114 protein-coding genes (1 of these 114 only partly in view) are annotated in these 105,758 nt (G+C 69.5%); 38 read left to right on the forward strand and 76 right to left on the reverse strand.

Going from position 1 to position 105,758, the window contains the following annotated elements; translation table 11 throughout:
- On the forward strand, positions 1-939 hold the 3' portion of the coding sequence (locus EIZ44_RS24630; protein WP_134731452.1) for a serine/threonine-protein kinase. Its footprint begins 195 nt before the window's first position; only the last 939 of its 1,134 coding nucleotides appear in the window; its start codon lies off the left edge, out of view; its stop codon occupies positions 937-939.
- A 7-nt stretch (positions 940-946) separates the two neighbouring features.
- On the opposite strand, the gene EIZ44_RS24635 is transcribed toward EIZ44_RS24630, so the two are convergent.
- A complete protein-coding gene (locus EIZ44_RS24635; RefSeq protein WP_037816192.1) occupies positions 947-1,849 on the reverse strand; it encodes a LysR family transcriptional regulator in 903 nt (300 codons plus the stop codon).
- 104 nt (positions 1,850-1,953) lie between these two features.
- On the opposite strand from EIZ44_RS24635, the gene EIZ44_RS24640 reads away from it, so the two are divergent.
- Entirely contained in the window at positions 1,954-2,862 is a 909-nt protein-coding gene (locus EIZ44_RS24640) for a DMT family transporter (protein ID WP_037816193.1), read from the forward strand.
- On the opposite strand, the gene EIZ44_RS24645 is transcribed toward EIZ44_RS24640, so the two are convergent.
- Together EIZ44_RS24645 and EIZ44_RS24650 are read right to left on the reverse strand one after the other, a co-directional pair.
- Positions 2,859-3,527 (reverse strand): response regulator, encoded by a 669-nt coding sequence (locus tag EIZ44_RS24645; protein ID WP_009072456.1) that lies wholly within the window; start codon positions 3,525-3,527, stop codon positions 2,859-2,861. The genes EIZ44_RS24640 and EIZ44_RS24645 overlap by 4 nt on opposite strands.
- 44 nt (positions 3,528-3,571) lie before the next feature.
- On the reverse strand, positions 3,572-4,924 hold the full coding sequence (locus EIZ44_RS24650) for an ATP-binding protein (RefSeq protein WP_439098617.1): 1,353 nt from the start codon (positions 4,922-4,924) through the stop codon (positions 3,572-3,574).
- 161 nt (positions 4,925-5,085) lie between these two features.
- Here EIZ44_RS24650 and EIZ44_RS24655 point away from each other — a divergent pair, with 161 nt between their 5' ends.
- The 6 genes from EIZ44_RS24655 to EIZ44_RS24680 all read left to right on the forward strand — a co-directional run bounded on the left by EIZ44_RS24655 (position 5,086) and on the right by EIZ44_RS24680 (position 9,917).
- Positions 5,086-6,546 (forward strand): hypothetical protein, encoded by a 1,461-nt coding sequence (locus tag EIZ44_RS24655; protein WP_134731454.1) that lies wholly within the window; start codon positions 5,086-5,088, stop codon positions 6,544-6,546.
- 32 nt (positions 6,547-6,578) lie between these two features.
- The gene (locus EIZ44_RS24660) at positions 6,579-7,076 is read left to right on the forward strand and encodes a hypothetical protein (RefSeq protein WP_134731456.1); all 498 of its coding nucleotides are present in this window, start codon (positions 6,579-6,581) and stop codon (positions 7,074-7,076) included.
- A gap of 272 nt (positions 7,077-7,348) precedes the next feature.
- A complete protein-coding gene (locus EIZ44_RS24665) occupies positions 7,349-7,627 on the forward strand; it encodes a hypothetical protein (protein ID WP_037368650.1) in 279 nt (92 codons plus the stop codon).
- A gap of 63 nt (positions 7,628-7,690) precedes the next feature.
- Positions 7,691-8,254 carry a DUF3558 family protein gene (locus EIZ44_RS24670; protein ID WP_134731460.1) on the forward strand — a complete coding sequence of 188 codons (564 nt, stop codon included), beginning with the start codon at positions 7,691-7,693 and terminating at the stop codon, positions 8,252-8,254.
- A 150-nt stretch (positions 8,255-8,404) separates the two neighbouring features.
- Positions 8,405-9,694 carry a PspC domain-containing protein gene (locus EIZ44_RS24675; RefSeq protein ID WP_134731462.1) on the forward strand — a complete coding sequence of 430 codons (1,290 nt, stop codon included), beginning with the start codon at positions 8,405-8,407 and terminating at the stop codon, positions 9,692-9,694.
- Positions 9,687-9,917 (forward strand): hypothetical protein, encoded by a 231-nt coding sequence (locus tag EIZ44_RS24680; RefSeq protein WP_037816197.1) that lies wholly within the window; start codon positions 9,687-9,689, stop codon positions 9,915-9,917. The genes EIZ44_RS24675 and EIZ44_RS24680 overlap by 8 nt, the downstream gene beginning before the upstream one ends.
- 47 nt (positions 9,918-9,964) lie before the next feature.
- Here the strand turns inward: EIZ44_RS24680 and guaA are convergent, their stop codons facing one another.
- Positions 9,965-11,521: a glutamine-hydrolyzing GMP synthase gene (guaA, locus tag EIZ44_RS24685; protein WP_078870587.1), complete on the reverse strand. Its 1,557-nt coding sequence runs from the start codon at positions 11,519-11,521 to the stop codon at positions 9,965-9,967.
- Positions 11,522-11,638: 117 nt separating this feature from the next.
- Here guaA and EIZ44_RS24690 point away from each other — a divergent pair, with 117 nt between their 5' ends.
- Positions 11,639-12,184 carry a DinB family protein gene (locus EIZ44_RS24690; protein ID WP_134731464.1) on the forward strand — a complete coding sequence of 182 codons (546 nt, stop codon included), beginning with the start codon at positions 11,639-11,641 and terminating at the stop codon, positions 12,182-12,184.
- Here EIZ44_RS24690 and EIZ44_RS24695 read toward each other — a convergent pair.
- Positions 12,117-12,764 carry a rhomboid family intramembrane serine protease gene (locus EIZ44_RS24695; protein ID WP_043835207.1) on the reverse strand — a complete coding sequence of 216 codons (648 nt, stop codon included), beginning with the start codon at positions 12,762-12,764 and terminating at the stop codon, positions 12,117-12,119. The genes EIZ44_RS24690 and EIZ44_RS24695 overlap by 68 nt on opposite strands.
- A 129-nt stretch (positions 12,765-12,893) precedes the next feature.
- Between EIZ44_RS24695 and EIZ44_RS24700 the strand changes: the two genes are divergently transcribed.
- Both EIZ44_RS24700 and EIZ44_RS24705 read left to right on the forward strand, forming a co-directional pair.
- Complete coding sequence (locus tag EIZ44_RS24700) at positions 12,894-14,339, forward strand: aldehyde dehydrogenase family protein (RefSeq protein WP_134731466.1); 1,446 nt, start codon at positions 12,894-12,896, stop codon at positions 14,337-14,339.
- 5 nt (positions 14,340-14,344) lie between these two features.
- The gene (locus EIZ44_RS24705) at positions 14,345-14,797 is read left to right on the forward strand and encodes a GNAT family N-acetyltransferase (protein WP_240690856.1); all 453 of its coding nucleotides are present in this window, start codon (positions 14,345-14,347) and stop codon (positions 14,795-14,797) included.
- Here EIZ44_RS24705 and EIZ44_RS24710 read toward each other — a convergent pair.
- Positions 14,785-16,248 (reverse strand): FAD-binding oxidoreductase, encoded by a 1,464-nt coding sequence (locus EIZ44_RS24710; protein ID WP_134731468.1) that lies wholly within the window; start codon positions 16,246-16,248, stop codon positions 14,785-14,787. The two genes, EIZ44_RS24705 and EIZ44_RS24710, sit on opposite strands and share 13 nt — an antisense overlap.
- Positions 16,245-16,889 carry a TetR/AcrR family transcriptional regulator C-terminal domain-containing protein gene (locus EIZ44_RS24715; protein ID WP_134667642.1) on the reverse strand — a complete coding sequence of 215 codons (645 nt, stop codon included), beginning with the start codon at positions 16,887-16,889 and terminating at the stop codon, positions 16,245-16,247. Before EIZ44_RS24715 ends, EIZ44_RS24710 begins: the two co-directional genes overlap by 4 nt.
- A gap of 74 nt (positions 16,890-16,963) precedes the next feature.
- Between EIZ44_RS24715 and EIZ44_RS24720 the strand changes: the two genes are divergently transcribed.
- Positions 16,964-17,410, forward strand: coding sequence for an ester cyclase (locus EIZ44_RS24720; RefSeq protein ID WP_134731470.1), 447 nt, complete (start codon positions 16,964-16,966; stop codon positions 17,408-17,410).
- Position 17,411: 1 nt separating this feature from the next.
- Here EIZ44_RS24720 and EIZ44_RS24725 read toward each other — a convergent pair whose 3' ends face one another.
- From EIZ44_RS24725 to EIZ44_RS24740, 4 genes are all read right to left on the reverse strand, one after another.
- Complete coding sequence (locus tag EIZ44_RS24725) at positions 17,412-18,101, reverse strand: maleylpyruvate isomerase family mycothiol-dependent enzyme (protein WP_134667645.1); 690 nt, start codon at positions 18,099-18,101, stop codon at positions 17,412-17,414.
- A 14-nt stretch (positions 18,102-18,115) separates the two neighbouring features.
- Positions 18,116-19,822, reverse strand: coding sequence for a GMC family oxidoreductase (locus tag EIZ44_RS24730; protein ID WP_134667647.1), 1,707 nt, complete (start codon positions 19,820-19,822; stop codon positions 18,116-18,118).
- Between the two features lie 60 nt (positions 19,823-19,882).
- On the reverse strand, positions 19,883-20,065 hold the full coding sequence (locus tag EIZ44_RS24735) for a hypothetical protein (RefSeq protein ID WP_134667649.1): 183 nt from the start codon (positions 20,063-20,065) through the stop codon (positions 19,883-19,885).
- A 123-nt stretch (positions 20,066-20,188) separates the two neighbouring features.
- On the reverse strand, positions 20,189-21,328 hold the full coding sequence (locus EIZ44_RS24740) for a GuaB3 family IMP dehydrogenase-related protein (RefSeq protein ID WP_037816435.1): 1,140 nt from the start codon (positions 21,326-21,328) through the stop codon (positions 20,189-20,191).
- 171 nt (positions 21,329-21,499) lie between these two features.
- On the opposite strand from EIZ44_RS24740, the gene EIZ44_RS24745 reads away from it, so the two are divergent.
- On the forward strand, positions 21,500-22,735 hold the full coding sequence (locus tag EIZ44_RS24745; protein WP_134667650.1) for an MFS transporter: 1,236 nt from the start codon (positions 21,500-21,502) through the stop codon (positions 22,733-22,735).
- Here the strand turns inward: EIZ44_RS24745 and EIZ44_RS24750 are convergent.
- Both EIZ44_RS24750 and guaB read right to left on the reverse strand, forming a co-directional pair.
- Complete coding sequence (locus tag EIZ44_RS24750; protein ID WP_037816208.1) at positions 22,687-23,106, reverse strand: DUF3574 domain-containing protein; 420 nt, start codon at positions 23,104-23,106, stop codon at positions 22,687-22,689. The genes EIZ44_RS24745 and EIZ44_RS24750 overlap by 49 nt on opposite strands.
- A gap of 68 nt (positions 23,107-23,174) precedes the next feature.
- Entirely contained in the window at positions 23,175-24,686 is a 1,512-nt protein-coding gene (gene guaB, locus EIZ44_RS24755; protein WP_037816209.1) for an IMP dehydrogenase, read from the reverse strand.
- Positions 24,687-24,825: 139 nt separating this feature from the next.
- Here guaB and EIZ44_RS24760 point away from each other — a divergent pair, with 139 nt between their 5' ends.
- The gene (locus EIZ44_RS24760; RefSeq protein ID WP_009072430.1) at positions 24,826-25,221 is read left to right on the forward strand and encodes a DUF5319 domain-containing protein; all 396 of its coding nucleotides are present in this window, start codon (positions 24,826-24,828) and stop codon (positions 25,219-25,221) included.
- Positions 25,222-25,339: 118 nt separating this feature from the next.
- Here EIZ44_RS24760 and EIZ44_RS24765 read toward each other — a convergent pair whose 3' ends face one another.
- The 6 genes from EIZ44_RS24765 to EIZ44_RS24790 form a co-directional block, all read right to left on the reverse strand.
- Positions 25,340-25,633, reverse strand: a complete 294-nt coding sequence (locus EIZ44_RS24765) for a hypothetical protein (protein ID WP_037816210.1) — start codon at positions 25,631-25,633, stop codon at positions 25,340-25,342.
- Positions 25,634-25,694: 61 nt separating this feature from the next.
- Positions 25,695-26,633, reverse strand: coding sequence for an anti-sigma-D factor RsdA (locus EIZ44_RS24770; protein ID WP_134731472.1), 939 nt, complete (start codon positions 26,631-26,633; stop codon positions 25,695-25,697).
- Positions 26,634-27,206 carry a sigma-70 family RNA polymerase sigma factor gene (locus EIZ44_RS24775; protein WP_037816212.1) on the reverse strand — a complete coding sequence of 191 codons (573 nt, stop codon included), beginning with the start codon at positions 27,204-27,206 and terminating at the stop codon, positions 26,634-26,636. It abuts the gene before it with no gap.
- Positions 27,207-27,529: 323 nt separating this feature from the next.
- Positions 27,530-28,126, reverse strand: a complete 597-nt coding sequence (locus EIZ44_RS24780) for a response regulator transcription factor (RefSeq protein WP_020662719.1) — start codon at positions 28,124-28,126, stop codon at positions 27,530-27,532.
- A 131-nt stretch (positions 28,127-28,257) separates the two neighbouring features.
- Positions 28,258-29,415: a hypothetical protein gene (locus EIZ44_RS24785; protein WP_439098618.1), complete on the reverse strand. Its 1,158-nt coding sequence runs from the start codon at positions 29,413-29,415 to the stop codon at positions 28,258-28,260.
- A 9-nt stretch (positions 29,416-29,424) separates the two neighbouring features.
- Positions 29,425-30,330, reverse strand: a complete 906-nt coding sequence (locus tag EIZ44_RS24790; RefSeq protein WP_200864397.1) for a MerR family transcriptional regulator — start codon at positions 30,328-30,330, stop codon at positions 29,425-29,427.
- 247 nt (positions 30,331-30,577) lie between these two features.
- Here EIZ44_RS24790 and EIZ44_RS24795 point away from each other — a divergent pair, with 247 nt between their 5' ends.
- The gene (locus EIZ44_RS24795) at positions 30,578-30,880 is read left to right on the forward strand and encodes a WhiB family transcriptional regulator (RefSeq protein WP_037816439.1); all 303 of its coding nucleotides are present in this window, start codon (positions 30,578-30,580) and stop codon (positions 30,878-30,880) included.
- 6 nt (positions 30,881-30,886) lie between these two features.
- Here EIZ44_RS24795 and EIZ44_RS24800 read toward each other — a convergent pair whose 3' ends face one another.
- Positions 30,887-31,528, reverse strand: coding sequence for a TetR/AcrR family transcriptional regulator (locus EIZ44_RS24800; protein WP_037816214.1), 642 nt, complete (start codon positions 31,526-31,528; stop codon positions 30,887-30,889).
- A 93-nt stretch (positions 31,529-31,621) separates the two neighbouring features.
- Here EIZ44_RS24800 and EIZ44_RS24805 point away from each other — a divergent pair, with 93 nt between their 5' ends.
- Positions 31,622-32,362, forward strand: coding sequence for an SDR family NAD(P)-dependent oxidoreductase (locus EIZ44_RS24805; RefSeq protein WP_134731474.1), 741 nt, complete (start codon positions 31,622-31,624; stop codon positions 32,360-32,362).
- Between the two features lie 141 nt (positions 32,363-32,503).
- On the opposite strand, the gene groL is transcribed toward EIZ44_RS24805, so the two are convergent.
- Both groL and groES read right to left on the reverse strand, forming a co-directional pair.
- On the reverse strand, positions 32,504-34,117 hold the full coding sequence (gene groL, locus EIZ44_RS24810) for a chaperonin GroEL (RefSeq protein WP_037816216.1): 1,614 nt from the start codon (positions 34,115-34,117) through the stop codon (positions 32,504-32,506).
- Between the two features lie 98 nt (positions 34,118-34,215).
- Complete coding sequence (gene groES, locus EIZ44_RS24815) at positions 34,216-34,509, reverse strand: co-chaperone GroES (protein WP_009072407.1); 294 nt, start codon at positions 34,507-34,509, stop codon at positions 34,216-34,218.
- Positions 34,510-34,856: 347 nt separating this feature from the next.
- Here groES and EIZ44_RS24820 point away from each other — a divergent pair, with 347 nt between their 5' ends.
- A complete protein-coding gene (locus EIZ44_RS24820) occupies positions 34,857-36,773 on the forward strand; it encodes a peptidoglycan recognition protein family protein (protein ID WP_134731475.1) in 1,917 nt (638 codons plus the stop codon).
- A gap of 45 nt (positions 36,774-36,818) precedes the next feature.
- Here EIZ44_RS24820 and EIZ44_RS24825 read toward each other — a convergent pair whose 3' ends face one another.
- Both EIZ44_RS24825 and xrtP read right to left on the reverse strand, forming a co-directional pair.
- The gene (locus tag EIZ44_RS24825; protein WP_037816218.1) at positions 36,819-38,204 is read right to left on the reverse strand and encodes an XrtP-associated glycosyltransferase; all 1,386 of its coding nucleotides are present in this window, start codon (positions 38,202-38,204) and stop codon (positions 36,819-36,821) included.
- The gene (xrtP, locus tag EIZ44_RS24830; protein ID WP_037816219.1) at positions 38,201-38,707 is read right to left on the reverse strand and encodes an exosortase P; all 507 of its coding nucleotides are present in this window, start codon (positions 38,705-38,707) and stop codon (positions 38,201-38,203) included. The genes EIZ44_RS24825 and xrtP overlap by 4 nt, the downstream gene beginning before the upstream one ends.
- A 376-nt stretch (positions 38,708-39,083) precedes the next feature.
- Here xrtP and EIZ44_RS24835 point away from each other — a divergent pair, with 376 nt between their 5' ends.
- From EIZ44_RS24835 to wecB, 3 genes are all read left to right on the forward strand, one after another.
- Complete coding sequence (locus tag EIZ44_RS24835; protein ID WP_134667666.1) at positions 39,084-39,851, forward strand: choice-of-anchor protein CoaP; 768 nt, start codon at positions 39,084-39,086, stop codon at positions 39,849-39,851.
- 20 nt (positions 39,852-39,871) lie between these two features.
- On the forward strand, positions 39,872-40,051 hold the full coding sequence (locus EIZ44_RS24840; RefSeq protein ID WP_037816221.1) for an LAXTG motif-containing small protein: 180 nt from the start codon (positions 39,872-39,874) through the stop codon (positions 40,049-40,051).
- Between the two features lie 69 nt (positions 40,052-40,120).
- On the forward strand, positions 40,121-41,284 hold the full coding sequence (gene wecB, locus EIZ44_RS24845) for a non-hydrolyzing UDP-N-acetylglucosamine 2-epimerase (RefSeq protein WP_134731531.1): 1,164 nt from the start codon (positions 40,121-40,123) through the stop codon (positions 41,282-41,284).
- Here the strand turns inward: wecB and tsaD are convergent.
- From tsaD to tsaB, 3 genes are read right to left on the reverse strand one after another with little or no spacing between them, the layout of a single operon-like run.
- The gene (tsaD, locus tag EIZ44_RS24850; RefSeq protein ID WP_043835247.1) at positions 41,265-42,311 is read right to left on the reverse strand and encodes a tRNA (adenosine(37)-N6)-threonylcarbamoyltransferase complex transferase subunit TsaD; all 1,047 of its coding nucleotides are present in this window, start codon (positions 42,309-42,311) and stop codon (positions 41,265-41,267) included. The genes wecB and tsaD overlap by 20 nt on opposite strands.
- A complete protein-coding gene (gene rimI / locus EIZ44_RS24855) occupies positions 42,311-42,793 on the reverse strand; it encodes a ribosomal protein S18-alanine N-acetyltransferase (RefSeq protein WP_134731477.1) in 483 nt (160 codons plus the stop codon). The genes tsaD and rimI overlap by 1 nt, the downstream gene beginning before the upstream one ends.
- Positions 42,790-43,455: a tRNA (adenosine(37)-N6)-threonylcarbamoyltransferase complex dimerization subunit type 1 TsaB gene (gene tsaB / locus EIZ44_RS24860; protein WP_134731479.1), complete on the reverse strand. Its 666-nt coding sequence runs from the start codon at positions 43,453-43,455 to the stop codon at positions 42,790-42,792. The genes rimI and tsaB overlap by 4 nt, the downstream gene beginning before the upstream one ends.
- Before the next feature lie 70 nt (positions 43,456-43,525).
- Between tsaB and EIZ44_RS24865 the strand changes: the two genes are divergently transcribed.
- From EIZ44_RS24865 to EIZ44_RS24875, 3 genes are all read left to right on the forward strand, one after another.
- Positions 43,526-44,080, forward strand: coding sequence for a DUF3558 domain-containing protein (locus EIZ44_RS24865; protein WP_240691401.1), 555 nt, complete (start codon positions 43,526-43,528; stop codon positions 44,078-44,080).
- A gap of 112 nt (positions 44,081-44,192) precedes the next feature.
- On the forward strand, positions 44,193-44,684 hold the full coding sequence (locus tag EIZ44_RS24870) for a PE domain-containing protein (protein WP_037816225.1): 492 nt from the start codon (positions 44,193-44,195) through the stop codon (positions 44,682-44,684).
- Entirely contained in the window at positions 44,681-45,286 is a 606-nt protein-coding gene (locus EIZ44_RS24875) for a DUF3558 domain-containing protein (RefSeq protein ID WP_134731483.1), read from the forward strand. The genes EIZ44_RS24870 and EIZ44_RS24875 overlap by 4 nt, the downstream gene beginning before the upstream one ends.
- Here the strand turns inward: EIZ44_RS24875 and EIZ44_RS45630 are convergent.
- Positions 45,270-45,476: a hypothetical protein gene (locus tag EIZ44_RS45630; protein WP_240691405.1), complete on the reverse strand. Its 207-nt coding sequence runs from the start codon at positions 45,474-45,476 to the stop codon at positions 45,270-45,272. The genes EIZ44_RS24875 and EIZ44_RS45630 overlap by 17 nt on opposite strands.
- Between EIZ44_RS45630 and EIZ44_RS24880 the strand changes: the two genes are divergently transcribed.
- The 7 genes from EIZ44_RS24880 (at position 45,385) to EIZ44_RS24910 (ending at position 53,219) form a co-directional block, all read left to right on the forward strand.
- Complete coding sequence (locus EIZ44_RS24880) at positions 45,385-45,930, forward strand: DUF3558 domain-containing protein (RefSeq protein WP_240691403.1); 546 nt, start codon at positions 45,385-45,387, stop codon at positions 45,928-45,930. The two genes, EIZ44_RS45630 and EIZ44_RS24880, sit on opposite strands and share 92 nt — an antisense overlap.
- Positions 45,930-46,556 (forward strand): DUF3558 domain-containing protein, encoded by a 627-nt coding sequence (locus EIZ44_RS24885; protein WP_134731487.1) that lies wholly within the window; start codon positions 45,930-45,932, stop codon positions 46,554-46,556. Before EIZ44_RS24880 ends, EIZ44_RS24885 begins: the two co-directional genes overlap by 1 nt.
- Positions 46,556-47,851 carry a hypothetical protein gene (locus tag EIZ44_RS24890; RefSeq protein WP_205673289.1) on the forward strand — a complete coding sequence of 432 codons (1,296 nt, stop codon included), beginning with the start codon at positions 46,556-46,558 and terminating at the stop codon, positions 47,849-47,851. The genes EIZ44_RS24885 and EIZ44_RS24890 overlap by 1 nt, the downstream gene beginning before the upstream one ends.
- Before the next feature lie 2 nt (positions 47,852-47,853).
- Positions 47,854-48,600, forward strand: a complete 747-nt coding sequence (locus EIZ44_RS24895) for an ESX secretion-associated protein EspG (RefSeq protein WP_134731491.1) — start codon at positions 47,854-47,856, stop codon at positions 48,598-48,600.
- A 109-nt stretch (positions 48,601-48,709) separates the two neighbouring features.
- Complete coding sequence (locus EIZ44_RS24900) at positions 48,710-50,131, forward strand: acyl-CoA synthetase (RefSeq protein ID WP_134731493.1); 1,422 nt, start codon at positions 48,710-48,712, stop codon at positions 50,129-50,131.
- Positions 50,128-51,444, forward strand: a complete 1,317-nt coding sequence (locus EIZ44_RS24905; RefSeq protein ID WP_134731495.1) for a carboxyl transferase domain-containing protein — start codon at positions 50,128-50,130, stop codon at positions 51,442-51,444. Before EIZ44_RS24900 ends, EIZ44_RS24905 begins: the two co-directional genes overlap by 4 nt.
- A 365-nt stretch (positions 51,445-51,809) precedes the next feature.
- The gene (locus tag EIZ44_RS24910) at positions 51,810-53,219 is read left to right on the forward strand and encodes an MFS transporter (RefSeq protein WP_134731496.1); all 1,410 of its coding nucleotides are present in this window, start codon (positions 51,810-51,812) and stop codon (positions 53,217-53,219) included.
- Positions 53,220-53,301: 82 nt separating this feature from the next.
- Here the strand turns inward: EIZ44_RS24910 and EIZ44_RS24915 are convergent, their stop codons facing one another.
- Positions 53,302-54,675, reverse strand: a complete 1,374-nt coding sequence (locus EIZ44_RS24915; protein ID WP_276323748.1) for a neutral zinc metallopeptidase — start codon at positions 54,673-54,675, stop codon at positions 53,302-53,304.
- Between the two features lie 91 nt (positions 54,676-54,766).
- On the opposite strand from EIZ44_RS24915, the gene EIZ44_RS24920 reads away from it, so the two are divergent.
- On the forward strand, positions 54,767-56,425 hold the full coding sequence (locus EIZ44_RS24920; protein WP_134731498.1) for a DUF2207 family protein: 1,659 nt from the start codon (positions 54,767-54,769) through the stop codon (positions 56,423-56,425).
- 21 nt (positions 56,426-56,446) lie between these two features.
- On the opposite strand, the gene tsaE is transcribed toward EIZ44_RS24920, so the two are convergent.
- From tsaE to glmS, 8 genes are read right to left on the reverse strand one after another with little or no spacing between them, the layout of a single operon-like run.
- Positions 56,447-56,902, reverse strand: a complete 456-nt coding sequence (gene tsaE, locus EIZ44_RS24925; RefSeq protein ID WP_275291651.1) for a tRNA (adenosine(37)-N6)-threonylcarbamoyltransferase complex ATPase subunit type 1 TsaE — start codon at positions 56,900-56,902, stop codon at positions 56,447-56,449.
- Positions 56,899-57,987 (reverse strand): alpha/beta fold hydrolase, encoded by a 1,089-nt coding sequence (locus EIZ44_RS24930; protein WP_037816232.1) that lies wholly within the window; start codon positions 57,985-57,987, stop codon positions 56,899-56,901. Before EIZ44_RS24930 ends, tsaE begins: the two co-directional genes overlap by 4 nt.
- Entirely contained in the window at positions 57,984-59,105 is a 1,122-nt protein-coding gene (alr, locus tag EIZ44_RS24935; RefSeq protein WP_134731500.1) for an alanine racemase, read from the reverse strand. Before alr ends, EIZ44_RS24930 begins: the two co-directional genes overlap by 4 nt.
- A gap of 29 nt (positions 59,106-59,134) precedes the next feature.
- Positions 59,135-60,235, reverse strand: a complete 1,101-nt coding sequence (locus EIZ44_RS24940) for an ABC transporter ATP-binding protein (protein ID WP_134731502.1) — start codon at positions 60,233-60,235, stop codon at positions 59,135-59,137.
- 3 nt (positions 60,236-60,238) lie between these two features.
- Positions 60,239-61,672, reverse strand: a complete 1,434-nt coding sequence (gene xylB / locus EIZ44_RS24945; RefSeq protein WP_134731504.1) for a xylulokinase — start codon at positions 61,670-61,672, stop codon at positions 60,239-60,241.
- A complete protein-coding gene (locus tag EIZ44_RS24950; RefSeq protein WP_134731506.1) occupies positions 61,662-62,486 on the reverse strand; it encodes a DeoR/GlpR family DNA-binding transcription regulator in 825 nt (274 codons plus the stop codon). Before EIZ44_RS24950 ends, xylB begins: the two co-directional genes overlap by 11 nt.
- 50 nt (positions 62,487-62,536) lie before the next feature.
- Positions 62,537-63,979 (reverse strand): NAD(P)H-hydrate dehydratase, encoded by a 1,443-nt coding sequence (locus EIZ44_RS24955; protein ID WP_134731508.1) that lies wholly within the window; start codon positions 63,977-63,979, stop codon positions 62,537-62,539.
- 12 nt (positions 63,980-63,991) lie between these two features.
- A complete protein-coding gene (glmS, locus tag EIZ44_RS24960; protein ID WP_037816238.1) occupies positions 63,992-65,854 on the reverse strand; it encodes a glutamine--fructose-6-phosphate transaminase (isomerizing) in 1,863 nt (620 codons plus the stop codon).
- A 194-nt stretch (positions 65,855-66,048) separates the two neighbouring features.
- On the opposite strand from glmS, the gene EIZ44_RS24965 reads away from it, so the two are divergent.
- On the forward strand, positions 66,049-66,885 hold the full coding sequence (locus EIZ44_RS24965; RefSeq protein ID WP_134731510.1) for a dienelactone hydrolase family protein: 837 nt from the start codon (positions 66,049-66,051) through the stop codon (positions 66,883-66,885).
- Here EIZ44_RS24965 and EIZ44_RS24970 read toward each other — a convergent pair whose 3' ends face one another.
- From EIZ44_RS24970 to rplM, 6 genes are all read right to left on the reverse strand, one after another.
- A complete protein-coding gene (locus EIZ44_RS24970) occupies positions 66,886-67,335 on the reverse strand; it encodes a hypothetical protein (RefSeq protein WP_134663752.1) in 450 nt (149 codons plus the stop codon). It lies immediately after the preceding gene.
- 16 nt (positions 67,336-67,351) lie between these two features.
- On the reverse strand, positions 67,352-70,009 hold the full coding sequence (locus EIZ44_RS24975; protein WP_134731512.1) for a WXG100 family type VII secretion target: 2,658 nt from the start codon (positions 70,007-70,009) through the stop codon (positions 67,352-67,354).
- A complete protein-coding gene (locus EIZ44_RS24980; RefSeq protein ID WP_235146890.1) occupies positions 70,009-70,323 on the reverse strand; it encodes a hypothetical protein in 315 nt (104 codons plus the stop codon). The genes EIZ44_RS24975 and EIZ44_RS24980 overlap by 1 nt, the downstream gene beginning before the upstream one ends.
- 128 nt (positions 70,324-70,451) lie before the next feature.
- Positions 70,452-71,789 (reverse strand): phosphoglucosamine mutase, encoded by a 1,338-nt coding sequence (glmM, locus tag EIZ44_RS24985; protein WP_037816242.1) that lies wholly within the window; start codon positions 71,787-71,789, stop codon positions 70,452-70,454.
- A 206-nt stretch (positions 71,790-71,995) separates the two neighbouring features.
- Positions 71,996-72,484: a 30S ribosomal protein S9 gene (rpsI, locus tag EIZ44_RS24990; protein ID WP_037816243.1), complete on the reverse strand. Its 489-nt coding sequence runs from the start codon at positions 72,482-72,484 to the stop codon at positions 71,996-71,998.
- 11 nt (positions 72,485-72,495) lie between these two features.
- Complete coding sequence (gene rplM / locus EIZ44_RS24995; RefSeq protein ID WP_009072361.1) at positions 72,496-72,948, reverse strand: 50S ribosomal protein L13; 453 nt, start codon at positions 72,946-72,948, stop codon at positions 72,496-72,498.
- A gap of 309 nt (positions 72,949-73,257) precedes the next feature.
- On the opposite strand from rplM, the gene EIZ44_RS25000 reads away from it, so the two are divergent.
- Positions 73,258-74,106 (forward strand): hypothetical protein, encoded by an 849-nt coding sequence (locus EIZ44_RS25000; RefSeq protein WP_093572674.1) that lies wholly within the window; start codon positions 73,258-73,260, stop codon positions 74,104-74,106.
- A gap of 40 nt (positions 74,107-74,146) precedes the next feature.
- Positions 74,147-74,788, forward strand: coding sequence for a DUF4333 domain-containing protein (locus EIZ44_RS25005; RefSeq protein ID WP_134731514.1), 642 nt, complete (start codon positions 74,147-74,149; stop codon positions 74,786-74,788).
- Between the two features lie 161 nt (positions 74,789-74,949).
- Here EIZ44_RS25005 and EIZ44_RS25010 read toward each other — a convergent pair whose 3' ends face one another.
- The 5 genes from EIZ44_RS25010 to EIZ44_RS25030 all read right to left on the reverse strand — a co-directional run bounded on the left by EIZ44_RS25010 (position 74,950) and on the right by EIZ44_RS25030 (position 82,330).
- On the reverse strand, positions 74,950-75,240 hold the full coding sequence (locus EIZ44_RS25010) for a WXG100 family type VII secretion target (protein WP_037816245.1): 291 nt from the start codon (positions 75,238-75,240) through the stop codon (positions 74,950-74,952).
- A 64-nt stretch (positions 75,241-75,304) separates the two neighbouring features.
- Entirely contained in the window at positions 75,305-75,628 is a 324-nt protein-coding gene (locus tag EIZ44_RS25015) for a WXG100 family type VII secretion target (RefSeq protein ID WP_009072357.1), read from the reverse strand.
- Between the two features lie 241 nt (positions 75,629-75,869).
- Positions 75,870-76,229, reverse strand: coding sequence for a hypothetical protein (locus tag EIZ44_RS25020; RefSeq protein WP_037816246.1), 360 nt, complete (start codon positions 76,227-76,229; stop codon positions 75,870-75,872).
- Positions 76,230-76,239: 10 nt separating this feature from the next.
- Positions 76,240-78,273 (reverse strand): type VII secretion-associated protein, encoded by a 2,034-nt coding sequence (locus tag EIZ44_RS25025; RefSeq protein ID WP_134731516.1) that lies wholly within the window; start codon positions 78,271-78,273, stop codon positions 76,240-76,242.
- Between the two features lie 40 nt (positions 78,274-78,313).
- On the reverse strand, positions 78,314-82,330 hold the full coding sequence (locus EIZ44_RS25030) for a type VII secretion protein EccC (protein WP_037816248.1): 4,017 nt from the start codon (positions 82,328-82,330) through the stop codon (positions 78,314-78,316).
- 328 nt (positions 82,331-82,658) lie between these two features.
- On the opposite strand from EIZ44_RS25030, the gene eccD reads away from it, so the two are divergent.
- Together eccD and EIZ44_RS25040 are read left to right on the forward strand one after the other, a co-directional pair.
- Positions 82,659-84,059, forward strand: coding sequence for a type VII secretion integral membrane protein EccD (gene eccD, locus EIZ44_RS25035; RefSeq protein WP_037816249.1), 1,401 nt, complete (start codon positions 82,659-82,661; stop codon positions 84,057-84,059).
- Between the two features lie 8 nt (positions 84,060-84,067).
- Positions 84,068-85,726, forward strand: a complete 1,659-nt coding sequence (locus tag EIZ44_RS25040) for a S8 family serine peptidase (protein WP_134731519.1) — start codon at positions 84,068-84,070, stop codon at positions 85,724-85,726.
- A 134-nt stretch (positions 85,727-85,860) separates the two neighbouring features.
- On the opposite strand, the gene EIZ44_RS25045 is transcribed toward EIZ44_RS25040, so the two are convergent.
- The 3 genes from EIZ44_RS25045 to eccB are packed head-to-tail and all read right to left on the reverse strand — an operon-like array spanning position 85,861 to position 88,898.
- Positions 85,861-86,874, reverse strand: a complete 1,014-nt coding sequence (locus EIZ44_RS25045; RefSeq protein WP_134731521.1) for a WXG100 family type VII secretion target — start codon at positions 86,872-86,874, stop codon at positions 85,861-85,863.
- Positions 86,871-87,215: a hypothetical protein gene (locus EIZ44_RS25050; protein WP_240691402.1), complete on the reverse strand. Its 345-nt coding sequence runs from the start codon at positions 87,213-87,215 to the stop codon at positions 86,871-86,873. Before EIZ44_RS25050 ends, EIZ44_RS25045 begins: the two co-directional genes overlap by 4 nt.
- Before the next feature lie 54 nt (positions 87,216-87,269).
- Positions 87,270-88,898 carry a type VII secretion protein EccB gene (gene eccB / locus EIZ44_RS25055; RefSeq protein ID WP_078870591.1) on the reverse strand — a complete coding sequence of 543 codons (1,629 nt, stop codon included), beginning with the start codon at positions 88,896-88,898 and terminating at the stop codon, positions 87,270-87,272.
- Positions 88,899-89,699: 801 nt separating this feature from the next.
- Here eccB and eccE point away from each other — a divergent pair.
- Together eccE and EIZ44_RS25070 are read left to right on the forward strand one after the other, a co-directional pair.
- The gene (gene eccE / locus EIZ44_RS25065) at positions 89,700-90,932 is read left to right on the forward strand and encodes a type VII secretion protein EccE (protein WP_037816253.1); all 1,233 of its coding nucleotides are present in this window, start codon (positions 89,700-89,702) and stop codon (positions 90,930-90,932) included.
- Positions 90,929-91,648: a hypothetical protein gene (locus EIZ44_RS25070; RefSeq protein WP_037816254.1), complete on the forward strand. Its 720-nt coding sequence runs from the start codon at positions 90,929-90,931 to the stop codon at positions 91,646-91,648. Before eccE ends, EIZ44_RS25070 begins: the two co-directional genes overlap by 4 nt.
- 73 nt (positions 91,649-91,721) lie before the next feature.
- Here EIZ44_RS25070 and truA read toward each other — a convergent pair whose 3' ends face one another.
- The 25 genes from truA to rplP all read right to left on the reverse strand — a co-directional run bounded on the left by truA (position 91,722) and on the right by rplP (position 105,591).
- Positions 91,722-92,558: a tRNA pseudouridine(38-40) synthase TruA gene (truA, locus tag EIZ44_RS25075; RefSeq protein ID WP_134663744.1), complete on the reverse strand. Its 837-nt coding sequence runs from the start codon at positions 92,556-92,558 to the stop codon at positions 91,722-91,724.
- 72 nt (positions 92,559-92,630) lie between these two features.
- The gene (rplQ, locus tag EIZ44_RS25080) at positions 92,631-93,173 is read right to left on the reverse strand and encodes a 50S ribosomal protein L17 (protein WP_037816255.1); all 543 of its coding nucleotides are present in this window, start codon (positions 93,171-93,173) and stop codon (positions 92,631-92,633) included.
- 42 nt (positions 93,174-93,215) lie between these two features.
- Positions 93,216-94,289: a DNA-directed RNA polymerase subunit alpha gene (locus EIZ44_RS25085; protein ID WP_009072342.1), complete on the reverse strand. Its 1,074-nt coding sequence runs from the start codon at positions 94,287-94,289 to the stop codon at positions 93,216-93,218.
- A 106-nt stretch (positions 94,290-94,395) separates the two neighbouring features.
- Entirely contained in the window at positions 94,396-95,001 is a 606-nt protein-coding gene (rpsD, locus tag EIZ44_RS25090; RefSeq protein WP_037816256.1) for a 30S ribosomal protein S4, read from the reverse strand.
- Positions 95,002-95,024: 23 nt separating this feature from the next.
- On the reverse strand, positions 95,025-95,429 hold the full coding sequence (gene rpsK, locus EIZ44_RS25095) for a 30S ribosomal protein S11 (RefSeq protein WP_009072340.1): 405 nt from the start codon (positions 95,427-95,429) through the stop codon (positions 95,025-95,027).
- Between the two features lie 18 nt (positions 95,430-95,447).
- Positions 95,448-95,633, reverse strand: coding sequence for a hypothetical protein (locus EIZ44_RS25100; RefSeq protein ID WP_009072338.1), 186 nt, complete (start codon positions 95,631-95,633; stop codon positions 95,448-95,450).
- Positions 95,630-96,010 carry a 30S ribosomal protein S13 gene (gene rpsM, locus EIZ44_RS25105; RefSeq protein WP_009072337.1) on the reverse strand — a complete coding sequence of 127 codons (381 nt, stop codon included), beginning with the start codon at positions 96,008-96,010 and terminating at the stop codon, positions 95,630-95,632. The genes EIZ44_RS25100 and rpsM overlap by 4 nt, the downstream gene beginning before the upstream one ends.
- Positions 96,011-96,208: 198 nt before the next feature.
- Entirely contained in the window at positions 96,209-96,322 is a 114-nt protein-coding gene (gene rpmJ, locus EIZ44_RS25110) for a 50S ribosomal protein L36 (RefSeq protein ID WP_004558882.1), read from the reverse strand.
- A 37-nt stretch (positions 96,323-96,359) separates the two neighbouring features.
- Positions 96,360-96,581, reverse strand: coding sequence for a translation initiation factor IF-1 (gene infA, locus EIZ44_RS25115; protein WP_004558881.1), 222 nt, complete (start codon positions 96,579-96,581; stop codon positions 96,360-96,362).
- Positions 96,582-96,810: 229 nt separating this feature from the next.
- The gene (map, locus tag EIZ44_RS25120; RefSeq protein WP_134731535.1) at positions 96,811-97,587 is read right to left on the reverse strand and encodes a type I methionyl aminopeptidase; all 777 of its coding nucleotides are present in this window, start codon (positions 97,585-97,587) and stop codon (positions 96,811-96,813) included.
- Between the two features lie 44 nt (positions 97,588-97,631).
- Positions 97,632-98,186 (reverse strand): adenylate kinase, encoded by a 555-nt coding sequence (locus tag EIZ44_RS25125; protein WP_134731523.1) that lies wholly within the window; start codon positions 98,184-98,186, stop codon positions 97,632-97,634.
- The gene (gene secY / locus EIZ44_RS25130; protein ID WP_037816259.1) at positions 98,183-99,490 is read right to left on the reverse strand and encodes a preprotein translocase subunit SecY; all 1,308 of its coding nucleotides are present in this window, start codon (positions 99,488-99,490) and stop codon (positions 98,183-98,185) included. Before secY ends, EIZ44_RS25125 begins: the two co-directional genes overlap by 4 nt.
- 886 nt (positions 99,491-100,376) lie before the next feature.
- On the reverse strand, positions 100,377-100,823 hold the full coding sequence (gene rplO / locus EIZ44_RS25140) for a 50S ribosomal protein L15 (protein WP_009072329.1): 447 nt from the start codon (positions 100,821-100,823) through the stop codon (positions 100,377-100,379).
- Positions 100,820-101,005 (reverse strand): 50S ribosomal protein L30, encoded by a 186-nt coding sequence (gene rpmD / locus EIZ44_RS25145; protein WP_004558875.1) that lies wholly within the window; start codon positions 101,003-101,005, stop codon positions 100,820-100,822. The genes rplO and rpmD overlap by 4 nt, the downstream gene beginning before the upstream one ends.
- Position 101,006: 1 nt before the next feature.
- The gene (gene rpsE, locus EIZ44_RS25150; RefSeq protein WP_009072328.1) at positions 101,007-101,648 is read right to left on the reverse strand and encodes a 30S ribosomal protein S5; all 642 of its coding nucleotides are present in this window, start codon (positions 101,646-101,648) and stop codon (positions 101,007-101,009) included.
- A gap of 31 nt (positions 101,649-101,679) precedes the next feature.
- Positions 101,680-102,081, reverse strand: a complete 402-nt coding sequence (gene rplR, locus EIZ44_RS25155; protein ID WP_037816260.1) for a 50S ribosomal protein L18 — start codon at positions 102,079-102,081, stop codon at positions 101,680-101,682.
- On the reverse strand, positions 102,081-102,620 hold the full coding sequence (gene rplF / locus EIZ44_RS25160; protein ID WP_037816261.1) for a 50S ribosomal protein L6: 540 nt from the start codon (positions 102,618-102,620) through the stop codon (positions 102,081-102,083). Before rplF ends, rplR begins: the two co-directional genes overlap by 1 nt.
- A gap of 16 nt (positions 102,621-102,636) precedes the next feature.
- Positions 102,637-103,035: a 30S ribosomal protein S8 gene (gene rpsH / locus EIZ44_RS25165; protein ID WP_020662789.1), complete on the reverse strand. Its 399-nt coding sequence runs from the start codon at positions 103,033-103,035 to the stop codon at positions 102,637-102,639.
- Positions 103,036-103,141: 106 nt separating this feature from the next.
- Positions 103,142-103,327 (reverse strand): type Z 30S ribosomal protein S14, encoded by a 186-nt coding sequence (locus EIZ44_RS25170; RefSeq protein ID WP_020662790.1) that lies wholly within the window; start codon positions 103,325-103,327, stop codon positions 103,142-103,144.
- Between the two features lie 4 nt (positions 103,328-103,331).
- Positions 103,332-103,895, reverse strand: a complete 564-nt coding sequence (gene rplE, locus EIZ44_RS25175) for a 50S ribosomal protein L5 (RefSeq protein WP_037816262.1) — start codon at positions 103,893-103,895, stop codon at positions 103,332-103,334.
- A gap of 1 nt (position 103,896) precedes the next feature.
- Positions 103,897-104,211, reverse strand: a complete 315-nt coding sequence (rplX, locus tag EIZ44_RS25180) for a 50S ribosomal protein L24 (RefSeq protein WP_009072317.1) — start codon at positions 104,209-104,211, stop codon at positions 103,897-103,899.
- Positions 104,211-104,579 carry a 50S ribosomal protein L14 gene (gene rplN / locus EIZ44_RS25185; RefSeq protein ID WP_004558867.1) on the reverse strand — a complete coding sequence of 123 codons (369 nt, stop codon included), beginning with the start codon at positions 104,577-104,579 and terminating at the stop codon, positions 104,211-104,213. The genes rplX and rplN overlap by 1 nt, the downstream gene beginning before the upstream one ends.
- Before the next feature lie 75 nt (positions 104,580-104,654).
- Positions 104,655-104,933, reverse strand: coding sequence for a 30S ribosomal protein S17 (rpsQ, locus tag EIZ44_RS25190; RefSeq protein ID WP_037816263.1), 279 nt, complete (start codon positions 104,931-104,933; stop codon positions 104,655-104,657).
- Positions 104,930-105,175 carry a 50S ribosomal protein L29 gene (rpmC, locus tag EIZ44_RS25195; protein ID WP_009072314.1) on the reverse strand — a complete coding sequence of 82 codons (246 nt, stop codon included), beginning with the start codon at positions 105,173-105,175 and terminating at the stop codon, positions 104,930-104,932. The genes rpsQ and rpmC overlap by 4 nt, the downstream gene beginning before the upstream one ends.
- The gene (rplP, locus tag EIZ44_RS25200) at positions 105,175-105,591 is read right to left on the reverse strand and encodes a 50S ribosomal protein L16 (protein WP_009072313.1); all 417 of its coding nucleotides are present in this window, start codon (positions 105,589-105,591) and stop codon (positions 105,175-105,177) included. The genes rpmC and rplP overlap by 1 nt, the downstream gene beginning before the upstream one ends.
- Positions 105,592-105,758 lie beyond the last annotated feature (167 nt).

The raw sequence follows: 105,758 nt of genomic DNA on the forward strand, positions 1-105,758 counted from the left end.
AAGGCCGCGGCGCGGATCGATCATCCGTGCGCGATCACGGTGTACGACGTGCTGCCCGACGGCCAGGACGTGTGGCTGGTCATGGAGTACATCCCGTCGCGCGGGATGTCGGTTTTCCTCGCCGAGCACGGCCGGCTCACTCCGGAGCAGGCCGCGTTCCTGGGCATCCAGCTCGGCGACGCGATGGCGTCGATTCACTCGGCGGGCATCGTCCACCGCACGCTCGAACCGAACACGGTGCTGCTCGCGGACGACGGCAGCGTCAAGCTGACCGACATCGGCATCACCGGCGGCAGTCCGCACGCCGCTTACCGGGCGCCTGAGGTCACGCGCGGCGCGCCTCCGTCTGCAGCTGCAGACGTGTTCTCGCTGGGCGCGACGCTGTACACGGCGGTCGAGGGCGTGCCGCCGTTCGGTGACGACGGCCAGTCCCCGGAACGACCGCCGGAGAACGCTGGCCCGCTCGCCGGGGCGTTGCAGAAGATGCTGCGCGCCGACCCGGCGGCCCGGCCGACCATGGACGACACCGTGCACGCGTTGAAGGCGATCACCGTCGGACGCGAGCAGACCGCGTTCATCCCGCCGACCGCGCCTGCGTTGCCGACGCTTCCGGCGTCGCGGCCGCTGCCCGTGCAGCCGCCCAATGTCCCGGAGCCGACCCAGCAAATTCTGCCGCAACAACAGCCGCAGCAACCGGCTCCGCTGATGCAGCTTCCGGTCCAGCAGGTGCCGCAGGCTCCCGCGCCGGCGCAGCCAATGCAGCAGCAGACGATGCAGCAGCCGACCGCCCGGTACACGCCCACTCCGGCGCAGCAGGCCGCGTCCGCGCAGGCTGTTCGGGAGAAGGCGGCGGCGCGGCGGCGGATCATCCTCACCGTCGCGGCGATCCTGTGCGCGATCCTGATCGGGATCGGCGTTTCGCAGCTGCTGTTCGTCTGAGCCGATGTCAGGCGACGTTCTCGGTCGCCTCTTGCATGGCTTCGAGGAACGTCTGTACGGCCGGGCTGCCCGCGACCCGTGCGGCCACCGCCGCGTGAATGTGCCTGCTCGGCTGCGGATTGCGGACCCGGCGCACGACCACTCCCGGATGCGGAGTGCCTAGCCCCAGCTCCGGCACCAGCCCGACGCCGAGCCCGGCGGCGATGAACCCTTGCGCCGACGGATAGTCCTCGGACTCGACCACGACGTTCGGATGGAACCCGGCCGACGCGCAGGCGCCTTCCAGGATCGCGCGGCAGGCGCCGGGAATCGGGTCGACGCCGACCCACGGTTCCTCGGCGAGGTCGGTGAGGTCGAGGACGCGTTTGCGAGCCAGCCGGTGCGCCCGCGGCAGGACCGCGCGGTACGGGTCGTCCAGCAGCGGCACCAGCTCGATGCCCCGGCCCGGCTCCGACGGCCGCGGGTACACGATGATCGCCAGGTCAGCGCGACCTTCCTCGACCTCGGTGAGCGGATCGCCTGGGTCGATGAGCTTGAGATCGAGCCACACGCCGGGGTGTTCGCGGCGCAGCGCGGCCACCGCGTACGGCACCATCGTCGCGCCCGCGGTGGCGAAGTAGCGGATGGCGAGCTTGCCGGTGCGGCCTTCCTTCAGCTCGGTGAGCGCGGCCTCGGCTCGGGCTAGCTCCGCGCTGAGCGTCTCGGCGTGTTCGGACAACAACGTCCCGGCCGGGGTCGGCTGGACACCGCGGCCGACGCGTTCCAGCAACGGCGTGCCCGCTTCGCGTTCGAGCACCGCCAGCTGCTGGCTGATCGCCGACGGCGTGTAGCCGAGATTCCTCGCCGCGGCAGTGATCGAACCGCTCGTGATCACCGCGCGCAGCACCTGCATGCGCCGTACATCGAGCATGGCTCGATCCTACAGCTTTGCTTAATTGTCCCTGCAGTTATTTTCGCTTGTCCTTACACCTTGCCGCGGCGAAGCTGGCTAGCGAGGCAAAGGAGGAACCTGGGGTGGGCGAGTCGAAGACGCTGCTGAGGATCGCGGCGCTCGCGTTGATGTGGGGATCGAGTTTTTTCTGGATCAAGCTCGGGCTTGAAGCGCTTTCCCCGGTGCAGCTGGTGCTCGCGCGGCTCGTGCTGGGCGCCGTGGTGCTGCTGGCGCTGTGCCTGATCGGGCGGCGGAGCCTGCCGTCGCGACGGAGCACGTGGGGGCATCTGCTCGTCGCGGCGTTCTTCCACAATGCGTTGCCGTTCCTGCTTTTCGCGGTCGGCGAGACCACCGTGGACTCCGGCATCACCGGCGTGCTGAACTCGACCACTCCGCTCTGGGTGCTCGTGGCGGCCCCGTTCCTCGGAGTGTCGAACCGGATGACCGCGACGCGGATCGCCGGTCTGGTGATCGGGCTCGGCGGGATTCTGCTGATCTTCGCGCCGTGGCAGGCGTCCGGGCTGCTCAGCTGGGGTGCGCTGGCGTGCCTCGCCGCGGCGGCGAGCTACGGGTTCGCCTTCGTCTACGAAGGCCGGTACCTGTCGAACACCGGCTCCTCGCCGTACGCGATCGCGGCCGGGCAGATGCTGCTGGCCACGGGTTTTCTGGTGCTGGCCATGCCGTTCGGCGGGCTGACGCCGGTGCACCTGAGCCCGGTCGCGCTGATCGCGGTGGTGATCCTCGGCCTCGGTTCGACCGGGATCGCGTTCGCGCTCAACTACCAGCTGCTGGCGAGTGAAGGCGCGGTGGCCGCGTCGGTGGTCGGTTATCTGCTGCCGGTGGTGTCGGTGCTGCTGGGCGCGGTTTTCCTGCACGAGCAGCTGAACCTGCGCGTGATCGCGGGCATGGTCGTGGTGCTGCTCGGCGTCGCGTTGACGCGGTTGCAGCGCAAACCGGCCGTGACCCCGGAAGAAGAACTGACTCCGGCCTAGACGAGACGGCGGTCCGAGGCCCAGCGGGAGAGCTCGTAGCGGTTCGACAGCTGGGTCTTGCGCAGGACGCTCGACACGTGCGTCTCGACCGTCTTCACCGAGATGAACAGCTCGGACGCGATTTCCTTGTACGCGTAACCGCGGGCGAGCAGGCGCAGGACGTCGCGCTCGCGCGGGGTGAGCAGGTCCAGTTCGGGGTCGTTGATCGGCGCGGACCCGGGACGGTCGGCGAAGGCGTCGAGGACGAAACCGGCCAGGCGCGGGGAAAACACCGCGTCGCCGTCGGCGACCCGGACCACCGCGCGGACGAGTTCCTTCGACGAGATCGTCTTGGTGACGTACCCGCGCGCGCCGGCGCGGATCACCGCGATGACGTCCTCGGCGGCGTCGGAGACCGACAGCGCGAGGAACACGACATCCGGCAGCTCCGGGCGCACGCGGCGGAGCACCTCGGCGCCGCCGCCGTCGGGCATGTGGACGTCGAGCAGCACGACCTGCGGACGCGTGCGCGCGATGCCGGCGACCGCTTCCGCGACCGACCCGGCCTCGCCGACCACCTGCACCTCGTCGGTGATCGAATCGAGTTCCGTGCGCACTCCCGCGCGGAACAACGCGTGGTCGTCCACGAGGAAGACCTTGACCGGTTCCCGCTGGCTTTCCGTCACGACTGCCCACTCCCTCGCTTCGCCTGCCCCCGAGCATAGCGAGGTCATGCCACCCCTTTGGCCGCCTTCACCGGCATGGCGAGCTGGACTTCGGTGCCTTCGCCGGGTGCGGTGCGCAGCTTGCAGGTGCCGCCGTGGCGTTCCATCCGGCCGCGGATCGAGTCGGCGAGGCCGTGCCGGTCGGCGGGCACGACGTCCGGGTCGAAGCCCTTGCCCCGGTCGCGCACGAACACGGTGACCTCGGTGGGTTCGACCTCGGCGAACACGCTGACCTCGGCGACGCCGGCGTGCTTGGCCGCGTTGACGATCGCCTCGCGCGCGGCCTGCACCAGCGCGGTGAGCGGCGGGTTCAGCTCGGCGTCGCCGACCACGACCTGGCCGACCGAGATCGCGAACTGGTCCTCGACCTCGCCGCACGCCGCGGCCAGCGCCTCGGACAGTTGCTGGCGGGTGCCTTCTTCCTCTTCCTTGGTCCGTTTGTCGCTGGGTTTGCCGTAGCCGCCGGGGCCGTACAGCCAGCCGCGCAGCTCGCGTTCCTGGCCGCGGGCGAGGCGCGCGACCTCGGCGGGCTGGTCGGCCTGGCGCTGGATCAGCGCGAGGGTCTGCAGGACGGAGTCGTGCAGGTGCGCGGCGATTTCAGCGCGTTCGTCGGTGCGGATGCGGGCCTGCCGTTCCTCGCCGAGGTCGCGGACCAGCCGCAGCCAGAACGGGACGGTGAGGACGGCGACGCCAATCAGGGTCGCGAGCACCGCGATCAGGGCGAATTTGACCTGGTCGAAGTCGCCGCTGGCGAACACGACGAAGCCGATGCCGGTGGCCACCAGCGCGACCCCGGCGAGGATCCGGACGAACGCCGCGAGCCTGCCGCCCTCGCCGACCAGCCCGTCGCGGGCCCCGACGCGCCAGCGCCGCCGCTGCGACTCGTCCGCCTCCCGCCAGACGACCGCCGCACCGAGCGCGGCGAGCGCGAGCGGCACCGCGACCCAGCCGCGGATGGCGCCGGTGAGCGTGCTGCTGGCGATCGCGAGCCCGATGCCGAGCGCGATCAGCCCGTACGCCTGCTGGCGGTCGCGGGCCTTGGGCGCGGTTTCGGTTTCCTCGGCGCTCTGCGGGACGAACACCCAGAGCAGGCCGTAGGCGAGCAGGCCGGCCCCGTTGAGCGCGGCCAGCAACGCGAACACGACGCGGACCCAGACGACCGGAACCCCGAGGTGATCGGCGAGCCCGCTCGCGACGCCCGCGACGGCCCGCCCGGAGCGCCGCCGGTACATCTTGGGCCGCGATTCGGGTTCGGCGACCTCCATCGCCTGGGCGGACACGAGTGCCGAGGGCTCCTCGGCGGTCGAGGAAACCCGCCCCGGGGCACTGATGTCGAGAAAGTCCTGCACGAGTCCCATCGTCACACGCGGGAGCGGCCCGGACATCGGGGAAGGCCCTGATCCACTCCCCCAGATGGCCGCCGGTGAGGAAATTCCGCGAACCTCCCTGCCGCCTGCCGGGACTCGGTACGATGCAGGGGGCGAGCGATCACAGTGCGTACACGGGGCGGGGAGGCCGGATGACCGAGCAGCATCGCGCGGAACACGTCGAGTCCGCAGGCGATTACTACGCCCGGACGCAGAACGTGAACCAGATCTTCGCAGCCGGCGAGGACTCGCCGGAGACGCGCGCCGCGACTGAACGGGCTGCCTCGCAGTACTCGGTCCAGCAGGGCCAGCAGCTGCTCCAGGGCCAGCAGACCCGCGGGGACGCGCCGGCGCCGGACGCGAATTACGCGTCGTACAGCCACGAAGACCTGCACAAAATGGTCAACGAGGGCTTGAACTTCGCGGACATCGACGAACGCAGCCGCGTCACGAACATCTACGGCAACTTGCTCGCAGAGGCGTCCAACCAGTTCCGCGACGCCGCCGACACCGCTGGAGCCGAGTGGCAGGGCGCGGCCGCTGCGCAGGCGCATTCGTTCTTCCAGAGCACGGCGGACCATACGGAAAAAACCGGCAGCGCGATGCAACTGGTATCGAACCGCTACTCCCAGCAGTCCGCGGCGGCCGATTACGCGCACAAGAACATGCCGGAGCCGACCGGATTCGACCAGAAGGCCGAGATGGCCAAGGCGACGGAGCAGTTCCAGAACGGCAACCCGCTGCAGGGCGTGATCGCGATGGGCGACGTGGCGGCCAAGCAGCAGCAGGCCGACGCCGCGCACCAGCAGGCGGTCCAGGTGATGCACGGGTTGGACACGACGTACCACGAGACTTCTACTACGCAGCCGGTTTACTCGCCGCCGCCGCAGATGAACAACGACAGCACTCATGCGAGCAGCGCCGCCCCGGTGACTGTTCCGGGCGGGGCTTCCAGCGGACCTTATGCCGGTCCTGGCGGGCCCGGTCCGGTGACTGGTGGTCCGGCGAATGGGTTCACGGGTACGAATCCGCCGCTCGGCGGTCCTGCGATGAACTCCATACCGCCTGGGGGAGGCGGCAATCCTCCGGGTGTTCCTTACAGCCCTGGGCCGGGGATCAACACCGGGACTGGGCCGCTCGGCAACCCTGCGGTGCCAGGGGGCGGGAACAACCTCCGGACCACTCCGGGCATCGGCGGGCGGCTTTCTCCGGAGGGGCTCGCTTTGGGCGGAGGCGGAGGCGGTGCCGGGAGCTCCGGCGAGGACACGCCGCGCAGCCGATCGGGCGGCGGTGCCGGCCGGGGCGGTGCCGGTGGCCGAGTGACCGGCGGTGCTGGCTCGGGCGGTTCCGGGAAGCCCGGCGAGTCCGGCGGCAAGGGCGCCGCCGAACGCCTTGAGCGCGGAGCTACCGCTGCCGCGAACGCTGGAAAGGGCGGAAAGCCGGGTGCGGCGGGTGCTGGCGCTGGGGCGGCGGGTGCCGGGAAGAAGAAGGAAGAGGACAAGGAACACAAGAACAAGATCCCGACACAGGTCGATCCGGACGAGGTCTTCGAGGTCAAGCCGGAACGAGGACCAGACGGGGAGAAGATCACTCCCCCGGTTCTCGGCGGCTGATTCCTTCCCCCGCGCAGATCTAGGAGCAACCGATGGCAGAAATCGTCTGGGACAAGAAGCCTTCGACCGGCAGCTCTCCCTCCGCGGGCACTGCGGGCAACGACTTCCTGGCCGGGCTAACCGAAGGGCCGGGCAGTCATGAGGCCGCGCAGAAGATGAAGACGGCCGGGAACACGCTGAAGACCTTGGCGCAGAACGGATCCTTCGCAGTGAACGAGGAGGGGTTCACCGCGTACATGAAGGCGTGCGACTACTTCCTCAAAGTCTTAAACGATTTTATGGGCCAAGCGTCCTTTCTTGGCCGAGCCGCAGAAATGGGAAATTTCAACTACGCTCGATCCGTCGCCGACTTCAATGTCACAGTAGCAAGCCACCCGCAAGAGGGAATGCTGCCCAACCTCATACTGATGCAGGAAGCAGTTGTCGCCGCACAGCAGGCGCTCGACATCGCACGGAAAAACTACCAAGAAACCGAAAGCGCGCATTCATTGTCCTTCGCCGAGCTCAACAAGAAACTCGACAATCAGTGAAAACATCCCGTGCCTCTACCGTCCTCCTGCTGGCAGGTGCAGCCGCACTGGCGCTCACCGCATGCGACAGTCCGGTAAACGGCTCAGCACAGGCCAGCGGAACACCTCCCTCAACCGGTTCGGCTCCGCCCGCTTCCGCGGGAAACCCCTTCGCAGCCCGAAACCAGTGCGCCCTGCTTGATCAAATATTGAGCGGGGCAGGCTACCCCCCAGCGAAACCCTCTATCGCACAAGAACGCAAAGCCTGCGTCACCCAAAAATCCAGCGGCGGCTTGAACGCCACCAACGTGGGACTGCTCCTGCAAGAGGAACAGCGCTACGACAGCGACGTCAAGAACACCGCACAAGCTCGCAGCGGAAGCCTCGGCGACCGGAAGTTCGTCGAAGATCCCGCCGAACTGGGGGCAGCCGGCCAGTGCACGATATCCATGTCGGTCCAGACCAGTTCTCGCGCGATCATCACCGTGACCGGCGGAAATGACACTGCCGCTTCCTGCAAGACCGCGGAGGACCTGGCGACCAAACTGGACCCGCTCCTTCCCAAGGGCTGACCCTCCCTCGCACCGCGGGCATGGGAACCCGAGGCTCGCCGACCGCACAAGAACTGGAGATTCGTGGCCAGGAATCGCCGGGCAACTCGGGCACTCAGCATCACACTGGCCATAGTCGGCACAGCAGCGTGCGGCAACCCCGTCAACGGCGCAGCAACGCCAACCGCATCAACGCTCGCACCAGCCAGCAGTCCGGCCTCCAGCTCCGACAATCCATTCGCTTCGCTGAACCAATGTCAACTGGTCGACCAAATCCTGGCCGGCCAAGGATTCCCGCCGGCAACGCCCTCCGTCGCCGACTCCAAGCGAAGCTGCCGGTCGGAGAAAACATCCGACAACGCCGCCAAGGACCCAGCGGCCGAGGTCGGCATCGCACTGCAAAATGGTCAAAAGTACACAGACAACATCCAGAACCCCAACTCGGCGCACGAAGGAAACGTTGACGGCCGAAAGCTCATCGAGCAACGGGATCTACTGGGCTCACCAGGCGGATGCCAGATAGGCATGGAAGTCGGACCCAACGCACGCGCCTTGGTGATCGTATTGATCGGCGACGACACTGCGGCCGCTTGCAAGAAGGCCGAGGACGTCGCGACTGCCTTGGACAAGCGGCTTCCCCGGAGCTGAACTTCCCGCTCCCCGCGAGGTCTCTGGCTCCTTCCGCCGGCCGGTCAGCGCAAAGCCCCACAACCGCGCCACGCCAGGGCCGCATCTCGGGGATAACCTCAGGGACCTTCCCCGATGTGCCGCCCCACTCCATCGACCATGCTGTGAAGCATGAGTGGTGCGAACGACGTGCGGCCTCCCCGTACGAACCCCCTGAACGGGTTCGAGGAGACCGTCAAGGACTTCTGGGCCAGCAGGCCTCGGCGGCCGCACTCGGGTCGGAAGGTTGCTGGGGTCGCGGCTGGGCTGGGGGATCGCTACGGGATTGATCCGGTGGTGATTCGGGTCGCGTTGGCGGCGGCGACCGTTTTCGGGGGGTTCGGGCTGGTGCTTTACCTGCTCGGCTGGCTGTTCTTCCCCTCCGAGGGCGACGAGGTTTCCGGCTTCGAGGCGTTGATCGGGCGCGGGCAGTCGAGCATGACGAAGGCCTTCGCGGCCGTGCTCACGGTCGCGGTGATTCCGGTTGTCGGGTGGACGTTCGGCGGCGGCTGGTTCGACGGCGGCGGCCTGATCGGGTTCGCGTTGCTCGCCACGTGCCTTTATCTCCTGCATCGCACCCGCGGGCAGGACAACCGACCGGCGCCGGTCGTCGCGTTCGCGGCGGACGGAACCGCTTCCGGAACCGGAGCTTTCACGATGAACAGCGACACCCCGACTCCCGCGGCGGCGGCACCGGGCTGGGATCCGCTGGCCGCCGACCCGGCGGGCTGGGATTTGCCCGATCCGGCGGCGCCGGCACCCCCGCCGCCTCCGACCGGCGACTACAACGACTCCCCTAAGCCCTGCGTGCGACGGTCCAAGATCGGGGCTGCCACGTTCGGGGTCGCGGTGATCGTGGCCGGCGTTGGCGTCGCGCTCGCGCTGAACGGGTTCGACTGGTTCTCGCTGCGGCACATCATCGGCATGACGCTCGCCGTGCTGGGCGTCGGGCTCGTGGCGGGGGCGTTCGCTCGCGGCGCACGCGGTCTGATCGGGCTCGCGATTCCGCTGTCGGTCGCCGGGATGGTGCTCACGACCAGCACGTTCGACAACCTCGACGTGCGCGGCGGCGTCGGCGACCTGTCCGCCACTCCGCGTACGGTGGCCGAACTGCAGCCGGTCTACCGGCACACCGCGGGCAACATGAAGATCGACCTGACCCAGCTGGCCGCGAGCGAGCCGATCACCACCACGGTCTCCAACGGCGCGGGAAACACCGAGGTCATCGTGCCCCGCACCGCGGACGTGACGTTCACCTGCGAGAACAGCGCCGGTGAGGTCGACTGCCTGAACCGCACGTCCAACGGCGTCGGCCAGCCGGCTATCACCGGGACCGACAACGGCGACGACAACGTCGGCGGACAGAAGATCACGCTCCACGTCACCAACGGCGTGGGCCAGGTGGAGGTGCGCCGTGGCTGAGAACCCTTACTCCTACGACGAGCCCGAAGCCCCGGCTCGCCGCCGCGGGGTCGACTGGATCACGCTGGTCGTCGGGGTCGCGACGCTGCTGGTGTCCGGCTACGTCCTCACCGACGGCTCGAGCTGGCTGCCGACCTTCGACTTCCGCTGGATCATCGCGGGCGGCGCGGTGTTCTGCGGGATCCTGATGCTCGGCGCGTCGTTCCGCAAACGACGGCCCTGAGACACAAAAAACGGGGCCCGGACATTTCCGGGCCCCGTTTTTTCACGTCATTCCCACTCGATGGTGCCCGGCGGCTTGCTCGTCACGTCCAGCACCACGCGGTTGACCTCGGACACCTCGTTCGTGATCCGGGTCGAGATCCGCTCCAGCACCTCGTACGGCAGCCGCGTCCAGTCGGCGGTCATCGCGTCCTCCGACGACACCGGGCGCAGCACGATCGGGTGGCCGTACGTCCGGCCGTCGCCCTGGACGCCGACGCTGCGGACGTCCGCGAGCAGCACCACCGGGCACTGCCAGATCTCCTGGTCCAGCCCGGCCGCGGTGAGTTCCTCGCGGGCGATCGCGTCCGCCTCGCGCAGGGTCTCCAGCCGGTCCGCGGTCACCTCGCCGATGATCCGGATGCCGAGGCCCGGCCCGGGGAACGGCTGGCGCTGCACGATCGTCTCCGGCAGCCCCAGTTCGAGCCCGACCCGGCGGACCTCGTCCTTGAACAACAGCCGCAGCGGTTCGACCAGCTCGAACTGCAGGTCGTCAGGCAGGCCGCCGACGTTGTGGTGGCTCTTGATGTTCGCGGTGCCCTCGCCGCCGCCGGATTCGACGACGTCCGGGTACAGCGTGCCCTGCACGAGGAACCGGTAGTCGCCCTGCGCCTTGAGGTCGCGCTCGGCCTGCTCGAACACGCGGATGAACTCGCGGCCGATGATCTTGCGCTTCTGCTCCGGGTCGGTGACGCCGGCCAGCGCGTTCAGGAACCGCTCGCGCGCGTCCACGGTGACCAGGTTGACGCCGGTCGCGGCCACGAAATCGCGCTCGACCTGGGTGCGCTCCCCCGCGCGCAGCAGGCCGTGGTCGACGAACACGCAGGTCAGCCGGTCGCCGATGGCCCGCTGGACGAGTGCCGCGGCGACCGCGGAGTCAACGCCGCCGGACAGGCCGCAGATGGCCCGTCCCTCGCCGATCTGCGCGGCGACCGCGGCGACCTGCTCGTCCACAATGGACGAAGTGGTCCAGCCGGGCCGCACGCCGGCGATCTCGTACAGGAACCGGCGCAGCACCTCCTGGCCGTGCGGCGAGTGCGCCACCTCCGGGTGGTACTGCACGCCCGCGAAGCGCCGCTCGACGTCCTCGAACCCGGCGACCTCGGCACCGTCGGAGCTGGCCGTGACGACCGAGCCCTCGGGTGCCTTGGTGACGCTGTCGTTGTGGCTCATCCACGCCGTCTGGTGATCGGGCAGCCCGGTGTGCAGGACGCCGCCCTCGCCGACGATCCGCACGTCGGTGCGGCCGAACTCGCGCACGCCGGTCGGCTCGACGACGCCGCCGAGCGCGCGGGCGAGCAGCTGGTGGCCGTAGCAGATGCCGAGGATCGGCACGCCGGCCTCGACCAGCTTCGGGTCCATCGCCGGGGCGCCCTCGGCGTACACGCTCGACGGGCCGCCGGACAGGATGATCGCGGACGGGTTCTTGGCGAGCAGCTCCTCGACGGTCGCGCTGGACGGCACGACCTCGGAGAAGATCTGCGCCTCGCGCACGCGACGGGCGATCAGCTGCGCGTACTGCGCCCCGAAGTCCATGACGAGTACCGGACCGGTGGGAGTGGCCACCCAAGACCTCCAGGTATCAGCGCTTTTGCCACCATCGTCCCAGGTGGGCCCCGTCACGTCGGCAATGGCCCCGTAATGAGGACAGCCGCTGTCCGCGAACCGGCTTACCGTTCCCGCATGACCAACGACTGGACCAACGAACTGACCGAGCAACTCGACTGGCACTGGCAGCACCACGTGCGCCCGAAGCTGGAGGGACTGACCGACGACGAGTACTTCTGGCAGCCGGTCGCGGACTGCTGGACGGTGCACCCCCGCACGAGCGAGAACGACCCGGGCACCGGCGACTTCACGGTCGATTTCTCGTTCCCGGAGCCGACTCCGCCGCCGGTGACCACCATCGCGTGGCGGCTGGCCCACATCATCCCCGGCGTGCTGGGCATGCGCTCCGCGTCGCACTTCGGCGGACCGCCGGTGTCCTATCAGGACTTCCCGTACGCGGGCACTGCCGACGAAGCGCTGAAGCAGCTCGACGACGCGTACGCGACCTGGATCGCCGGCGTACGCAGCCTCGACGCCGAAGCGTTGGCACGCCCGTGCGGTCCCGCTGAAGGCCCGTACGCGGAGCTGTCGATGGCCGCGCTCGTCCTGCACATCAACCGAGAGATGATCCACCACTGCGCGGAGATCCTGCTGCTGCGCGACCTTTACCGAAACCGGTGACCAGCAGCCCCAGCGCGATGCCGAGCAGCGCGGGCATGCCGTGGTTGTCGTGCAGCACCGTGTCGAGCACCGCCAGCGGCACGATCAGCAGCGCGGCGCGGTAGAGCGCTTGCGGCGGCTCGGCCTCGCGTGCCCGCCACACCACGACCGCGAGCGCGCCGAGCAGCCCGGCGACGCACATCGAGTTGCCCGCCCCGACCGGGTTCAGCCAGACGTAGCTGAGGTACTGGCCGAACAGTCCGCAGCCGAAGTACAGGACGAACCAGGACACCCGGCCGAGGCACCATTCCGCGAAGGTGCCGACCGCGGCGAGGGCGAGCAGGTTGAAAATCCCGCCGAAAATCTTGCCGTCTTGGAAGAACATGCCGGTCAGCAGCCGCCACCACTCTCCGGCGTCGATCGCGGTGGCGTCGCGCTTGAAGCGGTCGAAGAGCGCCGGATCCGCCAGCTGGGCAACGAGCACTACTGCGGTCACGAGGAACACCGCGCCGGTCAGCACCGGACGGCGCGGTGTTCCGACCCGCGCGAAGAAGGCCCGCGACGGGCTTTCGGTCCAACGAGAGGCCACGGAGTTCGTCATGGGCCGAACGATATGCCGGGCGGGTGCCTGAGACCCCCGACAAATGTCATCTCGACGCCAGGACAGAAGCCACAATCGAAGGACCGAGTCCGGCGTGCCGGGCCTGGCGCTCCCTAATACCTTGAGCCCATGGACACGATCACCCCACAGCCGCGGGCCGCGTGGATCGCCGGTCAGGCTGAGCAGGGCGCGAGCACCCTCGTGGTGCACCACCCGTTCGACGGCAGCGAAGTGGCGACGGTCGCGGTGCCCGGCGCTGACCAGGTCGAACGGGCGGTGGCCGCGGCGGCCTCGGTCGCGAAGGAGTTCCGGCGCACTCCTGCGCATCAGCGCGCGGCCGCGCTGGAGCAGGTTTCGCGCGGGATCGCGATGCGGGCCGACGAACTCGCCGAGGTGATCACGGCCGAGAACGGCAAGCCGCTGAAGTGGGCCGAGGCCGAGGTGAAGCGCGCGGTGTCGGTGTTCCGGATCGCGGCCGAGGAGGCTCGCCGGTTCAGCGGCGACATGCAACGGCTCGACGCCGATCCGTCCGGAGACGCCCGGCTCGCGCTGACCCGCCGGGTGCCGCGCGGACCGGTGCTCGGGATCGCGCCGTTCAACTTCCCGCTGAACCTGGTGGCACACAAGGTCGCGCCCGCGCTCGCGGTCGGCGCGCCGATCATCATCAAGCCTGCCCCGCGTACGCCGTTGTCCTCGCTGGTGCTTGGCGAACTGCTCGCCGAGACCGACCTGCCGGAAGGCGCGTTTTCCGTGCTGCCGCTGGGAAACGAGGAGACGCAAGCGCTCGTCGCCGACCCGCGGCTGCCGGTGGTTTCGTTCACCGGTTCGGGCCCGGTCGGCTGGTCGATCGCGGACGCGGCGGCGCGCAAGCACGTGGTGCTCGAACTGGGCGGCAACGCCGCGGCGGTTGTGCTGCGCGACTGGCCGGACGTCGAGGGCGCCGCGCAACGGATCGCGACATTCGGGAACTACCAGGCGGGCCAGTCCTGCATCGCGGTGCAGCGGGTGATCGTGGACGCGGCGATCGCGGAGGAGTTCGTGCCCGCGCTGACCGAGGCCGTCGAGGCGCAGCAGACCGGTGATCCGTACGACCGCAACACCGACGTCGGCCCGGTCGTCGACGAGGCGGCCGCGGAACGGATCATCGAGTGGGTCGAGGAAGCCGTGGCCGGTGGTGCCCGGGTGCTGACCGGCGGAACCCGTTCGGGCGCAACGGTTGCGCCGACTCTGCTGACCGACGTGCCCGCGGATGCCAAGGCCTGGTCGGAGGAAATCTTCGGACCTGTGCTCGCTTTGTCCATTGTGGATGGTGTGGACGAGGCTTTCGCTTCGGTTAACGCGTCCGCATACGGACTGCAGGCTGGGGTTTTCACCAGTGACGTGCAGCTGGCCTTCCACGCGTCAGCGGAACTGGAGGTCGGCGGCGTGATCATCGGTGACGTGCCGTCGTACCGCGCGGACCAGATGCCGTACGGCGGCGTGAAGGGATCGGGCGTCGGCCGCGAGGGAGTGCTGTCGGCGATGAACGACCTAACCGAGGAACGAGTCACGGTTTTCACCGGGGTCGACCTCTGACCACAGTGGACCTGCGGCACGCAACGGCCGCGGACGCACGCGACATCGCCGGCGTGTGGCTGCGGTCGTTCTCCGCCGCGTTGCCAACAGTTCGCCGCGCCCACGATGACGACGCCGTGCGCTGGTGGTTCGCGAATGTCGTGGTGCCGCAGCAGGAAACCTGGGTCGCGGTCGCCGAGTCCACTGTGGTCGGACTGCTCGTGCTCGACGGCGCGGAACTGGCACAGCTTTATCTCGACCCTCCGTGGCGCGGCCGCGGAATCGGCGACCAGTTGGTCGACTTGGCCAAACAGCTCCGCCCCGGCGGGCTGACCCTGTGGACATTCCAGGTCAACGAGCCAGCACAACGGTTTTACCGCCGCCACGGTTTCGTCGCCGTCGAATACACCGACGGGCAGCGAAATGAAGAGGGTGAGCCAGACGTGCGTTACGTCTGGCCCCCGCCTCAAGCAGACTGAGCGAACTTGAAAACCCCGTTGGGGTCGTACTTCTTCGCCACCTGGTCCAGCCGGGCCGCGTTGTCGCCGTAGTAGGCCGACTTCCAGTCCGGCAGGTCTGGGTCGATGTAGTTCACGTAGCCGCCGCGCGCGCCCGCGTCCGCCAGTCCAGCGACCACAGTGGACACGGACTTGCGGGCGGTGTCCTGGCTGCTCGCCGTCGCCGGGGCGTAGACCTGAATGCTGGCCAGCGCTTTCCGGTGCGGGAATGCCGTTGCGGTGGGCGCGATGTCGCCGACCGCGCCGCCGAGGCCGTCGATGAGCAGGTCCATTCCCTTGTGCCCGGAAGCGAGATCGGCGATCTTCCCGCCGTCGACCGGATCGGTGATGATGCGCGACGACGCCACGAAGGTCTGCCGTTCGGAACTGCCGGAGAAATAGTTCATCGCCGCGCCGTAGCTGAGGGTTTTCATCGTGCGACTGGACGGCGTCACCGATAATCCGCTGAGCGCCGACGTCAGGCCCGCCGAACTGCCCACGAACGCCCCGCCGACCCGGCAGGCTCCGCTCGGGCCGCCGGAAACCACGCAGTTCGACCACAGTTCGGGCGGGGCGCTCGGCAACCAGCGCTGCCACGCGTCGACCACGTCGCTCGCCGAACCGGACGGGAATTTCAGCGAAAACACCGTGACGGTCGGCGCTTCCACCGTGGTGAAGGTGAACGACGTGACCACGCCGAAGTTTCCGCCCCCGCCGCCGCGCAGTGCCCAGAACAGGTCGTCGTCCGCTTGCGCGCTCACCGTGCGCAGTTTGCCGTCCGGCGTGACGATCTGCGCGGACTGCAGCCGGTCGCAGGTCAGGCCGTATTTGCGGGTCAGCACGCCGATTCCGCCGCCGAGCGCGAGCCCGGCAATGCCGACGGTCGGGCACGAACCCGCGGGCAGGCAACGACCGGCCTTCGCGAGCGCCGAGTAGACGTCGCCGAGTTTCGCGCCCGCGCCGATCACCACCTGGTCGCCCTGCACGTCGACACCGGCCATCCCGCCGACGTCGAGCACCAGCCCGCCGTCCGGCGCGGAGTACCCGGCATAACTGTGCCCGCCGCTGCGCGCGGCGAGCGGAACCCGGCCGCCGGCCGCTTCGACGCACGCCTGCACGTCCTCCGGCTTCGCGCATTTCGCTACCGCAGCGGGATTGTGTCCGTCGAAAAGCGGATTGAACGCCCGCTTCGCGGTGGCGAATCCGTCGTCGGAAGGAAGCACGAGGTCGCCGGAGAGTTTGCCGCGCAACGCGTTCCAGTCCGGCGGCCCGGACGGCTTCGAGCTGGTGCTCGGCGGTACGGACGTTCTCGTCGTCGGGCTGGTCTGCGGCACCGACGGTCCCGGTTTCGCCGTGCAGGCCGCGGCCACCGCGCCCACCGCCGTCAACCCGGCGGCGCGCAGGAACGTCCTTCTCCCCAGTGTCATGTTCATTCAGACGCCTCAGACCGTGAATGGGTTGCGAAAAGTCCAGCGAGTAATGCCCGAAGGGCGAATTCGAACCGCTCGGCATGCCGAGCCCCGTCCCGCAGGGCTTGCGCGAGCAGCGGAAAGCGGTCCTCGTCAAGGTGCGCGAGACTGTCCACATCGGACTTCGCGCCGGGCGTACGGCCTGCCTCGGCGAGCGTGTGGCCGAGGACGAAGGTCATCACGGCGTTCACCATGTCGAGTCCGCGCGCCGGCGGCAACTCCAGCAGCCGCAATGCGGTTTCGATCACCTGCAACGACTCCGGGCTGACCGCGGGACGGGTCGCGGCGAGCGGCAGCACGCCCGGATGCGCGAGCAACTGCTCCCGGTACGCGCGGGCGACCCGGCCCAGCCACTGCTGGCCGGGCTCCCCCGGCTCCGGCTCGACCCCGGCCAGCGCCGAGACGAGCCGGTCGACCAGCGCGTCGAACAGCGCTTCCTTGTTCGGCACGTAGTGGTAGAGGGTCATCGCCTCCACGCCGAGTTCCGCGCCGAGCTTGCGCATCGACAGCGCGGCGATGCCGTGCTCGTCCACGAACGCGAGCGCGGCGTCCACGACCCGCTCCCTGGTCAGCCCGGCGCGCGGCCGAGCCCTCCGATCGGACACTGGTCCCCCTTGACGTTTCTTACGCCGTAAGGTACCACTGTCCTCGTCTCTTACAGTGTAAGAATCGAGGAGCCATGACCGACCCCAAGACCGTCCTGCGCCGTTTTCTCGCCATCGTCAACAGCCACGACCTCGCCGAACTGGACACCGTCGTGGCCGAGGACGTCACCGAATCCGGTCCGGTCGTGGTCGACGCGCCGACCGGCGGGCTCGCCGCCTTCCGCACCGGCTGGACGCAGATGCTGACCGCGTTCCCGGACCTGTGCGTCGACGTCGATTCACTGCTCGCCGAAGACGACCAGGTCGCGGCCACGGTGACGCTCACCGCGACCAACACCGGCTACTACCGCAGAGGCTTCGCGACCGGCAAAAGCGGAACGTGGCGCGGTTTCGTCCTGGCGCGGGTGACTGACGGGCGGATCGCCGAACTCGACATCCAGACCGACCGGCTCGCCATCCTGCAACAACTGGGCATCGTCGGCGGCGACGACGAACTCGCCGCCGCCCGCCAGGCCAGCTGAGTCAGATCAGCGGGGCCATCTCCGGCACCGGCCCGGAAAGCGCGGAACTGTCGCCGCGACCGGTCAGCCAAGCCAGCACCGCGCCCGGCGTTCCGGTGACGAGGTCGCCGCCTTCGCCGAGGGTCCAGGTGCGGACGCCGTCGGTGATGCGGAACGAGGGCAGCGGGCGCGGGCACATCCGGATCAGCGTCCCGATCACCGCTTCGAGATGCTCGCCGAGCAACGCGGTGGCACTGTCGAAATCGTGGCCGGCGTCGAGGTCGGCGAGGTGGATCGTGGTCTCGGAAAGCCGCAACGTGAGCACGTCCGCGCCGGTCAGCTCGCCGCCGTGCCGGTGCCGGACCGGCGCTGCCCACACCTCGTCCGACAGCCGTGCGGCGTGGTCGGTCAGGCGCTTCCCGGCCGCCACCAGGTCGGCCACGATTTCCGCCGGAGCACGGCCAGCACCGGCCTCGATGTCGTCGTCCCGCGCGTTGCCCGGGCCGTACATCGACCGCTCGACCCCGGTTTCCGCCCAGGTCAGCAGGTTGCCGAGGGCATCGGCATTACGCGCGAGGTGGGTGAGCAGATGCGCGCGCGTCCAGCCCGGCAGCGCGCTCGGCTCGCCGAACGCCGAGGCAGGCATCGCCTCGGCGACTCGTGCCCATTCGTCGTGCAGTTCCCGGATCCGGTCCAGCGCCGCAGTGGTCACCGGACGATCTTAGGTCAGCGGCGCAGTGCCGCGGGCGCGTTCGCCGGAACCGCCGGGTTCTTCGGCGCGACCGGCTCCACCCGGGCGTACCCGCTGCTCTGCTCCGGCCGCTCGTCGGCCTCGCCCTTGTTGGGCCAGAACGAGAACGCCCGCTCGGCCTGCGCGGCGATGGTAAGCGACGGGTTCACCCCGAGGTTCGCGGTGATCGCCGAACCGTCCACAACGGACAGTCCGGGATAGCCGTAGACCCGGTGGTACGGGTCGATGACCCCGGTGTCGGCGCTGTCGCCGATCGGCACGCCGCCGATGAAGTGCGCGGTGAGCGGGATGTCGAAAACCTCGCCCCAGGTGCCGCCCGGCATGCCGCCGATCCGTTCCGCGGTAAGGACGTTCGCCTCGTGCCCGGCCGGGATGAAGCTCGGGTTCGGCTCGCCGTGGCCCTGTTTCGACGTGTACTTCCGCCGTCCGAACAGACCGCGCCGGGTGTAGGTGGTGATGGAATTGTCGAGGCTCTGCATCACCAGCAGGATCACCGTGCGCTCGCTCCACCGGTACGCGTTCAGCAGTTTCGCCGACTGCACCGGGTGCTTGACGAGGAACGTGACCGCCTGCCGCCAGCGCGGAACGCTGGAAGACCCGTCGGTGGCAACGGTTTGCAGCAGGCTCATCGCGTTGCTGCCCTTGCCGTACCGCACCGGCTCGATGTGCGTGTTCTCGTCCGGATGGATCGACGACGTGATCGCGACGCCGCGGCTGAAGTCCCGTTCGGGGTCCACAGTGGTCCGCGCCGCGCCGATGATCGCCTCGGAGTTCGTCCGGGTCAGCTCGCCTAGCTTGGCGGACAGCTTCGGCAGCGCGGCCGTGTCCTTCATGCGGTGCAACAGGTTCTGCGTTCCCCAGGTGCCCGCGGCGAACACCACCTGCGCCGCGGTGACCGTGGTCCGGAACCGCCGCGAACGCGTGCCGGTCTTCTGCAGCGTGATCTCGTAACCGTCGCCGCGCGGGCGCACCGACGTCACCGTGGTCAGCGGGATGACCTGTGCGCCGTCCTTTTCCGCGAGGTACAGGTAGTTCTTCACCAGCGTGTTCTTCGCGCCGACCCGGCAGCCGGTCATGCACGAACCGCATTCGGTGCACCCGACCCGGTCCGGCCCGGCACCGCCGAAGAACGGATCCTTCACCGTCTCGCCCGGCTTGCCGAAATACACCCCGACCGGCGTGGCGTGGAACGAATCCTCGACGCCCATCTTCTTCGCGACGTCCCGCATCACCACGTCGGACGGCGTGATCGTCGGGTTCGTGACAACGCCGAGCATGCGGCTGGCCTGGTCGTAGTGCGGCGCGAGTTCGCTTTCCCAGTCGGTGATGTGCGCCCATTGCCGGTCTTGGTAGAACGGCTTGAGCGGGCGGTACAGCGTGTTCGCGTAGACCAGCGAACCGCCGCCGACACCAGCGCCGGCCAGCACCATCACGTCGTTGAGCATGTGGATGCGCTGGATGCCGTAACAGCCGAGCTGCGGGGCCCAGAGGTAGCGCTTGAGATCCCAGGACGTCTTGGCGAACTCGTCGTCGGCGAAGCGCCGGCCCGCCTCGACCACCGCGACGCGGTAGCCCTTCTCGGTCAGCCGCAACGCCGCGACGCTGCCGCCGAACCCGGAACCGACCACGAGGACGTCGTAGTCGGGTTCTTGCCGCGCGGTGGTGGTGTTACTGGCAGTCACAGGAAAGAGGGTAACCCCCGGGGAGCCGCCAGGCCAGAGTTAAGTTACTGACGAGTTACCTCATCGGGTCTTGCGCCGCGGCGCGAACCGGAACAGCTCCCCGAGCGCCCGGATGATGGCGGGCCGCTCCGCCGGAGTCGTGCCGCGCAACGCCACGACCAGCGCGAGCAGCCGGATCAGCAGGCTGCCCACCACGATGCCGCCGAGCCACCAGGTCGGCGCGGACTCCCCCAGCAGTGCCATCCGCTCACCCTTCAGGCGCGACACCGAACTCCAAAGATAACGAAAGCATAACGGAGGCTGGCGCGCTTCGGACCTGCGGGCACAAAAAAGGCCCCCGCGAAGGGGGCCTTTTCCGCGAGTGCCTCAGCCGCGCACGGTCAGCCCGACGCGCTGGAACTCCTTCAGGTCCGAATACCCCGTCTTGGCCATCGCGCGACGCAGCGCGCCGAACAGGTTCACCACGCCCTCCGCGTCCGAGGACGGGCCGAACAGCAGCGTCTTCAGGTCCACCGCGTAGTCCGAGTCCGGGCCGGCCACCACGCGGGAGCGCGGCAGCGACGGGTGCGCCGCCGCGGCGGTCCAGTACAGGCCCTGGCCCGGGGCGTCCGACGCGGTCGCCAGCGGGGCGCCGAGCATGACCGCGTCCGCGCCGCAGGCGATCGCCTTCGCGATGTCGCCGGACGTCGTGATGCCGCCGTCGGCGAGGACGTGCACGTAGCGGCCGCCGGTCTCGTCCAGGTAGTCGCGGCGCGCGGCGGCCGCGTCCACGATCGCCGTCGCCATCGGGGTGCCGATGCCGAGCACGCGGTCGGTGCTGGTGACGCCGTCGGTGTAGCCGTGGCCGACGATGACGCCCGCCGCGCCGGTGCGCATCAGGTGCATGGCGGTGCGGTAGTCGCTCACGCCGCCCGCGATCACCGGCACGTCGAGGCGGCCGATGAACTCCTTGAGGTTGAGCGGTTCCGCGTCGCGCTGGACGTGCTCGGCGGAGATGATCGTGCCCTGCACGACCAGGATCTCGACGCCCGCGGCGATCAGGTCCGGGGTCAGCTCGGCGGCGTGCTGCGGGCTCACCCGCGCGGCGACCGTCACACCGGATTCGCGGACCGTCTTGATCGCCTCGGTCAGCAGGTCGAGCCGGATCGGCGCGGAGTGCAGCTCCTGCAGCTCGCGCACGACCGCGGCCGGGTCTTCGCTGTCCTCGGCGGCGCGGACGAGGCGGAAGATCGCCTCCTCGACGTTCGCGTGCCGGGCCCACAGCCCTTCGGCGTTGAGCACGCCGAGGCCGCCCAGCTCGCCGATCGCCACCGCTGTCCCCGGCGACACGATCGCGTCCGTCGGGTGGGTGACCAGCGGCAGGTCGAACCGGTACGCGTCGATTTGCCACGCGGTGGACACCACCGACGACGACCGCGTCCGCCGCGACGGCACGATCTCCACGTCATCGAGGTCATACGCCCGCCGCGCCGTGCGGCCCATGCCGATCTCGACCAGATCCCGCACGTGATGTCCCTTCTCGCGCCTGACGCCTTCGCGGTCCATTGTCGCGAGTCGGCACGGGTGACCTGCGCGCGGGGGACCGTTGCGGTGGCGACAACCACCGGTTGTGCGCGCGGTTGTTTGCCACCGGCGCGGGCGGATGGTTGGCTGCCCGGCTGAACGAGGGGGACGGATTTGGCGCTGGGCAAGGACTTTCACCGGCTGTGGCTCGCGTACGCGGTCAGCGTCGCGGGCACCTACTTCGCCCTCGACGCCTTCTCGATCATCGCGGTCCGGGTGCTGCACAGCAGTGCCGGACAGGTGTCGCTGCTGGCCGGAGCCGGGCTCGCGGCGGGTTCGCTGGCCGCGCTCCCGCTCGGTCCGTGGGTCGAATTCCGGCGAAAACGACCCGTGCTGATCGCGATGGACCTCGTCCGGTTCGCCGCCCTGCTCACGCTGCTGCCCGCGTACCTGCTGGACCTGCTGACGTTCGCCCAGCTCGTGGCGGTATCGGTGCTCGTGGCCGCGGCGAACATCGCGTTCACGTCGGCGAGCGGGGCGTATCTGAAATCACTCGCGCGTGGTCCAGACCTGCTCGCCGCGAACGGCCGGTTCGAGACCACGCTCTGGACCGCGACCGCTCTCGGCCCGCCCGCCGGCGGTGCGGCGATCGGGTTCTTCGGCCCGCTGGCCACTGTGCTTCTCGACGCGTTCAGCTACCTGCTGTCCGCGTTCTCCCTCTCGACGATCCGCACCCGCGAGCCCAAACCAGCCCGCCCCGCCCCCTTCCGCGCCGCGGACCTCGTCGAAGGCTGGCGCTACCTCTTCCGGCACGCCCGGCTGCGGATGCTGTTCCTCAACTCCTGCCTGGTCAACGGTCTGATCATGGCCACCTCGCCAGTCCTGGCGGTGCTGCTGCTCGGCGAACTCGGCCTGCCGACCTGGCAGTACGGACTCGCGTTCGGCGTCCCGTGCCTCGGCGGCCTGGTCGGTTCCCGGCTCGCCCGCCGCCTGGTCCCCCGCTACGGCCGGGTGCGGCTGCTGCCGATCCTCGCCACGGTCCGGACGTGCTGGGTCGTGCTGCTGGCGTTCGTGCCGCCCGGGACCGGCGGGCTGTTCTGGGTGATGGCGGTGGAGTTCGGCCTGATCATCTGCGCGGCGGCGTACAACACGGTCCTCGCGACGTACCGGCTCGAGGAAACCGAAGACGGGTACGTGAGCCGGATGTTGTCCGCGTGGCGGATCAGCGGCAGCGCCAGCACCGCTGGCCTGACGCTGCTGTGGGGCTTGGTCGCGACGTGGATGGGCACGCGCGGCGCACTCGGGCTGGCGGGCGCGTTGATGCTGGCGACGCCGTTGCTGCTGCTCGGGTGGAACCGCGCTCAGAACGAGACGCGCGCGGTGGAATCGGTCCGCAGCACGGATTCCTGATCGAACAGGTGCTTGTAGTCGGTGCGGATCTGTTCGAGGTCGCCGTTCGCGTGCTGATTCGTCGGCGGATACAGCACGACGAGCACGATCGAACGCTCCCGGACGACCGCGCCGCCGCCGGACCGCCACTGACCGGTGCCCTCGAGCTGGGTGAAGCCGTCCGGGAAACGCGGCGTGATGTCCTTGGCCGAGAAGTCCGCGAACTCCTTCTCGCTCACCTCGCCGCCGCCGGGCTTCGAGGTGCCGAAGTACAGCTCGGTGCGCTTCCACAACGAACTGTCCGGCGAATCCGCCGCGGCCGCCGACGCCGCCCCTCCCCCGAGCACCATCGCGGCCGCCGCCGTCAGCACGAACCTCCGGGAAAATCGCATTCGCCCGCTCCCCTCGCCGTCACCTGGAGATCCAGTGTGGCGGGCGGCGGAGCGGGCGAACAGCGCGATCAGCGGGTCGTGTAGTTCGGGGCCTCGACCGTCATCGTGATGTCGTGCGGGTGGCTTTCCTTCAGCCCGGCCGCGGTGATCCGGACCAGCTGCCGCTCCTGCAGTGCCGCGATCGTGGTCGATCCGGTGAAGCCCATGCCCGAGCGCAGGCCGCCGATCAGCTGGTGGACCACGTTCGACAGCGGCCCGCGGAACGGGATCCGGCCCTCGATGCCTTCCGGCACCAGCTTGTCGTCGGAGAGCACGTCGTCCTGGGCGTAGCGGTCCTTGGAGTAGGACTTCGCCTCGCCGCGCGACTGCATGGCTCCGAGCGAGCCCATGCCGCGGTAGACCTTGAACTGCTTGCCGTTGACCAGGATCAGGTCGCCCGGCGATTCCGCGGTGCCCGCGAGCAGGCTGCCCAGCATCACGGTGGACGCACCGGCCGCGATGGCCTTCGCGATGTCGCCCGAGTACTGGATGCCGCCGTCGCCGATCACCGGGACGCCCGCCGGACGGCACGCCAGGTCGGCTTCGTAGATCGCGGAGATCTGCGGCACACCGACCCCCGCGACGACGCGCGTGGTGCAGATCGAGCCGGGTCCGACGCCGACCTTCACCCCGTCCGCACCGGCATCGACCAGCGCCTGCGCACCAGCCCGCGTCGCGACGTTTCCGCCGACGATGTCGACGGTCTCGCCCAGTTCCTTCTTCAGCAGCCGCACCGCGTCGATGACCGCCCGCGAGTGCCCGTGTGCCGTGTCGACCATGAGGACGTCGACGCCCGCTTCGGCCAGCGCCATCGCGCGCTTGTGGCCATCGGCACCGACGCCGACCGCGGCACCGACGATGAGGCGGCCGTCCGGGTCCTTCGACGCCTTCGGGTACTGGTCGGTCTTCACGAAGTCCTTGACCGTGATCAGGCCGCGCAGCTTGCCCGCGCCGTCGACGATCGGCAGCTTCTCGATCTTGTGCCTGCGCAGCAGCCCCAGCGCGGCCTCCGCGGTGACACCGACCTGGGCCGTCACCAGCGGCGTCCGGGTCATGACCTCGCTCACCAGGCGGGTGTGGTCGACCTCGAACCGCATGTCGCGGTTGGTGATGATGCCCACGAGCGCGCCGGAGGCGTCGGTGACCGGGACGCCGGAGATCCGGAACCGGGCGCACAGCGCGTCGACCTCGGCGAGGGTGTCGTCCGGGGAGCAGGTGACCGGGTCGGTGACCATGCCCGCCTCGGACCGCTTCACGACCTCGACCGCCGCCGCCTGCTCCTCGATCGGCAGGTTGCGCTGCAGCACGCCGATGCCGCCCTGCCGCGCCATGGCGATCGCCATCCGCGCCTCGGTGACCGTGTCCATCGCGGCGGAGACCAGCGGAACGTTGAGCTTGATGTTGCGGGTGAGCTGCGTGCTCGTGTCCACCGCGCTGGGCACCACGTCCGATTCCGCGGGCAGCAGCAGCACGTCGTCGAAGGTCAAGCCGAGCATCGCGAACTTGCTGGGCACTGCGGGGGTGATGCTTTCGCTGGTCATGAGGGGCGAAGGGCCTTCCTGGCGGGAGTGGGCTGGAGTCGCGGGCAGCGGTGCCTGGCGTGGGCCGAGGGTGGTCGGGCCTTCCCCTCATGATATCCGGGCCGGGGCCCTGGCCCGGGCGGGTGGCCCGGCGGGTAGCGTGCAGGCCGTGCCGCACGATGTGTTGCCCCCCGATCCGTTCGCGGACGACCCGGACGATCCGGCCCGGGCCATCCCCGACCCCGACGACCACCTCGAAGAGCCGATCAGCGCGGACGAGCGCACCGAGCTGCTGGCCGACCTGTCCGACCTCGCCGTGTACCAGGCTCTGCTGGAGCCTCGCGGGGTTCGCGGCATCGTGGTCGACTGCGGTGAGTGCGACGAACCCCACTACCACGACTGGACGCTGCTGCGCGCGAGCCTGGAGCAGCTGCTGTCCGACGGCCGGATGCGCCCGCACGAGCCGGCGTTCGACCCGAACCCGACCGACTACGTGAGCTGGGACTACTGCCGCGGTTTCGCGGACGGGGTCACCGCGAACGAGAGCGCGTACTGAGTTTTAGACCGTCCGAAAAGGTCCTGGTGAGCTTGGCCACCAGGACCTTCTTCGTGTGCGCGGACAAGTTGTCCACAGGGGTTGTCCACAGCTGTGTCGACTTGTGGACAACCCAGGGTCAGCGTCGGCGCTTCACGCTTTCCGCCTGGGCGATCATCGCCCGCTCGGTCAGGTTCGGCCACGGCGGACGGCGCACCACGGCCAGCGTCGCGAACGCCGCCGCCACGAAACCCGTGCACGCACCGATCAGCGCGATCCGGCCCTGATCCGTCGCGGGCGTCCACGTCACGCCGTCCGCGTTGATCGTGTACAGCCCGACCGCACGCCCCGGCCCGCCTCGACGGCCCTCCCGCGTGACGGTGACCAGCACCGTTCCGCTCGCGGTCTCGTAGGGCTCCCCGAAAACCAGCATCGCGCCTCCCGCCGATACGAAAAAGGTCCCGGCACTGTTCGTGCCGGGACCTTCGGAAAACCTAGGAGCCGCTGGTGCCGTTCGGGGCCTGCGCCCCTTGCGACGACTCGTTGCGCGGACTGCTGCCCGTACCCGGATCGTTCGGAGTGGCGCTCGGCGACGGCGGCGGCGAACTCGGCGTCGACGTCACCGGCGGCAGCGGCGTCACCGAGGTGACCGGCGGCGGGTTGTCGGTGTGGCCGGTGCCCGGCAGCGAGGTCGACTGTCCGGGCGGCGGCGCCGCGCTGCTGACCGGATCGTGTCCCGGCGGAACAGCGGGCGACGACGACGTCGTCTGACCGGTGGGCGGGGCCGTCGGCTGACCGAGCTGCGCGGCGAGTTCGCGGTGCTGCTGCATCAGCTGGTTGCGGTTGTCCGCGTCGGTGACCTGGGTGAGCGCGGCCTGCGCGTCGGCGAGCGCGCGCCGGGCGTCCGCGAGCCGGTTGTCGGCCAGCGCCAGGTTCGCCTTCTCCAGGTCGAGCTTCGCCGCGGCGGCGGCCTCGACGGAGCGGGCGTGGTCGGCGTAGAGCACCTTCGTGAGGCCCCACAGCGTGTCGCCGGGCTGGGCGTCCCGGGCGGCGAGCCCGGTGCCGGTGAAGGCGATCGCGGCGGCGGCGCACGCGGCGGCCACCGGCACGAGATAGCGGCGGCGCCGGCCGCGGCTTTGGTATTTGCGCGCCAGCGTGGCGGTCTTCACCGTGGTCACCGCGGTGTCGACGTCGACCAGCTCGGCGAGCGGTTCGCTGTCGATGTCGCGGCGCCAAGCGAGCAGCAGCGCGTTCAGTTCCTGGTCTCCGAGCCCGTCGGCGACAGCCGGATCGGTCCCGCCGAGCGCGTCGAGGAGCGCGTCGTCGGCCTGGATGGCCGTGAGGTCGCCGTCGGCTTCCGCTTCGTACCCGGTCAGGCCGCTGGCCTGGGCGGAAGGTGACAGGTCTCTGTCCCGGTCTTCGCGATCGGTCACTCAGATCACCTCCTCGGCGGCAAGCACCTTGCGCAGCCGGGCGAGCGCCCGGTGCTGGGCGACGCGGACAGCGCCCGGCGTGGAACCGACGGCGTCCGCCGTCTCCTCCGCCGACAGCCCGACCACGACCCGCAAAACGACGATTTCCCGTTGTTTGTCCGGCAGCACCTGCAGCAACTGCGCCATCCGCTCGTTCAGCTCACCCTGGAGAGCACGTTGCTCCGGGCCGACGCCGACCTCGATCTCGTCGGGGATCTCGGCGACCGGCTCCGCCCGGTTGCGCGCCGCGGCGCGGTGCGCGTCGGCGACCTTGTGCTGGGCGATGCCGTAGACGAACGCCAGAAAGGGGCGGCCCTGGTCACGGTACGAAGGCAAGGCCGTAAGCACCGCGAGACACACCTCCTGCGCAACGTCGTCTGCCGAAGCGAACGAACGCTCCTGCCTGCCAACCCTGGCACGGCAATACCGCACCACAAGGGGACGAATGGCGGCCAGCAACCGCTCCACTGCCTGAGGGTCTCCCTCGACAGCGGCGGCGACCGGCTCGTCCAGTCCATCCCCCACAGTGGCCATCGCAGACAACAGTCCCAGCGTTACGTGTAGGCGTGCAAAGAATCCGGCGCGTGGTCGTCCCCGTCCAGCGCCGGTCACAGCTACCGTACCGTCGGAGTCCTACCAGACAACCGCCAGAGGTGGTGACCGGCGCGCCGGGCGCGGCCGGACGGCGATTGTCGCAGGCAGACGGGCTGGGGCAGTGCCGTCACGCGGTGGGGACGCGGGCGTGGCACGAGTGCGGGGGCCAGGACAACAGGTACGGGCCAGGGCTTGGCTGCCCTGGCCCGTTCGTCACCGCGGGAATCGGATCGGAAGTCCCGTTTTGGCTTGCCCCGCCTCGGTCAGGACACGAGGCCGCGGCGGAAGCCGTGCGCCACGGCCTGCGCGCGGTCGCGGACGCCGAGCTTGCGGAACAGCCGCCGCGCGTGCGTCTTGACCGTGTCCTCGGAGAGGTACAGCTCACGGCCGATCTGGCCGTTGCTCTTGCCCTGGCTCATGCCGCGCAGCACCTGCAGCTCGCGCTCGGTGAGCTGCACGCCCGGGTCGGACGGCTGACGCGGCGCGGGCACCGAGGTGCTGGCCAGGGTGTGCGCCAGCGCGGCGACCAGTTCGGGCCGCGAAGCGTCCCAGCGCAGGTAGCCGCGCGCTCCGCCGGCGATGGCGGCCGCGATGCTGCCCGCGTCGTCCGGGGCTCCGAAGACGATGACGTTCGCCTGGGGGTTCGCGGAGACGAGCCGGCGCGTAGCCTCGACGCCCGTCGGGACCGCGCGTTGCGTTCCGACCAGCACGACATCGACCGGCTGACGGGTGTACCGGGCCAGCAGCTCGTCACCGTGCGCTACGCAGTCGATGCGACTGACCCCAGGCACCGCGGACATCACACGGGTGAGCCCTTCGCGGACACTGCGTCGGTCGTCGCAGATCAAGACCGTCGTCACGGGGTTTCCTTCCTGCAGCCGGGTGACATTCCACTTCCCCTATCGGACGCTTTAGCCCGAACCTTGACACGATCCGGTGGCTTTTTTTGAAGTTTCTTAGCCCGGATGCCGGAACGCCCGTTCCCGCAGGCCTACCCGGGTCCGACGGGCACCCACGGCGATTCGTGTGCGATACGCATCACGCCAGGATCCGCGTGCCGTAACACTGCGTGCAACACCTGGCGACTCCTGAATCGATACTCCTCGGCCCGGTCGTGGTCCAAGTCAGCGGCGACGCGGTCCGCCACCCAGCTAAGCGAATCGAGTTCATATTTTTCGGCGTCCGCAGCGGCTGCGACGACGAGTTCCCGAGCCCCGCCCTGCCCTGCGGAGAGCAGCGCGACGCCGAGGACGATGCCGGACTTCACGATGTGTCGCCGAGCCTGCCGGGCGACGGCGGTCTCGTAGGCGAGGCGGGCCGGGGCGACGGCCGCTTCGGGCTGTCCGTCGGCGAGTTCGATCTCGGCGCCCACCCAGCCGCCGCGGATGGTCGCCCGCCAGCGCCGGTCGGCTTGGGCGGCACGGACGGCCAGGCGACGGGCGGCGGAGATGCGACCGAGGGCGAGGTTGTCCGCGGCCAGGCCGAGGAGGGCGTCGGCTCGGGCACCTTGGAAGTCCAGCCCGTGGGGGTCTTCGGTGGGCTCGACGAGGCTGCCTTGGCTGGCGGGTGCGCTGCGGCTCGCGGTGCCGGGCGAGGAATCGGTGGCCGAGGTTGACCCCTGAGCGGGCGAAGCTGCTCCGGTGCCAGTTCGGACTGGGCCGCCGCGCCGCGAGCCCGAATCAGCCGCAGCTAAGCCGTCACCAGCCCCTCCCGAGCCAACGCCTCGCGAACCCGAATGAGTCGCGGCCACGCCCCCAGCTGTTCCCGAAGCGCCGCCCCGCGAGCCCGCCCCAGCCGCAGCCAGCCCACCGCCAGCCATTCCCGAGCCGCCGCCTGTCGAGGTCCTCCGCTCCCCCGCTCCGCGCAGCCCGACCGCCAGCAGCGCCTCCCCATCCAGCTTCCGCGCCAGCACGTGCGCACCCAGCTGCCGCCGATGCGACGCCAGCGTGCTCGCCGCCAGCGAGGCCGTCAGCGGATCACCGCCATGCCGGAGCGAGTCGAGCAAGTTCGCCGCCGCCGCGTATCGGCCACGGGCACCCAGCACGATTGCCGCCAGGAGGCGTTGCCTTGGCGAGCCGTCGCGAGGTATCGGGTCTGCCGACCTGGCGTCCGGGCCGAACGCGAGGGTCGTCAGCGCTTCTTCGTCCACCCGACCTTTCTATCGCGGAGCACCGACAAGAACGTGCTCCACGCGGTCGGCGGCCGCGGAAAGATCCGCCAGCAACTCGACTTTCGGCGGCAACAGCGCCGGATCCCAGCCGGGGCCGCAGGCGAACAACCGGGTCCGCTGCCGTCCGCGGGACACGCGCGCGAAGAGCCGAGGGTCCGCGTTCGCCCGATTCGCCCACAGCACCACTGCAGCGGGCGCGCTTCGCCGCACTGCTACCGCCAGCACTTCTTGTGGCAGCGCAATGCCGAAGAGCTGCGCGCCGATCCTTCGCCCCGCGAGAGCCGCCGCGAGCGCGTACACCGGCATGTTGTCCCGTTCGTCGGGCACGCACGCAAGAAGCACCGGCCGTTGGTTGCGAGGCTCGTCGAGGACCGGCGTCGCGCGCACTAGTGCCGCGTACACGCACTCAGCGAGCAGGTACTCCACTTCCGCACCCGCGTGCACACCGCGCCACCGCGCGCCGAGTGCAGTGAGGACCGGGTCGATAACGCCCGACCACGCCTGAAGCACGCCTAGCTCGCTAATGGCGTCAACGAGCATGCGCTGTACCGCGCCGACGTCCATCGCCAACGCAGCAGTGCTCAAGCGACGCGCGAGCCGCGAAGGGACTTCGAAGTCGTCCGCCGCTGCTTTCGTCTCTGTCGCTTCCGCGGGCTCGGCAGGCGCTGGCACGAAGTCCGCGCGCGGCATCTGCTCTAACGCGTACTGCGCGGCCTCCGCCGTTGAAGCGCCGCGAAGGAGCGCGCGCTGCATAAGTTCGAGACGGCCGATGTCGGAGCTGCCGTAGCGGCGATGTCTGCCGTCGGTGTGGCGACTGGGACCGAGACCGTAGCGGCGGTCCCAAGTACGCAGGGTGGACGGCGCGACACCGAGCCGGCGGGCGACCGAGGCCACCGGCAGGGTGGGTTCTCCATCGCCTGATCCGGATCCCACCCGGTCAATATCCAGCCCGTTCGCGGTCCCGGCAACCCGAGCCAAAAGCCCTGCTCACACATCTGGGGGATGCCTAACGGCTGAATCGCCGCCGATCTATTGAACAACTATTGGCGCGCTTCTAACGTTACCGCCGTTGCACCGAATGGAGTATCGGCACCACAGCAGAGCAGCTAATGGCATCGACCGGATGACGGAGGCGGTCAGGATGGCAGACACGCGCAGGCTCCCCGGCCCCAACGCAGACATGTGGGACTGGCAGCTGGAGGGGTCGTGCCGGGGGATGGACAGCGGATCCTTCTTCCACCCGGACGGAGAGCGGGGACCGGCGAGGGCGCGGCGCGAGGCCAGGGCCAAGGCGATCTGCCTGTCGTGCCCGGTGCTGGAGATGTGCCGCAAGCACGCGCTCGCCGTGCACGAGCCCTACGGCATCTGGGGCGGGCTGTCCGAATCGGAGCGCGACCACATCATCAAACAGGACAAACGCGCGCTGACCATGGCGCACATCTGACTTTTATCACGGCGCGGAAGGGGCGGTGTCCACAGTGGACGCCGCCCCTCCGCCGTTTCCGGGCCACATCGAGAGTGCGAGGTCGATGACGGTCATCAGCGAGTCGAGGCTGACGCCGTCGCGCGCCTGCATGGTCAGTCCATAAAAGACAGTCGCGTACAACGCACTGAGCGCGTCAATGTCCACAGTGGCCGCGAGGTCGCCTTCCTCCACTCCGCGACGAAGGCGCTCGTGAAGCTGCCGTCGCACTTCGTCCCGCGAAGCAGCGAGAAACTTCCACACGGACGCATTGGCTGGCGTGCAGTTGGTAGCCGCCAGAACGACCATGCAGCCTTTGGGATGCCCCGGTTCCACGTACGCGCAAGCGTTGTCGCGAAGCATCGCTTCAACCGCCGCGCGCGCCGTCGGCTCTTCGGTCAGCGCGCGCATCGTGTGCCGTCCGTACGCGGATTGGTAATGCTCGATCGCTTCGCGGAACAGTGCTTCCTTGTCCCCGAAGGCCGCGTACAGGCTCGGCGGCTTGATGCCCATCGCCTCGGTCAACTCGGACAGCGACGCACCGTCGTAACCACGCTCCCAGAACACCAGCATCGCCTGGTTGAGCGCGTGCTCGCGGTCGAACGCGCGCGGGCGGCCGCGGGGTGACATGGACCACCTTCTTTAGTGAGCGATACAGAAGTCTTGACCCGACCCATCGTACGCGGCTATTTATGTATTTATCGCTACAGAAAGAGGTGGGACATGGGAACCCTGGACCGCAAGGTCGCGCTGGTCACCGGCGGAAGCCGCGGAATCGGCGCGGCGATCGCACTCCGGCTGGCCGAGGACGGCGCGGACGTCGCGATCACCTACGAACGCGCCGCGGACCGGGCGGCGGAAGTAGTCGCGTCCATCGAGAAATTCGGCAGGCGAGGCCTCGCTCTGCAGGCGGACGCCGCCGACGCGGACGCGGTGACCAGCGCGGTCGACCAGACCGCGGCCGAACTGGGCGGACTGGACGTGCTGGTGAACAACGCCGGCGTGTTCCCGGCGGCACCGGTCGAAGACCTGACCACGGAAACGATCGACCGCACGCTGGCGATCCACGTGAAGGCCCCGCTGGTGGCGGCCCGGGCAGCGGTACGGCACATGAAGCAGGGCGGGCGGATCGTGTCGATCGGCAGCGATTTGGCGGAGCGCGCGCCGTTCGTCGGATTGAGCCTGTACTCGGCGAGCAAATCCGCGCTGGTGGGGATGACCAAGGGCCTGGCGCGCGACCTGGGACCGCGCGGAATCACGGCGATGGTCGTCCACCCCGGCTCGACAGACACCGAAATGAACCCGGCGGACGGCCCGCATTCCGGCGACCAGTTGGCGCACATCGCGTTGGGGCACTACGGAAATCCGTCGGACATCGCGGCCGCGGTGGCTTACCTGGCTGGTCCGGATGGGCGGTATCTGACCGGGACGTCGATCACGGTGGATGGCGGGTTTACTGCTTGATCAGCGTTGGGCGCCGGTCGAATAGGCACCACCCGATCATGCGGAAACAGCTGCGCCCAAACCCCCGCACCACAAAAGCGGGGCGGCACTCCCCGAAGGGAATGCCGCCCCGCCACAACGCAAGCGCAGCTGCGACCAGCGTCAGTGCGAGTGACCGTGGCCAGCGGCCTCCGGCTCCTCCTCGACCGGCTTCTCGACCACGGAGCTTTCCGTGGTGAGCACCAGCCGGGCGATGGACGCCGCGTTCGCGACGGCCGAGCGGGTCACCTTGACCGGGTCGACGATGCCGCCCGCGATCAGGTCCGTCAGTTCGCCGGTGGCGGCGTTGAAGCCCTGACCCCAGCCCTGCTCCTGGACCTTGTTCACGATGACCGCGCCCTCGTGGCCCGCGTTCGTCGCGATCCAGAACAGCGGGGCGGTGAGCGCGTCGCGGACGATGGCGACACCCGTCGCCTCGTCGCCGGTCAGGCCGAGGTTGCCCTCGAGTTCCTTGACCGCGTGCACCAGCGCCGAACCACCGCCGGGCAGGATGCCCTCCTCGACGGCCGCCTTGGTGGAAGCCACGGCGTCCTCGATGCGGTGCTTGCGCTCGTTCAGCTCGGTCTCGGTGGCCGCGCCGACCTTGATCACGGCCACGCCGCCGCCGAGCTTCGCGAGCCGCTCCTGCAGCTTTTCGCGGTCCCAGTCGGAGTCGGTGGTCTCGATCTCCTTGCGGATCTGCGCGGTCCGGGCGGCGATGTCGTCCTTCGTGCCCGCGCCGTCGACGATCGTCGTGTCGTCCTTGGTGACGACGACCCGGCGGGCCTTGCCCAGCGAGCTGAGGTCGACCTCGGACAGCTTGCGGCCGATCTCCGCGGAGATCACCTCGCCGCCGGTCACGACGGCGAGGTCGTCCAGGAACGCCTTGCGGCGGTCGCCGAAGAACGGGGCCTTGACCGCGACCGCGGTGATCGTCTTGCGCAGCGAGTTCACCACGAGGGTGGACAGCGCCTCGCCGTCGACGTCCTCGGCGATGATGAGCAGCGGCTTCTTCGCCTCGACGACCTTCTCCAGCACCGGGAGCAGGTCGGCCAGCGCCGAGATCTTCTCGCGGTGCAGCAGGATGTAGGCGTCCTCGAGAGTCGCCTTCTGGTCCTCCGGGTTGGTCGCGAAGTGCGCCGACAGGAAGCCCTTGTCGAACTGGACGCCCTCGGTGATCACGAGGTCGGTCGCCAGCGTGGACGACTCCTCGATGGTGATCACGCCGTCCTCGCCCACGCGCTCGACGGCCTCGCCGAGCAGCGCGCCGATCGTCGCGTCACGCGAGGTGACGGTGCCGACCTGGGCGATGTTGTCGCGGCCCTTGACCGGGGTGGCCTTGGCCTTGAGGACCTCGACGACCTTCTCCGCGGCCGCCTCGATGCCCTTGCCGACCGCGGTCGGGTTGGCGCCGGCGGCGACGTTGCGCAGGCCGTGCTTCACCAGCGACTGGGCCAGCACCGTGGCGGTGGTGGTTCCGTCGCCCGCGACGTCGTTGGTCTTGGTGGCGACGCTCTTCGCGAGCTGCGCGCCGAGGTTCTCGAACGGGTCGTCGAGCTCGATCTCGCGAGCGACGGTGACGCCGTCGAGGGTGATCGTCGGGCCGCCGAACTTCTTGTCGAGGACGACGTGGCGACCGCGCGGGCCGAGGGTGACCTTGACCGCGTCGGCGAGCTTGTTCACCCCGCGCTCGAGCGCGCGACGAGCGTCCTCGTCGAAACTGATCTGCTTGGGCATAACGCTTTCCGCTTACCTTTCGGTTGTCGTGCGACGCAAAACGCCCCGCACCCCGGCATGAGCGGGGCCCGGGGCGTCCTTGCGCTGCGAGTGACGCGTCAGTTGATGACGGCCAGCACGTCGCGGGCGGAGAGGATCAGGTAGTCCTCGCCGTTGTACTTGACCTCGGTGCCGCCGTACTTGGAGTAGATGACGACGTCGCCGACAGCCACGTCCAGCGGAACGCGGTTGCCCTTGTCGTCGATGCGGCCCGGGCCCACGGCCAGAACCTTGCCCTCCTGGGGCTTCTCCTTGGCGGTGTCGGGGATGACGAGGCCGGAAGCGGTCGTCTCCTCGGCCTCGCTCGTCTGGACAACGATCTTGTCCTCGAGCGGCTTGATGTTCACGCTCACCGGGTTGACCTCCACGGTCGTCGAAAGCGTCGGCATGATGACTGGTTACGGCTCATACCACCCCCGCCGTCGCGGGTGCCGGGGCGTGTCCGGGCCGTTCGATTAGCACTCTAGCCATGTGAGTGCCAGCTTCGCAAGGAGGGTCCGCCGGACCTGGTGAAACCCCAGGCGGAGGCCGCTGACCGGCCCGTTTGCTCCGGGCGGCGCGCGAGGGCCCTCCACCAGGCGGCGGACGGCCCGGGCACCGCCGCGTGCCCGTTCGGCCGCATCCGGTGGATAAAGCTCACCAAATCCCCCGGCTCCTGGTTGGATCCGCACAGACAGGCATCTCACCCCTGGAGCCCTCTATGCCCCGCTCACTCCCGTGGCGCCTGGCCGCTGCCACCACCGGGCTGCTGGCAGTGGCCGCGGTCGCCATGCCCGCCTCCGCCCATCCCGCTAACGCAGCCCGCCAGCGCGCCTTCGCCGACGCAGCCTCCGAATTCGGCGTCCCGGCGGACGTCCTGCTGGCCGTCTCGTACCTGGAGTCCCGCTGGGACACTCATTCCGGCGCGCCCAGCACCGCCGCCGGGTACGGCCCGATGCATCTCACTGACGTCCGCACCGCCGGGCTGCGGACCAGCGAATTCGACAATCCCGACGAAGACCCCCGAGGCGACGACTCTCGCCCGGCCCTGCGTCTGCGTCCGCTGGAAGCCCCGGCTCCCCCGTCCGGCAGCCAGACCATCGACCAGGCCGCCGCACTGCTGCACACCGACGCGGCGAAGCTCCGTACGGACGCCGTAGCGAACATCCGCGGCGGCGCGGCGCTGCTGGCCGAGTACCAGCGAGAGTTGGGCGTCAAGAGCGACAGCGCGAAGGACTGGTACGGAGCCGTCGCGCGATACAGCGGCTCCGAGGACGTCACTGGCGCGCGCACCTTCGCCGACGAGGTCTTCGCCACCATCAACAGCGGCATCGCGCGTACGACCGACGACGGCCAGGCCGTCAAACTCGCCGCGACGTCCGGCGTCACCCCGGACCGTGCCCAGGCGGATCGGCTCGGTCTGCAGGCCGGAAAGCCGCCGGCCACGGAGTGCCCGCGGTCGATGTCCTGCGAATCGGTGCCCGCGCCGTTCCAGAAGATCGGCGACAGCTACGGCAACTACGACAAGGCCGACCGGCCGCGCGACCAGAAGATCGACTACATCGTCATCCACGACACCGAGGGCACCTGGGACTCGGTGATGAAGCAGGCGCAAACCCCCGGTCAGACCGCGTGGCACTACACGGTCCGCTCCTCGGACGGCCAGATCGCCCAGCACGTGCCGACCAAGGACGTCGGCTGGCACGCCGGGAACTGGTACCTGAACGAGAAATCGCTCGGCGTCGAGCACGAGGGCTTCGCCGCGCAGGGCACCTGGTTCACCGAGGCGATGTACCGGCAGTCCGCGAAGCTCGTGCGTTACCTCGCGCACCGCTTCGGCGTTCCGCTGGACCGGGCGCACATCCTCGGCCACGACAACGTGCCCGGCCCGAACGCGGACAAGATCAAGAGCATGCACTGGGACCCGGGTCCGTACTGGGACTGGGCGCACTACTTCGATCTGCTCGGCGCTCCGCTGGAGCACGACGGCGAACCGGATTCCGGTCTGGTCATGATCGATCCGGAGTTCTCCGCCAACCGTCCGGCGTTCACCGGATGCGACAAGATCGGGTCCGGAAACCCGTGCCCCGAGCGGAGTTCGGGGTCAGTCGTGCTGCACACCGAGCCGAGCGAGTCCGCGCCGCTGCTGTCCGATGTGGGCATGCACGGGCCTGATCCGTCCACAATGGACGTCTCGGACATCGGCAGCCGCGTGGCCACCGGCCAGAAGTACGCCGTCGCGGACACTCGCGGCGACTGGACCGCGATCTGGTACCTCGGTCAGAAGGGCTGGTTCCACAACCCGGACAACGCGCCCACCGCGTATCCGGCGGACGGATTCGTCGCGATTCCCAAGGCAGGCAAGGCAACCGTGCCGGTCTACGGGAGCGCGTACCCGGAGGCCAGTGCGTATCCGAAGGACATTCCGGTGCAGGAGCTCAAGCCGCTGCCGTATCAGCTCGGCGCGGGCCAGAAGTACTCAGTCGGCGGGCTGACCGGCTCGGAGTACTACTCGGCGTCCTTCGACGTCGCGACGAACAAGGTCGTGAAGGGCAAGTCCAGGTACGTGGAAATCCAGCTCGGCCACCGCGTGGCGTACGTCAGCCGCGACGACGTCGACCTCGAACCGGCGTCCTGACCGCAGCTCGCTGCATGCCCGGGCCGGAACTTCCGGTCCGGGCATTCACGCGTCCAGCGCCACTTTCACACCCGTGCTGGCCTCGGTGTTGCGCCGGGTCTTGGCCCAGCCGTTGCGTCCGCGCACCAAGCGGAACAACGCGCGCCAGGACGTGATGTAGAAGGTGTAGATGTAGGCCGCGTACAACAGGCCCATGCCGATGCCGCGGAAGATGTTCTTGCTGCGCAAGCATTTCATCTGATAGATCGGGCCCCACACGACGAACGGCAGCAGCCCGAACGAACCGTAGATCGCGAACAGGATCCAAGCGCCGCCGGTGAACCACGTCCACACCTGGCCGGGATCGCCCGCCGTGCTCACGAGAAGCAGGATGAACGGCACCGGGTACAGCAGCGAACCGAGCAGCTGCATCCACGGCTGCGCCAGGTAGTACATCATCTCCGCGGCGCCCAAAGTGGACACGTGCGGCGAGTCCCAGATCCGGCGCAGGTACCGCATGCACTGCATGGTTCCCTGGCCCCAGCGCGTGCGCTGCACCAGGAACCGGCGGAGGCTGTACAGACCTTCCTGCGCCACATGCGAATCCGGCGTGAACCCGGTGCGCCAGCCCGCGGTGAGCAGGTGCACGCCGAGTTCGAAGTCCTCCAGCAGCGAACCGCGCCACGGGGCCAGTTCGTCGCCCGCGATCGAGTCCAATGCGGACAGCCGGGTGAACTGCCCGTTGCCGCCCATGGAGATCGTGCCGGTGAAACCGCGGGAGGTCTGGATCGCCGCGATCGCGGTGCGGAACTCCAGGTCCTGCAACTGGGCGAGTTTGAGGCCGAAGGCGCGGGAGAACCACGTGCGGCCGGGCGGACGGCTGCGGAAGTTGCTCATCCGGACGTCGAGTTGAACGGCGCCAACGGTTTCGTCGCCGAACAGGTGGTCCGCGGCGCACACTTCGAGACAGTTCGGCGCGGGACGGCCGTCCGCGTCGACCACCACGACCACGACGCGGTCCCGATCCGCGTCAGGACCGAGCCAGTCGTCCAGTTCGCGATAGGCGGCGTTGAGCGCGTCTCCCTTGCCCGTACGCGCTTCCGGGCGCTGACGGGCGACGAGGTGCAGATTCGGGTCGTAGCCGCCGTTGCGCCGCCACACCGAGCGCACGACGCGGGCGGTGCGGTCGTCGGAGTCGTCGTCCACGACCCACACGTGCGCGCGGCGGAAGGTGCCACGCAGGTACTTCACCGTCTCGCGAATCACCACCTCCTCGTCGCGGCAGGGGACGAAGAAGTGCCAGGCGAAGTCGGCCGGATCGCCGACCGGAGCGGGCTTGCGGCGCAGGTACGGCACGACGATCACCACGACGTACACGAGGAACGCGACGCTCATGGTCAGCGCGAACGCCTGCGTGACCGACAGCAGGATCTTCAGGCCGGAGCCGCTCACGCCGCGGCCCGTTTCTCGGCCTTCGTCTTCCGCGTCGCCAGCCACACGAACAGCACCAGCGAGATCGCGCCGCCGATGACGCTGACCAGCGAGCCGAGCAGCGTGTGGCCCCAGTAGTAGCCCTCGTCGGTGCCGAGCCCGTTGACCAGCCCGACGATGGTGAGAATGCGTAACTGATTAACCAAGATCACCGTGATCGCGGAAATTCCCAGCGAGAAAAAGAGCCTGCGGGCATTCTGTGGCCGGAACCACAGAAGTGCGGCGGTCACTAATAGCAACGGCAGCAGAAGGAATACCGACGAGCATTCCGGAGTCATCCGCAACCCGAATGGAGTATCGCCAGACAACCCGAAGTAGACCGATTCCCGGTTTCCGGCCACATAGACCCCCGATGAGGTGACAATCCGGAGGATGACCCCGGCCAGTCGCACCTCCAGCTCCCGGTACCCGCGTTCCACGAGCACCAGCACCACCCCCGCGGCGAGCACCCCGACCACCGCCATACGCAGCGGAAACCGGGATGCGCCTGACACCGGCGCGTTGACTGCTGTCACGACGACCCTCTCGAGAAGAAACCCAGCGGAACCGGGCGGACCCGGCCACGGTCGTGTCCGCGACGGCTCCCGCCCTGCGCCGGGCAGCCCCATTCCGGGGACACCCGAGCAGCTTTCGGCATATTCTTACGCACTCTTGCTACTCCGTTAGAGTGATGCTTCACGCAACCTGGGGAAAAGCGAATTCTTATCACCCGATGTGGTGATTGAGGGCAAAAAACTGTGCCATTTCGGAAACCTCAGCCGATAACCGATCCGCGTGCCGACTCTTGCTCAGCGGGTTTAGTCCGCGCAGCGGCTCGCCCTGAGAAAAATCGGAGGACCAGTGAAGAGACACCTCGTGCGACGAGGCGGCCTGCTCGCCGCTGTCGTGGCGAGCATCGCCCTGGCCGGAGCTGTTCCGGCCAGCGCCGCTCCCGGCGACGGGTCGGCCTACGGCGTCAACGTCGACGTGACGCTGCTCGGCCAGCCCGCGGTGCATCTCGGCCCGCTCGCGGCCGCGAACACCAACGGCCCGACGGAAAGCACCGCGGTCTCCGCGAACGTGCCCGGCGTGCTGACCACCGGCGTGATCAAGACGTCCGCCGTGCGCGACGACAACTCCGGCGCGGTCACGGCGAAGGCGTCCGTCGCCGACGTCGGGCTGCCGCTGCTCAAGGCCGCCGCCGGCGATGTCGGCGTGAAGGCGGTCGAAGCCGTCTGCACCGCGACGCAGGAAGGCGTCAAGGGCAGCACCACGCTGGTCGGCGCGAACCTCGGCACCCTCGGCAAGGTCGACGCCACCCCGGCGGCGAACACCCAGCTGAAGGTCCAGGTCGGCCCGCTGCACGTGGCGACGCTGATCCTGAACGAGCAGATCAAGAACAACGACGGCAGCCTCACCGTCAACGCCCTGCACCTGAAGCTGCTCGGCGGCGCCGCGCTGGGCGCGCTCGGCTCGGGCGACGTGATCCTGTCGTCGGCGACCTGCGGCCCGGCCGCTCCGCCGATGCCGCTCGCGTCGGGCGCAGGCATGTGGATCGGGTTCGGCGTGGTCGCCGCGATCGCGGTGCCGGTCGGCCTGCGTTTCTCCCGGCGTCGTTCGGCTGCCTGACCCGGTGAGGTGATGGATCGATGTACAAGATGCCTGGCGCCGGGGTCGGCGTCGCCGGTGGCGGGGTGGGCACCCTCGCCGCCACCGGCGCCGACGTCGGCTGGTGGCTCGCGGTCGGGGTGGCGCTGGTGATCCTCGGGATCGTCGCGCTGATCGCCGTCCGCCGCCGGAATCGGCGGTTCGCCCGCCTGGACGGCTGAAGAATCCGGGCTGCCGGCGTGATCCCGCCGGCAGCCCGGTTTTCCGGGACACTCGAAAGGGTGAAAACGTTGGACGTGATGCTGCTGGCCGGGACGCGCCCGGAGGCGGTGAAGCTCGCGCCGCTCGCGCTGGCTCTGGACGCCCGGCCCGGGCTGCGGCCGCTGGTCGTGCACAGCGGTCAGCACCAGGGCATGGTCGAACAGGCGCTGGCCCCGTTCGAGGTCGGGATCGACGCGTGGCTCGACGTGCCGCCGCGGGTGTCCGGCACGCAGGCGGAACTGGTGTCCGGCCTGCTGCCCGCGCTCGACGCCGCGCTGCGCCGGTACCAGCCGTCGGCGGTCGTCGTGCAAGGCGACACCACCACCGGACTGGCCGGCGCGCTCGCCGCGTTCTGGCTCGGCATTCCGGTGGTGCACCTCGAAGCCGGGCTGCGTACGCACGACCTGGCGTCGCCGTTCCCCGAGGAGGGAACGCGGCAGATGATCTCGCGGATCGCCGCGCTGCACCTGGTCCCGACGGCGGCCGCGGGCGCGGCGCTGCGGGCGGAGGGCGTGCCTTCGGAGCGGATCACGCGTACTGGCAACACTGTCGTCGACGCGGTGCTCGCGGTGGCCGCGCGCGATTTGCCCGCCCGCGATCCGGCGCTTGCCTTGTTGGAGATGGGAATCGCCGAAGCGGGCGAGCAACTGGTGCTGGTGACGTCGCACCGCCGCGAGTCATGGGGCGAACCGTTGACGCGCACGCTGACTGCCGTGCGCCAGATCGTCGATGCCCATCCGCGCGTGCAGGTGCTGTTCCCGGTGCATCCGAATCCGGCTGTGCGGGAACAGGTCGAGGAGGTGCTGGGCGAGGTCGCGCGGGTGACCGTCACCGAGCCGTTGGAGTACCCGGATCTCGTGCGCGCGCTGCGGTTGGCATCGCTCGTGCTGACGGATTCCGGTGGTATTCAAGAAGAAGCGCCGACGTTCGGTACGCCGGTGCTGGTGTTGCGTGACACTACGGAACGCCCGGAGGCCGTCGAAGCCGGTTGCGCTTGGCTGGTCGGCACCGACACCGAACTGATCACCGACACCGCTGCGCGCATTCTCCGCGGGGAGATCAGTGCTGCCGCATCAGCGAATCCGTACGGAAACGGCTCCGCGGCCGCACGGTCAGCGTCGGCGATCGAGGCGCTGCTGGGAGTGTCCCTGGATGCCGCTGCCCTGGTGAGTCCTAAAGGGACACAACATTGACCGGCAGGCCCGGGTTCGCCGAAAAGTCCAGCGGTGCCACGGATCGACCAGCCGCCACCACGTGCGCACCCAACGCCGCGATCATCGCGCCGTTGTCCGTGCACAAGCGCGGCCGCGGCACGCGCAGCTCAATGCCAGCCTCCGCACATCGCTCCGCGGCCAGCTCGGAAAGCCGCGAATTCGCTGCCACGCCACCGGAAATCACCAACGTGCCGATGTTTTGTTCACGCGCGGCACGGATCGCCTTCGCGGTGAGCACGTCCGCGACCGCTTCCTGAAAGGACGCCGCGACATCGTTCACCGGCACTTGATCGCCAGCGCGCTCGGCGTTCTCCACCCAGCGCGCCACCGCCGTTTTCAAGCCGGAGAAGGAAAAGTCGAACTTCGCGTCGCGTGGACCGGTCATCCCGCGCGGGAACGCGATCGCCTTCGGGTTGCCCTGCTTGGCCGCCTTGTCGATCGGCGGCCCGCCCGGGTACGGCAGCTCCAGCACCCGCGCGACCTTGTCGTACGCCTCGCCCGCCGCGTCGTCCACAGTGGACCCGAGTTCGGTGATGCTCGACGCGATGTCGTCCACTCGCAACAGTTGCGTGTGGCCGCCGGAAACGAGCAACGCCAACACCGGCGTCGGCAACGGGCCGTGCTGCAACGTGTCCACCGCGATGTGCCCGGCAAGGTGATTCACGCCGTACAGCGGCACATCCAACGCGGTCGCATACGCCTTGGCCGCCGAAACGCCCACCAGCAACGCGCCAGCGAGACCGGGCCCGGCCGTCACCGCGATCGCGTCCACATCGGACAGTTTCAGCCCGGCGGTGGCGAACGCACGCTCCGCCGTCGGCACCATCGCTTCGAGATGCGCACGACTGGCGACCTCCGGCACGACCCCGCCGAAGCGAGCGTGCTGGTCCACACTGGACGCGACCTCGTCGGCGAGCAGCTCCACCGTGCCGTCGTCGTGCAGCCGGACGAGGCCGACCCCGGTCTCGTCGCAGGAGCTTTCGATACCCATGATGACGCGCGCCATCAGCCGGCCACCTCGTCTCGTGCCGGGGCCTGCGCGGGGCGGGCCATGGTGAACGCGTCCGCACCGGAGGGCTGGTAGTAGCGCCGCCGGATGCCAAGTTTTTGGAAGCCGTGCGCCTCATACAGGTTCACGGCGGGGTCGTTGTCCGTGCGCACCTCGAGGAAGACCGCCGCGCGCAGCTCGTCCGCGCGCGTCAGCAACGCGCGAAGGAGCGCCTTGCCGATGCCCTGCCCTTGCGCCTCCGGCACCACGCCGATCGTGTGGACGCTCGCTTCGTAGTCACCGCGCCGCCCGACCACCGCGAGCCCCGCGTACCCAAGCAGCGTCTCCCCGTCGTCCGACCGCGCTGCGAGGTAGTAATGCCCCTGGTCAAGCTCGGAGTGGAAGGCGCGCGCACTCCACGGATCGTCGCCGGGAAAGAGGATCTTCTCGATCTCCGCGCACTTCCCGACGTCAGCGCGGCGCAGCTGGTCGAGCTTCACAGCGCAGTCACCCTCTTGCGCGCCGCGGGCTCGACAGCGTCCGGACGACGCAGGTACAGCGGCGTCAACGGCTCCGGCTCCGCGCGCTCGAGAAGCGCCGTACGCGCCACGCGCACCAACCCAGCCGGCGACGGAAACCGCGGCTCGATCGGCACCACGCCCACCGATGCCGCGTACTGCAACGCACCATCGCCCGCCGCTACGCGAATGTCAGTCTCAATGTCCGCGGGCCGCTGTACGTGCGGACCGTCGGTGCGCGCGCCCGAAGCGTCGTACGCAGCCCAGTAGACCTCGCGACGCCGTGCGTCCGTGAAGACGAGAAACGGCTTCTCCGTGCGTACGACGTCAGACGCGATCGCGTCGAGACTGCACACCGGGTACGCCGGGATGCCGAGCGCGTGCGCATACGCAGCCGCCGTGGCCATGCCAGCCCGCAACCCGGTGAACGGACCAGGCCCGACGCCGCACACGATCGCGTCCAGTTCGCGGAGCGTGACGCCAGCCTCCTCCGCGGCCGCCAGCGCATGCGGGGCGATCAGCTCGCCGTGCGCCCGAGGATCCACCGTGACGCGGTCCGCCCGGGTGACAAGCTCAGCCTCGTCGACGGCAACGATGCCCGCCGTTACCGCCGGAGTAGCCGTGTCGATCGCCAATACCAGCACGATTTCCCAGGATAGCTCGGGTCCGAAGGGGACAAGGGGGCGGGTTTGGGGGTGCGGGAGGATACGTTCCGTGACCAAGCTGTCTATCGCGGCCTTGCTCGGCGGCGTGCTGGTTCTGGCCGGTTGTTCGGCCGCTCCGGCCCCTCTCACGGAGTCGTCCGCGCCGCCCGAGGTGCCGCAGGTGCCCCATCCGCTCAACGTGCGGAAATACGAACAGGACCCGTGCGCCCTGCTCCCGCAGGCAGCGGAGGTCTTCGGCGCGGTCCGCAACCGCAAGATCACCGGCAATGTAGCCCCGGTCTGCAGCTGGAACGACCGCGAAAACAGCTCACTGGCCATAGGCCTGGTCCCCGGGCAGGGCGGCCTCGCCACCGTCTACGGAAACCGGAGCAGCACCGGCTACTTCGAACCGGCCCCCTCCATCGACGGCTACCCGGCTGTCTACACCAACGTCCTGGACAACCGTTCAGACGGCGGTTGCCAAGTCGCGGTCGGCGTCCGCTCCGACGAGACGTTCACCAGCTCAGTCATCCTCTTCCCGCGGTCTCCCTCCTACGCCGACCCCTGCGCAGTCGCACTCAAAGCAGCTACGGCGGTCGTCGCCACCCTCCGAACAGGTTCCTGACGCCTGCCCGGCTTGGGGGATTTTGTCCACACGGGGAACCTCGACCGATTAAGCTCAGTCAGAGCATCGGCAGTCGCAGACAGTGCCGCCGGGAGCGAGGGGGAGCGTCGTCGTGGGCAATGGGCAGTCGTCCAGCAACAGCCAGCCGGTGGACGGTCGCGCGGGGTACGTCGACCCGGAAGAGCAGGCCAAACGCGACCGCCAGGACAAGCAGTTCGGCGAAGCGATGAACTCCAACGGCGTACGCGTCTACCAGCAGCGCGCGGCAGAGGACGCGAAGGTAAACGCCGCCGCGGCGGGCGGCGGGTTCAACATGGACGTCGACGCGATGCGGAAGCTGCAGCCCAAGTGGCAGGGGATCGCGGACAAGCTCAACGACATGATCCGAACCGGTGACCAGCTGAAGGTCGTTCCCCCGCCAGCCGAAGACCCGGCCAGCACGCTGCAAAAGAAGGCGGCTGACGGCCATGCCGACGCATACTTGGCCAGCCTTCAGCAGCAACAGGCCTACGCACAGGGGTACGCGGACAAGCTGCAAGACGCCATCGCCAAGTACGAGAAACAAGACCACGCCAACACGAGCAGCCTGCGCAAGCAAGGATGAACCGGGTGAAGCGCATCGCTCTCGCCGCGACCAGCGGCCTCGTTCTGCTCGCCGTCACTGCCTGCTCCTCGACCCCGGGCACACCGGTTCCGGCGACACCTGAGTCGTCGTCCTCGGCACCGACGAGCACGTCGCGCAGCGTGCCCAAGGTGAGCAACCCGCTCGACGCCGCCAAGTACGAGCAGAACCCCTGCGCCCTGCTCAGCCAAGCCCAGGCGACCGAGGTCATCAGCTCCGTCCGCAATCGCCAGGGCAAGGGCCTCGTCGCGCCCATCTGCACCTGGTACGACGCTGACAACAACAGCGTCGGCCTCGGGCTCCTTCCCGGGCAGGGCGGTCTCGCAGGCGCCTACACCAACGCCGACAGCGAATCCGGCTACTTCGAAGCCGCACCCGACGTCAACGGCTACCCCGCCGTCTTCGCAGGCACCACCGACGACCGGAAACGCGGCGGCTGCCAAATCGCCGTCGGAATCAAGGACGACGAACTCTTCACCGCATCCGTGCGCCTTCGAACGACGTCGCCTCTCTACAACGACCCGTGCTCGCTCGCGGTGAAAACGGCCGCTGCTGCTGTTACGACGATCAAGGCAGGTACGTGATGCCAGCCCGTGCCGTGCTGGACATCATCCGGCCCAGAGCAGCAGAACCCGCGAAGCCCGTCGCGCTCGCTACGACCGGCAGTCTGCTGTTGCTCGCCATGACGGCTTGTTCGTCCGTTTCCGGAACACCGACCCAGGCAACGTCGCGGCCATCTTCCGCACCGACGAGCACGTCGCGCAGCGTGCCCAAGGTGAGCAACCCGCTCGACGCCGCCAAGTACGAGCAGAACCCCTGCGCCCTGCTCAGCCAAGCCCAGGCGACCCAGCTCATCAACTCCGTCCGCAACCGCCAGGCCGCAGGCGCCGTCGCGCCCATCTGCAGCTGGATTGACGCCGACGGCAACCGGATCGGACTCGGGCTCCTCCCGCACCAGGGCGGCTTGGCCAGCGCTTACCAGCACCAGGACAGCCAGTCTGGCTACTTCGAAGCGATCCCCGAGATCGATGGCTATCCGGCGGTTCTTTCCGGAACGACCGACAGCCGGAAAAGCGGCGGCTGCCAGGCCATCGTCGGGATCAAAGACGACGAAACCTTCACCAGTTCGATCCTGCTCCAGCCGCAATCGCCGCTCTATCAGGATCCGTGCTCTCTGGCAGTCAAAACGGCCGCGGCCGCCATCACGACGATCAAGGCCGGTACGTGATGACGAGCCGCATCGTCACTGGGCCCGAGTCGGCAAAACCGGTCACCTTCGCTGCGGCAGGGAGTCTCGTTTTGCTCGCCGTCACTGCCTGCTCCTCGACTCCAGGCACTCCGGTTCCGGCGACACCCGAGTCGTCTTCCACACCGACGAGCACCACGCGCAGCGTGCCTAAAGTGAGCAACCCCCTCGACGCCACCAAGTACGAGCAGAACCCCTGCGCCCTGCTCAGCCAGGCCCAGGCGACCGAGGTCATCAACGCCGTTCGCCACCGGCAGGGCAAAGGCCTCGTCGCACCGCTGTGCAGCTGGTACGACGACAGGGACAACAGCGTCGGCCTCGGGCTGCTCCCCGGACAAGGCGGGCTGGCAGGCGCCTACACCAACGCCGACAGCGACTCCGGCTACTTCGAAGCCGCCCCCGACGTCAACGGCTACCCCGCCGTCTTCGCGGGCACCACCGACGACCGGAAACGCGGCGGCTGCCAAATCGCCGTCGGGATCAAGGACGACGAGACCTTCACCGCGTCCGTGCTGCTCGACAAATCGTTCCCCGGCTATGCCGACCCGTGCGCATTGGCTGCGAAAACCGCCGCCGCTGCCGTCACCACTCTCAAGGCAGGTGCTTGATGGGCAACCTCTCCCCGCAGGAAATCGTTCGCCTGGTCAAATCCGGCAAGGGTTCCGGTGGCATGTTCCACGGTTCCGACCAGTCGGCGGCGCTCTCCGCTCAGCACGAGGACATCGCCAACGAAATGCGGCAGCTCCAGAGCGCGATGGACGAGTACTGGAAGGGCGACGCCGCCGGGCGGGCCTACGTCGGGGCCGGGCCGCTGGTCCAGGCTTCCCAGACCAGTGGCCAGCACCTCGCGCAGGCGGAGGCGCTCTACTCCGGCCAGGGCGGTTCCTTCGAGGGGCTGCGCGACAAAATCGCGTCGGTCGGCGATCTCGGGGACAAACCGTCGGACGACTGGGTCAGCGACACTCCGTTGTCCTTCCTCTCCAACCGTGCCGACGAAATCGACGCGTGGAACAAGAAAGCGCAAGAAGTCGTCAGCAGTTACGAGTCCTATCACGGGGAATCGACCGAGAACTCCGCTCGATGGGCGGACCCGTCGCAATACGGCGAGCTGGCCCTCCCCTCCGCAGGCGGTGATTTCACCATCACCCAGCCCGGCGGCACCGGCACCGCGCATCTGCCGACGCACTACACCCCGGGTGGCCCCGGCGGCACCGCTGGGACCTACACCGAGGGCGGCTACGTCGGCGAAACCACCGGCAGCACGGGCGGCACCGACAGCGGCACCAGCCACCGCGACCACACCAACGATCGCACTGGGCCGCCGGGGACCTTGCCTCCTTCGGAGACCCATCGGTGGGATCCGGGGCCTCCGCCGCACACCAACCCGCCGGAGACGCCGGGCAAATACGTTCCTCCGCACAACAACCTGCCGGACGACACCCGGACGTCCAGTTACGTTCCGCCGGACCTGACGAGCGTCAACAACCCCACCAGCACCGGCAATCCCAACTCCTGGTCGGTCAACAGCAGCAACCCCAACACCACCGGCGGGGGCAGCAGCGGTCTGTTCACGCCGGGGCTCCCCGGGACCGGCGGCGGCAACGCGGGCAGCCTCGGGAACACAGGCAACACGGGCAACGGCAACAGCGTCGGCCGAGGAGCGGGAACCGGCACAGGACCGTTCGGCAGCGCGGAAGCCGCCGGGCGAGGCGGAGCAGCGGCGGGAGCCAACGGGCGCGCGGGGGCACCCGGTATGGGCGCGGGTGCGATGGGCCGCGGTCAGAAGGGCGAAGGGGAAGAAGACCTCGTCCACGAGACCGCTGACTACCTGGTCGAGCAGGACCCGGACGCCGCCCTCATCGGGGACCTTCCGAAGGCGGTTCCGCCGGTGATCGGGCTCTGACGATGCTCGTGCTCGCCCGCGAGGTGGTGCTCCCTGCCGACTGCCTGCCCCTCGCGGCGGAACTGGCTGGGGTTTCGCTCCCGGCGGCGCTCGCGCCCGATCCGCTTTGGCGCGACCCCGAGGAGATGCGCGCGTACCGCGAAGCCGCAGCAAGCGCGATGGCCGACCAAGGCGTGTGGGGGCGCGGCGGTCTGGACGAGACGTTCGTCCGGACCATGACCGTGTTGTGCCGTGGGGCCAGCGAACTGTCGGCGACCGTCGAGAGCGGGCGGGACCGGCGGTATCGGCTGGTCGTCGCGGCCTCGAACAAGGACGCGGTGCTCGCCTGCCACATGCCGTCCACCAGCACGGTCGTGTTGCGGCCGGCGCGAGCCGAGGCGCTGGCCGAGGATTTGATCCGAGAGTTGCCGCGCGTCCAGCCCGCGCAGGGGCAGGCGGTGTCGGTGCCGGAATCGGCGTTGAACCTGGCGATTGACGGCGGCCCGGCGCGGCAGGACGTCCGGCATCTGCTCGACGTCGCCGCGTTGCCGAGGGCAGGCGGCGGGCAGATCACCGCGGCGGTTCGCGACGGGCTCGGCGGGCGGCGGATCAGCGGGCGCGACATCTGCACGTATTACGACACCGAGCACGGGCGCTACCTGTTCTCGTTCTCCGAAACCGACGGCGGCGAGCGGTACGTGAACGTCGCACCGGCCCGGTACGAAACGATGGTCGAGCGGGTGCGCGCGCTGCTCGATAATCTCGCCTGAACCTGGGTACCCCTGACAATCAGGATCTGTGAATCGCGTCGCAGGTGGCGAGCGCCACAAGGCGGTACGGTGCGGTTCCAGGTGCCGGTGACGCAGGAGGTCCGCGAAAGTGCCCGATCCGCTGTTTCCCGCAGTCGCCGCCGGATCCGGCAAGGAAGCGCTGCGCTTCGGCGACCGAAAACTCACCTACGCCGAACTCGGCGCGGTCGCCGGGGCGCTGGCCGCCGAGCTGCCGCGGGACCGCCGGGTCGCGGTGTGGGCGACGCCGACGCTGCACACCAGCGTCGCGGTGGTCGCCGCGTTGCTCGCCGGGGTTCCGGTGGTGCCGCTCAACCCCAAGATCGGCGAACGCGAACTCGGCCACATCCTCTCCGACAGCGAGCCCGCGCTGGTGCTCGCCGAGCCCGGCGTCGAACTGCCCGCCGCGCTCGACCTGCCGCGGCGCGACATTCCGCTGGAGGGCGACGGGAAGCCGCCGGCCGGCGAGCCGGACGCCGAAGCGCCCGCGTTCATCGTCTACACGTCCGGCACGACCGGTCCGCCCAAGGGCGTCGTACTCCCCCGCCGCGCGATCGCGACCACGCTCGACGCGCTCGAGGACGCCTGGCAATGGACGGCCGACGACGTGCTCGTCCACGGCCTCCCGCTGTTCCACGTCCACGGCCTGATCCTCGGCATCCTCGGTCCGCTGCGCCGCGGCGGCTCGGTGCGCCACCTCGGCCGGTTCTCCCTCGAAGGCGTCACCGGGGAACTAGCGAACGGCGCGACGATGCTGTTCGGCGTCCCGACGATGTACCACCGGATCGCCGAAGCGGTCGCGACCGACGAAGCCCTCGCCGACGCGCTCAAGTCCGCGCGGCTGCTGGTCTCCGGCTCGGCCGCGCTGCCGGTCCACGACCACCAGCGGATCACCGCCGCGACCGGACAACAGGTCGTGGAGCGCTACGGCATGACCGAAACCCTGATGAACACCAGCGTCCGCGCCGACGGCGAGCGCAAGCCGGGTTCGGTCGGCGTCCCGCTCGCCGGGGTCGACCTGCGGCTGGTCGACGAGACCGGGGCCGCGGTCGAGGAGCCCGACGCGGTCGGCGAGATCCAGGTCCGCGGGCCGAATCTGTTCACCGAGTACCTCAACCGCCCGGACGCGACCGCCGCCGCGCTCGACGGCGGCTGGTTCCGCACCGGCGACATGGCCACCCTCGACCCCGACGGCTACGTCCGGATCGTCGGACGCAAAGCCACCGACCTGATCAAGAGCGGCGGCTACAAGATCGGCGCGGGCGAGATCGAGAACGCGCTGCTGGAACACCCGAACGTCGCCGAGGTCGCGGTGACCGGCGAACCGGACGACGACCTCGGCGAGCGGATCGTCGCGTGGGTCGTGCCGGACGGCGAACGCCCGACGGTCGAGCAACTCGCCGACCACGTGTCGAAGCTGCTCGCCCCGCACAAGCGTCCGCGCGTCGTGCGATACCTGGATGCGTTGCCGCGCAACGACATGGGCAAGGTCATGAAGCGAGCGCTGGGATGAGGACGACCGCGCGCGAGCTGCTGGCCGGTCTTTCCACCGGGTTCACCGATCTGCCCGTCGCGGACACTCCGGCGGACGATCCGCTCGGCTGGCCGGGGTATCCGGAAGCTCGGGCCGCAGCCGCCGCGCGCACGGGCGAAACCGAATCGGTGGTCGTCGGGGAAGCCCGCGTCGGCGACGTGCCCACGGTGCTGATCGCCTGGGAGTTCGGCTTCCTCGGCGGTTCGATCGGGCAGCAAACCGGCGATCGCGTCGAAGCCGCCTTCGCGCACGCGAAAGAGCGTGGACTGCCCGTGGTTTCGCTGGTCGCGACGGGCGGCAGCCGGATGCAGCACGGCATGCGCGCGCTTTCCCAGCTCCAGCGAATCGCCCGCGCCGCCGCGGAAGCGCGCCCGGCGGGTGTCCCGCAGATTTCCGTTCTGCGCGACCCGTCCACCGGCGGCGGCTGGGCGACGCTCGGTGCCGGTTCGGACGTCGTGTTGGGACTGCCAGACGCCCAAGTGGGCTTCGCTGGCTCCCGCGTACGGCCTGCGACGTCACCCGCAGAGGCGTACACCGTCGAAGCGAAGCTTGAGTGGGGCCAGGTCGACCGTCTCGTTGCGACAGAGGAACTGGGCGACGTACTCGCGCGATGGCTACGGCTGCTGGCTTCTCCGTCGACAGAGCCCGCTCCCCCGCCAAAAGCCCTTCGCAACGCCGCGCTGCCCGAAACCGGCTGGGACGCTGTACGAGCGGCGCGCGCCTCTTCACGAGCGCGCGCACCCGAGTACCTCGACGCGTACTTCGACTGGCGAGAGAACATACAAGGCGACCGTGCCGGTCACGTGGACGAAGGCGTCCAATGTGGCTTCGGCTGGCGAGACGGCCGCGCGATCGCGTACGCAGCACAGTGCGGCACCGCGACGCGTCCGGCAGGCTTCCGCACTGCGGCACGACTCGTCCGGCTGGCGTCCCGGCTAGGAATTCCGGTGCTGACTCTGGTGGACACTCCCGGCGCGGCAAACGACGCGGAAGCGGAAGAAGGCGGGATCGGGCCAGCAATCGCGGAGCTGTTCGAGGCGATCGCCACCGCCGCCGTGCCGGTCACGACGCTGGTGATCGGCGAGGGCGGTTCCGGTGGCGCGCTGGCTTTCGCCGCTGAAGGCGCGACGTGGATCGCCCCGGACGCCTACTTCTCGGTCACTTCCCCGGAAGCCGCGGCGGCGATCCTGAAACGCCCGATGACCGACGTGCCGGCCGTGGCCGACCAGCTGCGGTTGCGTCCGCAGGACCTGGTCGGCCTCGGTCTGGCAGTCGGGATCGTCGAGTCCTAAGGGGTCACGCCTCGACGGCGCGGACCCGCCACTTGCGCTGCGCGTAGGACGCGAGGGTGGCCGCTACAGCGACTCCCGCGGTTGCACAGCTTGCGATGGCCACGAATACTGCCGTCATTGCGGCTCCTCCTCACGGGTTGCGCGCGTCAAATGCCGTCGGCGAATCCGGATGATCCGCTGGCCGACGCGTGCGAGTTGATGGGGTTTTACAGGTATCTACCTGCTATAACGCATGCTCCCCGGTCTGCGTTACCTGCGCTACCCCCGAGCGGGAGTGAGACGTGTCACGTTAGGCTTTGGACCGCTCGCGGTAGGTGATGTCGGGGGCTCTGCGCAGTGAGTCCCGAAAACGCGAAGGGAGCGATGTGACAGAGGCAGCAGACGGGAGGGGGCCGTCGGGCGGCGCCACCGTCACGGACGACGCGACAATGCGCCGGGCGGTCGGCGCGGCCGCGGTCGGCAACATCACCGAGTGGTTCGATTTCGGGGTCTACGGCTACCTCTCCACGACCATCGAGGCACAGTTCTTCCCGCCCGGCAATCCCGCGCTGGCCCAGCTCGCGACGTTCGCGACCTTCGCGGTGGCGTTCCTGGTGCGTCCGCTCGGCGGCCTGTTCTTCGGCCCGCTCGGCGACAAGATCGGCCGGACCAAGGTGCTCGCGGTGACGGTCATCCTGATGGCGACCGGCACGTTCCTCATCGGACTGATCCCGTCGTACTCCTCGATCGGGCTGGCCGCGCCGATCCTGCTGGTGTGCGCGCGGGTCCTGCAGGGCTTCTCCACCGGCGGCGAGTACGCCGGCGCGATGACGTTCATCGCCGAGTACAGCCCGGACCGCCGCCGCGGCTACTTCGGCAGCTTCCTGGAGTTCGGCACCTTCATCGGGTACGCGCTGGGCGCGACCGTCTCGTCGGTGCTGCCGCTGGTTTCGACGCCGGCCTTCATGGACACCTGGGGCTGGCGGATCCCGTTCATGGTGGCGCTTCCGCTCGGCATCGTCGGGGTCTACCTGCGGACGAAGCTCGAGGAGACGCCCGCCTTCCAGCAGCTGCTCGACGAGTCGGGCAAGCGCGAGGACGCCGAAGCCAAGCACGTGGTCCGCACGATCTTCGCGAAGTACTGGCCGACGATGCTGCTGGCCGGCGGGCTCGTGGTGACCTGGAACGTCACCAACTACATGCTCACCAGCTACATGCCGACCTATCTGAAGGACGACCGCACGATGTCCGCGAACGGCGGGCAGGCGATCTCGGCGACCGCGGCGGAATGGCTGCAGATCGGCGTGCTGTGGCTGGGCGTGCTGCTCATCCCGCTGCTCGGCAGGCTCAGCGACAAGGTCGGCCGCAAGCCGATCCTGTGGGTCGGCGCGGGCGGGCTGATCGTGCTCGGCCTTCCGATGGTGCTGCTGCTCAAGAGCGGGTCGCTGATCTCGGTGCTGCTCGGCCTGGTCCTGATGGGACTGCTGCTGATCTGCTTCTCCTCGACCTGCCCGTCGACGCTGCCCGCGTTGTTCCCGACCGAGGTCCGCTACGGCGGGCTGTCGATCTCGTTCAACATCTTCGTGTCCGCGTTCGCCGGGACGGTGTCGCTGGTGATGAGCGCGCTGGTGCTGGCGACCGGGGATCTCAAGTGGCCCGGGTACTACCTGATGATCGCCGGCGTGGTCGGTGTGATCACGCTGCTGAAGCTGAAGGAGACCGCGAAGAAGCCGTTGCCGGGGTCTTCTCCGTCGTTGTCCGCTTCGGAGGACGCGGCGGCCAAGGCCGGCCAGTAACCGCCTGACGAGCTGAGAAGGGCCCCTCGCGTTCGAGGGGCCCTTCTTGGCGTTCAGGCCGCTTGCAGCTCGTCGTGGCGGGTCAGGCCACGTCGGAGGAGTTCGCCGTCCAGGTGTCGCACTGCTGGGTGCGGTTCTTCGTCGCGCCCTGGCGCCACCAGGCGATGGAGTGCTCGTCGGTGCCGTGGTCGCGAGGACCGTCGCCGTGGTCCCCGCGGTCCTCGGAGTCCCAGGCCTCGTTGTAGATGTTGCGGTCGATCGACCCGCCCGCGCTCGACGACGCACCGAGGAACATGCCGGAGAAGCACTGCGCCTGCAGTTCCAGACGGCGGGACAGCTCCAGCCCGGCGGCGGAGTCGGCGCCCGCGTCGTACCGCTGTTCGCTCATCGCATCCTCGACGCCGGACAGGTTCTGCACGTGGTGCCCGTATTCGTGGGCCAGCACCGCGAGGTAGATGCCGGGATGCGCGCCGTACTGCTCGATCTGGAGCTTGTCCATCGGCATGTAGATGGTCTCGTTCGTCGGGCAGTAGTAGGCGGCGAAATTGTCGCCGGACGAAGTGCACGGGCTTTGCATCTGGCCGGACTGCGCGACCACCAGGTTCGGGCCCTCGAACGGAAGGCCCGCGTCGCCGAGCACCGGCGCCCACACCGTGTTCAGGCAGCGGATGCCGGACTGGAAGAACCGTTCCGCGCCTGCCCGGTCCGAACCCCAGCGGCTGAGCGTGCACGCCACGTTCTGCAATCCGGCGTCGGCGCTGGCGAACAGCGGGTTCCGCGCGGTCTCCTTCACCGGTTGCGGGCCGCGGGGCGCCGGCGGGGCCTCGGACGCCGGTTCCGAGTCGCTGGTGGTTCCGCGGGTTTCCCTGGTTGTCGAGGCGGTCGTGGCCGAAGTGCTGCTTTCGGTGGTGTACCGGGTGGGCGACGTTTCCCTGGAGATCGGGGAATACGTCGGCGGCGGGGTGCTCGCCGCGTCGACGCGCTTGTCTTTGTGCACGGCCGCACCGAGCGCTGCCAGTCCCCCGACGACCAGCACGATCGCGCCGAGCACCGAGACCAGCACGATCACCCCGGTGTGCGATTTCTTCGGCGGTCGCTCGGCGCGATAGCCGTCGAGCCGGGCGCCCGCACCGAATGCCGGCGCGGGCACGCCAGGGGACGCGGCGAATGGTCCCGGCGCCGGAGCGACCTGCGGCGGCGGCAACGGCGCGGCAGGCGGCGGCAACGGAACTGCCGGTCCGGCAGCGGGAAACGGCGGTCCGGGAGGGAACTGCGGTGCCGGCGGAACCGGCGGCCCGCCCGGAAACTGCTGTCCCGGCGGCATCCCCGGTCCCGCCGTTCCGCCGCCTGGCATCCCGGCGCCCGGCGGCATCCCGGGCGGCAGCGGCCGCGGCGGCGGGAGCGGGGCGGCTCCCGGCGGCACCGGATAAGGACCGCCTTGCGGTGGCCAGGTCATCGTTCCCCCTGCGATTGCGTGATTCGCGTAATCCGGCTTTTTTCACTGCCGGGGCACCCAGCCTAGCCGGTGTGCTCTAGGCTCTGCTGCCGTGGCGAGGAAATGGGTTTCCGCGGCGGCGATCGCGGCATTGGCGGTGCTATCCAGCGCGAGTCCGGCGGCGGCCTTCTCCGGAACCGGGCGGCATTCCGAGAATGCGCAAGCGTCCCCCGAAGCGACTGCGGAAATCGCACTTAAACTGTTGCGCGACGGCGGCTTCCAGGTCACCGAGAAGGTGACTGTCCCCGGCGGACAGCGGCTGGTGTCCACCTTGCCGTTGCGGCTGCCCGCCGACGACGGGCAGGACCTCCGCTACACGGTGCGGGACGCGAAGGCCACCGGCGGCGGCGCCGTCGCGCAGGCCGACGACCAGTTGACGCTCACCTTCGGCGCGGGCGAATCCACCGTCGTCTACACCCTCGCCGGCGCCCTCGCCGACCAGGGCGGCGGCCAGCAGGTGCGCGCGCTCGTCGCGGGCGGCTTCGACCAGCCGGTGAAGGAAATCAAGGCGTCCTTCCTCGCCCCGGCCCGGCAGATGGCGCCGGTGACCTGTTCGATCGGCGCGAACCAGCCGTGCACGCTGTCCGAGGTCGACCACACCGGCGTGCTGCGGCTGCAGCAGAACGATTTGCCGCCGGGCGCGCGGATGGAACTGTCAGTCGGACTGCCGCCGGGCACCGCACCGGCGAATGCCGATTTCGTGCCGGCCAGCGCATTGGCAGCGGCATTCTCGCTCACCTTACCGTCCGTCATCGGCTTCGCCGCGGTTGCCGTTTTGCTGATTGCCGCCGCGCTATTCGTATGGCGGCGCCGAAAGCAAGACGAACTCGCGACCAGCACCGGCGATACCACAATCGAAGTTCTGTTGCGGGAAAACGGCCGAACTTGGTTCGCTTCTCCGGACGGGGTGCTTCCCGGGCAGATCGGCACCGTGATGGACGAGTCGGTGGACCCGGTGGACATCGCGGCCACCGTCGTCGATCTGGCGGTGCGGAATTACCTGTGGCTGGCCGAGCTTCCCGGTCCGGACTGGCAGATCTCCCGGCGGAACCCGCCGGACGAGCACCTGCGCGATTTCGAGCGGGTGGTCTACGAAACGCTGCTGCCGGAAGGAACCGACACCGTCCTGCTGTCCCGGCTGAACGAACTCGACTCGGCGCCGATCCAGGACTCCATGTACCGGGACGTCGTTGCCAGCCAATGGTTCTCACGTCGTCCGGACACCTCGCGCGGGGTGCTGGCGCTGCCCGGCATCCTGCTGTTCGTGCTCGGCTTGGTCGCGACGGCGGTGCTTTCGTTCACCGTCGGGCACGCGCTGCTGGGCGTCGCGGTCGCGCTCGCCGGCCTGGGGCTCGCCGCGGCTCGCGCGCTGCTGCCGTCCCGCACCGCCCGCGGCCGCGCGGTCGCCGGCCAGATCCGCGGGCTGTTGCGCTACCTGCACCGGGTGCGCGCGGAAGACATCGAACGCCCGGCGGACCGCGAGATGGTGTTCTCCCGTTCTCTGCCGTACGCGGTGGTGCTCGGCGACACCGAACGCTGGCTCGGCGCGTTCGCCGACTTGGACCCGGACGCCGACGGCCAAGCCGGCCTCTCCTGGTACGGCGGCGTCGAACAGGATGACGACCTGCGTCGCTTCGGCCCTCGGCTGCTGGCCTTCCTGGCCGCGCTCAACCACGCGCTGACGAAGGAACCGTCGAAAACCGGGTCGTAGCGGAGTGCCGGACGGCAAGCGCTAGGCGGCTTGCAGCTCGTCGACCCGGGTGGTCCAGGAGCCGTGCGGTTCCAGCACGACGGTCCGGGTGTCGTCGTCGTGCCGGGTCAGGCGGACGACCAGGTGGTCCTCCGACAGCCGCTCCGCGCTGCCCTCGCCCCATTCGACGACCACGGCGGACGATTCCAGGTCGGTGTCCAGATCGAGGTCGTCCAATTGGGACAGATCGCCGCCGAGCCGGTACGCGTCCACGTGGATCAGCGGCACCCCGGCCGCCCCGGCGGCGTGCACCCGCGCCAGCACGAAGGTCGGCGAGCTGACCCGTCCACCGACCCCGAGACCGTCCGCGATCCCTCGGGTCAGCGTCGTTTTCCCGGCCCCGAGCGGACCGTCCAGCAGCACCACGTCGCCCGCGCGCAGGGCCGCGCCCAGCGTCCGCCCGAAGGCCATCGTGTCCTCGGGGGTTTCCAGAATCACTTTGTCCACCACCAGTTTCGCCGGTTCGGCGCGGCGCTGCCACCACAGCGCTGCAGCAGGTCGATGAGATGGCTGTTCACGAGCTCGGGCTGTTCGAGCTGCACCATGTGCCCGGCTCCGCGCACGCGCACCAGCTCGGCGTCCGGCAGCTCGGCGGCGATGCGCTCGGCGTGCGCGAACGGCGTGAAGCGGTCCGAATCGCCGCCGATGACCAGCACTTGCGCGTGGTTCAGCCCGGCCAGCACCGCGTAGCGGTTGTGGCTGCCGAGGGTGTCCACGAAGTTGATCAGACCGCGCACCGGCGTCACCGCGAGCATTTCGAGCATGAAGTCGACCAGGCGCGGCGAGACGTCGCGGCTGCCGAACGCGAGGCGGCGCACTGCCTGCCGGGTCAGCTGACCGCCCGCCGCGCGAACGAACTCCACCAACCCGGGTTGCCATCCAGCCAGCTCGCCGACGCCGCGCGTAAGCGGGTTGTACTTGGACAGCAACGGCCTCGGCAACCCGCGCGCGCCGACTTCGCCCGCCGCGGTCGCGATGAAGGCGACGCCGCATACGCGGTCCTCGAAGAGGTCTGGCCGTTGCGCCGCCAGCTCCATGATCACCATGCCGCCCATGGAATGTCCCATGAGGACGATCGGCCCTTCGGGCACCATCGCGCGCAGCACGCTGTCGAGGTCGTGCGCGAGCTGTTCGATCGTCGAGGTCTCCGTGGACGCTTCACCGGACAGACCGTGACCGCGATGGTCGAAGTAGACCTGCCGTACGCGCGGCAGCCGCAGCGAGGCGACGTCGCGGCGTTGGAAGTGCCACGAGCGCCGCGAAAGCGCGAAGCCGTGTACGCCGACGAGAGTCAGCTCCGGCTGCTCGCCGTCCTCAGGATCGATCTCCTCGACCGACAGCGGCGTACCGTCTTCAGCCGCGACAGTGGACGTCCGGTCCGGCTTCAACTCGCCTAGCGGCTCGTCGGCGAACGGGTCCTCGGTCGGTTTGCGTTGCTGCGACGCGACAACTGCCGCTGCCGCACCCGTCACTACCGCTCCGACTCCGCCGACGATCGCCCACAGTCGCGCCGAAGGAGTCACGCCCGCTCCCCCACGTACCGGCGGTGTACGCGTGGCCGGTACATCGAGGTGACGATTTCGTAGTCGATGGTGCCGATCTTGTCCGCCCATTCGCGCGCGGTCGGCTCTCCCGAACGGCCCGGTCCGAACAGCACGACCTCGTCGCCCACAGCGGGCACGTCCTCGTTGCCGACGTTGACCACGAGCTGGTCCATGCAGACCCGCCCGACGACCGGCCGTCGCTTCCCGCCGAGCCAGACGTCCATCCGGCCGGACAGCGTGCGCGGCACCCCGTCGGCGTATCCGGCGGGCACGAGCGCGAGCGTGGTGTCCTCGTGCGCGGTCCAGGTGTGTCCGTAGGAGACGGATTCGCCTGCCGCCAGCGGCTTGGTGAGCACCACGGTCGACCGGAAGGTCATCACCGGACGCAGGTCGTCGTCGGTGGGCACCGGGTTGAGGCCGTACATCGCGATGCCCGGGCGGACCATTTCGAAGTGCAGGTCCGGCCTCGTGAGCGTGGCGGCGGAGTTCGCCAGGTGCCGGATCGGGTCAAGACCGGCGGCGCGGGCCGCGTCGTAAGCCTCGGCGAACAGCTTCGCCTGGGCGTCGATCGACGCGTGCCCCAGCTCGTCAGCGCAGGCCAGATGCGACCAGATGGCCACGACCTCGACGCCGCGCGCCTTGGCCGCGGCTTCGACCAGCTCAGGCCAGGCAGCGGGCGGGCAGCCGTTGCGGCTCAGCCCGGTGTCGATCTTGAGGTGCACGCGGGCGCGCTTCCCGGCCCGCTCCGCGGCGGCGTCGACCCTGGCCAGCTCGCCGAGGGAGCTGACGCCGAGGTCGATGTCCGCCTCGATGCCGGGCGTGAAATCCAGCTCCGGCACGTCCAGCCAGCTGAACAGCCGCACGGACAGACCCGCGGCGCGCAGGTCGAGGGCTTCGCGCAGCGAGCAGGTGCCGAGCCAGCTCGCCCCGGCCTCGACCGCGGCGCGGCCGACGGGGACCGCGCCGTGGCCGTACCCGTCGGCCTTGACCACGCACATCACGGCCGCGCCGGGGGCCCGGGCGGCCAGCAAGGAAACGTTGTGGCGCACTGCGCCGAGATCGACCACGGTCTCGGCGTGCGGAGAACTGGCAGTCATAACGACTGCCAGTTTCCCACGCTATCGGCTCAGGAGAGACGCTGCCCGGACGTGCCGGAGAACACGTGCAGCTCGTCCGGACGGATTCGCAGGTGCAGGGTGTCGCCCATGCCGGGGGGCGTACGCGGGTCGACGCGGGCGACCACGTTGCGTGACGAACCCTCGGCGCTCTCCTCGACGCCGGCGCCGAGCTTGCCGTAGACGTAGGCGTCCGAGCCCAGCTCCTCGACCAGTTCGACCTTGATCGGCAGCGAGCCGGTGGTGTCGGTGGTGACCTCCAGCGACTCCGGGCGGAAACCGATGGTGACCGTGTCGCCGTCGGCCGCGGACCGGACCTCGGGCTTGAGCGGCACCTGCACGCCGCCGACCTCGGCACCGTCCGCGGTGAGCTTCGCGGCGACCAGGTTCATCGCCGGGGAGCCGATGAAGCCCGCGACGAAAACGTTTGCGGGCCGGTCGTACAGGGCGCGCGGGGTGTCGCACTGCTGCAGCAGACCGTCCGACAGCACCGCGACGCGGTCACCCATCGTCATGGCCTCGACCTGGTCGTGGGTCACGTACACGGTGGTGACGCCGAGCCGGCGCTGCAGCGCGGCGATCTGCGTACGGGTCGAAACGCGCAGCTTCGCGTCGAGGTTCGACAGCGGCTCGTCCATGAGGAAGACCTGCGGCTCGCGCACGATCGCGCGGCCCATCGCGACGCGCTGGCGCTGACCGCCGGACAGCGCCTTCGGCTTGCGGTCCAGGTACTGCTCGATGTCCAGCAGCTTCGCCGCGTCGAGCACCTTCTGCTTGATCTCCGACGCGGGCCGCCCGGCGATCTTCAGCGCGAAGCCCATGTTCTGCGCGACCGTCATGTGCGGGTACAGCGCGTAGTTCTGGAACACCATCGCGATGTCGCGCGAACGCGGCGGCAGCTGGGTGACGTCGCGGTCGCCGATCCAGACCGCGCCGTCGTCGATGTCCTCCAGGCCCGCGAGCATCCGCAGCGCGGTGGACTTGCCCGAGCCCGACGGCCCGACCAGCACGAGGAACTCGCCGTCGGCGATCTCCAGGTCCAGCGCGTCGACCGCGGGACGCTCGGTCCCGGAGTAGCGCCGGGTCGCCTTGTCGTAGGTGATGCTGGCCATCGGTCAGTCCTCTCCCAATTTCGCGGAAACCCCGTGCGCGGCCTCGCGCGCCTCGAGGTGGCGTTGCTGGATCTCGATGCCCGCGGCGCGCAGCGCCCCGGTCGGCTCGCCCAGTTCGAGCCGGTTTTCAGTTCCGTGCCAGGTCGGCGGCTCAGCGGTGCCCGCGAGCGCCCAGGCGGCCTGCCGCGCGGCGCCGAGCGCGACGTACTCGCCGACCTCGGGGATCACGACGGGCAGCCCGAGCACGATCGGCGCGATCGCCCGCACCGCGGCGGACTGCGCGCCGCCGCCGATGAGCAGCACGCGCTTCACGGCCATGCCCTGCGCGCGCACCGCGTCGAGCCCGGCGGCCAACCCGCAGACCATGCCCTCGACGGTCGCCCGCGCGACGTTCTCCGGCGTCATGTTCGCCCTGGTCAGACCGTGCAGCGAACCGGTCGCGCCGGGCAGGTTCGGGGTGCGCTCGCCGTCGAGGTACGGCAGCAGCGTGAGCCCGCCCGCACCCGGTTCGGCGGACAGCGCGAGCCGGTCGAATTCGGCCAGGTCGACGCCGAGCATCGCCGCGCCCGCGGTGAGCACGCGCGCGGCGTTGAGGGCGGCGGTCAGCGGGAGGAACCGGCCGGTGGCGTCGGCGAATCCGGCTACCAGGCCGCTCGCGTCCGCCGCGCCGGTCTCGGTGACGCCGAAAACCGTGCCGCTGGTGCCGATCGAGATCACCGCGTCGCCCGGGGCCAGTTCGAGCGCGAGGGCGGCGGCCATGTTGTCGCCGGTGCCCGCGGAGACGAGCATGCCGTCGCCGGTGTGCCCGGCGACGTCGGACGGGCCGAGCACCGTCGGCAGATCGGGGGTGCGGCCGCCGAACGCGTGCGCGAGGACGTCGTGCCGGTAAGTGTTGTCCGTCGGCGAGAAATACCCGGTGCCGGAGGCGTCGCCGCGATCGGTGACCGCGGTTTCCGGGCGGCCGAGCAGCCGCCAGGTCAGCCAGTCGTGCGGCAGCAGAACGCGCGCGACGCGATCGGCATTCTCCGGTTCGTGCTCGGCGAGCCAGCGGAGCTTGGTGACGGTGAAGCTCGCGACCGGCACCAGCCCGACCGACTTCGCCCAGACACCGGGTCCGCCCAGTTCGTCGGTGAGGTCTTTGGCCGCCTGCGCGGAGCGGGTGTCGTTCCACAGCAACGCCGGCCGGACGACCTCCCCGGCCTCGTCGAGCGTGACCATGCCGTGCTGCTGCCCGCCGACGCCGATCGCCTTGACCCCGTCGAGCACGTCGCGAGTGGCGTCCGCAAACGCTTGCGCCCACGCTGCGGGGTCGACCTCGGTGCCGTCCGGATGCGGTGCGCGGCCCGTGCGCACGACCTCGCCGGTGCGTGCGTCGCAGACCACGACCTTGGTCGACTGGGTCGACGAATCGACCCCGGCCACCAGCTCAGCTGTCATAGGGCTGCCCCTCCTCGACGTACTCCGCGGCCTCGACCGCCGTGCCTTCGTTCAGCGCCGCCTCGATCTCCTCGGTGGGAGTGGCTTCGCTGGTGATCAGGAGGTCGTAATCGCCGACAGTGCCGTGCGCGTACGTCGCGGTGCGACCGAACTTCGAGTGGTCGAGCACCAGCACATTGCGGTTCGCGGCGCGCAGCACGGCCTTCTTCAGCTCGGCGTAGTCGCGGACCGGGTGGAACAGCCTGCCCACCGCGACCGCGCTCACCGAGACGAACGCGATGTCCACGCGAATGCGCTCGAGCAGCGCGAGGACGTCGGGACCGGAGCAGGAGTCGTACTCGGGGTGGTAATGCCCGCCGGCGAGGACCACGTCGACATCGGTGCCCAGCAGCCGCGCGGCCTGCAGCGAGTTGGTGATGACGGTGAGGCGCTCGATCCGGGCCAGCCGCTCGACCAGTGGGAACAGCGTGGTGGAGTCGTCGACGAACACCGCCTGGCCGGGCTCGACCTGCTGAATCGCGAGATCCGCGAGGGCTTCCTTCTCGGCCGAGTGCAGCGTGAACCGGCTGGCGGTCTCCATGGTGAGCGCGGGATACGCCTCGACCTTGCCGCGCAGCTTCCGGAGCAACCGCTTGTCGGCGAGCTCGTCCAGGTCGCGGTGCATCGTCATGAGGCTCACGCCGAACCGCGCGGTGAGGTCGTCGATGCGGACTTCGCCCTGGTCAATGACGTAGTCGAGGATCTCCTGCCGCCGCTGCTCCACCGCGGCGTCGGACGGGCGCGTCTTCGGCCGTCCTGGCGTGTCTCGACTCACATCTTGTTCTTACCAGATATCACGAGCCGAGTTAACACGTAACTCGATAACTATGCGGTCGCGCGAACCAATCGGAGCGCGGCGGGGATGGCGTCGACCAGACCGGACGCCGACGTCGGCACGTCCTCCGCGGCGAGCGCGCCCGCCAGCGAATGCACCTGAGCAGCAGCCGCGGCGGCCAGCCACGGATCGAGCCCGGCGGCCAGCAGCGACCCGACCAGGCCGGTCAGCACGTCGCCGGAACCAGCGGTGGCCAGCCACGACCCGCGTGGGGTGTTCACCGCGACGCGGCCGTTCGGAGCGGCGACGACCGTGCAGTGGCCTTTCAACAGCACAACCGCGTCGTACTTCTTCGCCGCTTCCCGCGCCGCGGCGACCCGATCCGCGCCTGGGCGGCGGCCCATCAGGCGTTCGTACTCGCCGGCGTGCGGGGTGAGCACGAGCGGAGTGTCCGGATCGCGGGCGTCGAGGACTTCGGGGGTGTTCGCGATGATCGTGGTGGCATCGGCGTCCGCGCACACTGGGACGCCCTGGCCGAGGATGTGCCGCAGGATCTCGCGGCCCTCGCCGCCGGTGCCGATGCCCGGGCCGACCACCCACGCCTGCACCCGGCCCGCGTCGGTGACCGAGCCGGTCGCGACGATCTCCGGCCAGCGCGAGCGCACGACGTCCGCGGCGTGTCCGGCGTAGCGGACCATGCCCGCCGTCGCACGCACCGCGGAACCGGACGCGAGCACCGCCGCGCCGGGGTAGGTCGCCGATCCGGCCGCGATCCCGACTACGCCCTGGGTGTATTTGTCGTCCTCCGGACCGGGGATCGGCCACGCCTCGGCGACGTCGGCCAGGTCAAGGCGCCGCAGATCCGGCTCGTCCAGCCAGGGCCGCAGGCCGATGTCCACCAGCACGACCTCGCCGCATTCCTCCGGGGCCAGCACGTGCACGGGCTTGAGCGCCCCGAAAGTGACCGTGCGCGCGGCGGTGACGTGTGGACCGTCGACCGCGCCGGTGTCCGGGTCGACGCCGCTCGGCAGATCCACCGCCACTACCGGCGCTTCGATCCGCGCGACCAGCTCGGCCGCTTCCGGACGCAACGGGCCGCGAGCCGAAATGCCGACGATGCCGTCCACGACGACATCCGCCCGTTCGATCCACTGTGGACTGTCCGCTATGGACACCACCCGCCCGCCGGATCGCCGCAGTGCGGCCAATCCCACCGGATGAGCCTTCTCCGGATTCAGCAATACCGCGGCCACCGCGACCCCGCGCCGACGCAGGAAAGCACCAGCCCATAAGGCATCGCCGCCGTTGTTGCCCGAGCCGACCAGCAGCACCACCCGCCGACCGGAGACACCGCCGGTGTCCTCGGCCAGCAACCCGGCCACCTCGGCAGCGAGGCCGAAGGAGGCGCGACGCATCAGCTCGCCGTCCGGAGTGCGCGCGAGCAGCAGGTCCTCCGCCGCGCGAATCCGTTCTGTAGTCCAGATTCCCTGCACGGCGGCGGCTCCCTACTCCACGGTGACGGACTTCGCCAGGTTACGCGGCTTGTCGATGTCGTACCCGCGCGAACTCGCGATCTCCGCGGCCAGCACCTGCAGCGGAACGGTGGAAACCAGCGGCTGCAGCAGCGTCGGCACCGCGGGCACCTCGATGAGTTCGTCAGCGAACGGGCGCACGGTCTCGTCGCCCTCCTCGGCGATCACGATCGTGCGCGCGCCCCGCGCCTGGATCTCGCTGATGTTCGAGACCAGCTTCGAGTGCAGCACCGCGCGGCCCTTCGGCGACGGCATCACGACGACGACCGGCAGGCCCTCCTCGATCAGCGCGATCGGACCGTGCTTCAGCTCGCCCGCCGCGAAACCCTCCGCGTGCATGTACGCGAGTTCCTTCAGCTTCAACGCGCCTTCCAGCGCCACCGGGAACCCGACGTGGCGGCCGAGGAACAGCACCGCGCGCGAGTCGGAAATCCGCCGCGCGATCTCGCGCGTCGGCTCCACAGTGGACAGCACCTTCTGCACCGCGGCCGGCATCGCTTCCAGCTCGGCGAACTCGCGGGCGACCTCGTCCGGGTACTTCGTGCCGCGCGCCTGCGCCAGCGCGAGGCCGACGAGGTAGTTCGCGGCGATCTGCGCGAGGAACGCCTTGGTCGACGCGACCCCGATCTCCGGCCCGGCGTGCGTGTACAGCACGGCGTCGGACTCGCGCGGGATCTGCGCGCCGTTGGTGTTGCAGACCGCCAGCACGCGGGCCTTCTGCTCGCGCGCGTGCCGCACGGCTTCGAGGGTGTCCGCGGTCTCGCCGGACTGGGAGACGGCGACGACGAGCGTGTCGCGGTCGAGAACCGGGTCGCGGTAGCGGAACTCCGAGGCCAGCTCCACCTCGACCGGCAACCGGCACCAGTGCTCGATGGCGTACTTCGCGACGAGCCCGGAGTGATACGCCGAACCGCAGGCGATGACGAAGACCTTGTCGACGTCGCGCAGGTCCTGGTCGGAAATGCGCTGCTCGTCGAGGATGATCCGGCCGGCCTCGAAGTGCCCGCGCAGCGTGTTCGCCAGCGCCTCCGGCTGTTCCTCGATCTCCTTGAGCATGAAGTACTCGTGGCCGCCCTTCTCGGCGGCCGACAGGTCCCAGTCGACGGTGAACGGCTTGGCCTGCGCGGCGTCGCCGTGGAAGTCGGTGACCTGGTAGCCGTCGCGGGTGATGACGACCAGCTGGTCCTGCCCCAGTTCGACGGCCTCGCGGGTGTGCTCGATGAACGCCGCGACGTCGGACGCGACGAAGTGCTCGCCCTCGCCGACCCCGACCACCAGCGGCGACGACCGGCGCGCGGCGACGATCGTGTCCGGCTCGTCCGCGTGCGTCACGACGAGAGTGAACGCGCCCTCCAGCCGTCGGCACACCGCGGCGACGCTGGCCGGCAGGTCACCCTTGGTGTCGCCCTCCGCGTAGGCGAGGGAAACCAGGTGCGCGGCGGTTTCGGTGTCGGTGTCACTGGCCATCTCGATGCCCGCGGCCTCGAGCTCGGCGCGCAACGCGGCGAAGTTCTCGATGATCCCGTTGTGCACCACCGCGACGCGACCGGTGGTGTCCCGGTGCGGATGCGAGTTGCGGTCGATCGGAGCCCCGTGCGTGGCCCAGCGGGTGTGGCCCATGCCCGCAGTGCCCTCGAACGCGTCGCGGCCGACCTCGTCGAGCCGGGCCTCCAGGTTGGCCAGCCGGCCGGCCTTGCGCTCGACGGTCAGCGCGCCGGCGCCGTCCAGCACCGCCACGCCCGCCGAGTCGTAGCCCCGGTATTCCATGCGGCGGAGCCCACCGAGCACGACGTCCAGAGCCGGGCGGTGTCCGACGTATCCCACGATTCCACACACGCGAACTAGCGTAACGAGACAAGTCCAGTCCCCTACTCCGGTCCCTAGAGCGGGGTTTTCAGTGCCGCTGAGCTGGGCGGGCGACGTCCCGGACAACCGTTGACCGGGTCTTCGCGCAGTGTGGCGGCCGACCCCTAAACCGATCGGGGTGGCGCACCGGGCCGGGGAGGGGCACGGGCAGTAAGGTCACGCGCATGGCCAGCAAGCCCAAGCAGCTGCTCACGGAGCTGTCCCACCCGGGACCCCACGAGGTTGTGCGCGGCAACCTCGCCCTGGTCGGACTGCCCGGCGTCGTGTTCACCCCGCGCCAAGGCCTTGGCCTGCCCGCCATCGCGTTCGGGCACGGCTGGATGCAGCCGACCACCCGCTACCGGCAACTGCTGCACCACCTCGCGAGCTGGGGCGTGGTCGCCGCGGCCCCCGCGACCCAGCTCGGCCCGCTCCCGTCGCACCGCCTGCTGGCCGGCGACCTGCTGACGACGCTCGACGTCGTCACCACGGTCCGCCTCGGCCCGGACGGCATCAGCGTCGACCCGGAGAAACTCGGCCTGGCAGGCCACTCCACCGGCGGCGGTTCGGCAGTGCTGGCAGCCGCCCAGTCCGCCGGAGCAGGCGACGACGCCCGCCCGAAGGTCCGCGCAGTGGCGACGGTAGCCGCGGCACAGACCTTCCCGCCCGCGACGGACGCCGCGAAGCTGATCAGCGCCCCCGGCCTGCACCTGGCCGTGGACGGCGACCTGGTCGCCCCGGCAGTCGGCCACGCAGACGCGATCGCCCAGGCATGGGCCGGTCCGGTGCAACTGCGGACGCTGGCGAAGTCATCCCACCTCGCGGTGACCGAGGGTCGGCACTGGAGCCAGCTGCTGCTGCAGGGCAAACCGCAGCGGGCGACTCAGCAGCTGACGAAGGCGCTGTTCACTGCGTTCTTTCTCACGCATTTGACCGGGACGGACAAGTACCTGCCGCTGCTGGACGCGGATGTGAAGCGGGCGCCGATCGAGGTTCCGGAGGACGAGGAACCGGCTGCCTGATCAGGTAGCCAACCAGTCGGTGTTCGTGAAGTCGTCCTCGTCGTGGTGCACGCCGCGACGATGCCGCCCCGACGGAGCCGCGGGCGGTGCCGGAGCGGGAGCCGGCGGAGGCGTGCTCGGCCGCTGCGGAGCAGGCTCGGCCGCCGGGTAGTCCGCGCGACGCTCCTTCTCCGCTTCGTCGTCTTCGAAACCGAAGCTGACCTCGCCCTTGGCCTTGTCGCCGACCGTCGACTCCATCACCCAACCGCCGGCCTTCGCCGCGCGGCGAGCGCTCTCCTGCACGCGGACGATCACCTGGCCGACGGTGCGCAACTGCTTGTCGCTGGCCTCTTTGCTTTCCTTGAGGTCTTTGCGGACCCGGCTGCCGATCAACGCGAGCCGTTCCTCCGCCTCGCGTTCGATCTGAGCCATCTTGTGGCGGAATCCCGCCCCCAGGTCTTCGCTGCTCACCGCGTCCTCCCCCGTCCTAACGGCCAGGCTGATCGTCGTCGAGCAACGACCCGCTGATCCGGTTCGAGTTGGACTGCGAACCGAAAAGACCGCCGTCGACCCGGTACGCGCTCGACGAACGTTCCTGCTCCTGCCCGCCGCCCGGCGCGTTGCCGAGCCCGCCCATCATGCCCCCGCCCATCATGGCCGGAGTGCCGGAACCGGTCGCGTCGTGGTGCACCGGCGCGGTACCGAGCTGCGAGGTGTCGGTCGGCGGAGCGTCGCCTGCCGAAGCGGCCATCGGGTCGGCGGTGTCGCCGAGGCCGTCGTGCGGAACGGTGCCGATGCCGGGGTCGGAGGAGAACGGGTCGAGCACCGATTGGGCGGTAGTCGACTCGTCCGGTCCCGACGCCGCCGCGGCGGGCGCGCTCGCTGGCTCGTGAGTCACCGGCAGTTCGTGCGACGGCGGCTGGCCCGGGACGATCCGGTGCTCCTGCGCAGCGGGCTGGTCAGGAGCAGCCTGGTGGCTCTGCGCGGCGGGCTGCTCGGGAACGACTTGGTGGCCCTGCGCGGCGACCTGGTCCGGGACAGCCTGGTTCGCGGCAGCGGCGACCGGCTGGCCCGCTGCTGCCGCTGCGTCCGGCACCGGCGTTCCGGGAGGCGTCGGTCCGCCCGGCGTGGCCTGCCCGCCGACCGCGGCTCCACCGCCGGCGGTGTGGCCGCTGGGGTTGAGCGCACCGTCGTCACCGAGGGTGTACTTCGTGGGATGGCCCGAGCCGTCGTCGATCGTCACGACCGTCGGGCCGTCGGCTCCAGACGGCCGTTCGGCCACGATCGACAGCTTGCCGTCCTGGATGTGGATCTTGCCGTCCGGACCCGGCTGGTACTTCTGCGCGCCGTCCTGGTTCTTCGCGGCGTCCTGGCCCGGGGTTCCGTCGTGGCCCTGGCCGGTCCCTTGCGCACCGTCGTGGCTTTGCGCACCGTCGTGGCCCTGCGGTCCGAACCCGGTCGCCGGGTCCGGGTGCTGCTGCCCGGGCACCGGAGTCCCCGGCGGCTGCGTCGCGTCCGGCTTTGCCTGGTCGCCGAAGTCGAGGTCGTAGGTCTTCTGCTTGCCCGTGCCGTCGTCGACGCTGATCCCCATGTGCCCGTCCTTGCCGGGTTCGGACATGGAGATCTTGTGCCCGTCGTGCTCGACGGTCATCGTCTCGGGCTCTTCGGGCTTGAGCGCCGCGCCCGTCTTCGGGTCGATCGGATACGGCTGCCCGGTCTTCGGATCGACCTCGAGCGGCTGGTGAGTGACCGGGTTGAGCCCCTCCGCCGACTGCGGCTGGGTCTGCGGAGTCTCCGGCATCTTGGGCGGCTGCGCCGCGGCCGGGGTCGGCCCGGAGCCGCCGGTGCTCGGCATTCCCGAGTCCTTGCCGCCGCCGCCGGAGGACGACGGCGCGGTCTGCTGGCCGCCCCCGTCGGACTGCTTGCCGCCGCCCTGGTCAGCGGGCTTCGACGACGTGGTGAACAGATCCTCGCGAGCCTTGCCCAGCGAAGCGCCCAGCTCGTTCCACACCTGGTCGACGCTCGTGCGCGTGTGCTCGCAGACCTGCTGCCAGTTCGTGACGTGCTTGTCCATGAACCCGCAGAACCCGGCGAGCCACTTCTTGGCCCACTCCTGCCCGGCGTCCTTGGTGTCGTCGCCGAGGTCGCACTTGTCTCCGTTGACGGTGTTCTTCAAGTCTTCGGGCATGAACCGGACGAAGTGCTTGAAGTCGTCGTCGCTCGCGTTGCGGCCCATCTCGGCGACCCGGATCAACCGATCGATGTCGCCGGGCGAGAACTGCCCCTTGGTGGGGTACTCGGTGATGTAGTACTCCTGCAGCCACTGGCATTTCGCCCGGATCAGCTTCGCGATCGAGGCGATGCTGCGGTCGATCAGGCCCGCCCCGTCCTTCAGGGTCTGCTCGACGGCCTTGGTGCCGTCGGTGATCCCCTTCCAGGACTGCTGAGCCGAATCCCGCGCGTTGCCCGACCAGTTGGCGAACACGGTCGCCATCCGATTGTCCTGGTCGGCCGCGGCGTCCACAATGGACGCGTTGACGTCCGTCAATTCCTTGGCAGCGGCCTTGAACTTGTCGAACGGGATGTCCCGCTGCTCGTCGAACGGGTCGCCGACGTGCGGCTGGAACGGGTGCTCCGGCAGATTCTGCGCGACGAGACCGCGGGCGCGGTTGTAGAGCGGCAGCAGGTTCCGGAACGGCTGCAGACCCGAGACGCCGAGGTCGAGGATCTCGTTGGAGTTCGCGACACCCGGGTCGGTGTCAGTGTTCTTGGCCCCCTGGTCCTTCAGCTTCTGCTTGTCGCCGTCGACCGCCTGCTGCTGCTTGTCCTGCGCCGCCTTCGCGCCTTTGTCGGCGTCGCCCTTCGCCATGCTGTACCACTTGTCGACGTCGCCGGCGCTCGACGTCTCCCAGTCCATATCCCCTTCGGAGATGTTGAACCGTTTCTTGTAGAAGTCCCGCCAGTGGTTGCGGTCCTCGTCCCCTTGGAAGCCGTAACTCTGCGCGTCGCCCTCTTCTTCTTCGTCCTCGACGTAGTCGAAGTAGCGAAGCGCCAGACCCCGTTTGGTGTTATCGGGAACGCTGGGGTCGTTCATCAACTGCTGGAACTCTTGGAAGGACGGGATAGTCCCGTTGCGCTCGGCCATCAGCGTTTGCCGCTCTTCGTGATGGAGTCCGAGCTGCTCGCCTCGTTGGCGGTGTACTTCTTGCTCGCCGACCCGAGGTTGTTCCCGAAGTCCTCAGACGCCTTCACGTAGCTGTCGACGCATTTGCCGACCGCTTCGATGCCGGTCTTGTACAGCTGGAACGAGCCGTGGTGCTTGCGCCCGAAGTCCGCCTCGGTGATCTGCATCTGCTTCAACGCGGGCAGCGTCGTCTGCAGACGGTCCTTCGCCGCGTCCCGGACAAATCCGCCCGCCGTTTCCAGCATCTGCGGATCGACGTTCTGTCGGTTCCCCACGCTCGCCCCTCCTCGACTGCCGAGTTCTTCCGGACCTTGGACGCACGGAAGCCGTCGGCGGTGCCGGACACTCGTCTACGGAATGTACCCGGAGAGTGACGAGGGGCGCAGCGATTCGGGCAGTTCGGTCAGGAGACCGCGGACACGACCCCAGCCAGCCGGTCCGCCGCGGCCTGGGCCGTGGCGTGAGCCGGGGCTTCGACCATGACCCGCACCAGCTGTTCGGTTCCCGACGGGCGCAGCAGAACCCGTCCCTCCTCGCCGAGTTCCGCTTCCACCTCGCCGACCGCGTCGCGGACTTCAGCGGATCCAGCCACTGCCGCTTTGTCCGCGACCGGGACGTTGACCAGGACCTGCGGCAGCCGGTTCATCACCGCGGCCAGTTCGGCGAGCGGCTTGCCCGTCGCGGCCATCCGGGCCATCAGGCGCATCGCGGTCAGGAGGCCGTCGCCGGTGGTGGCGTGGGCGGGGAGGACCACGTGGCCGGACTGTTCGCCACCGAGGGCCAGGCCCGAGGCGCGCAGTTCCTCCAGCACGTAGCGGTCACCCACCGCGGTCGTGACGACCGTGATGCCGTGCGCCTTCATCGCCAGGTGCAGGCCGAGGTTGCTCATCACGGTCGCGACCAGGGTGTCCTTCACCAGCGCGCCCTCTTCGGCCAGCGCCAGCGCCAGGACGGCCATGATCTGGTCGCCGTCCACCAGTTCGCCCGCGGCGTCGACGGCCACGCAGCGGTCGGCGTCTCCGTCGTGGCCGATGCCGAGGTCGGCGCCGTGTTCGACGACTGCCGCGCGCAGCAGGTCAGGGTGGTTTGAGCCACAGCTGTCGTTGATGTTGATGCCGTCCGGCTCCGCGTGCAGGGCCACGACCTCGGCGCCTGCCCGGCGGTACGCCTCCGGGGCGGCCGCGGACGACGCGCCGTTCGCGCAGTCCACCACGACCTTCAGGCCGGCCAGCGGATGCGGCGTCGCGGCGACCAGGTGCTCGATGTACTTGTCGAGCGCGTCCGGGACGTCGGTGACGCGGCCGACCCCGTCGCCGGTCGGGCGGGTGACGCCGGTCGCGTCGAGGCCGGATTCGATCTCGTCCTCGATGCTGTCCGGCAGTTTGTGCCCGCCGGCGGCGAAGAGCTTGATGCCGTTGTCCGGCATGGGGTTGTGCGAGGCGGAGATCATCACGCCGAGGTCCGCCTCCAGCGCACCGACGAGGTACGCGACGGCGGGCGTCGGCAGCACGCCGAGCCGCAGGACGTCCGCACCGGCCGACGCGAGGCCCGCCACCACGGCGGCCTCCAGCATCTCGCCGCTGGCGCGCGGGTCGCGGCCGACCACGGCCACCGGACGGTGCGAACGGTCGTGCGCCGCCAGCACTCGGGCGGCGCTCGCCGCGACCGACAGGGCCAGCTCCGGGGACAGGTCGGCATTGGCCAGACCGCGTACCCCGTCGGTGCCGAACAGTCGAGCCATCTCGACCTCCTTGTCCCTTGATTCACCGGCCTCGGGGCGCGCCGGGCCTCGACAAACCTAGCGCCGGACCCGGCAGGGGTGATCCCCTGCCCTACCCCAAGACAGTCGTGCCGGCGGCGGAAAACGCATCAACCAGCCCGGAAAACGCCGGAAGCGCCCATCCGATGGACGGATGGGCGCTTCCGGGGTTGCGCCAGGCGCGAAAATCAGCGCTTGGAGTACTGCGGGGCCTTGCGGGCCTTCTTGAGGCCGTACTTCTTCCGCTCCGTGGCGCGCGCGTCACGGGTCAGGAAGCCGGCCTTCTTCAGGGCCGGGCGGTCGTCGGCGTCGACCTCGACCAGCGCACGGGCGATGGCGAGACGCAGCGCGCCCGCCTGGCCCGAGATCCCGCCGCCCTTGAGGTTGGCGAAGATGTCGAAGGAGTCCGGCTTCTCGACGGTGACGAGCGGCTCCTTGATGAGCTGCTGGTGCACCTTGTTCGGGAAGTACTGCTCGAGCGACTTGCCGTTGAGCTTGAACTCACCGGTACCCGGCACGACGCGGACGCGGACCACGGCCTCCTTGCGGCGGCCGACCGTCTGCGCGTTGCCACCGGCGGCACGCGACGGGCGCGGGGCGGCGGCGGACTCGCTGGTCGCCACGGCCTCGGCGGGGGTCTCGGTCGAAGCGACGACCTCGGTCTCGGTGCTGGTCAACTGTTCCTCACTCACTGCGCGACCTGCGCGATCTTGGTGATCTCGCGCGCCTGCGGCTGCTGCGCGGCGTGCGGGTGCTGCGGGCCGGCGTACACCTTCAGCTTCTTGGCCATGGCGCGGCCGAGCTTGTTCTTCGGCAGCATGCCCTTGACCACCTTCTCAACGAGGTGCTCAGGCTTGGTGTCGAGCAGCTCGCCGAAGGAGCGCTTCCGCAGACCGCCGGGGTAACCGCTGTGCCGGTACGCGAACTTCTGCTCGCGCTTGTTACCGGTGAGAGCGACCTTCTCGGCGTTGACGATGATGACGAAGTCACCGGTGTCCACGTGCGGGGCGTAGGTCGGCTTGTGCTTGCCGCGCAGCAGCGTGGCGACCTCGGTCGCGAGCCGTCCGAGCACGACATCCTCGGCGTCGATCACGTGCCAGGCACGAGTGACGTCGCCGGGCTTGGGGCTGTACGTGGGCAAGGGTCTACCTCGTCGTCATTGCGTGTGGGTAATGTGCGGGCCGAGCGCTGACGCGCCGCAACGCACAACGACATATGAAGATACCCCTGTGGTCCCGCCTCTTGTGCAGCGGGGGTGCGAAGGCGCCTCGTCGGCCGGTCACAGCGTACCCGACCGGTTCCCGGAACCACCACGCCGCCGCGCGGGTCGAACCAGGATGAGACGATTCCGACGCGCGGACGCGCGAGCACGACGAGCCCCTGGGGACAGCAGTTGAAGACACGAGCGAGGACGATCCGAGCCGCACGGACAGCGGGAGCCGTCGCCGCCGTGCTGGCTCTCGCGACCGCGTGCGGGCAGGCCCGCGCCGGCACCGCGCTGCCCGACGGCGACCAGGCCGCCGCGTACGTCGGCGCGAAGTTCGAGAAGGCCATGTCGAAGCTCGCGGACACGATCGTCGAGCCGCGCAATGTGACCAACTCCGCGGACCGGTACTTCAAGTTCGACGACAAGTACCTGCACAACATCGTCACCTCCGCGCGCACCGGCAGCCCGGAGAGCCGGATCGTGCACAACCGGTCGCAGAAGAACCCCAACGAGTTCCTCGACTCGTTCACCCCGGCCGACGGCGCCGTCGAATACCTCTACCTCGGCCCGGCCTACAAAACGCTCGCGCCGACGCCGTGGGTGTCGATGCCCAAGCCGGAGGCCGGACTCGTCCAGCCGTGCGCGTGGGGCGGGGTGCAGATCGCGTGCAAGATGGGCGACGCGGTCGACAGCGCGTACAAGGCGGACAAGAAAGCGCTGCGCGGTGCCAAGAGCTCCGCGGACGGCACCGAGCAGCTGACCGTGAACGTGCCGTTCCCGATCTTCCTCGACCGGCGCGTCGAACTGCTCCCGGACAAGGTGCTCAACCAGGTCGGGCCGGAACTGCGCAAGGCCGTCGTGCCGAGCACGATCACGCTCAAGCCGGACGGCTCGCTCGCCGCGTTCACCATGGGAGCCAAGTTCGAGGGCGACGGGCACAAGGTCGAACTGCGCTACGAGTTCAAGTTCACCGGAGAGGCCACCTCCTCGGACCTGCCGACGGTGCCGGACGCCTCGCAGGTCACCGTCCTCGCGGACGACGCGGCCAAACAGGACTTCTACCGCAGGCTCGGCGAACTGCAGGGTCGCTGATGCGCGCCCTTCCGCCGATCGATCTCCGAGGTGAGCACTGATGACCCAGCCTCCCGACCAGTACCCGCAGGGGCAGCCGCAGTGGTGGCAGCCGGGGACGAACGCGCCGCCGCAGCCGGGTTATCCGTCCGGAGTGGACAGTTCGGGCCAGCAAGGGCAGTGGGCGCAACCTCCGGCGCAGCAACAGTTTCCGCAGGGGCAGTACCCACCGGCGCAGTATCCGCAGCAGGGTTATCCGCCCTACGGTCAGCCGCAGAGCCAGCCGACCCCGGCGCAGCAACCGCCGGGAGGAAACCCTTACGGCGGCGGGTTCCAGCCGTCCGAATACGGCGGGCTCGGCGCGTTTTCCGCTGCCAAGCCGGGAAAACCGCGGTCGAAGAAACCGTTCCTGATCGCCGGAGCGGTCGTCGTGGTGCTCGCCGCGGCGGGCGGGATCGCGTGGGCGACCGGAGTGTTCCGCGGGGACACCCTTGACCAGAAGTCGTTGCAGGAAGGTGTTTCCCGAGTTCTCAACGAGAGCTACGGCGAGCCGGACGTGAAGAACGTCGCCTGCCCCTCGGGACAAACGATCGAGAACGGCACCACTTTCGACTGCACGGTGCAGGTCGGCGGACAGCCGAAGAAGGTCACCGTGCGCGTGCTCAATGACAAGCCAGAATATTCCGTCGGCGCACCACACTGAGCGGCGAGAGTCGTACCGGAACCGGAGCTTTCAGCCGGGGCAGCGCACTCGACGGCGGGCAGAATATTCCATCGCCCCCCCCGGCGAAAGCCTTTCCCGAAAACGAAAACGGCGGGCCGACACCCGAAGGTGCCTGGCCCGCCGTGGTTTCGGAGCTTGGCTCAGAACAGGTTCTGCACCGAGCGGTCCGTCGCCGTGTAGCCGTCCGCGATCTGCGGCAGCACAGCGGCGATCTGCGCGAGAAGCTGACCGAACTCCTCGAACTTCTGGTTCCACTCGTTCTGGGCCTGGTGGTACTGGTCCTTCGCTTCACCGGTCCAGCTGTTGGTCAGCGGAGCGAGGTCGCTCTGCAGGTTGTCGAAGAGGGTGCGCAGCTCGCCGCCGGTGGCGGTGCAGTCCTCAGCGGCGCGGTGGATGGTACCCGGATCAACAACAATGCGGCCGTCAGGCATGTCGAACTCCTGTCAGAAGAAAGAATGAAAGATGAAGGCGAATCTGGAACGGAAAAGAACTGGATCAGCCGAGAACGCCGAAGCCCTTGTTGAGCGAGTTGATGTGCTCGTGCTGAGCCGCTTCGCTCTTGGCGTAGGTGGATCCCGCTTCCTGGAGCAGCTCACCGATGCGGTGCAGCGCGTCGTTCAGGCCGCGACCGCAGTCGTCAAAGCGGCGCATGACGTTGTCGAAGGCACGCTGGGCGTCGCCTTCCCAGCCCGCGCGGGTCGCTTCGATGTTGGAGCGCAGGTCGCTCAGGTTCTTGTTCATCCGGCTGGTCGCGTCGACGACGCGCCCTTCCGCCGCGGTGAATTCCTTCGGATCCCCAGTGAAACCGCCAGCAGCCATGGGAGCTACCCCCTTCGTCAGTGGTTGTGCGCGCCGGCTGGTGTTTCCGGCACTGCACCTACGACGAAGACATTGCCAGTTCGGTTCACACTTGTCGCGACTTCTTCGCAAGTAGTTGCTTGCGTGAACGCGCCATCAGGGAACCGGTCGGCAACGGGCGGGTGAACGGCGTGCCGGCGACCCCGAAAAAACCTTGTCCACCAGCGTGGTTAGCACACGCACAGCCGGTTCCCGGAAACTTTCAGGAGTCCCGGCTCATGATTCGCGACTGCGAAAAGTCCTCGTCCTCTTCACTCGTCCGTGTCTGTTCGGGCGGAATCTCCGGACGAAGGGGAACCGGCTCAGGCGCGACGGGCTCGGCCGGCATCGGCAATCCGCGGGCCGCACGGAACCGGCGGGCGGCCCCGCGCAACGCGGACGGCGCGGGTTCCGCGGCGCCGGAAAGCCGCCGCCTGCCGAACTCCTTCAGCAATTCCCGGTTCTCATTGCGGTGCCGTTCGCTGCGCGCGAGCGCGGTGCCCGCGACGCGGCGCGAGAAGGTGACGGCGTCCTGTCCGGCTCGGGTGAAGGCCGCCGGCGCGGATTCCGGTTCGGAGGCCACAGATGCTCCTTCAGCTGGTGATCTTCAGCGTGCGCACCACTTGCTCGCACGCGGCGTCGACGCGCTGCTGCACCGCGGGTGATTGGTACTGGCAGCCGACGTGCACGCGGATCCGGCCCTGCACGAGCACATACCAGCGGACGGTAATCCGTTCCGGTTTGCTCTCGACGTAGCCGATCACGTTCCGGCCACCGTAAGTCAGATCAGGCTGGAACGCAGTGTAGTTCGCGTTTCCGCTGACCCCGGACCGCAAGGCGTCGACGAGTTTCTGCCGGTCGGCCGTCGCGTCGTAGTCCATCACGAACTCCTGCGCGAGCACGAGATCGTTGCCCTTGGCGGCGTCCTGCGGGTGCAGGATGACCTGCCGGTCGGCGACCTCGTCGGTGGTCTGGATCCAGTCGTTGGGCGCGACGAGGCTGAAGTCGTACTGGGAGAACGAACGGCCTTGATCGGAGCTGTCTCCGCTGCTGACGAAGTAGACGACTCCGCCCGCGATCAGCGCCACGACCGCCACCGCCGCGGTGATCAACCACAGCCGACGGCGTTTCTTCGCCTTTCCGCCGGAGTCGCCCACGGCGTCCGCGCCGGGAGCGGTGAACCCGCCGTTCGCGGAACTGTTCTGTCCCAACGAGTTCTTGCCCGGTCCAGTCTGCAATGGACTCGGACCGGCGGGTGCCGCGACGCCGAACGGCGCGCTTTGCGGTCCCCTGGCCGGATCTGCGGGCGAGAACCCGCGCGGCGGCAACGGCTGCGCCGGAGCGCTCCGCGGCGGCGCGTTCAGTGCGTTCGGCGCCGGCGGCGGACCGCGGCGGATCGGCGCGTCTCCCCGGACGATCTCGGTGCGGTGCTCGGAGTGCCCCGGGATCGACGAACCGGGCAGCACGCCGGTGCGATCCGGTTCCAGCAGCACGGCCCGGAGCGCGCCGCGTGCCACGACCGTCTCGGGCTGGTCCAGACTCGTCGGCACCACGCCGGTGCGCTCGTGCACGAGCCGGGAAATCATCGGGATCCGGCTCGAACCGCCGACGAGGAAGATCGCCGCGAGCTGTTTGGGACGCAGGCCGGAGTCCGCGATCGCGGCGCTGGTCAGCTCGACCACCCGGCCGAGCGGAGCCGCGATCAGCCGTTCCAGGTCCACCCGCGTCACGTGCGCGTCCGCGAACGGCGGCGGCAACGGCACATCGGTGTACGTGTGCCGCGACAACGTTTCTTTCGCGCCACGGACGTCCTGGCGCAGCACCCGGCGCCGCCGGCGCTCAGCCAGCTCGCGGCCTTCGACGAGCTGCTGCCACGCCTGCGGATCCGTGCCGGACACCAGCGACCCGACGTGCTCCAGCAACGCCTGGTCGATGTCCGCCCCGCCGAAGCTCGGATCGCCTCGCGTGGCCAGCACCTGGAACCCGCCCCGCTGCGGCGGCGCACCCGGCACCCGAGCCGCGCGCGCGGCCTCCGGCGACCGCTGGACGACGCTGACGTCGACTGTGCCGCCGCCGAGGTCGAGCACCGCCAGCGCGTCGCCAGGACGGCCGGAGAACTCGACCGTCCGGCCGCCCGGCGAAGCCTCCGGGGCGAAGGTGGCCGCGTGGTACACCGCCGCGGCCACCGGTTCCGGCACCAGCGCCACCTCGCGCGCCAGCCTGCCCGCGGCCTGGCGCAGCAGCCGGGTGCGGATCGCGCCCCAGTCCGCCGGGTGGGTGAGCACCAGCAGGTCCACCTCGACGTCGCCCGCGACGCGCCGCGCCTCGGCGACCGCCCGGTCCAGCACCGCGTGCACGACGTCGATGACCCGCAGCACCGAATCGCCGAGCAGCAGATCGCCCTCGTCGATCCGCCGCTTCGGGTTCGGCTCGTACCGCGACGGGTCGACGGCCGCCTGCCGCTCGGCCTCCTGGCCGACGAACAGGGTGCCGTCGGACGCCGCGTACACCGCAGAGGACATCAGCGGCTGCCCGTCGATCACCACGACCTGCGGCTCGCGGCCGTTGACCGACACGACGACACAGGTGCTCGAGGTCCCGAAGTCGACCGCGACCCGCACCGTCACCGGGCACCCCTTCCGTCAACCGCGACGGCTCCCCGGTCGGTCAGTCGGGCTGGATCCACGACACCTGCACGAGCTGCTTCCCGTTCTTGCGGCTCAGCATGTTGCCCCGGCCCGGCGGCATGGCGCTCGGCCGGATGTTGCCGATCAGGTTGCCCTCGTCGCGGGAACCGTTCATCACCATGCCGGTGGCCGCGAGCTCCTTGAGCTTGCCGATGACCGGGTCGTACGCCGCCCGCGACGCACCACCGGTGCGCCGGACCACGATCAAGTGCAGGCCGACGTCCTTCGCCTGGGCGAGGAACTCCGACAGCGGCTTGAGCGGGTTGGTGGACTGCGTCGCCACCAGGTCGTAGTCGTCGACCAGGACGAACAGCTCCGGACCGGTCCACCAGGACCGGGTCTTCAGCTGCTCCTGGGTGACGTCCGGACCCGGCAGCCGCCGCGTCATCGACCCGTGCACGTCCTGGACCATGCTGTCCAGCTGCGCCGACGAAACGGCGTAGCCGAGCAGCGAATCGCCCTCGAGGAACCCGAGCATCGTGCGCCGGTAGTCGACCAGCAGGATCACGGCCTCCTGCGGCGTGTAGCGCTCGGTGATGCCGCGCGCGATCTGCCGCAGCAGGTTCGTCTTGCCGGACTCGCCGTCGGCGAACGCGAAGAAGTGCGGGTCCGCGTCGAAGTCCAGGTAGATCGGCTGCAGGTCTTCCTCGTTGACACCGATCGGGACGAGCTTCGTGTCCCGCTTCTGGTCGATCCGCAGGACCTCTTCGTAGGTGATCATCTCCGGCAGCAGGCGCACCTGCGGAGCCACCCGGCCGCGCCACGCGCCGCGGATCTTCGCGACCGCGTCCGCGACGCCCGCCGCGACCGTCTCCGGGTCGCTCGACCCGTCGATCCGCGGCAGGCCGGTGAGCAGGTGCAGCTTGTCGCGGGTGAGCCCGCGTCCCGGCCGCCCGGCCGGGACGTTGACCGCGATCCGGCGGTCCATTTCGGACTCCGTCGGGTCACCGAGGCGCAGCTCGAACCGGGTGCCGAGCATGTCCTTGATCGCGGGCCGGAGGTCGGCCCACCGGTTCGCCGAGATGATCACGTGGACGCCGTAGGCGAGACCCTGCGTGGCCAGCCGGGTGATCGACGTCTCGAGCTCCTCGAAGTCGTCGCGCAGCGCCCGCCAGTTGTCCACGATCAGGAACGCGTCGCCGAACGCGTCCTGCTCCGGCGTGATCTCGCCGCGGCGCTTCCGGTTGCGGAACTCCGTCATCGAGTCGACGCCCAGCGCGCCGAACCGGCCTTCGCGCTCGGTCAGCAGCGTGGTCAGCTCGGCCACGATCCGGCGCGCCTTGTCCGGCTCGCGCCGGGCCACCGCGACCCCGCCGACGTGCGGAAGGTCCGCGAGGCCGGCGAGGGTACCGCCACCGAGGTCGAGGCAGTAGAACTGCGCTTCCTCGGGGGTGTGGGTGAGCGCCATCGACATGATCAGCGTCCGGAGCATGGTCGACTTGCCCGACTGCGGGCCGCCCGCGATGACGCCGTGGCCCTGCGCACCGGAGAAGTCCGCCCACAGCAGGTCGCGCCGCTGCTCGTACGGCCGGTCGACGATGCCCATCGGCACCTGCAGCCTGCCGTTGCCGAAGAACCCGACCGGGGAAAGACCGCGGTCGTCGGTGGGGTTGAGGTTCGGCAGCATCGTGTCGAGCGAGTTCGGCTCGTTCAACGGCGGCAGCCACACCTCGTGCGCCGGCGGGCCCTGCCCGACCAGGCGGCTGACGATGACGTCCAGTTCGCTGGGCTCGACGGCCTCTTCGGACTCTTGCTGTTTCGGAGCCTCTTCCTCGACGACCGGTTCCGGCTCGGGTTCCTTCGGCAGTTCCACGAAGTCCGGTACGAACAGCTGCGGCCGCTTGTCCGCGCGCACCACCGTCGCGGCCGGGCCGGCCGCCTTGATGCCCGCGGGCCGGTACGGGCCCGAGACGTAGGAAGCCTTGAACCGCACCAGGGTCGAGGTGTCGTACTTCAGGTAACCGCCACCGGGGACCGACGGCAGTTCGAACGCGTCCGGCACGCCGATCGCCGCGCGGGATTCCGCCGCGGAGAACGTCTTCAGGCCGATCCGGTAGGACAGGTGCGAGTCGAGACCGCGCAGCTTGCCCTCTTCCAGCCGCTGCGACGCGAGAAGCATGTGCATCTGCAGCGACCGGCCCAGCCGGCCGATGGCGACGAACAGGTCGATGAAGTCCGGCTTCGCCGCCAGCAGTTCGGAGAACTCGTCACAGACGATGAACAGCGCGGGCAGCGGGTCGAGGTCGGCGCCGTTCTCACGGGCCTTCTCGTACTCCCAGACGTTCTTGAAGTTGCCGCCGTTCTTCAGCGCTTCCTGGCGGCGGTTCATCTCGCCCGCCAGCGCGTCCTTCATGCGGTCGACCAGCGTGACCTCGTCCGCGAGGTTGGTGATGACCGCGGACACGTGCGGGGCCTTGTCCAGGCCCAGGAACGTCGCGCCACCCTTGAAGTCGACGAGGACGAAGTTCAGCGTGCTCGACGAGTGCGTGGCGAGCATGCCCAGCACCAGGGTGCGAAGGAACTCCGACTTACCGGAACCGGTCGCCCCGATGCACAGGCCGTGCGGGCCCATGCCCTCGGCCGCGGCTTCCTTGATGTCCAGTTCCACCGGCTGGCCGTACTCGCCGACGCCGAACGGGACGCGGTAACGGTCGCGGATCGGCCGGGGCCGCCACGCCTGCTGGACGTCGAACGTCATCGGGTCGCCCGGGATGCCGAGCAGTTCCAGCAGCGACGGGTTGGACAGCAGCGGCTCTTCCTCGCTGACATCCGCTCCGCCGCCCCCGCCGACGCGGTACGGCGCGATGAGCCGGGCCAGCGCCTCGACCTCGACCACGCTGAGGCTGTCCGGACGGCCGAACCACTCGACCCCGCCCGCGCTGCGCGCGCCGAGCCGCTCCTCCTCGACCACGAGCCGCAGGCCGCGCCGGGCGGCGAGGTTGCCGATCGAGTCGGAAAGGTCGACCAGGGTGACGCCGACCAGGCCCTCCTCGAGGATGATCTGCTCCTCGCGGGTGACCTCGGCGTCGTCGATGATGATCACGACGTGCGGCTGGTCCGGCGCGGGCGTCGCGTTGCGGGAGAACCGCTGCCGGTCGCGCAGCTCCTCGTCCAGCCAGTCTTCGATCTGCTTGAGCGAGCCCGCCATCATGCGCAGCTGGCCGATGCCGTCGGACAGCGTGGGGTGCTGGGCGTGCGGGAGCCACTTCGCCCACTCCCACTCTTCCTTCGCCCGGCCCGCGGTGGCGACCGCGATCATGACGTCGTCCGGGCTGTGGAAAGCGACCAGCTGGGCCAGCATCGCGCGGGTCAGCGCGCGGGTGCGGTGCCGTTCGCCCTGCATGCTGACCGCCGCGAACCCGCGGAGGGTGATCTGGGTGGGCAGGTCCGGCACGATCGAGTGCGCGCGCACGAACCGGCGCAGCGCGAGGGTGGCGATCGGCTCCAGTTCGTCCACCGGGCCGGTCTGGGGCGGGACCAGCCGGGTGGCGAGGCGGTGCGAGCTCCGGCCGACGCGCAGGTGCAGGAAGTCCTGGTCGTTCTGCCTGCGCTCCCACATCCGGCGGCTGGCCGCGAGCGACCACAGCGACTGCGGGTCCGGGTGCACCCATTCGAGCGCGGCGCGCTGGTCGACCATCGCCTCGCGGGCGCGGTCGCGCATCTGGCCGAGATACCGCAGGTAATCCTTGCGGTCCTCGTCCATCTCGGCCTTCTTCTGGCCGCCGCCCTTGCCGCCGCCGCCCGCGAGCATGCCGACGGTGCCCATCAGCATCATGCCGCTCATCATGATCGTGGTCGGGTTTTTCGCACCGCCCGCCGTGAACATGAAAACCATCATCCCGAGCGACGCGAAGATCATCACGCCCGGAATCGCCTTGGCGACGATGCTTCCCGGGATCGTCCGGGGCACCTCGGGCGGCGGCTCGAGATGCACCTCGCCGCCGGGCGGGCGCGGCGCGGCCAGCCGCGGCGACTTCTTGAACTGCAGCGTGCTCATCTCGAAGGACCCCTCTATTCCTGCTCGACGCCTGCACCCGGGTGCGCGGGACAACCTATCGAACGTCGTCCCGGAAATCCGGCCAACTCCAGGATCGGCATCTCACACCCCCTCCTCGGGCCCCGGCGGGACCCGTCCTCCCAGTGCGCCCGAGTGTAAGGACCGCCACCGACAGTTATCGGACCAGGCGGACGAACCCGCTGGTCGGTATGGCCCAACCAGGCCTGGACGGGTACTTTCGCCGATGATTTGCGGAGACGCGCTGAAACCTGTCACCAGGTTCGGTATAAGTTCCCCCGGGAGCTGACTCTTCAGAGCGGGGGATCTAGTGGCAACGGGCACGACGGTATTCAGCAGGGTCACGGTGGTCGCACCGACGACACGCATCGACGTCGCGCTTCCGGCCGACGTGGCGGTGGCCGACCTGCTGCCCATGCTTCTGGAGATGGCCAAGGAGGTCACTCCGGACGGCGGGGCCCGGCACGGCGGCTGGGCGCTGGCCAAGCTCGGCGACGCCCCGCTCGACCCGAGCCGGACGCTCGCGTCCCTCGGCGTGGTCGACGGCGAGCTGCTGCAGCTGCGCAAGCGCAACGAGAACCCGCCGCCGCCGATGTACGACGACGTGGTCGACGCCATCGCGGAGGCCGACCCGGACACCTTCCGTCCGTGGACGAAGGAAACCGCGCGCCGGTTCGGCCACACCGCGGGCGGGCTCGCCCTGTTCTTCTCCGCGCTGGCCCTGTTCTTCAGCGGTTCCCTCTACGGCGGTTCCGCGCTCGGCCCGGCGATCGCGGGCGGTCTCGGCGCGATCGCCTGCGTCGCGATCGGCGCCACGCTCACCAAGGCCTACCAGGCCGAGGCCACCGGCGTGCTGATCGCCTCCGCGGGCGGCCTCCCGCTGGCTTTCGTGAGCGGGTTCTACATCGTGCCCGGCCTGTCGGTCCGGGCGAACCTGCTGCTCGGCGCGGTGCTGGTGCTGATCGTCTCGGCGGTCTGCATCCTCGTCGTCGGCGCGGGCATCCGGGTCTTCATCGCCACCGCCACCGCGGGCGTGTTCGGCGCGCTCGCCTTCCTCGTCGCGACCCTCGTGACCAGCGCCGACACCGCGGCGGTCGCGGCGGGCACGGTCGCCGTCGCGCTGGGCTGCATCTCGTTCCTGCCGCGCGCCACCATCTGGCTCGCCAAGCTGCCGCTGCCGTACGTGCCGAGCACCGCCGAGGAACTCAAGGAAGACTCCGGCTTCCCGGACTACAAGGCGATCGAGCAGCGCACCGCGGTCGCGCACGACTACATGACCGGCCTGATGATCGGCTGCGGCGCGACCACGGCCGTCGCGGCGGTCCTCGCGGCCACCGCGCCGAACGCCTTCGGCATCATCCTCGGCATCATCGCCACGCTGGTCCTGCTGCTGCGCGCCCGCGCCTACGCCAACGGCGCGCAGGCCATCGCGCTGCTCACCACCGGCATGGTCGCCGCGGCGGGCATCCTGCTCGGCTGGCTGTTCTTCTCCGCCACCGCGGAGCAGCGGCTGCTGTACGTCTTCGGCGCGCTGATCCTGATCGCCGCGGCCGCTCTCGTGGTCGGCGTGATCTTCCCGGACCAGCGCTTCTCGCCGCCGCTGCGGCGCACCGTGGAAATCATCGAGGCGATCTGCATCGCCGTGGTGCTGCCGCTCGCCCTCGGCGTGATGGACCTCTACTCGACGCTGCGCCACCTCAACCTCAAGTGAGCCGCGCGATGGGCTCCCGACGTTCCTTCCCCCGCAGGCTCGGCCTTCCCGGCCGGACCGGGGTGGCGTTGTTCGCCGCCGGCCTCGGGCTGATGTCGCCGTTCGCCGCCGCTCCGGCGTCGGCGCAGACGGCGGACGCGCCCGCGGGCACCTGGGCCACCCCGCCGCCGCTGGGCCCTGGCGACGCGCCGCCCGCGGCCACCGGCCACCCGGACACCACGTACAAGAAGAAGAACGAATGCGTCCAGCGCAGTCTCGGGCAGGACGTCAAGATCAACTTCCGCCCGTGGGGCCAGGACTACCTGCAGCTGGACCGGGCGCAGCAGATCGTCCGCGCGGCGACCGGATCGGTCGGCGGCAACCAGAAGGTCGCGGTGATCGACACCGGCGTCACGCCGCATCCGTGGTTCCAGGGCCGGGTGGAGAGCGGCGGGGACTACGTCGCCACCCCGGACAACGGAGCGCAGCCGGGGCTGCAGGACTGTGACGGCCACGGAACCGAGGTCGCCGGGATCATCGCGGGCAATCCGCAGGATCCGCAGGTCGGCTTCATCGGCGTGGCCCCGGACGCGCACATCGTGTCCTACCGGCAGCTGAGCGAGAACTACGCCAAGGACGACAGCCCGCAGCAGCCCTCGGCTCCCCCGTCCGGCGGGACCGGCGCACCGCCCTCGGGCGGCGAGAGCCAGCAGCCCCCGGCGGGCAGCAGCAACAGCCAGCTGCCCCCGTCCTCGGGCGGCGGCACCGGCAGCGGCAGCGGCACCGCGCCTCAGCAGGACAACAAGGGCGACAACCGGGATCTGGCGAAGCAAGGCACCGCGGGCACGCTGAACACGCTCGCGCAGATCATCCGCAGCATCGCCGACACCCACAGCGCCGGCGTGATCAACATGTCGGTCGACCACTGCCGCGCCGGCACCGCGCCGGGCGACATCCAGACCGGCGAGCGCCAGGTCCAGGCCGCGGTGCGCTACGCGGCCGACAGCAACATCGTGGTCATCGCGGCCGCGGGCAACGTCTCGGAAAACTGCCCGCAGAACGACCAGGCCGACCCGAACAAGCCGAAGTCGATCGTCACCCCGCCGTGGTTCGCCGACGACGTGCTGTCCGTCGGGGCCATCCAGGAAGACGGCGGCGTCGCGCCGTTCAGCGTGCACGGCCCGTGGGTCGGCGTCGCCGCGCCGGGCACCAAGATCGTGTCGCTCGACCCGGCGGAGCATTCGACCGGGCTCGCGAACCTCACCATCGCGAACGGCAACCCGTCGCCGATCCAGGGCACCAGCTTCGCCGCCCCGTACGTGGCGGGCGTGGCCGCGCTAGTCCGCTCGATGTTCCCGGACATGAAGGCACGCGACGTGGTGAAGCGGCTCAAGGCGACCGCGCAGCACCCGGCCGCTCCTGGCGGGCGCGACAACTTCGTCGGCTACGGCGTGATCGACCCAGTGGCCGCGCTCACTGCGAATCTGCCGGGCGACACCGGCAACCTCGCGCTGCCGAAGCCGGTGGTGCAAGAGGCCAAACTGCCGCCCGCCGACGGGATCAGCTCGACCCCGATGATCGTCGCGCTCGCCGGCACCGGCGGCGGGGTGGCGGCGCTGCTGATCACACTGTTCGTGGTGCACACGATCCGGCGGAACCGCTCCAGGTCGTCGCCGCCGACAAAGTAGGCATCAGAAAAAGGGCCGCTTCTCCGCGATCGCAGCGGGGAGCGGCCCTTTTTGCTTTTGCTGCCAGAAGCGACTCGGTTCCGGACACGGAAAAGGCCGCTCGCCGCGGATGTCGCGGCGAGCGGCCTCCTAGGTCACTTTCCGGGTTTCGGCGGCTTACCGTCCTTCTCCGGCCGCCGCGCGGGCGGGTCCTGGCCGATCACCGGCGGAGTCACCTGCGCGGGCTCGCCGAAGATCTCCGACGTCTTCGCCGCTGTGCGCTGCCGCGGCTTGTGCTGCGAACTGCCGCCGCCACCCATTCCGGCGAAGCCCATCATCGGCATCATCGACATGCCCGAACCCTGGTTCGCCGACGCGGGCTGCGGGGCCGGGGCGACCGGCTCGACCGGCGGGAGGCCCGCCTGGCCCTGCTCCAGCCGCGGGTCGGCGGCGGTTTCCTTGCCCTGATGGGGATTCTCCGCGGCGGACGGGCTCACCGAATCGTCCGAAGAGGACGCTGAAGAGGCCACTGTGGACTCTCCGGCGGCGGTCGGGGCCGTTCCCGCGGGCGCGTCGGCGTCGTGCAGCCGGAACTGCTGCGCCGGATAGTGGTGCCGCGGTTCGATGCTCGACGGGCTCCCGGCAGGCGCGTCCACTCCGGCGCACAACCGGCCGAACTCGCGCAGGACGTCCTCCGCGGCCTCGTGCAGGGACTTCAGCGACTGCTCGGTCTCCCGCATCTGCGACCGCGCCCGGGAAGCGCCGCCCTTGGGCAGCATCGCCGATTCGGACAGCAGATCCGCCGCGTCAACCAGCACCTCCTCCGCCGCGCCGGTGATCTTGCGCAGCGATTCGGTGAGCTGGTCGATCGAGTCCGCGAGCGCGTCGAGCGCGTCCTCCGCACCCTCGCTCGCGGCGCGGATTTCACCCAGGTAGGCGACAAACGCGTCCGCGTCGGGACCGGACCACGACGCGTCGATCCGGCCGAGATCGTCCGCGAGGTCCGTGGACACCCTTGCCGCCGTGCGGGCCGCGGCGCGCAGGCTCTCGGCCTCCGCGTCCAGTTCCTCCCAGCGGCCGGTGAGCGGCCGGTAGTACGCGGCGACCGGATCGGTCACGCCCAGCTCGCGGGCGAGCTCGGTCACGTACGCCAGAGACGGCTCCGTCACGAGATCCTCCCGGCGCGCTCGATCCGCTCGGCCGCGTCGGCGTCCCGCTCGGCGTGGCCGGTGGTGAGCTGCTCCAGCGCCGCGGTGACCGACCGCAGCGCGGCCACCCCGGCGGTGAGCTGGCCGCGCAACGCCTGCGAGGCCTGTGCGTACGACTCCGGCACGCCCAGCTGCCCGGCCACCTCGCCGTACGCCTCGACGGTGGTCGCTCTCGTGCCCACCTCGCCCGCGGCGGCCTCCAGTTCATCGGCCGCCCGCGCGACTTTCGCCGCGTAGCCGCCGACGACCGCGCCGTCGATCCGCACGGCGCTCGTTCCCGGACTGCTTCCCGGCGCTGCCACGTTCAACCCTCCGCTCACCCGGCTATGTCCGAGTGTGACGGACGGAACCCGCCGTCAGTTCCCGGCAGGTTGCTGCTGTCCGGCCGCCTGCTGCTTGTACGAGCCGGCGTTCGGGTCGATCGGCACCGAGTCGAACTGCTTCATCACGTTCTGCACGTTCAGCGACGCACCGGTCGGCAGGAGCCCGATGATCGACTCCGGCGCGGGCAGCCGGTTGTTCAGCCCCAGCCCGTCCGCGGTCGCCGCGTCCGGGACGCCGTAGCGGATGCCGCGGTCGGAGATCAGCTGGATCGGGCCCTTGCCGAAGGTCTTCTCCGATTCGGTGGCCGACTGCACCACCGCGCCGTAGCCGGTCGGCATGTAGAAGCCGGTGATCGGCACGCCGTTCGGGCCGGTGTTGCTGACGCTGATGATCTTCGAGCTGCCGTCGGCGTTCTTCTCGACCGGGACCTGCTTGTTGATGTAGACCGAGGTGTGCGCCTGGGTGCCCCCGGCGTTGAGCGACCAGCCGAGGCACGCCACCGGGTTCGGCACGGCGTCGAGGACGGTCGGGACGACCTTCGGGTAGGTGTCGACGTCCACGTAGTCCGGGTCGCCGTTCTGCAGCACCTTGACGTTGTTGATCTTGTCGAGGGTCAGGGTCGGCGTGATGGCCGAACCGCCGCTCTTGGCCGTGCGCACGATGTCCGCGACGGCGGGCGACACCTTCTGGATGCCGCTCTTGGCGATGAGCCAGAACTCCAGCGCACCGCCGGAGGGCTGGGTCGAGAAGACGCTGCCGACGGTCAGCCCGTCGAAGTTGCTCGACGGCGCCGTGCCCTCGCCCGCCACCAGCGGCGGAACCAGCTTGGTGACCTCGGGGATCGCGTTGAGGAGAGCCTGCGACACCTTGCGCGCCTTCGTCGGCAGATGGAGCGCGGCCCGCACCGGGTCGGCGCTGCCGGACGGCACCTCGGCGCGCACGGTGTTCGCGTTCGGGTGGCTCTGCGTCGCGGCCAGCCGGTAGATGAGGTAGGTCTTGCCGTTGCCCGTGTCGCCGAGCAGCGCCTGGTTCTCCTGCAGCTCAGTGCCGAGCTTGTCGATGCCGGCGATCACGTCGGTGTTGGTCTTGTTGACCGAGTCCGGCTGCGGCAACGACTGGTCGAGCACGACCTCGTCGCACACCGCCCAGTTGGGGGTGGTCCGCTGGTCCATCGACGGGAGCAGCTGCGGGCCGTCCGGGATGCCGGTGAGCTTCTCGCGCGGCATGTTCTTCAACTGTTCATCCGAGACGACGGTCGGGTTCTTCACCTCCGCCGCCTGCTGGCCGCCTTGGCCGCCGCCCTGCTGCCCCTGCGCGCCCTGCTGCTTCTGCGCCATGAGGATCAGCCGCGCCGACGCGAGGTTGAACGTCGGGATCAGCCGCGCCGGATTCCCCGTGACGACATACACGGTGCCGGACTGCTCGCCGATCACGATGTTGTCCGACGCGGGCACCGACGGCGCGGGGCTCAACAGGCCCCACAGCACGAAGACGACGGCGCCCAGCACGCCGAGGATCACGCCGACCGCGGTCGCGCGCCCGTGGGAGCGCATCGGGTCGTGCAACATCACCGCGTCACGGCGGACCAGCGCGGACTGCATCCGGCGCAGGACGAACTTGTATGCCTGAACCTGAGACTTAGTCGTGGGTGTTGATGGCATTCTCGACCTACAGTCCTCCCCGTCGCGGTACGGTTCCGCAGGATAGCCGTACGGGGACCGTCTGGTGTGGGGTTTCTACCAACTCCGGTTAGGGTCAGGCATCCCGGGACCGGCTTTCCGGGTACGCAGCACTCACGAGGGGAAGAGAACGCGCGGATGTCCGTCAGCACGCCTCCACGTCCGCCTGGTCCGCAGGGACCGCCACCGCCTCCCGGGGGACGTCCCCCGGGTCCGCCGCAGCGGCCCGGAAGAACCGGCGGACCCGGCGCTGCTCCCGGCGGACCCGGAATGCCCCCGCGCACTCCCCCTCCCGGCGTCCCGGGCGGTCCCGGCGGGCCTGGTGGACCCGGACGCCCCGGCGGACCGGTCACTCCCGGGCCCGGCGTTCCCAAGCCCGGGGTTCCCGGCGCTCCTGGCGCTCCTGGTCCGGGCGGGCCCAAGCCTGGCGGACCCGGTGGTCCCGGCGGGCCCAAGCCTGGTCCTGGCGGACCCAAGCCCGGCGGTCCGGGCGGCCCCGGCGGGCCTGGCGGTCCCACCGGCCCTCGGACGGGACGTCCTGGCGGCGGCGGTCCTAACGGCCCGCGCCCTGGCGGTCCCGGTGGTCCTGGTGGTCCCGGCGGACCTGGCGGCCCCGGAGGCCCGGGCGGACCTGGCGGCGGTGGCCCCGGCGGTCCGGGTGGTCCCGGCGGCGGTGGCCCCGGCGGACCTGGCGGCCCAGGCGGGCCCGGCGGCCCCAGTGGCGGCGGCCCGGAAAACAGCGAACCCGCGCCGACGGGCGGCGGCACCGCGACCGCGCTCCGGATGGCCCCGCCCTCGCGGCGGCGCTCCGGCGGCATCTCGCTCGGCCCGCTGCCGGTGGTCAACCTGGTCGTGCTGGAAGTCGGCGTCGCGATCGGACTTGTGCTGCTGGCGATCAACATGCAGCTCAAGTACGTCGCGATCGGCGTCGCGGCGCTCGGCCTGATCCTCGCCTTCCTGCGCGTGGGCGGGCGCTGGTTCACCCAGTGGCTCGCGCTGACGCTGCGGTACCGGTTCCGCTCGCACGGCCGTGTGGCGACCCCTCCGCCGCCGACCAGCATCGAGGAACTCGCCGAGGAAAGCGCGGTCACCGGCCCGGAGGACGCGCGCGTCAGCCTGCTGCGGCTGGCCGTGCCGGACCTCGTGGTGGCGCACGCCGTCGACCACGAACGGCAGGAGGTCGGCATCGCCTGGAACGACGGGACGTGGACCGCGGTCCTGCTCGTCGAGCCGATGCCGGCGATGATCTCCCAGGCAGGCGGCGCGCCCAGCCTTCCGCTGTCCGCGCTCGCGCCGTGCCTGGAAGACCGCGGCGTGCTGCTGGACTCCATCCAGATGATCTGGCACAGCTACCCGGGTTCGGCCGCGATGCCCGCGGACGCCCCGGCGCTCAGCTCGTATCTCGAGGTGCTCGGCCCGCTGCCCGCGGCCGCCCGGCGGACCACGTGGATCGCGGTCCGGCTCGACCCGCGGCGCTGCCCGGAGGCGATCCGGGAACGCGGCGGCGGCGTCGTCGGCGCGCACCGCGCGATGATCGGTGCGCTGTCGCGGGTGCGCAACGCGCTGGAGTCCCAGGGCGTGCCGACCCGGCCGCTGGACCCGGACGAGCTGCTGCGCGCCAGCATCTCGGCGGCTGAACTCACCGCGGTCGCCGGTTCGAACGAGAAGGTCAGCCTGCAGGAAAGCTGGACCGGCGTCACCGCGGCCGGTATCGGGCACTCCAGCTACGCGATCACCGGCTGGCCCAAGGGCAAGATCAGCGGCAGCCTCAACGGGCTGACCAGCGTGCGCGCACTGTCCGCGACGGTCGCCATGGCGATCTCGCCGTCGGCGGACGAGGGCCGCATCGGCCTGCGCGGCGTGGTGCGGCTGAGCGCCCGCAACCCGCGCGAGCTGGACGCCGCCGACCAGCGGCTGCAGAGCATCGCGGAGCGGCTGGACGTCGACCTGACCCCGATGAAGGGCATGCAGATCTCGGCGTTCTCCGCGACGCTGCCGATCGGAGGCACAGCATGAGCACTCGAGTCCGCGATGCCGGGCAAAACCCCGGCATCGCCCCGGAGTTCACGGTCGACCCGGCCATGCTCGACGCGATCAGCCCGTCCGGCGACCGCGGCGGCGTCGTCCTCGGCTCCGGCCTCAAGGGCGAACCGCTGACCGTCTCCGCACTGCGCTCGCAGCCGACCCGCATCGTGCTCGTCGGCGGGCTCTACCTGGCCCGCCAGGTAGCGATGCGCGCCATGGCGACGGGTGCGTGGGTGGTCGTGGCCACCGGACGCCCCGCGGCGTGGCAGGTGCTGCAGCAGGCCGCCGGAAGCCGCGACGGACGCCCGTCGCCGCTGGTGCAGATCCGCCGGTTGTCGCCGGTCGAACTGCCGCGCCCGTCCGAGGACGCCCCGCTGCTCGTCGTGACCGACGGCGGACCGACCCCGCAGGACCTGTTCCCGCCCCGGTCACCCTGGCAGACCACGGTGTACGTGCTGCCGTACCTGCACCCGCAGGCGGGCACGACGGCGAACGCCGCGGACCTCGTCCTGATGCAGCGGCTCCCCGCCGGACAGGCTGAGCTGGCGGCCCGGATCTGGCGGCTGCCGCCACAGATGATGCGCCAGCTGACCACGCTGAAGGACGACCAGGTCGTGGCGCTGGGCACAAACCTGTGGCGCCCGCTGCGGCTGGTCACGACTCAGAAGGAACAGCAGTTGCTCGGGCCGGTTCGCCGGGGCGACTGAGCTTCCAGTCCGTGAGGGCCTCCTTGAGGGAATCTGATTCCTTCAAGGAGGCCCTCACGGCTTTCCGGCACCGTTAAAGCTCGGTCGACGACCGCACGTTCCGAGTCTGTTCCGCCCTCGCCGCCAGCAGCTCGTCGGGCGGGTAATCCACCGCCGTCAGCGTCAGTCCGTGTGCCGGGGCGACCGCGCTGTCCCGCGTTCCGCTCGCCAAAACCTCGCCGGGCCAATCGGTTCCGCGTCGTCCGTCCCCCACGAGCAGCAAGACACCGACCAGGCTGCGGACCATCGAATGACAGAACGCGTCCGCGCTCACCTGGACTTCCAGCAGGTGCTCGTCGATCCGAGTCCACTCCAGACGCTGCAGTTCGCGGATCGTCGTGCCGCCCTCGCGCTGTTTGCAGTATGCCGCGAAGTCTTGCAGGCCAAGGAGTTCCCGAGCAGCGGCGTTCATCCGCTCTGTCGAGAGTGGACGGCCCCAAGCCAGGGTGTCGTTGCGGCGCAACGGATCGACGCCCCACGGAGCGTCTGAGACGCGATAACGGTAGTGCCGGCGGATCGCGGAGAACCGGGCATCGAAACCCGACGGGGCCACGCGCGCCTGCAGAACCCGCGCATCGGCGGGCAAGAGTTTGTTCCAGCGGCCGCGCATGCGCGTCAGGTCTGGGATTCCCTGGTCATCCACGGGAATCCGGCCCGGCGCACCGGGCGCGAACGGGACGACGTCGACGTGCACGACCTGGCCCGTCGCGTGCACCCCGGCGTCTGTGCGGCCCGCGACGACCACGGACTTCGGCACCGACTCCCCCGGCGGCTGACGTTGCAGCGCCTGCTCCAGTTCGGCCTGCACGGTGCGGCGGCCGGGCTGGCGGGCCCAGCCGGAGAAGTCCGTGCCGTCGTAGCTCACGTCCAAGCGCAGACGAACGAGCCCGCCCTCCCCGTGGGGAGCGGCGGGCTCGTCCGGTGTAGACAGTGCCGGCAGGACTCAGTCCTTCTTGGCGTCGGCGTCGTCGGAGGCAGCGGCCTCGTCAGCGGCCGGAGCCTCTTCGGCAGCCGGGGCCTCTTCGGTCGCGGCGGGAGCCTCAGCGGCTTCCTCGGCGACCGGAGCGGCGGCGACCTCGTCCTTGGCGAACTTGGTCTTGCGGGCCCGCTCGGCCTCGGACGTCACGGTCTTCTCCGCGACCAGTTCGATGACGGCCATGGCGGCGTTGTCGCCCTTGCGCGGCATCGTCTTGGTGATGCGGGTGTAACCGCCGGCGCGCTCAGCGAAGTGCGGGCCGATCTCGGCGAACAGCTTGTGCACGACGTCCTTGTCCCGGACGACCTTCTGCACCAGGCGACGGTTGTGCAGGTCGCCCCGCTTCGCCTTGGTGATCAGCTTCTCGGCCAGCGGGCGGACCCGCTTGGCCTTGGCCTCGGTCGTCGTGATCTTGCCGTGCTCGAACAGCTGAGTGGCCAGGTTGGCCAGGATCAGCCGCTCGTGCGCGGCAGACCCGCCGAGCCGGGCTCCCTTGGTAGGGGTGGGCATGACTTTCTCCTAGTTCAGCTCACAGCGTCCGGGCACGAGGCCTCAGAGCTGCTCGGTCTCTGCGTAGTCCTGGCCATCGTCGTGGCCGTCGTCCGAAATCCCGCCGCCGATGCCGGCGACACCTTCCGACCAGCCCTCGCCGTCGTAGCTGGTGGCAGCCGCGGACGGGTCGAACCCGGGCGGGCTGTCCTTCAGCGCGAGGCCGAGGCCGACGAGCTTCAGCTTGACCTCGTCGATCGACTTGGCGCCGAAGTTGCGGATGTCGAGAAGGTCCGCCTCGCTGCGCGAGACCAGCTCGCCAACGGTGTGGATGCCTTCGCGCTTCAGGCAGTTGTACGACCGGACGGTGAGGTCCAGGTCCTCGATCGGCATCGCGTAGGCGGCGATGGTGTCCGCCTCCTGCGGCGACGGGCCGATCTCGATGCCCTCGGCGTCGACGTTCAGCTCGCGAGCGAGACCGAACAGCTCCACCAGCGTCTTGCCCGCCGAGGCCACCGCGTCGCGCGCGGTGATCGACGGCTTGGTCTCGACGTCCAGGATCAGCTTGTCGAAGTCGGTGCGCTGCTCGACACGGGTGGCCTCGACCTTGTAGGTCACCTTCAGCACCGGCGAGTAGATCGAGTCGACCGGGATCCGGCCGATCTCCGCGCCCGCCTGCTTGTTCTGCAGGGCCGGAACGTAACCGCGGCCGCGCTCGACGACGAGCTCGATCTCGAGCTTGCCCTTGCCGTTCAGCGACGCGATGTGCAGATCCGGGTTGTGCACGGTGACGCCCGCGGGCGGCACGATGTCGGCAGCCGTGACCTCACCGGGGCCCTGCTTGCGCAGGTACATGGTGACCGGCTCGTCCTCTTCCGAGGACACGACCAGTTCCTTCAGGTTCAGGATGATGTCGGTGACGTCTTCCTTCACCCCGGGAACGGTGGTGAATTCGTGCAGCACGCCGTCGATGCGGATGCTCGTCACGGCCGCGCCCGGGATGGACGACAGCAGCGTGCGCCGCAGCGAGTTGCCGAGCGTGTAGCCGAAGCCGGGCTCCAGCGGTTCGATGGTGAACCGGGAGCGGGTCTCGTTGACCGTCTCTTCGCCGAGAGCCGGCCGCTGGGAAATCAGCATTTCTTAGTTTCCTTTCCAGACGACGCCCGCCATATGACGTCGAAGGGATGGCGTGACGGCGGCGCACTGTGGGCGCCGCCGCCCCGTAACCAGTCGCAGAGACCGGTTACTTCGAGTAAAGCTCGACGATCAGCTGTTCCTGAACCGGAACGTCGATCTGCGCGCGCTCCGGCAGCTGGTGGACCAGCACGCGGAGGTTCGACGGGACGACCTGCAGCCACGCCGGAACCGGGCGCTCGCCGAAGGCTTCCTTCGCCGCGACGAACGGGAGCGTGCCCGCCGACTTCGGCTTGACGTCGATGATGTCCCACTTGGTGACCTGGTAGGACGGCACGTTGACCTTGACGCCGTTGACCAGGAAGTGACCGTGGCTCACCAGCTGCCGCGCCTGACGGCGGGTGCGGGCGATGCCGGCGCGGTAGATCACGTTGTCCAGCCGGGACTCGAGGATCTGCAGCAGGTTCTCACCGGTCTTGCCAGGACGCCGCACGGCTTCCTTGTAGTACCGGACGAACTGGCGCTCGAGAACGCCGTAGGTGTAGCGAGCCTTCTGCTTCTCCTGCGACTGCAGGAGGTACTCGGACTCCTTGATGCGCCCGCGGCCGTGCTGGCCCGGCGGGTAGGGGCGACGTTCGAACGCCTGGTCGCCGCCGATGAGGTCAACCTTGAGGCGACGCGAAATACGCGTCGCGGGGCCGGTGTAACGAGCCATTTCTTAGTACTCCTCCCCGTTCCTCAGACCCGGCGCCGCTTGGGCGGGCGGCAGCCGTTGTGAGGCTGCGGGGTCACGTCCTGGATGGTGCCGACCTCGAGGCCGGCCGCCTGCAGCGAGCGGATCGCCGTCTCGCGGCCCGAACCCGGGCCCTTCACGAAAACGTCGACCTTCTTCATGCCGTGCTCGGCAGCCTTGCGGGCGGCGTTCTCGGCGGCCATCTGCGCGGCGAACGGAGTCGACTTGCGCGAGCCCTTGAAGCCCACGTGGCCGCTCGACGCCCACGCGATCACGGCGCCGGTCGGGTCCGTGATCGAGACAATGGTGTTGTTGAAGGTGCTCTTGATGTGCGCGTGACCGTGCGCGACATTCTTCTTTTCCTTGCGGCGGACCTTCTTGGCCCCCGCGGTGCGGGACTTGGGTGGCATTGTCTGAGGGTTCTCCTGTTAACGCGCGTTCTCTTGGTGAGCGGCGACGGCTTCCTGCTGCCCGCGGCGGATGATGGATCCGGCGTCGGTGTAGAGGTTCCGCAGCGCCATCGGGCGGGCGTAGAGCGCCTTGGGCGAGACACAAGCCGTGGAGCGACGGACGGAACCGCCCATGCGAACGACCTTCTTGCCCTGGGTGCTCACTTCTTGCCAGCCTTCTTCTTGCCGGCGACCGTCTTCTTCGGGCCCTTGCGGGTGCGGGCGTTGGTCTTGGTGCGCTGACCGCGCACCGGCAGACCGCGACGCCAGCGCAGACCCTGGTAGGTCCCGATCTCGATCTTGCGCCGGATGTCGGCGTTCACCTCACGGCGAAGGTCACCCTCGACCTTGAAGTTTTCGTCGATGTAGTCCTTCAGCTTGACGAGATCCTCGTCGCTGAGGTCCTTGACGCGGGTGTCGGCGTTCAGCTCGGCAGCAGCGATCATCTGCTTCGAGCGGGTACGGCCGATCCCGTAGATGTAAGTCAGCGCGATCTCCAACCGCTTCTCGCGGGGAAGGTCGACGCCAGCGAGTCGTGCCACTGGTGCTCCTTTATCGAGTTTGTCTTCAGGTCTGCTCCCCGTCCGGTTCCGGAACCGACTCGCCTGTCGTGCCCGTGGCTTGCGCCCCGGGTGTCCCGGCCCCGGCCTGAAGTCCGGGGGTGCACCGGACCGCTCGCGCGGCCCGGCAGGTACGGGGAGGGTGGGTTAGCCGTCAAGCGGCCTGCTGCAGTGCGGTTCTCAGCCCTGACGCTGCTTGTGACGCAGGTTCTCGCAGATCACCATGATCCGGCCGTGACGGCGGATCACCTTGCACTTGTCGCAGATCTTCTTGACGCTCGGCTGGACCTTCACGTCTTCCTGCTTCCTGCTCTGCTCGGCTCTGGCGTGATCACTTGTAGCGGTAGACGATGCGACCACGGGAGAGGTCGTAGGGCGAAAGCTCCACGACAACCCTGTCTTCGGGCAGGATGCGGATGTAGTGCTGCCGCATCTTGCCGCTGATGTGTGCCAGGACCTTGTGGCCGTTCTCCAACTCGACACGGAACATCGCGTTGGGGAGCGGCTCGACCACGCGGCCTTCGACCTCGATGGCCCCGTCTTTCTTAGCCATGTCCTCCGCAATCCCTGATGCACGCTTGATGTGCACAGCGTGATCGGCTTTGAGCTCGAGTCCTTGCTTACTGGGTGGTGCTCGGCCACACTCGGCCCCGGGTCCATGAGGTTCGCGAGAATTCACGAGCATGCTGGAACCGGCGCATGAGCGCGCCGACTTGACAGTGTACGCAACCCGTGCAGTACCCCGTCGACCGGGGTGTAAGTAGACCCGTGTGAGTGGTCGCTCAGGACTCTTCGGGCAGGGTGAGCACCCAGGGACCGTCCTCGGTGATGGCGACGGTGTGCTCCCAGTGCGCGGCGCGCGAACCGTCGACGGTGACCACCGTCCAGCCGTCGTCCAGTTCGAGGGTTTCGCCGCTGCCGCCGGTCAGCATCGGTTCGACCGCGAGCGCCATGCCGGGCTTGAGCCGGGGGCCCTTGCCGGGTTTGCCGACGTTCGGCAGGAACGGTTCCATGTGCATCTGCCGGCCGATGCCGTGGCCGCCGTACTCGAGGATCTCGCCGTACTCGCGGCCGTCGTCCTCGCCGGCTTGGCGGGCGGCGGTCTGCACGGCGAACGAGATGTCGGTGAGCCGGGAGCCCGCGCGGACGGCCTCGATGCCCGCCCACATGGCGCGCTCGGTGGCGGCCGACAGCTGGCGGTCCTTCTCGCTGACCTCGCCGATCTCCAGCGTCACCGCGGAGTCGCCGTGCCAGCCTTCGAGGATCGCGCCGCAGTCGACCGAGATCAGGTCACCCTCGGCGAGCACCTGCTCGGCCGACGGGATGCCGTGCACGATCTGCTCGTTCACCGACGCGCAGATCGACGCCGGGAACCCGTGGTAGCCCTTGAACGAGGGCACCGCGCCGGCGTCGCGGATCGTCTGCTCGGCCAGCTCGTCGAGGTCGGCCGTGCTGACCCCGGGCCGGGCGAGTTCGCGCACGGCGGCCAGGGTGCGGGCGACGACGAGACCGGCCGCCCGCATGGCCTCCAGCTCGCCGCGCGTCTTGACCTCGATCATGCGCCCGCGGCGGAGCACTTGCAGAACACGCAATCCTCCGAGATTCACGTGCGGTCGCGCAGCGCTTTCAGCACGCGGTCCGAGATCTCCTGCACTTCGCCGACGCCGTCGACCGTCACCAGGATGTCGGAGTAGTACTCCAGCAGCGGCGCGGTCTCCGACACGTACACCTGCTGGCGACGGCGGATGACGTCCTCGGTGTCGTCCGAGCGGCCGCGCGACATGAGCCGCCCGACCACGACGTCCTCGGCCACGTCGAGCTGGATGACCGCGTCGAGCTTGGTGTCGGCCTCGCTCAGCATTTCGCCGAGGACCTCGGCCTGCTTGGTGTTGCGCGGGAACCCGTCGAGCAGGAAGCCCGCCTTCGCGTCCGGTTCGGCCAGCCGCTCGCGGACCATTTCGTTGGTCACCGAGTCCGGCACGAGCTCGCCCGAGTCCAGGTACCGCTTGGCCTCCTGGCCGAGCGGGGTCTCCTGGCCGACGTGCGCCCGGAAGAGGTCGCCCGTCGAGATGTGCGGGATCCGCAGCTGCTCGGACAGGGCAACCGCCTGCGTGCCTTTGCCCGCGCCGGGCGGTCCGACGAGAACCAGTCGCGTCACTTCAAGAACCCTTCGTAGTTGCGCTGCATCAGCTGGCTTTCGATCTGCTTCACGGTGTCGAGGCCAACCCCGACCATGATCAGCACAGCCGTGCCACCGAACGGGAAGTTCTGGTTGTTCCCGCTGCCGGTGAGGGACAGGAAGAAGTTCGGGAGGATCGCGATGATGCCCAGGTACAGCGAGCCGGGGAGAGTGATCCGGCCCAGCACGAAGCTGAGGTACTCGGCGGTGGGACGGCCGGGCCGGATGCCCGGGATGAAGCCGCCGAACTTCTTCATCTCTTCCGCACGCTCGTCCACGTTGAACGTGATCGTGATGTAGAAGTAGGTGAAGAAGATGATCAACAGGAAGTAGAGCAGGATGTGCACCCAGCTGCTCTGGTTGACCAGGTAGTTCTGAATGAACGACTGCCAGCCCGCGTTGCTGTTCGGGTCGCCGATCAGCTGGCTGAGCAGCTGCGGCAGGTACAGCAGCGACGAGGCGAAAATGACCGGGATGACACCGGCCTGGTTCACCTTGATCGGCAGATAGGTCGAGGTGCCGCCGTACATCCGGCGGCCGACCATGCGCTTGGCGTACTGCACCGGGATCCGGCGCTGGCCCTGTTCGACGAAGATGACGCTGGCGATGATCACCAGACCGAACGCGCACACCACGGCCAGCGCGACGCCGCCGCCGTTGCTGATGATGTTGGCGCCCTCGGCCGGGATGCGGGCCGCGATGTTCAGGAAGATCAGCACCGACATGCCGTTGCCGACGCCGCGCTCGGTGATGAGCTCGCCCAGCCACATCATCACCGCGGTGCCCGCGGTCATGGTGACCACGATCAGCGTCAGCGAGTAGATGCTGTTGTCCGGGATGATCGGCTGCGAGCAGCCCTGGAACAGGGTGCCGCGGTCAGCCAGCGCGACCACGCCGGTGGCCTGCAGGATCGCCAGCGCGATCGTGAGGTACCGGGTGTACTGGGTCAGCTTGTTCTGGCCGGACTGGCCTTCCTTCTTCAGCTCCTCGAACCGCGGGATGACCACGGTGAGCAGCTGGACGATGATGCTCGCGGTGATGTAGGGCATGATGCCCGTCGCGAACAGCGACAACTGCAGCAGCGCGCCGCCGCTGAAGAGGTTGAGCAGCTGGTACACGCCCTGCTGGTCGGCCTGTGCGGTACAGGCCTGCACGGCGGCGAACGAGACCCCCGGAGCCGGGATGGTTGCACCGATCCGGTAGACCGCGACGATGGCTAGCGTGAACAGGATCTTCTTGCGTAGATCCGGCGTCGCGAGAGCCGAGCGGAATGCGCTGAGCACGCGGGGGACCTCCTCGGCGTCGTCGGTCGTCCCAACCGACGATCGGCTTGGCCGGTACGAGACCGGCGGGATGTCTGACTCACTGGCAAGCCAGGAACGCTTCAGGGCAAACAGGCCCGGAAGCGTGCCGCCGACTCTAACAGCTTCGCATGGGCCGCCCGCAGCGCGTGTGCGTTTTACGTCTCACCCCGGGCCGCTTCGCCGCAGAAGAGCCGCAGGTAGGGCCGGTCGGACCACAGATGATCACCTGTTCGGCCCGCACCGTTCGGCGGGCTTTCCCACAGCAGCACGGAAAACAGCACCGCCACGCCCGCCCGCCGTACGTGAGGGCCACCCTCATTGACCCTGATTTCCTCAGTCGTGAAGGGCTCCTTCACAGACCCAGATTCCCTCAAGGAGCCCTTCACGGACCGCCCCGGCCGCCAGCCGCAACTGCCGGCCGGGATGCCGCCCCAATGTGGCATTGGGTGCATGGGACGCACCGAACGCCACATTGGGTGCATCCAACGCACCCAATGCCACATTGGGGCGCAAACCCCACCACCCAACCGCAGCCGATGCACCCAGCTATCGAGGCACCCAGCCACACCTCCGCAGCCGATGCACCCAACGAGCGAGGCACCCAGCCCCTCCCCCGCACCCCGATACGAAGCCTCCCTGCGGTTCGGGGGTGCTTGTCAAGGCATCTTTCCCGCCTTGACAAGCACCCCCGAACCGTCAGCACAATCAAACATCGGGGTGCCCCACGCAACCAAGACGGGCCANATCGGGGTGCCCCACGCAACCAAGACGGGCCAATGTCGCCGCCAGGCGACGAGGCCCCACACAGCAACAAAAAACGGGCCCGCCCGGAAAACCGGACGGGCCCGCCTAAAACGCAGCCAGATCAGCTAACGGTGGCCGAACCACCAGCAGCCTCGATCTTCTCCTTGGCAGAACCGGAGAAAGCGTGCGCGGTCAGCTCAAGCTTGACCCCGTTCAGATCCCCGTTCCCGAGAACCTTGACCAGCTTGCCCTTGCGAACAAGCCCGTTGGCAGCCAGCTCCTCCGGCCCGACCTTGCCACCGTCGGCGAACACGCGGGCGATGTCGCCCACGTTCACCGGCTGGTACTCGGTGCGGAACCGGTTCTTGAACCCACGCAGCTTCGGCAGCCGCATGTGGATGGGCATCTGCCCACCCTCGAAACCGGCGGGCACGTTCTTCCGGGCCTTGGTGCCCTTCGTGCCGCGACCGGCGGTCTTGCCCTTCGAACCCTCACCACGGCCGACGCGGATCTTGTCGCGCTTGGCGCCAGGAGCCGGACGAAGGTGGTGGATCTTGATGGCGGTCATGCCTGGACCTCCTCGACCTCCACCAGGTGGCGGACGGTGTGGATCAGGCCGCGCACCTGGGGGGTGTCCTCACGCACGACGCTCTGGCGGATCTTGCGCAGCCCGAGGGTGCGCAGCGACTCGCGGTGAGCGTGCTTCGTGCCGATCTTGCTCTTGACCTGAGTGACCTTGAGCTGAGCCATGTCAGACCCCCTGGCCGGCACGCTGGCGCAGCATCCGGGCCGGGGCGACGTCCTCGAGCGGCAGACCGCGGCGAGCGGCCACCTCCTCCGGACGCTGCAGACCCTTCAGAGCCGCCACGGTCGCGTGCACGATGTTGATGGCGTTGTCGGAGCCGAGCGACTTCGACAGCACGTCGTGGACGCCCGCGCACTCCAGCACCGCGCGCACCGGGCCGCCGGCGATGACACCGGTACCAGCGGACGCGGGACGGAGCAGCACGACCCCGGCGGCTTCCTCACCCTGGATCGGGTGCGGAATGGTGCCGGCGACGCGCGGAACGCGGAAGAAGTTCTTCTTCGCTTCCTCGACGCCCTTGGCGATGGCCGCGGGAACTTCCTTGGCCTTGCCGTAGCCGACGCCGACCTGACCGTCGCCGTCGCCGACGACCACCAGGGCGGTGAAGCTGAAGCGACGACCGCCCTTGACGACCTTGGCGACGCGGTTGATCGTCACGACCTTCTCAAGGTGCGGGGTCTTGTCCTGGGCCGCCCCGCCACGGCCGCCGTCGCGCCGGTCGCGACGGTCCCGACGGTCACCGCGGTCGTTGCCGCCCTGACCCGGTCCGCCCTGGCCGCCGCCGAATTGCCGTGTACGTCCCGGCATCAGGCTTTCCTTCCATTCACGAGCATGTGCATCAGAACTTCAACCCCGCCTCGCGGGCGGCGTCGGCGAGCGCGGCGATGCGGCCGTGGTAGGCGTTGCCGCCACGGTCGAACACCACGGCTTCGATGCCGGCGTCCTTGGCGCGCGAAGCGACCAGTTCGCCGACCTTGGCCGCCTTGGCCTTCTTGTCGCCCTCGAAGGACCGCAGGTCCGACTCGAGGGTGGACGCCGACGCCAGCGTGTGACCGGCGAGGTCGTCGATCACCTGCACGGTGATGTGCCGCGAGGACCGCTTGACGACCATGCGCGGACGCACCGGCGTGCCGCTGATCTTCTTGCGGAGGCGGAAGTGCCGACGGGTCTTGGCGACGCGGCGGCGGGTCGAGATGTCCTTGCCGACCGGCTTGCGCTTCGTGGTAGTCGTGTCGCTCATCACTTACCCGTCTTTCCGACCTTGCGGCGGATCTTCTCACCCTCGTACCGCAGGCCCTTGCCCTTGTACGGGTCCGGGCGGCGCAGCTTGCGGATGACCGCGGCGGTCTGGCCGACCTTCTGCTTGTCGATGCCGGAGACCGAGAACCGGGTCGGCGACTCCACCTTGAAGGTGATGCCTTCCGGAGCCTCGATCTTGACCGGGTGGCTGTAGCCGAGGGCGAACTCGAGGTCCGAGCCCTTGGCCTGCACGCGGTAACCGACGCCGTGGATCTCGAGCTTCTTCTCGTAGCCCTCGGTCACGCCCACCACGAGGTTGTTCACCAGCGTGCGGGTGAGGCCGTGCAGGGCGCGGCTCGTGCGCTCGTCGTCCGGGCGCTTCACCAGGAGGGCGCCGTCCTCGTCGCGCTCGACGACGATCGGCTCGGCGACGGTGTGCTCCAGGGTGCCCTTCGGCCCCTTGACCTTGACGTTCTGGCCGTCGATGGTCACCTCGACCCCGGAGGGGACGGCGACCGGCAGCTTTCCGATGCGTGACATGTCTGTGCCCCCTTCCTTACCAGACGTAGGCGAGGACTTCGCCGCCCACGTTGTTGCGCTTGGCCTGCCGGTCGGTCTGCAGGCCGCCGGACGTCGAGATGATCGCGACGCCGAGGCCGCCGAGAACGGACGGCAGTTCGGTCGATTTTGCGTAGACCCGCAGACCCGGCTTGGAGACGCGGCGAAGGCCGGCGATGCTCCGCTCGCGGTTGGGGCCGTACTTCAGCTCGACGACCAGGTTCTTGTGCTTCTCGCCCGGCTCGTCGCGGTAGCTCGCGATGTAGCCCTCGCGCTTGAGGATCTCGGCGATGTTCGCCTTGATCTTCGAGTGCGGAAGCACGACCTCGTCGTGGTAAGCCGAGTTCGCGTTGCGCAGACGGGTCAAGAAGTCTGCGATGGGGTCGGTCATCGTCATGGTGACCTGTCAACCTTTCTCGCCTGGTTCCCCGCCTCGCCCGGCCGGAGCGGTCTCCGGCCGGGTCGGCGGGGCCTGTGGCGAACTGGGAATAGAGTTTCGAGCCTTACCAGCTGGACTTGTGGACACCGGGCAGTTCGCCCGCGTGCGCCATCTCCCGGAGGCAGATCCGGCACAGGCCGAACTTGCGGTACACCGAGTGCGGGCGACCGCACCGGTTGCAACGGGTGTAGGCGCGCACCGCGAACTTCGGCTTCTTCGAAGCCTTGCTGACTAGCGCTTTCTTGGCCATCGGCTCAGTTCTCCTTGAACGGGAAACCGAGCTTGCGCAGCAACGCCCGGCCCTCGTCGTCGGTGGTGGCGGTCGTGACGACGGTGACGTCCATGCCGCGAGGGCGGTCGATGTCGTCCGGGTTGATCTCGTGGAACATCGACTGCTCGTTGAGACCGAACGTGTAGTTGCCGTTGCCGTCGAACTGCTTGGGCGAAAGCCCGCGGAAGTCGCGGATACGGGGCAGCGCGATGGTCAGCAGCCGGTCGAGGAACTCCCACATCCGGTCGCCGCGCAGCGTGACGCGCGCGCCGATCGGCTGGCCCTCGCGCAGCTTGAACTGCGCGATCGACTTGCGGGCCTTGCGGATTTCCGGCTTCTGCCCGGTGATCAGGGCGAGGTCGCGGACCGCGCCGTCGATCAGCTTGCTGTCCCGGGCGGCGTCCCCGACACCCATGTTCACGACGATCTTCACGACGCCGGGAATCTGGTGCACGTTGGGGATGGAGAACTCCTTCTGGAGCTCGCCCTTGATCTCTTCGCGGTACCGGGTCTTGAGACGCGGCACGATCTTCTCTGCGGTGGTCATGTCAGATGTCCTTGCCGTTCCGGCGCGAGACCCGGACCTTCTTGCCGTCCTCGCCGATGCGGTAGCCCACCCGGGTCGGCTTGCCGTCCGAGTCCACGACCATCACGTTCGAGACGTGGATGGGCGCTTCCTGGGTCACGATGCCGCCGGACTGCGCGCCGCGCTGGGTCTGGGTGATCCGGGTGTGCTTCTTGATCCGGTTGACACCCTCGACCAGAACGCGCTCGCGGTCCGGGTAGGCCTGGATGACCTTGCCCTTGGCGCCCTTGTCCTTGCCGGCGATAACGACGACCGTGTCGCCCTTCTTCACCTTCATCACAGCACCTCCGGCGCGAGCGAAATGATCTTCATGAACTTTCGGTCGCGCAGCTCGCGGCCCACCGGGCCGAAGATGCGGGTGCCCCGGGGCTCGTTGTCGTTCTTGATGAGCACGGCGGCGTTCTCGTCGAACCGGATGTAGGAACCGTCCGGACGACGGCGCTCCTTCACCGTGCGGACGATGACAGCCTTGACGACATCGCCCTTCTTCACCCCGGCGGCCGGGATGGCGTCCTTCACGGTGGCGACGATGATGTCGCCGATGCCGGCGTAGCGCCGCCCGGATCCGCCGAGCACGCGGATGCAAAGGATTTCCTTCGCGCCCGTGTTGTCGGCAACCCGAAGCCGCGACTCCTGCTGGATCACGTCAACTCCTGTATGTCGCGCTGGTTCTCGCTGTCGCGAGCCTTGCGGAACCAAGGACTCCCGAAAGAGCCCTGCTTACTTGGCCTTCTCCACGACCTGCACCAGACGCCAGCGCTTGGTCGCCGACAGCGGACGGGTCTCCATCAGGGTGACCCGGTCGCCCACGCCCGCCTCGTTGTTCTCGTCGTGCACCTTCACCTTGGAGGTGGTGCGGACGACCTTCGAGTAGCGCGGGTGCTTCTTGCGGTCCTCGAGCTCGACCACGATCGTCTTGTCCATCTTGTCCGAGACGACGTAACCCTCGCGGACCTTGCGGTAGTTCCGGGCGGTCTTCTCGGTGGCAGCCTCGCTCATGCGGCACCTTCACTTTCGGCGTCGGGAGCCACGGACAGGCCGAGCTCGCGCTCGCGCATGACCGTGTAGATCCGCGCGATGTCCGTGCGGACGGTGCGCAGCCGACGGTTGTTGTCCAGCTGCCCGGTCGCCATCTGGAAGCGGAGGTTGAAGAGCTCCTCCTTGTATTCCTTCAGACGCAGCACGAGCTCTTCGGCGGTGAGCTCACGCAGCTCGGATGCCTGTGCGGCTCCGTTAGCCATCAGAACTCACCTTCCCGGGTCACGATGCGGCACTTCATGGGCAGCTTGTGGATCGCGCGACGGAGCGCCTCGCGGGCGGTCTCCTCGTTCGGGAAGCTGATCTCGAACATCACGCGGCCCGGCTTCACGTTGGCGATCCACCACTCGGGCGAACCCTTGCCGGAACCCATGCGGGTTTCCGCCGGCTTCTTGGTCAGCGGGCGGTCCGGGTAGATCGTCGTCCACACCTTGCCGCCACGCTTGATGTGACGGGTCATGGCGATACGAGCGGACTCGATCTGCCGGTTCGTCACGTAGCTGTGCTCAAGCGCCTGGATGCCGTACTCGCCGAAGTTGACCTTGGTACCGCCCTTGGCGGCGCCGTGGCGCTTCGGGGAGTGCTGCTTGCGGTGCTTGACCCTGCGCGGGATGAGCACGTCTCAGCCCTCCGTCTTTTCTGCGGTCTCGGCGGCCGGAGCCGCTTCGGTCGCGTTGTCGCTCTTCGCGGCGGCAGCGGCGCGACCAGCCTCGGTCGACGTCGCGGTCGTGCCCGACGCGCCGGAACGGCGCGGGCGGGACGGCCGGTCGCCGCGGTCGCGGCGCG

Source organism: Amycolatopsis nivea, from assembly GCF_004522235.1.
GTDB classification, from domain to species: Bacteria; Actinomycetota; Actinomycetes; order Mycobacteriales; family Pseudonocardiaceae; genus Amycolatopsis; species Amycolatopsis nivea.

What these genes read in the sequence shown, in the direction of transcription:
- EIZ44_RS24635 (WP_037816192.1), bottom strand. Translation starts at nt 1,849, where the DNA reads ATGCTCGATGTACGGCGCATGCAGGTGCTGCGCGCGGTGATCACGAGC.
- EIZ44_RS24650 (WP_439098617.1), bottom strand. Translation starts at nt 4,924, where the DNA reads ATGGGACTCGTGCAGGACTTTCTCGACATCAGTGCCCCGGGGCGGGTT.
- EIZ44_RS24655 (WP_134731454.1), top strand. Translation starts at nt 5,086, where the DNA reads ATGACCGAGCAGCATCGCGCGGAACACGTCGAGTCCGCAGGCGATTAC.
- EIZ44_RS24660 (WP_134731456.1), top strand. Translation starts at nt 6,579, where the DNA reads ATGGCAGAAATCGTCTGGGACAAGAAGCCTTCGACCGGCAGCTCTCCC.
- EIZ44_RS24675 (WP_134731462.1), top strand. Translation starts at nt 8,405, where the DNA reads ATGAGTGGTGCGAACGACGTGCGGCCTCCCCGTACGAACCCCCTGAAC.
- EIZ44_RS24690 (WP_134731464.1), top strand. Translation starts at nt 11,639, where the DNA reads ATGACCAACGACTGGACCAACGAACTGACCGAGCAACTCGACTGGCAC.
- EIZ44_RS24695 (WP_043835207.1), bottom strand. Translation starts at nt 12,764, where the DNA reads ATGACGAACTCCGTGGCCTCTCGTTGGACCGAAAGCCCGTCGCGGGCC.
- EIZ44_RS24700 (WP_134731466.1), top strand. Translation starts at nt 12,894, where the DNA reads ATGGACACGATCACCCCACAGCCGCGGGCCGCGTGGATCGCCGGTCAG.
- EIZ44_RS24710 (WP_134731468.1), bottom strand. Translation starts at nt 16,248, where the DNA reads ATGAACATGACACTGGGGAGAAGGACGTTCCTGCGCGCCGCCGGGTTG.
- EIZ44_RS24720 (WP_134731470.1), top strand. Translation starts at nt 16,964, where the DNA reads ATGACCGACCCCAAGACCGTCCTGCGCCGTTTTCTCGCCATCGTCAAC.
- EIZ44_RS24735 (WP_134667649.1), bottom strand. Translation starts at nt 20,065, where the DNA reads ATGGCACTGCTGGGGGAGTCCGCGCCGACCTGGTGGCTCGGCGGCATC.
- EIZ44_RS24750 (WP_037816208.1), bottom strand. Translation starts at nt 23,106, where the DNA reads ATGCGATTTTCCCGGAGGTTCGTGCTGACGGCGGCGGCCGCGATGGTG.
- guaB (WP_037816209.1), bottom strand. Translation starts at nt 24,686, where the DNA reads ATGACCAGCGAAAGCATCACCCCCGCAGTGCCCAGCAAGTTCGCGATG.
- EIZ44_RS24765 (WP_037816210.1), bottom strand. Translation starts at nt 25,633, where the DNA reads ATGCTGGTTTTCGGGGAGCCCTACGAGACCGCGAGCGGAACGGTGCTG.
- EIZ44_RS24775 (WP_037816212.1), bottom strand. Translation starts at nt 27,206, where the DNA reads ATGGCCACTGTGGGGGATGGACTGGACGAGCCGGTCGCCGCCGCTGTC.
- EIZ44_RS24795 (WP_037816439.1), top strand. Translation starts at nt 30,578, where the DNA reads ATGGCAGACACGCGCAGGCTCCCCGGCCCCAACGCAGACATGTGGGAC.
- EIZ44_RS24800 (WP_037816214.1), bottom strand. Translation starts at nt 31,528, where the DNA reads ATGTCACCCCGCGGCCGCCCGCGCGCGTTCGACCGCGAGCACGCGCTC.
- EIZ44_RS24805 (WP_134731474.1), top strand. Translation starts at nt 31,622, where the DNA reads ATGGGAACCCTGGACCGCAAGGTCGCGCTGGTCACCGGCGGAAGCCGC.
- groL (WP_037816216.1), bottom strand. Translation starts at nt 34,117, where the DNA reads ATGCCCAAGCAGATCAGTTTCGACGAGGACGCTCGTCGCGCGCTCGAG.
- EIZ44_RS24820 (WP_134731475.1), top strand. Translation starts at nt 34,857, where the DNA reads ATGCCCCGCTCACTCCCGTGGCGCCTGGCCGCTGCCACCACCGGGCTG.
- xrtP (WP_037816219.1), bottom strand. Translation starts at nt 38,707, where the DNA reads ATGGCGGTGGTCGGGGTGCTCGCCGCGGGGGTGGTGCTGGTGCTCGTG.
- EIZ44_RS24840 (WP_037816221.1), top strand. Translation starts at nt 39,872, where the DNA reads ATGTACAAGATGCCTGGCGCCGGGGTCGGCGTCGCCGGTGGCGGGGTG.
- tsaD (WP_043835247.1), bottom strand. Translation starts at nt 42,311, where the DNA reads ATGGCGCGCGTCATCATGGGTATCGAAAGCTCCTGCGACGAGACCGGG.
- EIZ44_RS24875 (WP_134731483.1), top strand. Translation starts at nt 44,681, where the DNA reads ATGAACCGGGTGAAGCGCATCGCTCTCGCCGCGACCAGCGGCCTCGTT.
- EIZ44_RS24880 (WP_240691403.1), top strand. Translation starts at nt 45,385, where the DNA reads ATGACGGCTTGTTCGTCCGTTTCCGGAACACCGACCCAGGCAACGTCG.
- EIZ44_RS24885 (WP_134731487.1), top strand. Translation starts at nt 45,930, where the DNA reads ATGACGAGCCGCATCGTCACTGGGCCCGAGTCGGCAAAACCGGTCACC.
- EIZ44_RS24890 (WP_205673289.1), top strand. Translation starts at nt 46,556, where the DNA reads ATGGGCAACCTCTCCCCGCAGGAAATCGTTCGCCTGGTCAAATCCGGC.
- EIZ44_RS24895 (WP_134731491.1), top strand. Translation starts at nt 47,854, where the DNA reads ATGCTCGTGCTCGCCCGCGAGGTGGTGCTCCCTGCCGACTGCCTGCCC.
- EIZ44_RS24905 (WP_134731495.1), top strand. Translation starts at nt 50,128, where the DNA reads ATGAGGACGACCGCGCGCGAGCTGCTGGCCGGTCTTTCCACCGGGTTC.
- EIZ44_RS24915 (WP_276323748.1), bottom strand. Translation starts at nt 54,675, where the DNA reads ATGACCTGGCCACCGCAAGGCGGTCCTTATCCGGTGCCGCCGGGAGCC.
- alr (WP_134731500.1), bottom strand. Translation starts at nt 59,105, where the DNA reads ATGACTGCCAGTTCTCCGCACGCCGAGACCGTGGTCGATCTCGGCGCA.
- EIZ44_RS24940 (WP_134731502.1), bottom strand. Translation starts at nt 60,235, where the DNA reads ATGGCCAGCATCACCTACGACAAGGCGACCCGGCGCTACTCCGGGACC.
- xylB (WP_134731504.1), bottom strand. Translation starts at nt 61,672, where the DNA reads ATGACAGCTGAGCTGGTGGCCGGGGTCGATTCGTCGACCCAGTCGACC.
- EIZ44_RS24965 (WP_134731510.1), top strand. Translation starts at nt 66,049, where the DNA reads ATGGCCAGCAAGCCCAAGCAGCTGCTCACGGAGCTGTCCCACCCGGGA.
- EIZ44_RS24975 (WP_134731512.1), bottom strand. Translation starts at nt 70,009, where the DNA reads ATGGCCGAGCGCAACGGGACTATCCCGTCCTTCCAAGAGTTCCAGCAG.
- glmM (WP_037816242.1), bottom strand. Translation starts at nt 71,789, where the DNA reads ATGGCTCGACTGTTCGGCACCGACGGGGTACGCGGTCTGGCCAATGCC.
- EIZ44_RS25005 (WP_134731514.1), top strand. Translation starts at nt 74,147, where the DNA reads ATGACCCAGCCTCCCGACCAGTACCCGCAGGGGCAGCCGCAGTGGTGG.
- EIZ44_RS25010 (WP_037816245.1), bottom strand. Translation starts at nt 75,240, where the DNA reads ATGCCTGACGGCCGCATTGTTGTTGATCCGGGTACCATCCACCGCGCC.
- EIZ44_RS25015 (WP_009072357.1), bottom strand. Translation starts at nt 75,628, where the DNA reads ATGGCTGCTGGCGGTTTCACTGGGGATCCGAAGGAATTCACCGCGGCG.
- EIZ44_RS25030 (WP_037816248.1), bottom strand. Translation starts at nt 82,330, where the DNA reads ATGAGCACGCTGCAGTTCAAGAAGTCGCCGCGGCTGGCCGCGCCGCGC.
- EIZ44_RS25040 (WP_134731519.1), top strand. Translation starts at nt 84,068, where the DNA reads ATGGGCTCCCGACGTTCCTTCCCCCGCAGGCTCGGCCTTCCCGGCCGG.
- eccB (WP_078870591.1), bottom strand. Translation starts at nt 88,898, where the DNA reads ATGCCATCAACACCCACGACTAAGTCTCAGGTTCAGGCATACAAGTTC.
- eccE (WP_037816253.1), top strand. Translation starts at nt 89,700, where the DNA reads ATGGCCCCGCCCTCGCGGCGGCGCTCCGGCGGCATCTCGCTCGGCCCG.
- EIZ44_RS25070 (WP_037816254.1), top strand. Translation starts at nt 90,929, where the DNA reads ATGAGCACTCGAGTCCGCGATGCCGGGCAAAACCCCGGCATCGCCCCG.
- rplQ (WP_037816255.1), bottom strand. Translation starts at nt 93,173, where the DNA reads ATGCCCACCCCTACCAAGGGAGCCCGGCTCGGCGGGTCTGCCGCGCAC.
- EIZ44_RS25085 (WP_009072342.1), bottom strand. Translation starts at nt 94,289, where the DNA reads ATGCTGATTTCCCAGCGGCCGGCTCTCGGCGAAGAGACGGTCAACGAG.
- rpsD (WP_037816256.1), bottom strand. Translation starts at nt 95,001, where the DNA reads ATGGCTCGTTACACCGGCCCCGCGACGCGTATTTCGCGTCGCCTCAAG.
- rpsK (WP_009072340.1), bottom strand. Translation starts at nt 95,429, where the DNA reads ATGCCACCCAAGTCCCGCACCGCGGGGGCCAAGAAGGTCCGCCGCAAG.
- infA (WP_004558881.1), bottom strand. Translation starts at nt 96,581, where the DNA reads ATGGCTAAGAAAGACGGGGCCATCGAGGTCGAAGGCCGCGTGGTCGAG.
- map (WP_134731535.1), bottom strand. Translation starts at nt 97,587, where the DNA reads ATGATCGAGGTCAAGACGCGCGGCGAGCTGGAGGCCATGCGGGCGGCC.
- rplO (WP_009072329.1), bottom strand. Translation starts at nt 100,823, where the DNA reads ATGACCGCCATCAAGATCCACCACCTTCGTCCGGCTCCTGGCGCCAAG.
- rpmD (WP_004558875.1), bottom strand. Translation starts at nt 101,005, where the DNA reads ATGGCTCAGCTCAAGGTCACTCAGGTCAAGAGCAAGATCGGCACGAAG.
- rpsE (WP_009072328.1), bottom strand. Translation starts at nt 101,648, where the DNA reads ATGCCGGGACGTACACGGCAATTCGGCGGCGGCCAGGGCGGACCGGGT.
- rplR (WP_037816260.1), bottom strand. Translation starts at nt 102,081, where the DNA reads ATGAGCGACACGACTACCACGAAGCGCAAGCCGGTCGGCAAGGACATC.
- rplF (WP_037816261.1), bottom strand. Translation starts at nt 102,620, where the DNA reads ATGTCACGCATCGGAAAGCTGCCGGTCGCCGTCCCCTCCGGGGTCGAG.
- rpsH (WP_020662789.1), bottom strand. Translation starts at nt 103,035, where the DNA reads ATGACGATGACCGACCCCATCGCAGACTTCTTGACCCGTCTGCGCAAC.
- EIZ44_RS25170 (WP_020662790.1), bottom strand. Translation starts at nt 103,327, where the DNA reads ATGGCCAAGAAAGCGCTAGTCAGCAAGGCTTCGAAGAAGCCGAAGTTC.
- rplE (WP_037816262.1), bottom strand. Translation starts at nt 103,895, where the DNA reads ATGACCACCGCAGAGAAGATCGTGCCGCGTCTCAAGACCCGGTACCGC.
- rplX (WP_009072317.1), bottom strand. Translation starts at nt 104,211, where the DNA reads ATGAAGGTGAAGAAGGGCGACACGGTCGTCGTTATCGCCGGCAAGGAC.
- rpsQ (WP_037816263.1), bottom strand. Translation starts at nt 104,933, where the DNA reads ATGAGCGAGGCTGCCACCGAGAAGACCGCCCGGAACTACCGCAAGGTC.
- rpmC (WP_009072314.1), bottom strand. Translation starts at nt 105,175, where the DNA reads ATGGCTAACGGAGCCGCACAGGCATCCGAGCTGCGTGAGCTCACCGCC.